This is a genomic window from Paraburkholderia phytofirmans PsJN (assembly GCF_000020125.1).
Taxonomy (GTDB): Bacteria; Pseudomonadota; Gammaproteobacteria; order Burkholderiales; family Burkholderiaceae; genus Paraburkholderia; species Paraburkholderia phytofirmans.
On sequence record NC_010681.1, the window covers coordinates 2,400,777 to 2,514,716 of the forward strand.

General features: G+C 63.7%; 106 protein-coding genes (1 of these 106 cut by a window edge). 45 read left to right on the forward strand and 61 right to left on the reverse strand.

The genetic code is table 11. The features are described from left to right. The 3 genes from BPHYT_RS10535 to BPHYT_RS10545 all read left to right on the forward strand — a co-directional run. A protein-coding gene (locus BPHYT_RS10535) for an HlyD family secretion protein (protein WP_012433126.1) crosses the window boundary here: on the forward strand, window positions 1-206 show its final stretch. It extends 871 nt beyond the left edge of the window; 206 of the gene's 1,077 nt are visible here — the last part of the coding sequence; the start codon falls outside the window, past its left edge; it ends in the stop codon at window positions 204-206. After that, window positions 203-1,744, forward strand: a complete 1,542-nt coding sequence (locus BPHYT_RS10540; protein ID WP_012433127.1) for an efflux transporter outer membrane subunit — start codon at window positions 203-205, stop codon at window positions 1,742-1,744. The genes BPHYT_RS10535 and BPHYT_RS10540 overlap by 4 nt, the downstream gene beginning before the upstream one ends. A 278-nt stretch (window positions 1,745-2,022) precedes the next feature. Next, window positions 2,023-2,919: a fructose bisphosphate aldolase gene (locus tag BPHYT_RS10545; RefSeq protein WP_041758962.1), complete on the forward strand. Its 897-nt coding sequence runs from the start codon at window positions 2,023-2,025 to the stop codon at window positions 2,917-2,919. 261 nt (window positions 2,920-3,180) lie between these two features. Here the strand turns inward: BPHYT_RS10545 and BPHYT_RS10550 are convergent, their stop codons facing one another. Continuing rightward, window positions 3,181-3,444, reverse strand: coding sequence for a hypothetical protein (locus tag BPHYT_RS10550; protein ID WP_041758428.1), 264 nt, complete (start codon window positions 3,442-3,444; stop codon window positions 3,181-3,183). Between the two features lie 326 nt (window positions 3,445-3,770). On the opposite strand from BPHYT_RS10550, the gene BPHYT_RS10555 reads away from it, so the two are divergent. Further along, window positions 3,771-5,708, forward strand: a complete 1,938-nt coding sequence (locus BPHYT_RS10555; protein WP_012433129.1) for a hybrid sensor histidine kinase/response regulator — start codon at window positions 3,771-3,773, stop codon at window positions 5,706-5,708. Here BPHYT_RS10555 and BPHYT_RS10560 read toward each other — a convergent pair. Then, window positions 5,659-6,378 (reverse strand): response regulator, encoded by a 720-nt coding sequence (locus tag BPHYT_RS10560; protein WP_012433130.1) that lies wholly within the window; start codon window positions 6,376-6,378, stop codon window positions 5,659-5,661. The genes BPHYT_RS10555 and BPHYT_RS10560 overlap by 50 nt on opposite strands. A gap of 307 nt (window positions 6,379-6,685) precedes the next feature. Then, window positions 6,686-7,345 (reverse strand): NADPH-dependent F420 reductase, encoded by a 660-nt coding sequence (locus BPHYT_RS10565; protein ID WP_012433131.1) that lies wholly within the window; start codon window positions 7,343-7,345, stop codon window positions 6,686-6,688. Window positions 7,346-7,478: 133 nt separating this feature from the next. Here BPHYT_RS10565 and BPHYT_RS10570 point away from each other — a divergent pair, with 133 nt between their 5' ends. The 4 genes from BPHYT_RS10570 (at window position 7,479) to BPHYT_RS10585 (ending at window position 14,022) form a co-directional block, all read left to right on the forward strand. After that, window positions 7,479-8,375 (forward strand): LysR family transcriptional regulator, encoded by an 897-nt coding sequence (locus BPHYT_RS10570; RefSeq protein ID WP_012433132.1) that lies wholly within the window; start codon window positions 7,479-7,481, stop codon window positions 8,373-8,375. Window positions 8,376-8,705: 330 nt separating this feature from the next. Beyond that, window positions 8,706-9,284: a DUF2760 domain-containing protein gene (locus BPHYT_RS10575; RefSeq protein WP_012433133.1), complete on the forward strand. Its 579-nt coding sequence runs from the start codon at window positions 8,706-8,708 to the stop codon at window positions 9,282-9,284. Then, window positions 9,281-11,140, forward strand: coding sequence for an Hsp70 family protein (locus tag BPHYT_RS10580; protein WP_012433134.1), 1,860 nt, complete (start codon window positions 9,281-9,283; stop codon window positions 11,138-11,140). Before BPHYT_RS10575 ends, BPHYT_RS10580 begins: the two co-directional genes overlap by 4 nt. Then, window positions 11,137-14,022 (forward strand): Hsp70 family protein, encoded by a 2,886-nt coding sequence (locus tag BPHYT_RS10585; protein ID WP_012433135.1) that lies wholly within the window; start codon window positions 11,137-11,139, stop codon window positions 14,020-14,022. Before BPHYT_RS10580 ends, BPHYT_RS10585 begins: the two co-directional genes overlap by 4 nt. 11 nt (window positions 14,023-14,033) lie before the next feature. On the opposite strand, the gene BPHYT_RS10590 is transcribed toward BPHYT_RS10585, so the two are convergent. Then, the gene (locus BPHYT_RS10590) at window positions 14,034-14,243 is read right to left on the reverse strand and encodes a hypothetical protein (protein WP_012433136.1); all 210 of its coding nucleotides are present in this window, start codon (window positions 14,241-14,243) and stop codon (window positions 14,034-14,036) included. 368 nt (window positions 14,244-14,611) lie between these two features. Further along, entirely contained in the window at window positions 14,612-15,394 is a 783-nt protein-coding gene (locus tag BPHYT_RS10595) for a glucose 1-dehydrogenase (RefSeq protein WP_012433137.1), read from the reverse strand. Between the two features lie 132 nt (window positions 15,395-15,526). Between BPHYT_RS10595 and BPHYT_RS10600 the strand changes: the two genes are divergently transcribed. Then, complete coding sequence (locus tag BPHYT_RS10600; RefSeq protein WP_012433138.1) at window positions 15,527-16,435, forward strand: LysR family transcriptional regulator; 909 nt, start codon at window positions 15,527-15,529, stop codon at window positions 16,433-16,435. Window positions 16,436-16,448: 13 nt separating this feature from the next. Here BPHYT_RS10600 and BPHYT_RS10605 read toward each other — a convergent pair whose 3' ends face one another. Then, complete coding sequence (locus tag BPHYT_RS10605; RefSeq protein WP_012433139.1) at window positions 16,449-17,480, reverse strand: sensor domain-containing diguanylate cyclase; 1,032 nt, start codon at window positions 17,478-17,480, stop codon at window positions 16,449-16,451. A 236-nt stretch (window positions 17,481-17,716) separates the two neighbouring features. Between BPHYT_RS10605 and BPHYT_RS10610 the strand changes: the two genes are divergently transcribed. Next, the gene (locus BPHYT_RS10610) at window positions 17,717-18,613 is read left to right on the forward strand and encodes a LysR family transcriptional regulator (protein WP_012433140.1); all 897 of its coding nucleotides are present in this window, start codon (window positions 17,717-17,719) and stop codon (window positions 18,611-18,613) included. Window positions 18,614-18,649: 36 nt separating this feature from the next. On the opposite strand, the gene phnX is transcribed toward BPHYT_RS10610, so the two are convergent. Next, a complete protein-coding gene (gene phnX, locus BPHYT_RS10615) occupies window positions 18,650-19,453 on the reverse strand; it encodes a phosphonoacetaldehyde hydrolase (protein ID WP_012433141.1) in 804 nt (267 codons plus the stop codon). A gap of 56 nt (window positions 19,454-19,509) precedes the next feature. Continuing rightward, on the reverse strand, window positions 19,510-20,742 hold the full coding sequence (locus tag BPHYT_RS10620) for a 2-aminoethylphosphonate--pyruvate transaminase (protein WP_012433142.1): 1,233 nt from the start codon (window positions 20,740-20,742) through the stop codon (window positions 19,510-19,512). A gap of 119 nt (window positions 20,743-20,861) precedes the next feature. Between BPHYT_RS10620 and BPHYT_RS10625 the strand changes: the two genes are divergently transcribed. Then, complete coding sequence (locus tag BPHYT_RS10625) at window positions 20,862-21,770, forward strand: LysR substrate-binding domain-containing protein (protein WP_012433143.1); 909 nt, start codon at window positions 20,862-20,864, stop codon at window positions 21,768-21,770. A gap of 108 nt (window positions 21,771-21,878) precedes the next feature. Here the strand turns inward: BPHYT_RS10625 and BPHYT_RS10630 are convergent, their stop codons facing one another. After that, window positions 21,879-22,625 (reverse strand): glucose 1-dehydrogenase, encoded by a 747-nt coding sequence (locus BPHYT_RS10630; protein ID WP_012433144.1) that lies wholly within the window; start codon window positions 22,623-22,625, stop codon window positions 21,879-21,881. Between the two features lie 308 nt (window positions 22,626-22,933). Beyond that, the gene (gene cynR / locus BPHYT_RS10635; protein WP_012433145.1) at window positions 22,934-23,848 is read right to left on the reverse strand and encodes a transcriptional regulator CynR; all 915 of its coding nucleotides are present in this window, start codon (window positions 23,846-23,848) and stop codon (window positions 22,934-22,936) included. 123 nt (window positions 23,849-23,971) lie between these two features. On the opposite strand from cynR, the gene BPHYT_RS10640 reads away from it, so the two are divergent. After that, a complete protein-coding gene (locus BPHYT_RS10640) occupies window positions 23,972-24,631 on the forward strand; it encodes a carbonic anhydrase (protein ID WP_012433146.1) in 660 nt (219 codons plus the stop codon). Window positions 24,632-24,670: 39 nt separating this feature from the next. Then, window positions 24,671-25,141 carry a cyanase gene (gene cynS / locus BPHYT_RS10645; protein WP_012433147.1) on the forward strand — a complete coding sequence of 157 codons (471 nt, stop codon included), beginning with the start codon at window positions 24,671-24,673 and terminating at the stop codon, window positions 25,139-25,141. A gap of 197 nt (window positions 25,142-25,338) precedes the next feature. On the opposite strand, the gene BPHYT_RS10650 is transcribed toward cynS, so the two are convergent. Beyond that, entirely contained in the window at window positions 25,339-26,088 is a 750-nt protein-coding gene (locus tag BPHYT_RS10650) for a sulfite exporter TauE/SafE family protein (protein WP_148225081.1), read from the reverse strand. Window positions 26,089-26,239: 151 nt separating this feature from the next. Here BPHYT_RS10650 and BPHYT_RS10655 point away from each other — a divergent pair, with 151 nt between their 5' ends. Together BPHYT_RS10655 and BPHYT_RS10660 are read left to right on the forward strand one after the other, a co-directional pair. Continuing rightward, window positions 26,240-27,124, forward strand: a complete 885-nt coding sequence (locus tag BPHYT_RS10655; protein WP_012433149.1) for a LysR family transcriptional regulator — start codon at window positions 26,240-26,242, stop codon at window positions 27,122-27,124. Between the two features lie 163 nt (window positions 27,125-27,287). Beyond that, window positions 27,288-28,262, forward strand: coding sequence for a PDR/VanB family oxidoreductase (locus BPHYT_RS10660; protein WP_012433150.1), 975 nt, complete (start codon window positions 27,288-27,290; stop codon window positions 28,260-28,262). Window positions 28,263-28,312: 50 nt separating this feature from the next. Here the strand turns inward: BPHYT_RS10660 and catC are convergent, their stop codons facing one another. The 3 genes from catC to BPHYT_RS10675 all read right to left on the reverse strand — a co-directional run bounded on the left by catC (window position 28,313) and on the right by BPHYT_RS10675 (window position 30,879). Next, the gene (catC, locus tag BPHYT_RS10665) at window positions 28,313-28,603 is read right to left on the reverse strand and encodes a muconolactone Delta-isomerase (RefSeq protein ID WP_012433151.1); all 291 of its coding nucleotides are present in this window, start codon (window positions 28,601-28,603) and stop codon (window positions 28,313-28,315) included. A gap of 140 nt (window positions 28,604-28,743) precedes the next feature. Continuing rightward, window positions 28,744-29,652: a catechol 1,2-dioxygenase gene (catA, locus tag BPHYT_RS10670; RefSeq protein WP_012433152.1), complete on the reverse strand. Its 909-nt coding sequence runs from the start codon at window positions 29,650-29,652 to the stop codon at window positions 28,744-28,746. Window positions 29,653-29,721: 69 nt separating this feature from the next. Beyond that, window positions 29,722-30,879 carry a muconate/chloromuconate family cycloisomerase gene (locus BPHYT_RS10675; RefSeq protein WP_012433153.1) on the reverse strand — a complete coding sequence of 386 codons (1,158 nt, stop codon included), beginning with the start codon at window positions 30,877-30,879 and terminating at the stop codon, window positions 29,722-29,724. A 103-nt stretch (window positions 30,880-30,982) separates the two neighbouring features. On the opposite strand from BPHYT_RS10675, the gene BPHYT_RS10680 reads away from it, so the two are divergent. Next, the gene (locus tag BPHYT_RS10680) at window positions 30,983-31,870 is read left to right on the forward strand and encodes a LysR family transcriptional regulator (protein WP_012433154.1); all 888 of its coding nucleotides are present in this window, start codon (window positions 30,983-30,985) and stop codon (window positions 31,868-31,870) included. A gap of 21 nt (window positions 31,871-31,891) precedes the next feature. On the opposite strand, the gene BPHYT_RS10685 is transcribed toward BPHYT_RS10680, so the two are convergent. Then, window positions 31,892-32,809: a LysR family transcriptional regulator gene (locus BPHYT_RS10685; RefSeq protein WP_041758970.1), complete on the reverse strand. Its 918-nt coding sequence runs from the start codon at window positions 32,807-32,809 to the stop codon at window positions 31,892-31,894. Between the two features lie 106 nt (window positions 32,810-32,915). Between BPHYT_RS10685 and BPHYT_RS10690 the strand changes: the two genes are divergently transcribed. The 4 genes from BPHYT_RS10690 to BPHYT_RS10705 are packed head-to-tail and all read left to right on the forward strand — an operon-like array spanning window position 32,916 to window position 36,469. Further along, window positions 32,916-34,199, forward strand: coding sequence for an aromatic ring-hydroxylating oxygenase subunit alpha (locus BPHYT_RS10690; protein WP_012433156.1), 1,284 nt, complete (start codon window positions 32,916-32,918; stop codon window positions 34,197-34,199). After that, on the forward strand, window positions 34,196-34,696 hold the full coding sequence (locus tag BPHYT_RS10695; protein ID WP_012433157.1) for an aromatic-ring-hydroxylating dioxygenase subunit beta: 501 nt from the start codon (window positions 34,196-34,198) through the stop codon (window positions 34,694-34,696). The genes BPHYT_RS10690 and BPHYT_RS10695 overlap by 4 nt, the downstream gene beginning before the upstream one ends. 32 nt (window positions 34,697-34,728) lie before the next feature. Next, window positions 34,729-35,112 carry a tautomerase family protein gene (locus tag BPHYT_RS10700; protein WP_012433158.1) on the forward strand — a complete coding sequence of 128 codons (384 nt, stop codon included), beginning with the start codon at window positions 34,729-34,731 and terminating at the stop codon, window positions 35,110-35,112. A 40-nt stretch (window positions 35,113-35,152) separates the two neighbouring features. After that, a complete protein-coding gene (locus BPHYT_RS10705) occupies window positions 35,153-36,469 on the forward strand; it encodes an MFS transporter (protein WP_012433159.1) in 1,317 nt (438 codons plus the stop codon). Window positions 36,470-36,479: 10 nt separating this feature from the next. Here BPHYT_RS10705 and BPHYT_RS10710 read toward each other — a convergent pair whose 3' ends face one another. Beyond that, window positions 36,480-38,000, reverse strand: coding sequence for a PAS domain-containing sensor histidine kinase (locus BPHYT_RS10710; protein ID WP_012433160.1), 1,521 nt, complete (start codon window positions 37,998-38,000; stop codon window positions 36,480-36,482). A 236-nt stretch (window positions 38,001-38,236) separates the two neighbouring features. Here BPHYT_RS10710 and BPHYT_RS10715 point away from each other — a divergent pair, with 236 nt between their 5' ends. From BPHYT_RS10715 to BPHYT_RS10735, 5 genes are all read left to right on the forward strand, one after another. Beyond that, the gene (locus BPHYT_RS10715; protein WP_012433161.1) at window positions 38,237-39,415 is read left to right on the forward strand and encodes an acyl-CoA dehydrogenase family protein; all 1,179 of its coding nucleotides are present in this window, start codon (window positions 38,237-38,239) and stop codon (window positions 39,413-39,415) included. 67 nt (window positions 39,416-39,482) lie between these two features. Then, a complete protein-coding gene (locus tag BPHYT_RS10720; protein WP_012433162.1) occupies window positions 39,483-39,860 on the forward strand; it encodes a hypothetical protein in 378 nt (125 codons plus the stop codon). Between the two features lie 18 nt (window positions 39,861-39,878). Then, window positions 39,879-40,394 (forward strand): nuclear transport factor 2 family protein, encoded by a 516-nt coding sequence (locus tag BPHYT_RS10725; protein ID WP_012433163.1) that lies wholly within the window; start codon window positions 39,879-39,881, stop codon window positions 40,392-40,394. Next, entirely contained in the window at window positions 40,391-41,515 is a 1,125-nt protein-coding gene (locus tag BPHYT_RS10730; RefSeq protein WP_012433164.1) for an amidase, read from the forward strand. Before BPHYT_RS10725 ends, BPHYT_RS10730 begins: the two co-directional genes overlap by 4 nt. A gap of 64 nt (window positions 41,516-41,579) precedes the next feature. Continuing rightward, the gene (locus BPHYT_RS10735; RefSeq protein WP_012433165.1) at window positions 41,580-42,323 is read left to right on the forward strand and encodes an SDR family NAD(P)-dependent oxidoreductase; all 744 of its coding nucleotides are present in this window, start codon (window positions 41,580-41,582) and stop codon (window positions 42,321-42,323) included. A gap of 51 nt (window positions 42,324-42,374) precedes the next feature. On the opposite strand, the gene BPHYT_RS10740 is transcribed toward BPHYT_RS10735, so the two are convergent. Continuing rightward, complete coding sequence (locus BPHYT_RS10740) at window positions 42,375-43,037, reverse strand: response regulator transcription factor (RefSeq protein ID WP_012433166.1); 663 nt, start codon at window positions 43,035-43,037, stop codon at window positions 42,375-42,377. Between the two features lie 258 nt (window positions 43,038-43,295). Between BPHYT_RS10740 and hpaC the strand changes: the two genes are divergently transcribed. After that, window positions 43,296-43,835, forward strand: a complete 540-nt coding sequence (gene hpaC / locus BPHYT_RS10745) for a 4-hydroxyphenylacetate 3-monooxygenase, reductase component (RefSeq protein ID WP_012433167.1) — start codon at window positions 43,296-43,298, stop codon at window positions 43,833-43,835. Window positions 43,836-43,863: 28 nt separating this feature from the next. Here the strand turns inward: hpaC and BPHYT_RS10750 are convergent, their stop codons facing one another. Continuing rightward, the gene (locus BPHYT_RS10750) at window positions 43,864-44,796 is read right to left on the reverse strand and encodes a LysR substrate-binding domain-containing protein (RefSeq protein ID WP_012433168.1); all 933 of its coding nucleotides are present in this window, start codon (window positions 44,794-44,796) and stop codon (window positions 43,864-43,866) included. A 318-nt stretch (window positions 44,797-45,114) separates the two neighbouring features. Between BPHYT_RS10750 and BPHYT_RS10760 the strand changes: the two genes are divergently transcribed. The 3 genes from BPHYT_RS10760 to BPHYT_RS10770 all read left to right on the forward strand — a co-directional run bounded on the left by BPHYT_RS10760 (window position 45,115) and on the right by BPHYT_RS10770 (window position 49,280). Next, window positions 45,115-46,437 carry an MFS transporter gene (locus BPHYT_RS10760; protein WP_012433169.1) on the forward strand — a complete coding sequence of 441 codons (1,323 nt, stop codon included), beginning with the start codon at window positions 45,115-45,117 and terminating at the stop codon, window positions 46,435-46,437. Window positions 46,438-46,482: 45 nt separating this feature from the next. Next, a complete protein-coding gene (locus tag BPHYT_RS10765; protein ID WP_012433170.1) occupies window positions 46,483-47,946 on the forward strand; it encodes an amidase family protein in 1,464 nt (487 codons plus the stop codon). Window positions 47,947-48,077: 131 nt separating this feature from the next. Continuing rightward, complete coding sequence (locus BPHYT_RS10770; protein ID WP_012433171.1) at window positions 48,078-49,280, forward strand: porin; 1,203 nt, start codon at window positions 48,078-48,080, stop codon at window positions 49,278-49,280. Window positions 49,281-49,575: 295 nt separating this feature from the next. Here the strand turns inward: BPHYT_RS10770 and BPHYT_RS10775 are convergent, their stop codons facing one another. From BPHYT_RS10775 to BPHYT_RS10785, 3 genes are all read right to left on the reverse strand, one after another. Beyond that, entirely contained in the window at window positions 49,576-49,968 is a 393-nt protein-coding gene (locus BPHYT_RS10775) for a copper resistance CopC family protein (RefSeq protein ID WP_012433172.1), read from the reverse strand. Between the two features lie 15 nt (window positions 49,969-49,983). Continuing rightward, complete coding sequence (locus BPHYT_RS10780) at window positions 49,984-50,877, reverse strand: hypothetical protein (RefSeq protein WP_012433173.1); 894 nt, start codon at window positions 50,875-50,877, stop codon at window positions 49,984-49,986. Window positions 50,878-50,983: 106 nt separating this feature from the next. Further along, window positions 50,984-51,427 (reverse strand): DUF2946 domain-containing protein, encoded by a 444-nt coding sequence (locus tag BPHYT_RS10785; protein WP_012433174.1) that lies wholly within the window; start codon window positions 51,425-51,427, stop codon window positions 50,984-50,986. Window positions 51,428-51,557: 130 nt separating this feature from the next. Between BPHYT_RS10785 and BPHYT_RS10790 the strand changes: the two genes are divergently transcribed. Further along, window positions 51,558-52,910, forward strand: coding sequence for a TAXI family TRAP transporter solute-binding subunit (locus BPHYT_RS10790; protein WP_012433175.1), 1,353 nt, complete (start codon window positions 51,558-51,560; stop codon window positions 52,908-52,910). A 46-nt stretch (window positions 52,911-52,956) separates the two neighbouring features. On the opposite strand, the gene BPHYT_RS10795 is transcribed toward BPHYT_RS10790, so the two are convergent. After that, window positions 52,957-53,712, reverse strand: coding sequence for a ProQ/FinO family protein (locus BPHYT_RS10795; RefSeq protein WP_012433176.1), 756 nt, complete (start codon window positions 53,710-53,712; stop codon window positions 52,957-52,959). Between the two features lie 176 nt (window positions 53,713-53,888). Here BPHYT_RS10795 and BPHYT_RS10800 point away from each other — a divergent pair, with 176 nt between their 5' ends. Beyond that, complete coding sequence (locus tag BPHYT_RS10800) at window positions 53,889-54,812, forward strand: LysR family transcriptional regulator (protein WP_012433177.1); 924 nt, start codon at window positions 53,889-53,891, stop codon at window positions 54,810-54,812. Here BPHYT_RS10800 and BPHYT_RS10805 read toward each other — a convergent pair. The 9 genes from BPHYT_RS10805 to BPHYT_RS10845 all read right to left on the reverse strand — a co-directional run bounded on the left by BPHYT_RS10805 (window position 54,809) and on the right by BPHYT_RS10845 (window position 66,948). Further along, window positions 54,809-56,185, reverse strand: coding sequence for an MFS transporter (locus BPHYT_RS10805; protein WP_012433178.1), 1,377 nt, complete (start codon window positions 56,183-56,185; stop codon window positions 54,809-54,811). The genes BPHYT_RS10800 and BPHYT_RS10805 overlap by 4 nt on opposite strands. A gap of 93 nt (window positions 56,186-56,278) precedes the next feature. Further along, complete coding sequence (locus tag BPHYT_RS10810) at window positions 56,279-58,012, reverse strand: GMC family oxidoreductase (RefSeq protein ID WP_012433179.1); 1,734 nt, start codon at window positions 58,010-58,012, stop codon at window positions 56,279-56,281. A gap of 45 nt (window positions 58,013-58,057) precedes the next feature. After that, complete coding sequence (locus BPHYT_RS10815) at window positions 58,058-58,864, reverse strand: enoyl-CoA hydratase/isomerase family protein (protein ID WP_012433180.1); 807 nt, start codon at window positions 58,862-58,864, stop codon at window positions 58,058-58,060. A 3-nt stretch (window positions 58,865-58,867) separates the two neighbouring features. Next, the gene (locus BPHYT_RS10820; protein WP_012433181.1) at window positions 58,868-60,445 is read right to left on the reverse strand and encodes an AMP-binding protein; all 1,578 of its coding nucleotides are present in this window, start codon (window positions 60,443-60,445) and stop codon (window positions 58,868-58,870) included. Then, the gene (locus BPHYT_RS10825) at window positions 60,438-60,968 is read right to left on the reverse strand and encodes a (2Fe-2S)-binding protein (RefSeq protein WP_041758976.1); all 531 of its coding nucleotides are present in this window, start codon (window positions 60,966-60,968) and stop codon (window positions 60,438-60,440) included. The genes BPHYT_RS10820 and BPHYT_RS10825 overlap by 8 nt, the downstream gene beginning before the upstream one ends. Before the next feature lie 23 nt (window positions 60,969-60,991). Next, window positions 60,992-61,813: an FAD binding domain-containing protein gene (locus BPHYT_RS10830; protein ID WP_012433183.1), complete on the reverse strand. Its 822-nt coding sequence runs from the start codon at window positions 61,811-61,813 to the stop codon at window positions 60,992-60,994. Then, window positions 61,810-64,848 (reverse strand): xanthine dehydrogenase family protein molybdopterin-binding subunit, encoded by a 3,039-nt coding sequence (locus BPHYT_RS10835; RefSeq protein ID WP_012433184.1) that lies wholly within the window; start codon window positions 64,846-64,848, stop codon window positions 61,810-61,812. Before BPHYT_RS10835 ends, BPHYT_RS10830 begins: the two co-directional genes overlap by 4 nt. Then, window positions 64,845-65,471 carry a UbiX family flavin prenyltransferase gene (locus tag BPHYT_RS10840; RefSeq protein WP_012433185.1) on the reverse strand — a complete coding sequence of 209 codons (627 nt, stop codon included), beginning with the start codon at window positions 65,469-65,471 and terminating at the stop codon, window positions 64,845-64,847. The genes BPHYT_RS10835 and BPHYT_RS10840 overlap by 4 nt, the downstream gene beginning before the upstream one ends. Beyond that, window positions 65,464-66,948, reverse strand: coding sequence for a UbiD family decarboxylase (locus BPHYT_RS10845; RefSeq protein ID WP_012433186.1), 1,485 nt, complete (start codon window positions 66,946-66,948; stop codon window positions 65,464-65,466). The genes BPHYT_RS10840 and BPHYT_RS10845 overlap by 8 nt, the downstream gene beginning before the upstream one ends. A 307-nt stretch (window positions 66,949-67,255) precedes the next feature. Here BPHYT_RS10845 and BPHYT_RS10850 point away from each other — a divergent pair, with 307 nt between their 5' ends. Beyond that, complete coding sequence (locus tag BPHYT_RS10850) at window positions 67,256-68,245, forward strand: LysR family transcriptional regulator (protein ID WP_012433187.1); 990 nt, start codon at window positions 67,256-67,258, stop codon at window positions 68,243-68,245. A gap of 25 nt (window positions 68,246-68,270) precedes the next feature. Here the strand turns inward: BPHYT_RS10850 and BPHYT_RS10855 are convergent, their stop codons facing one another. Both BPHYT_RS10855 and BPHYT_RS10860 read right to left on the reverse strand, forming a co-directional pair. Continuing rightward, a complete protein-coding gene (locus BPHYT_RS10855; RefSeq protein WP_012433188.1) occupies window positions 68,271-69,635 on the reverse strand; it encodes an ATP-binding protein in 1,365 nt (454 codons plus the stop codon). After that, window positions 69,635-70,294, reverse strand: coding sequence for a response regulator (locus tag BPHYT_RS10860; RefSeq protein ID WP_012433189.1), 660 nt, complete (start codon window positions 70,292-70,294; stop codon window positions 69,635-69,637). The genes BPHYT_RS10855 and BPHYT_RS10860 overlap by 1 nt, the downstream gene beginning before the upstream one ends. Window positions 70,295-70,559: 265 nt before the next feature. Here BPHYT_RS10860 and BPHYT_RS10865 point away from each other — a divergent pair, with 265 nt between their 5' ends. From BPHYT_RS10865 to BPHYT_RS10875, 3 genes are read left to right on the forward strand one after another with little or no spacing between them, the layout of a single operon-like run. Continuing rightward, window positions 70,560-71,990 carry a TolC family protein gene (locus BPHYT_RS10865; RefSeq protein WP_049869014.1) on the forward strand — a complete coding sequence of 477 codons (1,431 nt, stop codon included), beginning with the start codon at window positions 70,560-70,562 and terminating at the stop codon, window positions 71,988-71,990. Next, the gene (locus BPHYT_RS10870) at window positions 71,980-73,101 is read left to right on the forward strand and encodes an efflux RND transporter periplasmic adaptor subunit (RefSeq protein WP_012433191.1); all 1,122 of its coding nucleotides are present in this window, start codon (window positions 71,980-71,982) and stop codon (window positions 73,099-73,101) included. The genes BPHYT_RS10865 and BPHYT_RS10870 overlap by 11 nt, the downstream gene beginning before the upstream one ends. Continuing rightward, complete coding sequence (locus tag BPHYT_RS10875) at window positions 73,098-76,148, forward strand: efflux RND transporter permease subunit (RefSeq protein WP_012433192.1); 3,051 nt, start codon at window positions 73,098-73,100, stop codon at window positions 76,146-76,148. Before BPHYT_RS10870 ends, BPHYT_RS10875 begins: the two co-directional genes overlap by 4 nt. Before the next feature lie 169 nt (window positions 76,149-76,317). Here BPHYT_RS10875 and hpnK read toward each other — a convergent pair whose 3' ends face one another. The 3 genes from hpnK to BPHYT_RS10890 are packed head-to-tail and all read right to left on the reverse strand — an operon-like array spanning window position 76,318 to window position 78,802. Continuing rightward, entirely contained in the window at window positions 76,318-77,142 is an 825-nt protein-coding gene (hpnK, locus tag BPHYT_RS10880; protein WP_012433193.1) for a hopanoid biosynthesis-associated protein HpnK, read from the reverse strand. After that, window positions 77,132-78,439 carry a bacteriohopanetetrol glucosamine biosynthesis glycosyltransferase HpnI gene (gene hpnI / locus BPHYT_RS10885; RefSeq protein ID WP_012433194.1) on the reverse strand — a complete coding sequence of 436 codons (1,308 nt, stop codon included), beginning with the start codon at window positions 78,437-78,439 and terminating at the stop codon, window positions 77,132-77,134. Before hpnI (BPHYT_RS10885) ends, hpnK begins: the two co-directional genes overlap by 11 nt. A 12-nt stretch (window positions 78,440-78,451) precedes the next feature. Continuing rightward, window positions 78,452-78,802, reverse strand: a complete 351-nt coding sequence (locus BPHYT_RS10890; RefSeq protein WP_012433195.1) for a hypothetical protein — start codon at window positions 78,800-78,802, stop codon at window positions 78,452-78,454. Between the two features lie 179 nt (window positions 78,803-78,981). On the opposite strand from BPHYT_RS10890, the gene BPHYT_RS10895 reads away from it, so the two are divergent. Both BPHYT_RS10895 and BPHYT_RS10900 read left to right on the forward strand, forming a co-directional pair. Next, window positions 78,982-79,641 (forward strand): response regulator transcription factor, encoded by a 660-nt coding sequence (locus tag BPHYT_RS10895; RefSeq protein ID WP_012433196.1) that lies wholly within the window; start codon window positions 78,982-78,984, stop codon window positions 79,639-79,641. Then, window positions 79,638-81,041 carry an ATP-binding protein gene (locus BPHYT_RS10900; RefSeq protein WP_012433197.1) on the forward strand — a complete coding sequence of 468 codons (1,404 nt, stop codon included), beginning with the start codon at window positions 79,638-79,640 and terminating at the stop codon, window positions 81,039-81,041. The genes BPHYT_RS10895 and BPHYT_RS10900 overlap by 4 nt, the downstream gene beginning before the upstream one ends. 129 nt (window positions 81,042-81,170) lie before the next feature. On the opposite strand, the gene BPHYT_RS10905 is transcribed toward BPHYT_RS10900, so the two are convergent. The 4 genes from BPHYT_RS10905 to BPHYT_RS10920 form a co-directional block, all read right to left on the reverse strand. Further along, on the reverse strand, window positions 81,171-82,166 hold the full coding sequence (locus tag BPHYT_RS10905; RefSeq protein WP_012433198.1) for a lysylphosphatidylglycerol synthase domain-containing protein: 996 nt from the start codon (window positions 82,164-82,166) through the stop codon (window positions 81,171-81,173). Window positions 82,167-82,262: 96 nt separating this feature from the next. Further along, entirely contained in the window at window positions 82,263-83,423 is a 1,161-nt protein-coding gene (hpnI, locus tag BPHYT_RS10910; protein WP_012433199.1) for a bacteriohopanetetrol glucosamine biosynthesis glycosyltransferase HpnI, read from the reverse strand. Further along, on the reverse strand, window positions 83,420-84,841 hold the full coding sequence (hpnJ, locus tag BPHYT_RS10915; RefSeq protein WP_012433200.1) for a hopanoid biosynthesis associated radical SAM protein HpnJ: 1,422 nt from the start codon (window positions 84,839-84,841) through the stop codon (window positions 83,420-83,422). Before hpnJ ends, hpnI (BPHYT_RS10910) begins: the two co-directional genes overlap by 4 nt. A gap of 331 nt (window positions 84,842-85,172) precedes the next feature. Further along, complete coding sequence (locus BPHYT_RS10920; RefSeq protein WP_007181784.1) at window positions 85,173-85,376, reverse strand: cold-shock protein; 204 nt, start codon at window positions 85,374-85,376, stop codon at window positions 85,173-85,175. A 321-nt stretch (window positions 85,377-85,697) separates the two neighbouring features. On the opposite strand from BPHYT_RS10920, the gene BPHYT_RS10925 reads away from it, so the two are divergent. Both BPHYT_RS10925 and BPHYT_RS10930 read left to right on the forward strand, forming a co-directional pair. Beyond that, a complete protein-coding gene (locus tag BPHYT_RS10925) occupies window positions 85,698-87,143 on the forward strand; it encodes an NAD-dependent succinate-semialdehyde dehydrogenase (RefSeq protein ID WP_012433201.1) in 1,446 nt (481 codons plus the stop codon). An 86-nt stretch (window positions 87,144-87,229) separates the two neighbouring features. After that, entirely contained in the window at window positions 87,230-87,829 is a 600-nt protein-coding gene (locus BPHYT_RS10930; protein ID WP_012433202.1) for a GNAT family N-acetyltransferase, read from the forward strand. Between the two features lie 67 nt (window positions 87,830-87,896). On the opposite strand, the gene kdgT is transcribed toward BPHYT_RS10930, so the two are convergent. After that, the gene (gene kdgT / locus BPHYT_RS10935) at window positions 87,897-88,922 is read right to left on the reverse strand and encodes a 2-keto-3-deoxygluconate transporter (protein ID WP_012433203.1); all 1,026 of its coding nucleotides are present in this window, start codon (window positions 88,920-88,922) and stop codon (window positions 87,897-87,899) included. 269 nt (window positions 88,923-89,191) lie between these two features. Here kdgT and kduI point away from each other — a divergent pair, with 269 nt between their 5' ends. From kduI to kdgR, 3 genes are all read left to right on the forward strand, one after another. Beyond that, on the forward strand, window positions 89,192-90,028 hold the full coding sequence (gene kduI / locus BPHYT_RS10940; protein WP_012433204.1) for a 5-dehydro-4-deoxy-D-glucuronate isomerase: 837 nt from the start codon (window positions 89,192-89,194) through the stop codon (window positions 90,026-90,028). Window positions 90,029-90,068: 40 nt separating this feature from the next. Next, window positions 90,069-90,839, forward strand: a complete 771-nt coding sequence (gene kduD, locus BPHYT_RS10945; protein ID WP_012433205.1) for a 2-dehydro-3-deoxy-D-gluconate 5-dehydrogenase KduD — start codon at window positions 90,069-90,071, stop codon at window positions 90,837-90,839. A gap of 123 nt (window positions 90,840-90,962) precedes the next feature. Next, window positions 90,963-91,835 carry a DNA-binding transcriptional regulator KdgR gene (gene kdgR, locus BPHYT_RS10950; protein WP_012433206.1) on the forward strand — a complete coding sequence of 291 codons (873 nt, stop codon included), beginning with the start codon at window positions 90,963-90,965 and terminating at the stop codon, window positions 91,833-91,835. Window positions 91,836-91,866: 31 nt separating this feature from the next. Here the strand turns inward: kdgR and BPHYT_RS10955 are convergent, their stop codons facing one another. Next, on the reverse strand, window positions 91,867-92,799 hold the full coding sequence (locus BPHYT_RS10955; RefSeq protein WP_012433207.1) for a TauD/TfdA dioxygenase family protein: 933 nt from the start codon (window positions 92,797-92,799) through the stop codon (window positions 91,867-91,869). Window positions 92,800-93,558: 759 nt separating this feature from the next. Between BPHYT_RS10955 and BPHYT_RS10965 the strand changes: the two genes are divergently transcribed. Further along, on the forward strand, window positions 93,559-93,948 hold the full coding sequence (locus tag BPHYT_RS10965) for a hypothetical protein (RefSeq protein WP_012433209.1): 390 nt from the start codon (window positions 93,559-93,561) through the stop codon (window positions 93,946-93,948). A 78-nt stretch (window positions 93,949-94,026) separates the two neighbouring features. Further along, complete coding sequence (locus BPHYT_RS10970) at window positions 94,027-94,275, forward strand: hypothetical protein (RefSeq protein ID WP_012433210.1); 249 nt, start codon at window positions 94,027-94,029, stop codon at window positions 94,273-94,275. Between the two features lie 57 nt (window positions 94,276-94,332). Here the strand turns inward: BPHYT_RS10970 and BPHYT_RS10975 are convergent, their stop codons facing one another. The 16 genes from BPHYT_RS10975 to BPHYT_RS11045 all read right to left on the reverse strand — a co-directional run bounded on the left by BPHYT_RS10975 (window position 94,333) and on the right by BPHYT_RS11045 (window position 108,233). Further along, window positions 94,333-94,575 (reverse strand): hypothetical protein, encoded by a 243-nt coding sequence (locus BPHYT_RS10975; RefSeq protein WP_012433211.1) that lies wholly within the window; start codon window positions 94,573-94,575, stop codon window positions 94,333-94,335. 328 nt (window positions 94,576-94,903) lie between these two features. After that, window positions 94,904-96,151, reverse strand: coding sequence for an enolase C-terminal domain-like protein (locus BPHYT_RS10980; RefSeq protein WP_012433212.1), 1,248 nt, complete (start codon window positions 96,149-96,151; stop codon window positions 94,904-94,906). Window positions 96,152-96,189: 38 nt separating this feature from the next. Next, window positions 96,190-97,488, reverse strand: a complete 1,299-nt coding sequence (locus BPHYT_RS10985; protein ID WP_012433213.1) for an MFS transporter — start codon at window positions 97,486-97,488, stop codon at window positions 96,190-96,192. Window positions 97,489-97,569: 81 nt separating this feature from the next. After that, window positions 97,570-98,337 (reverse strand): SDR family oxidoreductase, encoded by a 768-nt coding sequence (locus BPHYT_RS10990; protein ID WP_012433214.1) that lies wholly within the window; start codon window positions 98,335-98,337, stop codon window positions 97,570-97,572. A 161-nt stretch (window positions 98,338-98,498) separates the two neighbouring features. Then, on the reverse strand, window positions 98,499-99,218 hold the full coding sequence (locus tag BPHYT_RS10995) for a FadR/GntR family transcriptional regulator (protein WP_012433215.1): 720 nt from the start codon (window positions 99,216-99,218) through the stop codon (window positions 98,499-98,501). 280 nt (window positions 99,219-99,498) lie between these two features. Then, the gene (locus BPHYT_RS11000) at window positions 99,499-100,140 is read right to left on the reverse strand and encodes a glutathione S-transferase family protein (protein WP_012433216.1); all 642 of its coding nucleotides are present in this window, start codon (window positions 100,138-100,140) and stop codon (window positions 99,499-99,501) included. A gap of 16 nt (window positions 100,141-100,156) precedes the next feature. Further along, complete coding sequence (locus BPHYT_RS11005; protein ID WP_012433217.1) at window positions 100,157-100,693, reverse strand: chromate transporter; 537 nt, start codon at window positions 100,691-100,693, stop codon at window positions 100,157-100,159. Next, entirely contained in the window at window positions 100,683-101,255 is a 573-nt protein-coding gene (locus tag BPHYT_RS11010; RefSeq protein WP_012433218.1) for a chromate transporter, read from the reverse strand. The genes BPHYT_RS11005 and BPHYT_RS11010 overlap by 11 nt, the downstream gene beginning before the upstream one ends. A gap of 81 nt (window positions 101,256-101,336) precedes the next feature. Continuing rightward, window positions 101,337-101,495: a hypothetical protein gene (locus BPHYT_RS39090; protein ID WP_238535586.1), complete on the reverse strand. Its 159-nt coding sequence runs from the start codon at window positions 101,493-101,495 to the stop codon at window positions 101,337-101,339. Window positions 101,496-101,582: 87 nt separating this feature from the next. Further along, window positions 101,583-102,884, reverse strand: a complete 1,302-nt coding sequence (locus BPHYT_RS11015; protein ID WP_238535587.1) for a tripartite tricarboxylate transporter permease — start codon at window positions 102,882-102,884, stop codon at window positions 101,583-101,585. A gap of 12 nt (window positions 102,885-102,896) precedes the next feature. After that, complete coding sequence (locus tag BPHYT_RS11020; RefSeq protein ID WP_012433219.1) at window positions 102,897-103,415, reverse strand: tripartite tricarboxylate transporter TctB family protein; 519 nt, start codon at window positions 103,413-103,415, stop codon at window positions 102,897-102,899. Window positions 103,416-103,573: 158 nt separating this feature from the next. Then, on the reverse strand, window positions 103,574-103,954 hold the full coding sequence (locus BPHYT_RS11025) for a VOC family protein (RefSeq protein WP_012433220.1): 381 nt from the start codon (window positions 103,952-103,954) through the stop codon (window positions 103,574-103,576). Window positions 103,955-104,000: 46 nt separating this feature from the next. Further along, window positions 104,001-104,999 (reverse strand): tripartite tricarboxylate transporter substrate binding protein, encoded by a 999-nt coding sequence (locus BPHYT_RS11030; RefSeq protein ID WP_012433221.1) that lies wholly within the window; start codon window positions 104,997-104,999, stop codon window positions 104,001-104,003. Window positions 105,000-105,032: 33 nt separating this feature from the next. After that, the gene (locus BPHYT_RS11035) at window positions 105,033-106,016 is read right to left on the reverse strand and encodes a substrate-binding domain-containing protein (protein ID WP_012433222.1); all 984 of its coding nucleotides are present in this window, start codon (window positions 106,014-106,016) and stop codon (window positions 105,033-105,035) included. A 179-nt stretch (window positions 106,017-106,195) separates the two neighbouring features. Beyond that, entirely contained in the window at window positions 106,196-106,933 is a 738-nt protein-coding gene (locus BPHYT_RS11040; RefSeq protein ID WP_012433223.1) for a GntR family transcriptional regulator, read from the reverse strand. A 163-nt stretch (window positions 106,934-107,096) separates the two neighbouring features. Next, window positions 107,097-108,233, reverse strand: a complete 1,137-nt coding sequence (locus BPHYT_RS11045; protein ID WP_041758982.1) for a porin — start codon at window positions 108,231-108,233, stop codon at window positions 107,097-107,099. A gap of 277 nt (window positions 108,234-108,510) precedes the next feature. Here BPHYT_RS11045 and BPHYT_RS11050 point away from each other — a divergent pair, with 277 nt between their 5' ends. Beyond that, the gene (locus BPHYT_RS11050) at window positions 108,511-109,761 is read left to right on the forward strand and encodes an Hsp70 family protein (protein WP_012433225.1); all 1,251 of its coding nucleotides are present in this window, start codon (window positions 108,511-108,513) and stop codon (window positions 109,759-109,761) included. Window positions 109,762-109,800: 39 nt separating this feature from the next. On the opposite strand, the gene BPHYT_RS11055 is transcribed toward BPHYT_RS11050, so the two are convergent. From BPHYT_RS11055 to ilvA, 3 genes are all read right to left on the reverse strand, one after another. Beyond that, entirely contained in the window at window positions 109,801-110,565 is a 765-nt protein-coding gene (locus tag BPHYT_RS11055; protein WP_012433226.1) for a ParA family protein, read from the reverse strand. 133 nt (window positions 110,566-110,698) lie between these two features. Beyond that, window positions 110,699-111,877: a 4-hydroxybenzoate 3-monooxygenase gene (locus BPHYT_RS11060; RefSeq protein WP_012433227.1), complete on the reverse strand. Its 1,179-nt coding sequence runs from the start codon at window positions 111,875-111,877 to the stop codon at window positions 110,699-110,701. 241 nt (window positions 111,878-112,118) lie between these two features. Then, window positions 112,119-113,693 (reverse strand): threonine ammonia-lyase, biosynthetic, encoded by a 1,575-nt coding sequence (gene ilvA, locus BPHYT_RS11065; RefSeq protein ID WP_012433228.1) that lies wholly within the window; start codon window positions 113,691-113,693, stop codon window positions 112,119-112,121. Window positions 113,694-113,940 lie beyond the last annotated feature (247 nt).

Below are 113,940 nucleotides of genomic sequence, written 5' to 3' on the forward strand. Positions count from 1 at the left end.
CTGCTACAGGCGTGAGCTTCGCGCCTATCGCACCCGATAACGCAACGGGCAACTTCACCAAGATCGTGCAGCGCGTGCCGGTCAGAATCACCATCGATCATGGACAACAGGCGGCGGCCGCATTGAGTGTGGGCCTTTCCGTCGAAACGGAGGTCGCCGTCGGCAGGCGCGCCGATATGCGGGTCGCGGGAGCGGATTCGAAATGAACACGCGTGACTTCTCCCTGCGCACACCGGCGCTCGCGCTGCTGCTGTGCTCGATGCTCACGGGCTGTCTGGTGGGCCCGAACTTCGAACCTCCGCAGACGGCCACGCCCGACGTATTCAACCGCACCCAGACCGCACAGGCCGCAAGCAAGGCCGTCGAATCCGGATTCACACCGCAATGGTGGACGCTGTTCAACGATCCGATACTGGACTCGCTGGAACAGCAATTGAGCGATGCGAATCTCGATGTGGCGGCTGCGTCGGCGCGTCTGCGGCAAAGCCGGGCGCAACAGCGCATTGCCGGCGCCGAAGAATATCCGGCGCTCAACGGCGCCGCCTCTTACGACCGCGAGCGCGGCAGTCCGAACGGCATTCTCTCGCTGCTTGGTGTCACGCCGACAGGAAGCCAGACGCAGTCGGCCTCGGGCAGTGCACCGCTCGGTGTCGCGCCGTTGCCGGGCGCCAAAGGCTCGCCCGCTTACGATCTGTACCAGTTCGGCTTCGACGCGTCATGGGAACTCGACTTCTGGGGGCGCGTACGACGCGGTGTCGAGGCCGCATCGGCGCTCTCCGATGCATCGTACGAGGACCGCAACGCGATCCTGCTGTCCGCCCGCGCCGAACTCGCGCGCGACTACATCCAGTTGCGCGACACGCAGGCCCTGCTGCAGATCGCGAAACAGAACCTCGACATCGCGCACGACGTCACCAAGCTCACGCAAAACCGGGTGCATGAAGGTGTGACGACGGACCTGGACGTCGCCAATGCGATGGCCCAGGCGGAGTCGATCGAAAGCCTGATCCCGACGCTCGAATCGCGCAACACGACCACGATCAATGCGATCGGCGTGCTGCTGGCGAAAGAACCGGGCGCATTGCAGCAGATGCTCGCCGAGCCGCACGATGTGCCGGCGCTGCCCGATCAGGTGCCGATTGGCGTTCCGTCGGAACTGGTGCAGCGCCGGCCCGACATCCGCAAAGCCGAGGCCCAGCTGCATGCGGCCACCGCGACGATCGGCATGGCCAAGGCCGACTTCTATCCGCGCATTTCGCTGAACGGCAGCGCCGGGTTCCAGAGCCTGCAACTGTCGAATCTCGCCGACTGGGCGTCCGGCCAGTTTGTCGTGGGACCGTCCATCACGTTGCCGATATTCGAAGGCGGACGCCTCAAAGGCACGCTGCATTTGCGCGAGGCGCAGCAGCAGGAAGCGGCGATTGTCTACCAGCACACCGTGCTTCAGGCATGGCGTGAGGTGGACGACGCGCTGGTCGTCTATGACGCCGAACAGCGGCGGCGCGACCGGCTGAAAACGGTTGTGAGTCTGAACCAGCGCGCGCTGTCGATTGCGCAGCAACGGTACAAGGCAGGTGCGGTGGATTTCCTGGATGTGCTGAACGTGCAGAAACAGTTGCTCGATGCGCAGAGCAACCTCGAGCAGAGCAAGGCCGACGCTGACGCGAACCTCATCACGCTGTGCAAGGTGCTCGGTGGTGGATGGGAATCAACGTATGCAAGGCAAGACAGTTCTCGTCGATAAATAATGTTTGCATGTCGGTCGCTACGAAAACGACATGATTCTTCTCTCTCGAACGGCGCGCTCATCGCAGCGCGCCACAGCCGCAGCATCTGCGGCGTCGATCGCCTGAACGCCGTGCCGAAAGAACGCCGGAGCAAGGCAACTGGCCGCGCCGGCGACCGTTTTTTCGTCAAATCTCACATTTGCATTAACATCGTGACACTGAACGTATGCAACTCGACGCGTCGCGAGCGGACGTGCCGGTTCGATATTCCACTGTGAAAGAGAGGGAGACGATCGTGGCTGATGAAAAGATGCTGGCGCAAGTTTGTGAAAAACAGGGATTTTTTGCCGCCCTGGACCAGAGCGGCGGATCGACCCCTGGCGCACTGCGGCTTTACGGCATTCCGGAGACCGCCTACAACGGCGACGCCGAGATGTTCAAACTGATACACGAGATGCGCGTGCGCATCATCACGGCGCCCGCCTTTACGGGGGACAAGATCATCGGCGCCATCCTGTTCGAAGCGACCATGGACGGTCAGGCTCAGGGCAAACCCGTTCCGGCCTTCCTGTGGGAAGAGCGCGGCGTCGTACCGTTCCTGAAGGTCGACAAGGGCCTGCAGGCCGAAGCCGACGGTGTCCAGTTGATGAAGCCGATTCCTGGCTTGGACGATCTGCTCGCGCGGGCCGCGAAGCTCAGCATCTGCGGCACCAAGATGCGGTCGGTGATCAATCTGAATTCGCAAAACGGGATCGCTGCAATCGTCAAACAACAGTTCGAACTGGCGGCGCAGATCGACGCGCACGGCTTGTTGCCGATCCTCGAACCCGAAGTTTCGATCAAGAGTCCGGACAAACCGGGCGCGGAAGCCACTCTGCGCGCCGAACTGATCAAAGGTCTCGACGCGTTGCCGGATAGCCGCCGCGTGATGCTCAAGCTGACCATACCCGATGCGGCGGACTTCTATCGTCAGCTGATCGAACACCCGCGTGTCGCACGGGTGGTGGCGCTGTCCGGAGGCTACACGCGCGCCGACGCGTGTCAACGGCTCGCCTCGAATCACGGCATGATCGCCAGCTTTTCGAGGGCGTTGATCAACGAGCTCAAGGAATCGATGAGCGACAGCGAGTTCAACGCAGCGCTGGAGAAGGCCGTCGACGAGATCTATCAGGCCTCTGTCGTCAAGGTTTGAAGCGGCTTTCGGGAGGCGGCGCCGGGCGCATCGCGGCCCGCGCCTTCTTTGCTGGTCGGCACGCTGCTCGACCATTTCAAGTTGCCTGGCCAGATCAATGCCGGCTATGACATCCTGTTCGTCATATGACGCAACTGTCAGCTACTACTACCGGCTCAATCGATCAGGCGCGGGCGCGTCGGGTGCGGGCGCGTCAGGTGCGCGCCCGCGGATAGTTCGTCCCTTTTCACGCACAGTCCCGATCGCATGAGCGAGGCGAACTCAACTGCCGTTGTAGAACGCTTGCATCGCCGCCGCCTCGCCGCTCTTCTGCGAGCGCACGAGTTCTTGATAGACGTCCGCGCGGGTTTTGCCATGGAGCGCGGCAGGAGCGCCGGACACGGAGCTTCCCGACGTGTCCGGACCTTCCGCGCTGTCCGCACTAGGCTGCGCCATGGTCGTCGGATTGGCGCCGGCGGTCTGCGCATTGGCGTGCCAGGCGCACGTGCAAAGTAGTCCGCCAGCCAGGAGTAAAACTGTTTTCATAAGAACCTCTTTTAACTAACGTTGCCGCAACATCCGGTTGCGAGGGGACGAGACAAACCCGGAGCGCTTCGAGAACAGAAACCATGCGAATCACAGTCCGGGAGAGGACGGCGTAGCGAGGCGAATGACAATGACGAAAACATGTCGACTCTCGTTTGCCGTTGCTGTCATACTGATTCTCGGTCTGCGCGGACGCCATCGCTACCCACGTAGGTAGGTGGGCGCAGCAATCGCGCAAGGAAAGATGTAGGCGTTCCCGATCTGGCAGGCGCATCCGGAACGCTACATTTGTAGGTATAACTTCGGATGCCGGGCTGCTATTCTGTTTGAATTGCACGCTGCCCTATCCCCGGACGGCGAACTTCCTGATCGGCGTCGTCATGAGATCGTCAGGCCTCAGGGTGCGCAGGTTCAGCTCACCGGCTCAGGAGCGCGCGTTCCGGTGCGACTACGCGCGACGGTTCTCCGTACAGCGGCGGCTCGCCATCACGATCTTCACCGCGTTATGGATCGTCTTTTCCATCCGCGACTTCTACCGGTTGGACGCACTCGACCCCGCCCATCTGCACCACAACGAACTGATTCTCCTGAGAGTCGCCGCAGCAATCGGAATGACGATTCCCGTGCTGTTCTGGACCCCGCGCGCACTCGATGAACGTTGGGCCGTCCGGCTGCTTGCTGTCTGGACGATCAGTTGCTGGTTCAGTTGCCTGAGAATGCTGCAGTTCTATCCGGGCGACCTTGGCTGGCGGGAAGTCTATCCAGTGCTCCTGTTTTGCCTTTTCCTGATATTCATGGCCTTTCGGCTTCGGGTGATCACGGCGGCGTGGCTGATCGGGATTTGCGTCGTCAGCTATCTGATCATGCTTTATTTCAAACCTGCCGGCGGGAGCGTCGAAATGCGCGTGGAGTCGGTGGCCGCGCACGCCACCATGCTGCCGATGATGTCGATCGTCGGCGTGCTGCTCAGTATTCCGCTGGAACGTGCCGCGAGGCGCGAATTCATGTACCGGCGCACTTTGCGCGCCGCCAAGGCACGCGTTGAAGTAGCGTCGCGCGCCGTCAGCGAGCAGAACAGACGCATGCAGGAACTGGTCAAAGAGAAAGAGCGATTCTTTTCGTCGGCGTACCACGACATCCAGCAGCCTCTCGCCGCAATCAACCTTTTCATCCGCAGCGCCCGCACGAGGATCAGGGACGGCCACGCCGTGGATCGCGACCTCGACGTGATCGAGGAGACCGCGTCCGACATCCTCGACATGTTCAAGGACATTCAGGACTACAGCGAACTGGGCTCATATGTTCCCCGTGTCGTTCCGGTCGATACCCTCGGCCTGTTGACCGAAGTCTTCGAGCAATACCGGGAGACGGCCCGGTTGCGCGGCATCGAACTAAGAATCGCCGGGCGACGACGCGCCCCGCCCTCCATCGAGACCGACCGGTCGCTCTTCAAGCGGTCCTTATCGAATCTCATATCGAACGCGATCAAGAACACGCCATCGGGAGGGGTCGTGCTTGGCTGGGTGCAATTGGATGAACGGCTGCGCGTCGACGTATGGGATACGGGCATCGGCATTGCAGCTGGCCATCGAGAGGCGATCTTCTCCGAGTACTATCAGATCAACAACCCGGGGCGCGACCGGTCAAAAGGGCTGGGACTGGGGCTGTCGATCGTGCATCGTGCGATTCATATTCTCCCGGGACACAGCATGAGCTTCGCTTCCGGGGAAGGTCGCGGCTCGCGCTTTTCCCTTTATGCGGCAGTTTCTGCATCGACCCCGACCGTCGGCGCAAAGGCTCTGGATGGCGACGCCTACACGCCCGATCTCACTGGCACGTTCATGCTTCTGTGCGACGATGAACCTACCGTCCTCGAAGGCCTGAGACGTCTTTTCTCGAGCGCGGGCGCGCTCGTGCACGCCGCTGAATCGATGTCCGGATTCGAAGCCATGCTCGCCGACGACAGCCGCATTCCCGATCTGATCGTCGCCGATATCCGTCTGCGCGACGGAGCCACCGGCAAGGAGGTAGCAGAGCGGATCAGGCGTCATTTCGCGTGGGCGGGCGTGATTCCCGTTGCGTTCATCACCGGCGAACTGCTGTCCGATCAGGTCCTTCGCGATTTCCCCGAACCGTTCGTGCTATTGCGCAAGTCCTCCGCCCCCATCGACCTGCTGGTGGAGATCAGCAGGTACGTCAGCGCTCAGCGAAAGGTCAATCCCGCTCTCGCGAACCATGAGGCACTGAAAGCGTCCCGAGCGTAATGCCTTTCTCCGCCAGCATCACGATGAGTTCCGTGCGGCGCCGCAGGTTGAAATGCGCGAGCAGATGACTGATGTATTTACGCACCGTAATATCTTCGAGTCCCATCTTCGACGCGATGGCTTTGGAAGGCAGACCGCGCACGAGCCACGCGAGCGTTTCGAACTCGCGGGGCGTGAGTCCGAGTCCCGGAGCATTCCAAGGTTCGACGCGATCGTTCGGTTGCGCTTTGTCTGATTGGCATGCCTGTGTCTCGTCTGTGCCTGCGGCGCGTTTCAGCCCGACAATGCTCGCCGCGGGCAGGAATACACCGCCCGAGAGTACCGCAACGATCGCGGCATGCAGCGCCTCGGGCGAAGACGATTTCGGCACGTAGCCCATGGCGCGTAATTCGAGGCATCGGCCGACAGACTCCACACTTTCGTCGGCCGATACCACGACCACGGGCAAGGAAGGGCGTGCGTCTTTTAACTGGATCAGCGCGTCGCTACCGTGGCCGTCGGGGAGTTCAAGATCCAGAAAAACGATGTCCGGACGCTCGGTGATCGCGAGATTGACGCCGAGCGACAACGTATTCGCATGCAACAGTTCGACATCCGGGAAAAGCTCTTTGATTAGCAGTGCGAGACCGGCTCTGAAGAGTTCGTGATCGTCGACGAGCAATACGCGCATCACATCGCCCTCCAGGAACACGCATGTTCAAACGAACGAGCACGCGGCGTTTGAATATAGCAACCCGCCACCATGGACGGAATTCGAACGTGTGATACGCGATTTGCCACTGAGGTTGGCTTGCGTCAAGCCATACGACAGACGAAACGAGTATATCCGAGCCGAAGTGTTGCTGTTTCTGCTGTTCCAGAGCCGGATCACCGGAGAGAACTAATCGGCAGCCGTTGCTCGAGTACGACCATTCGCTTATACCTTGGTCCGGCAAATTGAAGGCTCTCTCTTCGGGTCTGAACTGCCCGTGCGCCAATCAACGCCGCCACGACCCATGCGGCAACTCCACATCCCGCTGTGCCGCAGCCAATCCTTCCAGCATGCCGGCTCGATCGAGCGGAATGCAATACACCGGCTTGGCGCGCTCGAAGCGCCAACTGTCCGCCAGCGCGCCGGCATCGACGGGATCGAAACCGAACTGATCCAGCAGTTCGCTCGCGACGCGTTTGGCCGATTCATCGTCACCGGCAAACGGCAGCGCGCGACGTTTCGGCGTATGCGGCGCTGAGCCATCGGTTTCGAGGTCCCTCGCCAGAATCGCGTTAAAGGCTTTCACCACGCGAGCGCCCGGCAAGGCGGCGGCGAGCATCTGGCTGGTGGTCGTGGCGTGGCTGGCGAGCGCCTCGATCTGGCCGTCGCGCTCGGGATAATGATTGCAGGTGTCGATTACGATCTTGCCGTCGAGCGCCACCGCCGGCAGCGCGTCGATGCTGCTGAACGGCACGGCGAGCACCACCACTTCGCCGAACCTCGCCGCCTCCTGCGCCGTGCCGAGCGCGCAACCGAGCGCCGCAGCCGTGCTGATCAAGGTCCGCGGATCGCGGGAATTGCTGATCATGACTTCGTGACCGTTCTGCTTCGCCAAAGTCGCCATCGCGCGGCCGATAAAGCCGGCGCCGAGAATACCTATCTTCATGTTTCACACTCCATGCATGTCCGGGGTTCGCTCCGTCGAGCCCACGCTCGCCGGTGAGAACCACTATGATTCAAATCTCAAACCGGATAAACATGCACAATTCGACGGCTGTCGAAAGCAGGAATAGGGAATCATGGATCGACTGACCAGCATGGCAATCTTCGTCAAAACGGCCGACAGCGGATCGTTCGCCGCGGCGGCGCTCGCCTTTGGCATTTCGTCGCAGATGGCCGGCAAGCACGTGAGCACGCTCGAAGAGCGCGTCGGCGCCCGCTTGCTGAACCGCACCACGCGCCGCCAGAGCCTCACCGAAATCGGCCAGATCTTCTACGAGCGCTGCAAGGCGCTGCTCGCCGACGCGGCGGCAGCGGAGTCGGTCGCTCAGGAACTGTCGGCCTCGCCGCGCGGACGCCTGCGCATAACCGCGCCCGTCACGTTCGGCGCCTGCTGTCTCGCACCGCTGATCGCGCGCTATCTGAAAGCGCATCCCGAGGTGCGCGTCGAGTTGACATTGACGGACCGTTTCGTCGATCTGATCGATGAGGGTTACGAGGCCGCGATCCGCCTTGGCGCGCTGTCGGATTCGTCGTTGATCGCGCGGCCGTTGATGCCGTACCGGCTGGTCGCGTGCGCCTCGCCCGGCTATCTGGCGGAACGCGGCGAACCGCGCACGCCGCGGGAACTGACGGCCCACGAGTGTCTGAGCTTCGCCTACACGAGCATGCCGGCCGATACCGCATGGCGTTTCGCCGATGCACAAGGCGAACAGGCGGTGCCGATTGCCGGCCGCTTCGAGGCCAACGACGTCAAGGCGCTGCTGGCCGCCGCGCTCAACGGCGGCGGCGTGATGCTCGCTCCCGAAGTCGCGGTCAAGGACGAACTCGCGGCAGGCCGCCTCGTGCGCCTGCTGACCGGCTACGAGGCGACCGCGCGGCCGATGCATCTGGTATTCCCCGCCAGCCGCGTCACGCCGAAGTTGCGTGCGTTCATCGACCAGGTCGTCGCCGAATTCGGCCCGCACAATGCGTGAACCAGGCGTGAAGATCCCGCGAACATCGCGCGACCGAGCCGCACGGAAATGCTCACCACGCGCCCATGACAAGCCGCCAATCTCGCCGCATTGCCCGCTAGAATGGCCGCCTTTGCCCGCTTCGGGCTCGCCACAAGGCAAAATACGGGTTTTGCGCGCGCCAGCCGCGCCGCGCATCCCGGTAAATCAGACGCCGTCGGCACGCATGCCGACGGCCTTAGCAAACTCGCACGACGACCGCCCGCTCAAGCCCGACGCGGCTCCAGCGGCCGGCCGCGTGCGGCGCAGCCAGGACAGCTCGTCCTCTAACAGAGCATCTCAGGAGCATTTATGACCGATTCGAACCCATCCTTCCTCGGCAGGATTTCGCTGGCCGTGGGCACGTTCTTCCGCATCCTCGGCGATGGCCAATTCGCCGCCGAAGTCCTGCGCCTGCGTGACGGCGGCGTCGCCACCAGCGCCGCGCCCGCCCCGGCTCCCACGCCGGCGCCTGCACCCGCGCCGCAACCCGCACCCGTCCTGAAGGAAGCAAGCCCCGACGCTGCCTTGCAACTGCTCGGCCTGCTGCAACGCGACGCGCGCTTCATCGACTTCGTCGAGGAAGACATCAAGAGCTATAGCGACGCCGATATCGGCGCGGCCGCGCGCCTCGTGCACGACGGTTGCCGCGCGACGCTGCGGGAGCACTTCACGATCCGCCCGGTGCGCGATGAAGCCGAAGGCAGCCGCGTCACGCTGGCCGAAGGTTTCGACGCGGCCTCGATTCGCCTGACCGGCAATGTGGTCGGTCGCGCGCCGTTCAACGGCAGCATCAGCCATCGCGGCTGGCGCATCGACGAAGTGCGTCTGCCGAAGCTCGCGGACAGCCACAACGCGAAAGTGATCGCACCGGCCGAGGTGGAGCTATGAGCGACGCACGCCAATCACGCTACGCCATCGGCATCGACCTGGGCACCACGCACTGCGCGCTGTCCTATGTGGACACGAGCGCCAGCGACGGCGAAAAGACCTCGCAAGGCGTGCTGCCGATCGCGCAGCTCACGGGCCCCGGCGCGATCGACAACCTCGATCTGCTGCCCTCCTTCCTCTATCTGCCGCACCCGGACGAACTCGCCTCGGGCGACCTCTATCTGCCGTGGACCGGCCAGCGCGAATTCGCGGTCGGTGAATTCGCCCGCAGCCGCGGCGCGGCCACGCCGATCCGGCTCGTGACGAGCGCGAAGAGCTGGCTGTGCCATCCGGGCGTCGACCGGCGCGCGGCGATTCTGCCCAACGACGCGCCGCCCGAAGTCGCGCGCGTCTCGCCGCTCGAAAGCTCGGTGCGTTATCTGACGCACTTGCGCGAAGCCTGGGACCACGCGCATCCCGACGCGCCGTTCAGCGAGCAGGACATCACGGTGACGATCCCCGCATCGTTCGATCCGGCCGCGCGCGAACTGACCGCCGAAGCCGCCGAGGCCGCGGGCTTCGGCCGCATGACGCTGCTCGAAGAACCGCAGGCCGCGCTGTATAGCTGGATCCAGAAGAGCGGCGGCGACTGGCGCAAGCAGGTCAAGATCGGCGACATCATCCTCGTGGTCGATGTGGGCGGCGGCACGACCGACCTCTCGCTGATCGCCGTGATCGAGCGCGAAGGCAATCTCGAACTGCATCGCGTCGCGGTCGGCGAACACATTCTGCTCGGCGGCGACAACATGGACCTCGCGCTCGCGCACGTGGTCGCGCGCAAGCTGGCCGCGGCAGGCACCCAGGCCGACGCGTGGCAGTTGCGCGCCCTCACCTACGCGTGCCGCTCGGCCAAGGAAACGCTGCTCAGCGATCCGGCCACCGATACCGTGCCGCTCGTCGTGCCGAGCCGCGGCTCGAAGCTGATCGGCGGCTCGATCCGCACCGAACTCACGCGCGCCGAACTGACCCAGACGATTCTCGAAGGCTTCTTCCCGCAGGTGGACAGCGCCGCGCGTCCCGTAAGCCGCGCGCGCGCCGGTCTGACGCAGCTCGGTCTGCCGTATGCGCAGGACGCAGGTATCACGCGTCATCTCGCCGCGTTCCTCGGCCGTCAAGTGGGCGCGCTCGCGGAACTGGCGGGAACGAGCGGCATCGCGGCTGCTGAGAATGCGAGCTTCCTGCATCCCACGGCGGTGCTGTTCAACGGCGGTGTGTTCAAGTCGCCGCTGCTGGTCGAACGCATCATGGGCACGCTGAACAACTGGCTCGCCGCGGAAGGCGCGGCGCCGGCGCGGCTGCTCGAAGGCGCCGATCTCGATCTCGCCGTGGCGCGTGGCGCCGCCTATTACGGCTACGTGCGACGCGGCCGCGGCGTGCGGATTCGCGGCGGCACGGCGCGCGCGTACTACATCGCGATCGAATCGGCGATGCCCGCCGTGCCCGGTCTCGAACCGCCGATCCAGGCGCTGTGCGTCGCGCCCTTCGGCATGGAGGAAGGCACCGAGGCCGAGCTGCCCGCGCAGGAATTCGGGCTGGTGGTCGGCGAGCCGGTGCACTTCCGTTTCTTCGGGTCGTCGGTGCGCCGTCAGGATCAGGTCGGCACGCTGCTCGACTTCTGGGGTCCCGAGGAATTGCAGGAACTCGAGGAGATTCAGGCGACATTGCCCGCCTCCGGCCGCAACGCCGGTGAAGTCGTGCCGGTGAAGCTGCACGCGCGCGTCACCGAAGCAGGCACGCTCGAACTCGAAGCCGTGCCGCGCGGCACCGACGAGCGCTGGAAGGTCGAGTTCGACGTGCGCGGCAACGCGAATGCATGACTGAGATGAAGCGGTACAGCGTCGGTATCGATCTCGGCACCAGCAACACGGTGCTCGCCTATGCGGAGGCGGGATCGCCGGGTGGGTCGCCGCTTATCCATGTCTTCGAGATCGAGCAACTGGTGAGCCCCGGCGAGGTGGCCGCGCGGCCGCTTCTGCCCTCGGTGCGCTATCAGGCCGCGCAAGGCGAACTGAACCCCGGCGATCTGCAATTGCCGTGGTCCGGCGTCGCTCAGGGCGGCGCGCGCAAGGATGCACAGCAGGACGCGCAGCAGGACACACCGCCGGTCGTGATCGGCCGGCTCGCGCGCGTGCTGGGCGCTCAGGTGCCGGGCCGGCTGGTGTCGAGCGCGAAGAGCTGGCTCTCGCACGCGTCGGTGGATCGCACCGCGCCGATCCTGCCGTGGGGCGCCGCCGACGACGTCCGCAAAGTCTCGCCGGTCGAAGCCAGCGCGAGCTACCTCGCGCACGTGCGCGCGGCCTGGAATCAGCGTTTTCCAGACGCGCCGCTCGAACGCCAGGACGTGGTACTGACAGTGCCGGCATCGTTCGACGAAGGCGCGCGAGCCTTGACCGTGGAAGCCGCCCGCATGGCCGGCTTGCCCACTTTGAAGCTGCTGGAAGAGCCGCAAGCGGCCTTCTACGACTGGCTGTTTCATCATCGCGAGCGGCTCGCAAGCGAACTCGCGGACACGCGTCTAGTGCTCATCTGCGACGTCGGCGGCGGCACTACCGACCTCACGTTGATCGAAGTCGGCCTGCGCGACGGCGAGCCGCAGCTCACGCGCATCGGCGTGGGCAATCATCTGATGCTGGGCGGCGACAACATGGATCTGGCGCTCGCGCATCTGGTGGAAGCGCGGCTGCCGGGCGGCTCGAATCAGCCGGGCGAGCGCGCGCGTCTGTCGGCGGCGAGCCTGTCGCAGCTGGTCGAGCGTTGCCGCAACGCCAAGGAACAACTGCTCGGCGCGCAGGCGCCCGACTCCACGTCGATCACACTGCTGGGTGCGGGCTCGAAGCTGATAGGCGGCGCGCGCACGGCGCAAGTCACGCGCGACGAGGTCGAGCGGATCATCATCGATGGTTTCTTTCCGGCGGTGGCGTCGCATGAACGGCCTGGCCGGCCGCGTGGCGCGATCGTCGAATTCGGCCTGCCCTATGCGACCGATGCCGCGGTCACGCGTCATATCGCGGCGTTTTTGAACCGCTTCGCGGCGCAGTCACGCAAGGCGCTGGGCGTCGTCGAGCCCTCCGGTTCATCGGACGAAGCAACCTTGCCCGTGCCCGACACGTTGCTGCTGAACGGCGGCGTGTTCCGCGCCGAAGCGCTTACGCAACGTCTGGCCAGCACCTTAGGCACGTGGCGCGGCGAAGCGCTCAACGTGCTGCACAACGACAATCCCGACGTCGCCGTGGCGCGCGGCGCGGTCGCCTATTCGCTCGCGCGCGCGGGCAACGCGCCGAAGATCGGCGGCGGCTCGCCGCGCAGCTATTTCCTCGTGCTCGACGAAACCGGCGACGGCAAGCCCGATGCCGAACCCGTGCAACGTGGCATCTGCCTGCTGCCGCGCGGTACGGAAGAAGGCCACGAGATTCTGATCGCGGATCGCACCTTCGCACTGCGGCTCGGGCATCCGGTGCGGTTTCACCTTGTCTCGTCGAGCGCGGATACGGTGTATCGACCCGGCGAATTGATCGATCTCGCCGGCGGCGATTTCGTCCGCCTGCCGCCGATCGCGACCATCGTGCAGCCGCGCGGCGCGAAGAGCGCGCGTGAAACCGCGGTGCAGATCGCGACCTCGCTCACCGAAGTGGGCACGCTCGAGGTCCACTGCATCGAACTGGACGATCCCACGCAGCGCTGGCTGCTGGAATTCCAGCTACGCCGCGAACACGCGCAAGTGAACCTCACCGACGATGCCGCGCAGTCCCGCAATCCTGCGCTCGATCAGGCAATCGACCACATCGACCGCTGCTTCGGCTCGCGCGCGCAGAAAGTCGATCCGAAAGAAGTCAAACGTCTGCGCTCGCAGCTCGAACAATTGCTCGGCCCGCGCGAAAGCTGGAACAGCGCGTTGCTGCGCGAACTGTTCGGCGCGCTGTGGGAACGCGCGCGCCGCCGGCGCCGCTCGGCGGATCACGAGCGTCTCTGGCTGAATCTGGCCGGCTATTGCGTGCGGCCCGGCTTCGGCTATCCGCTCGACGAATGGCGCGTCGAACAACTCTGGTCGCTGTTCGACGACGGCATCCAGTACGTCAACGAAAGCCAGGTCTGGTCGGAATGGTGGACGCTCTGGCGCCGCGCCGCCGGCGGCCTCGACGAGAGCGCGCAGCTGCGCGTGCTCGACGCGATGACGTATCTGCAAGGCGCCGCGCTTGCGCGTCACAAGCTGCCGTTCGACGTGGCGAAGACCGGCTTCACCGACATGGTTCGCTTGAGTGCATCGCTCGAACGGATTCCCGTGGAGCGCAAGATCGAACTCGGCGAGTCGGTGCTGACGCGTTTAAAGAAACCCGCTGAGAATCATCAAAGCTGGTGGGCGGTCGGCCGTATCGGCGCGCGGCGGCCGTTCTATGGGAGCGCGCATAGCGTCGTGCCGCCGGAGATTGCCGGTGCATGGCTCAACGCGATCCTCGCGCTCGACTGGAAGAAGGTCGATCCCGCTGCGTTCGCCGCCGTGCAGATCGCTCGCATGACCGGCGACCGTTCGCGCGACTTGCCCGAAGACTTGCGTCTTGCGGTAGTGCGCCGCCTCGAAGCGGCCAACGCGCCGCGCGCGTGGATCACCATGGTGAGCGAGAGCGTCGAGCTCGATAACGCCGACGAAGGCCGCGTGTTCGGCGAGTCGCTGCCGGCAGGACTGAAGCTGATCGCGAGCTGATGCTGGCGCGGCTAGGGCAACTTGAAATTCAGCACCGCCTCCGCCGCAAGCTTGTGCTGGCGATCCGTAAGACTCTCCGCGAGCAGATCGCGGAAGATCAGCAGCGTGTCGGCGCCGTGCTGCTCACGAAATTCGTTCAGGACTTCAGCGATGGCGGCCTGTTGTGTCGCCGGCGTCAACGTGCTGGCAATGTACGAACTGCCGCGCGCCAACTCCATCATGTAGGTGGATCTGCAAAGCGCTTTCTCTGTCTCTCGAGCGGATTTTCGTCCGTTACGCATCGTTGTTTTTCTCGGTTGTTTTTCGTTGCGTGTGCAACCAGCGGCTCTCTTCCGTTGGCGAGGCGAAGCGTTCTCATGCTCTGGCCCAACGCAACCGTCTCCTACTATCTGAACAGTTCAAGCTTAAGAGAACCTTATGCGTAACGGATAAAACCTCACGCAGACGCACGCTTGAGAGACGCAATCCGTTAGCCTGGTGAATATCGGAATGTTTTGCTGAATACGCCTTGGACTTTCACCCCTCACATGCAAAAAAGGCCGGAAAAACCGGCCTTTTTAGCTGATGACTCGATGCTTGCCTTGGCGTGCTACACCTGCGCCATGCCACCGTCGACAGCCATTTCGATCCCCGTGATGTAACTCGCGTCGTCCGAGGCGAGGAACGAGACGGCCTTGGCGATCTCATCCGGTTCGCCCACGCGGCCAAGCGGCGTCGTTTCGCTGGTCTGCTGGGCGAAGGCGGCGATCTGCTCGTCGTTCATTCCCAGTTCGGATTTGTAGGCCGGCGTCACCACCACGCCGGGCGCCACCACGTTGACGCGAATTCCGCGGCCCTTCAGATCGGTCGCCCATGTACGCGCGAACGAGCGCAGCGCGGCCTTGGTCGCTGCATACACGCCGAAGGCCGGCATGCCTTTGCTTCCGGCAATCGAGCCCGTGATGACGATCGCGCTGCCCGGACGCATCAACGGCAAGGCTTTCTGTACCGTGAACAGCGTACCTTTCACGTTGATGCCGAAGTACTTGTCGAACTGCGCCTCGGTGATCGCGCCGAGCGGCGAGAACTCGCCGCCGCCCGCATTCGCGAACAGAATGTCGAGCCGGTCGTGAGCGGCCTGCACCGTGTTGAACATGCGATCGAGATCCTCGGCTGACGAGATGTCCGCGCGAATCCCGATTGCGCCGTGGCCGATGCGCTCCACCGCTTCGTCGAGTTCGGCCTGACGCCGGCCGGTGATGTAGACCGTCGCGCCTTCCAGAGCGAAGCGCGTTGCGGCGGCCAGGCCGATGCCGCTGCTGCCGCCCGTCACCAGCACGATCTTGCCGGCGTGTTTGCGGGAATTGACGTTTTCAAGTGTGGACGTGTTCATGATCTGCTCCTAAGTGTGTGAGGGTCGGTTGACCTTGGAGAGAAGCTTATTTCATGCACGCATAGAGATAAATAGGTATTCTGTGACTTCTTTATCCACCTACGTGGATAATTATCGGGAGACGGAGTTCGCATGGATCATTTGCAGGCCATCCGCATATTCGCGCGTGTGGTGGAAACCGGAGGCTTTGGCCGGGCGGCGCAGTCGCTGCAGATGCCGAACGCCACCGTCAGCAAGTGGGTCAAGTCGCTCGAAGATCATCTGGGCGTGAAACTGCTCGAACGCAGCACGCGCAGCGTCAGCGTCACGACGGACGGCACCGCGTATTACGAGCGCACGCGGCATTTGCTGAGTGAGCTCGACGATATCGAGGCGACCTTGGGCCGCGACCGCGCGAATCCGCGCGGCGTGCTGCGGGTCGACAGCGGCGGCTCGACCGCAAGCGGCATTCTGATTCCCGCGCTGCCCGAATTCTGCGCGCGTTACCCGGATATTCAGGTGCGCCTGAGCGTGACGGACCGGACCGCCGATCTGATCGCGGAGAACATCGACTGCGCGATTCGCAGCACGGCCGACGACCCAAATCTGGTGACGCAGGCCATCGGCACGCTGCGCTGGACCACGTGTGCGAGCCCGGCGTATCTGGCCGAACATGGCACGCCGCTGCATCCGCGCGAGATCGTCGATGATAAGCACGCGGTGGCCGGCTATTTTTCAGCGAGCAGCGGACTCGCGCCGCCCTTGCATTTCCTCAGGGACGGCGAGCGCATCGTGCTCGACAAGGTCCGCAATACGGTGATGGTGAGCGAGAGCAATGCGCATCTGGCCACTGCGCTGGCGGGACTCGGCATCGTTCATACGCTGGATTTCATGGTGCGGCCGGCCGTGGCGCGCGGCGAGCTCGTGCCGATTCTCACTGACTGGCGGCCGGACCCGCTGCAGGTCTATCTGGCCTATCCGCCGAGCCGCCGTTACAGCACCAAACTCCGCGTGTTCGCCGACTGGGTGAGCCGGCTTTACGCGGAGCTTGAGACTGCCTGAATGCAGAGGCGCGCTACGCCATCGTCACCTGGTTTCGACCGCCATGTTTCGATCGATACAGCGCGCGATCCGCGCTCGCGAAACCCTCGCGATGCGCCGGCCGGGAAGTTTCGCTGATGCGCGTCAACGACGCGCCCACGCTCACCGTCACCCTGCCGAGCGGCGACGCGCGATGTTCGATCGCCAGATCCGCCACGCCCTGACGTAACGTGTCGAGCGTGTCTTCGAGCGCCGCGTACTCCGCGTGCAGCACCAGCAGGCCGAACTCCTCGCCGCCCATGCGCCCGACGATGATGCGTTCGCCATCGGCCGCGGCCTGCATCACCGAGGCCACCTTGCGCAGACACTGGTCGCCCGCCTGGTGGCCGTAGGTGTCGTTGTATTGCTTGAACCAGTCCACGTCGACCACGACCGATCCCATCACGTCGCCGTCCCGCGCCTCTTTCCAGCGGCGCGCGATGCTCTCCAGCAGGAAACGCCGGTTGTAAAGCTGCGTCAGCGGATCGATCGCGGTGGCCGTGCGCATCTTCAGGTCGTTCTCGATCATCGCGCGCAGGTGGTAGAACACGCCGCGCTGGCCCGCGTCGAGTCGGCCGGGCGCCGGGTCCATCGCGCACAACGCGCCGACGATCTCGCCATTGGGCGCGCGCAGCGCGATGGCCGCGTAGAAACGCACGAACGGATGCCGCTGCACGAGCATGCATTCGCCGAAACGGGTGTCGTCGTGCGCGTCCTCGATCACGAACAGTTCCGCGTCGCGCACCGCATAGTCGGCGAGCGAACGGGCCCGCGTGACGAGCGGCATCGCCATGCCGACCTCGGCGCGATAATGCTGGTACTCCTCGTCGAGCAGCGTGATCGCGGTGATCGCCGCGCCGGTCACGCTCTTGAGAATCTCCGCCGCGTGAGTGAAGCATTCGCGCATCACCTGATCGTCGTGCAACAGCCATTCAATCACCGACGACTCCACCTCGGGTTCAGCGGCGGCGGACGAATCGAACTGCATGCGGCTGGACAGACGGTCGTTACTGAAGGCGAGTTGCACGGCTGGGTCCCGGAATGTGATTAGCTCGTGTCAACGGCACAATCGCGCGAAACTTGAGCAGCCGCGAAACCTTGTCGGCGCGCAAGCTACGCATGGCGGCGCGGATCGGCGCGTGGCGCCAGGAAGTACAATTCACCGGCCGGACACGCGGCCCCTGCGTTTTGCTCAGGAAACAGGCAGCGCGGCCTTTTCAACAGACAATTGCACACGCTTTCGCCGCGCGCATTTCGCATCTCATGATCAATCTATTTCAGGCCATGCAGGCGTTCGTCAAGGTCGCCGACGCGGGCAGCTTCGCGCAGGCCGCGGAGCAACTCGGCGTCTCGACCTCGGTGGTCACGCGCCACGTGTCGAGCCTTGAAAAGCATCTCGGCATCCGCCTGTTCCAGCGGACCACGCGCAAGGTCGTGCTGACCGAAGCCGGCGCCGAATATGGCGACGGCTGCCGCCTGCTGATGGCCGAACTCGAAGAAGTCGAATCGCGCGCCACCACGGCTTCGAAGGAAGTCGCGGGCGATCTGCGCATCGTGGCGCTGGGCAGCTTTTCGCTGTTTCGCCTCACGCCGCTGTTCGCGGAGTATCAGGCCAAGTTTCCGCGTGTGAATCTGCGGGTTACGTTAACGGAGAAACGCGTGGATCTACTCGAAGGCGGTTTCGATGTGGGGATCGTGACCGAGCATATGATCCGCTCGGAGTCGCTGGTGGTGCGCCGGCTGATCAACTCGCACGCGGTGCCGGTGGCGTCGGCTGCTTACCTTGCGCAGGCCGGCCATCCGAAAACGCCCGCCGACCTCGCGCGGCATCGCGTGATCACCGCGCCACTCGACACCAGTCCGCAGACCTGGGTGTTCGACAACGGCGACGGCGGCGAAGACAGCATCGCGCTCGATGCGTCGTTCACCGTCAACAGCATGATCATGCAGAAACAGGCGGCGCTCGGCGCGATGGGCATTGCGCTGCTGCCGCTGGAGATGGTCGATGACGAATTGCGCGCGGGCACGCTGATGCGGATTCTCGAGGATCATGCCGTGCTCAACGGCGACGTGGCGGTGTCGCTCGTGTATCCGAGCCGGGAGTTCGTGCCGCGCAAGATCCGCGAGTTTATCGATCTGGCGGTGGGGTTTTTCGAGTGATTCTGTAGAGAGAGGCGTCTTAGCTCCCCCTCCCGATCAAGGCCGCTCGCCTCGCGCCAGCCGCGCTTCGATGTCGTACACCACCGGCATCAGATCCGCGACGCTGTCGATCACGTAGTGCGCGCCCGCCGCCTTCAGTTTCTCGGTCGCCGCCTTGCGACGCCACGCGAATTCGTGGGGCGCCAGCGCCTTGACGTCGTTCTCGGCCATGCCGAAAGCGTTGCCGCTCACCGCGACGCCGACCGCCCACGTGCCGCCGTTGATGCCCTCTTCGATGCCGACTTCGGTATCGTCCACCTTGATCGCATCTTTCGCGCGCCACACGCCCAGTTCCGGCAACGTCTTGTAGATCATGTACGGCGAGGGCCGCCCTTCCGGCGTATCGCCGGTGCACACGATGCTGTCCGGCGAGAACCCCTGCGCAGCCGCGCCCGGTACGATCTCGGCCATGATCTCGCGCGTATAGCCGGTGGTCGTGCCGATCCGGATGTCGTCGCTGCGCAGCGCGCTCGCCACGTCGGCCACGCCGGGAATCACCGAGCTGTAGCTTGCCGCCACGGCGATGTTCTTCGGCACGAACACGTCGTAGACGGCATCGATATCCGCTTCGCCCGGCGCGTGGCCGTACTTGTCGGCCCACGCCTGCGCGACGCGCGGCAACGCCATCAACGCCGCGATATGCGGGCGCTTGGCCATGCCCATCGGGCCGCGCGCTTCATCGATCGTGATCGACACGCCGAACTGTTCGAAGGTCTCGACGAAGGCGCCCATCGGCGCCAGCGACCCGTAATCGACCACTGTGCCGGCCCAATCGAAAATCACTGCTTTTACGTGTTTCATCTGTTTCGATCCCAAGGAATTTCCCAAGCTCGCGCGGTGCGCCCGAGCTTCGTGCTTCAGGCCGCGTCGGCCAGTCTCTTGCGCTCGTCGAGCGCGGCCGCCGGCGGAGCGGCGTGCTCGACGCCCATCGTCCTGAGCGCGTTGCCGCACGCGGCCACGACGCGGCGCATTACGTCCTCGTCCACCTGACCGATGCAGCCGATCCGGAAGCTGTCCACCACCGTCAATTTGCCCGGATAGATGATGAAACCCTGCTGCTTCATCAATTCATAGAATTGCTCGAAGCTGAACGACGGATGCGCCGGCGCGAAGAACGTCACGATGATCGGCGAGCGCCAGCGCGCGTTCAGCAGCGGCTCGAAGCCGAGTTCGTGCATGCCGGCCACCAGCACGTCGCGATTGTTCGCATAGCGCGCGAGACGTCCGGCCTGCCCGCCTTCGAGCTTGTGCAGGCGCAGCGCCTCGATAAACGCGGCGACCGTGTGCGTGGGCGGCGTGAAGCGCCACTGGCCGGTGCGGTTCATCACGTCCCATTGATCATGCACGTCGAGCGCGAGCGAGTGACTGCGGCCCTTCGCTTCCTGCAACGCGCTCTTGCGGGCGATCACGAAGCCGAAACCCGGCACGCCCTCGATACATTTATTCGCCGACGACACGAAGGCCTCGCAGGCAATCTCGCGCACGTCGAGCGGCACCGCGCCGAAGGCGCTCATCGAATCGATCAGCAGCTTGCGGCCCTTCTTCGCGGTGGCGGCGGCGATTTCTTCGAGTGGGTTCAGAATCCCCGAGCTGGTTTCGCAGTGCACCGCGACCACGTGCGTGATACGTGAATCGGCGTCCAGCATGTGCTCGATTTCAGCGCCGCGCGGCGGCAGGTAGTCGCCCTTGTCGAGCAGCGTATAGGCGCGGCCGAGATAACCGAGCGTGGTCGCGATGCGCTTGCCGTACGCGCCGTTGGCCAGCACGAGCGCATGGCCGTCACGTGGAATCAGGCTGCCGAGCATCGCTTCGACGCAATAGCTGCCGCTGCCTTGCAGCGGCACGCAGTCGTAGTCGCCCGCTGTGTCGCCGGCAATCTCCAGCAAGCTGCTACGCAACAGCGCTGTCATTGCGCGGAAATCGCCGTCCCACGAACCCCAGTCGCGCAGCATCGCTTCCTTGGTCGAGAACGCCGTGGTGAGCGGCCCGGGCGTCAGCAGATACGGCTCGCCCTTGGCCGGTGCCGCGCACGTGACGGCGGAAGATCCTGCGGCGTTCACGGCTGGGGAACGGTCGATCACGCTGTCCATGTTCGGAATCTCCGATATCGCTGGTTTGGTGAATGACACAGTACAGAAACGCGTGCCATCGGTAAAATCGATATAATTGATGTGGGTATCGTAATAACTTATAGGTCGGCGAGGCACACGTGCAATACGCGCAATTGCGGGCGTTTCATGCGGTCGCGGAACATGGCGGGTTTTCCAAAGCGGCGCAGGCGCTCTCGCTCACGCAGCCGGCCGTGTCGGATCACGTGCGGCGGCTGGAACAGGATTACGGCGTCAAACTGTTCGAACGCGGGCCGCGCGGCGTCGAGACTACCGAGCTTGGCCTGCGCCTCTTCAGCGTGACAAGGCAGATGCTTAGTTGCGAGCGTGACGCTAGGCAATTGCTCGAATCGGCGGGCGGGCTCGAATCCGGCTCGCTGTCGCTGGCCGCGGACGCGCCCGACCTGGCGGTCGCGCTGATCGGCGCGTTTCGCAAGCTGCATCCGGGCATCGTCGTGACGCTGTCCATCGCCAACGCCGCGGACTGCATGCAGCGCGTGCTCTCCAGTGTCGTCGACGCGGCCATTACCGCCGCGCCGCAAGTGCACAGCCGGCTGGAGGCGCGCGTATTGCGGCGCGATCCGCTGGTGGCGATGGTGCCGGCGAGCTATCCGGTGGCGAAGAAACGCAAGCTGAGCTACGCCGAACTGGTGCAGCAGCCGATGATTTTCCGCGAATCGCAATCGGTCACGCAGCAGTTGCTCGAAATCGAACTGGTGCGCGAGTCGCTGCAAGTGGAACCGGTGATGTACGTGGACGGCCGCGAGGCGCTCGAAGAAGCAGTCGCGCAAGGCATGGGTGTCGGCGTCATCGCGCGCGCCGAATTCAACGAATCGCGGCGGATCAGGATGATTCCGCTACAGGACTGCCGGGTGCAGATGATCGAATCGCTGACGCGGCTCGCCGAGCGGCCGGGGTCGAATCTGCTGGACGCGTTGTTCGCGGTGGAGTTAGGAAAGCCCGTCGCGGCATCAAACGACAAGCCAGTTCCCGCTGCTCCGGCTGAGTGAAACGACAAGCCGCCCGGCAGGCGATGCCTGCGGGCGGCTTGTCTTGCTCTTGTTGCGATTGTGGCGCGGCGCTATGCGGCCACGCTACATCCCTTCACGCCGAACCGCTTAACGCGAGCCGCCGCTAGCGATCAGGCTTTCACCAGTCAGCCAGCGTGCGTCGTCGGAAGCGAGGAACGCGACCACATCGGCGATATCGTCAGGCTGGCCGATACGGCCGAGCGGCGTTGTGCTGACGGCCCACGTTTCGAAGTCGGAGCCGAGGATGCCGCCGGCGTGCGTGCCTTCGGTTGCGACCATGCCGGGGTTCACCGAATTGACGCGGATCTTGCGCGGGCCAAGCTCACGTGCCAGCACGCCGGTGATGCCGTCGACAGCGCCCTTCGTGGCGGTATAGACTGCGCTGCCCGGCGGCGTGATGCGGCTCACCACCGAACTGATATTGACGATGCTCGCGCCTTCGCCGAGATGCTTGACCGCTGCCTGCGTGGTCAACAGCAGACCCAGCACGTTCACGTTGAAGTGCTTATGGAAATGCTCTTCGGTGATCTCTTCGATCGGCGCGAACTCATACACGCCCGAGTTGTTGACGAGAATGTCGAGACGGCCATACGTTTCCACCGCCGTATCGATGATGCCTTGCGCGTCCGCGGCTTTGGACACGTCGCCCGCGACGGCCACGGCCTTGCCGCCGGCAGCGGTGATCGCCTCGACCACGCTTTCCGCGCCGGCCTTGCTCGACGCGTAGTTCACCACCACTGAAGCGCCTTGCGCAGCCAATGCCTTGGCGATTGCCGCGCCGATACCTTTCGATGCACCGGTTACGACTGCAACTTTACCTGTGAGCTTGCTCATGATCGATTCCTATAGATGGGATTGGCGCCGACGCTGTCGCGACGATTCGCGGGCAGCGGTGGAAATGCACTGGCGCTCACACTGGTGACAATGTAGTTACGTCGGCCGCGCGGATAAAGCGGCTGAAGGCGAATAGATACGTCGGTTGAGACGAACAATCGGAAGACAGGTGACGCGGATGGCCCGAAGGCTCGATGCGACCGGCGGTGCAACCCGCCAGTGCGAATGGGAAAGCACGAGTAAGCACGCACATAAGAGCCAACAGTACTTCCCCCTGTCAGTGTAGGCGGTTCGAAGCGTCGGCGTTTCTATAAAACAGCCTTGGCCCGCCGCCCGCCCGTATCAGCCGCACGCTCCTCCACCGCGAGCGCGATGAACGCGCGCGTCGCCGCGTTCCGGTACGCGCCTTTGCGCAATAGCAGCGCGGCCGTACGCTGCGGCAGAGCCGGCTCTAACTGCACGAGAAACAGTTCGCTCTGCTCGCGCGCGATCGCGGCGGGCAGCAGCGTGGCGAGCGCACTGCGGCGCACGATCTGGACGATCGCGCCAATCGAATTCACCTCCATCGCGATGCGCGGCGACACGCCATGCAGCTTGCAATAACGATCGATGTACTGACGCGTTGCGAACTCTTCGTTGAGCAGAACGAGCGCTTCGTTCTGGAACTGGCTCAGCTTTAACGCGGAACGACGCTTCGCATACGGATGCGCTTTGCCGACCACCATCGCCAGCGCTTCGACGAATAGGGTTTGCGTCTCGATGTCCGGCGTGTTCGTGTCGTCGAATGCGATGCCGACGTCGAGCGCGTCTTCGCTCAGCAACGCTTCCATCCGGTCCTGCGGCATTTCGAGGATGTTCAGCGTGATGTTCGGATAGCGGCGGTTGTACTTCTCCAGAAGCGGGCCGATCAGGTAGGCCGTGAAGGTCGGTGTCATCGCAAGACGCAGCGAGCCGCGGCTCAACTCCTCCACGTCGTGTATCGCCCGCTTGCCCGCCTCGAGGTCTTGCAGCGCGCGCTGAGCGTAATGCACATAGGCGGTGCCGGCATCGGTCAGCTGGATCGTGCGGCCGGACCGGTCGAGCAACTGCACTCGCAAGGTGTCTTCCAGCTGCTTGATCTGTTGCGACAGCGTCGGCTGCGACACGTGCAGCGCCTCGGCCGCGCGCGTGAAATTGCGGTGCTCGGCGACTGCAAGAAAGTAACGGATGTGCCTGAGTAGCATGGCGTCCTCTCGAACTATTGGTGTTTCCTATCGAGAGAATAATAAACCGGTCTTGGACGCTATAGCTCGATCGGCGCATTGTTCATCCATCGATTCCCCACGAACAACCTGATGGAGCGAAACATGCAAGACATCATCGACGGCTTCCTGAAGTTTCAGCGCGACGCCTTCCCGCAGCGCTCCGAGCTTTTCAGGAAGCTGGCCACGACCCAGAACCCGCGCACGTTGTTCATTTCGTGCTCAGACAGCCGGCTCGTGCCGGAACTCGTCACTCAGCGCGAACCGGGCGATCTGTTCGTGATCCGCAACGCGGGCAACATCGTGCCCTCGTACGGTCCGGAGCCGGGCGGCGTGACCGCCACGGTCGAGTACGCAGTCGCCGCGCTCGGCGTCACCGATGTGGTGATCTGCGGTCATTCCGACTGCGGCGCGATGACGGCCATCGCGACCTGCAAATGCATGGACCATATGCCCGCCGTGCGCAACTGGCTGCACTACGCGGACTCCGCGAAAGTCGTCAACGAGGCGCGCGAGCATAAGAGCGAACGCGACCGTGTCGACTCGATGGTCCGCGAAAACGTGATCGCGCAACTCGCTAACATCAAGACTCATCCTTCCGTGCGGCTCGCCCTCGAACAGGGACATCTCGCACTGCACGGCTGGGTGTACGACATCGAAACCGGCTCGATCGATGCGCTCGACGGCTCGACCAACCGCTTCGTTTCTCTCGCGGATCATCCGCATACGTGTGCCACCCCGGCTCGACTCGCCGTCGCGGCCTGAGCGCACTTATTTTATTGACTTACTCTGAGGAAATTCATCATGACGCAGTCCCAATACAGCCAGGCCCCGCGTGAAGCACTGACCGACGCGATCATCGACGCGAAGATTCGCAAGAATCTGACGTTCGAGCAGATCAACGAAGGCACCGGCCTGAGTCTTGCATTCGTCACCGCCGCCTTGCTCGGCCAGCATCCGCTGCCCGCAGACGCCGCGAAGGTCGTAGCCGACAAACTCGAACTCGGCGAAGATGCGGTGCGCCTGCTGCAAACCATCCCGTTGCGCGGCAGCATTCCGGGCGGCGTGCCGACCGATCCGACCATCTACCGCTTCTACGAAATGGTGCAGATCTACGGTTCGACGCTGAAGGCACTGGTGCACGAGCAGTTCGGCGACGGCATTATCAGCGCGATCAATTTCAAGCTCGACATCAAGAAGGTCGACGATCCGGAAGGCGGTCAGCGTGCCGTGATCACACTCGACGGAAAGTATCTGCCGACCAAACCTTTCTGAGCCGACAGCGGAGTCGTTCTATCAGGAACGGCTCCGTCTAAAACCTATGACGCAGCCCGCCACGCAATGAATTCAGCACTTACGCAGCAACATGATTTGCGCGGCCACGCTGGCCAGCACCGCCAGCGCGCCGAGTGTATCCAGAATAACGTGCCACACGATATCGCTCCTTCCACATTCGCTCCACCACTGCCTGATTAAACGAATGCTCGTGCCATTAATTGAATACCCAGTCCGAGCAGACAGATAAAGAACCAGCGTCTGAACGTGTTCGCGCCAATACGTCCGCGCACGTGCTGTCCGATCCACATGCCGAGCAGTGCCGGCACCACGGCGAATAGCGATTCGCCCAGATCGCCGGCGGCAAACGCGTGCTCTCTGGTGAGCCCGATTGCCAGCGCGATGGTCGACACCGTGAACGACAGGCCGAGCGCCTGCACCAGATCCTCTTTCTTCAACTCCAGGCCTTGCAGATACGGTACTGCCGGCACGACGAACACGCCAGTGCCGCCGGTAACGAGGCCCGTCACCGCGCCGATCGCCGGTGACAACCAGCGCTCGTGCCGCGCCGGCACTGAAAAGCGCCACGCCAGCAAACCGGCCACGGCGTAGAGCGTCAACGCGGCGCCGAGTCCGACCACAGCCCATTCGCCGCCCCCGCCCGCGATGAACGACGCGGCCGCTACCGTTCCTGCGACGATGCCAAACATCATCGGCCACAAACGTTTGAGCAGCGCCCGCACGCTTGGCCCCGCGAACAGTTGCCAGACGTTCGTCACGAACGACGGCAACAGCAGCATGGCGGCGGCCTGCGCCGGCAGCATCAGCGTGCCGAGCACGCCCATGGCGACAGTCGGCAGTCCCATGCCGGTCACCCCCTTGACGAAACCGGCAACCACGAAAGTCGCGGCGACCACGCCCGCACGCATCGCAACCGAAGAGATCATTGGGAGCTTGTTGTTGAAGTGATGCCGGCAATTTTCAATCGCCGCAAGCGCGGCCACAATGCGTAAGATACTTACCGTGACTTAGGCTGGGGCTAAGGCTGTGACCCTTGCTGAATCCCATCCGCTTCCGCACACATACAATTCGTCTTCCATGCGCTTCGACCTCATCGACCTACGCCTCTTTCTGCATATCCTCGAAACCGGCAGCATCACCCACGGCGCGGCGCGCGCGAACATGTCGCTGCCGTCGGCGAGCGCGCGGCTGCGCGGCATGGAAGACGCGCTCGGCATGCCGCTGCTCGAACGCGGCCGCCGCGGTGTCGAATCCACGCCGACCGGCGACACGCTCGCGCATCACGCGCGGCTCGTGCTCGGGCAGATCGAACGGATGCAGGGCGAACTCGGCGAGCATCAGGAAGGACGCAAAGCGTGCATCAGATTGTGGACCAACACGGCGGCCATCACCGAGTTCCTGCCCTCCGCGATCGGCCTCTTTCTGCGCGATCACCCCAACGTGCAGATCGACCTGAAGGAGCGTCAAAGCAGCGAAACGGTCAAGGCCGTGCTGACCGGCGCGGCTGAAATCGGCATCATCTCCGACGCGGTCGATCACGGCGCGCTGCAGACTTTCCCCTTCGCCATCGACAAACTCGTGCTGATCACGAGCCGCGACGATCCGCTTGCCGCACTGCGCCGCACGACGCTCGCGGAAGTGGCGGAGCGGGAATTCATCGGGCTGAGCGCGGACAGCGCGTTGCAGGCTTACCTTGGAGAACGAGCGCTGCTGGCCGGCCAGCCGCTCAGCTTCCGCACCCACGTACGGACTTTCGACGCCATCTGCTGCATGGTCGAGCAAGGCGCCGGCGTCGGTATCGTGCCGGCCACGGCGGCGAAGCGCTATCGCGGCACGCCCGGCATCCGCACGATCGAGCTGACCGATAGCTGGGCCGCGCGCCAGTTGCTGATCTGCATGCGCGATCTGAACGCGATGCCGCGGCCGGAAAAGGCGCTGGTGCGGCATCTGGCGGGGATTTGAATGTTCCGACTGGAATACTAGAGTCGCGCTATTATCAGTACCATTTATCTAACTGCCTATTTTTAATCGATTTGCCTGATTTAGCGCGGTTTCTTATCCTTGACGCACAACCGCATGCGACTCGATGCATGCGCCGTCCGCCACTTTTTTTGCCGGCAAGCTCATGGAAAGAACCACCTTCAACGTGCGCGTCGATAGCGTTTGCGACGAAGCGCATGGCGTGCGCTCGTTCAGCGTCTCGCGACTGGACGGGCAACCGTTCGATCGCTACGAACCGGGCGCGCACATCGACGTGACCGGACCATCCGGCGTCACGCGGCAATATTCGTTGTGCGGCGACCCGGACCAGCGGGACGCGCACCTCTTCGCCGTGAAGCGCGAAGACACGTCACGCGGCGGCTCGCGTTCGCTGCATGAAGACGTCACGGTCGGCAGTGAATTGACTATCGGCGCACCGCGCAATCTGTTCAAACTCGCGCCGGACGCCGAAGAACATGTGCTGATCGCCGCGGGTATCGGCGTGACGCCGCTGCTGAGCATGGCGTACCGTCTGCTCAAGCAACAGGAGCGCTTCGTATTGCATTATTTCGCGCGCAGCGCGGAGCACGCAGCGTTCTTGCCGCTGCTTTCACGCGCGCCGTTCAGCGATTATGTGAAGCTGCACTTCGGCGGCGCGCGCGAGCAACTCGATGCGGTGCTTGGCGATTGTCTCGCGAATGCGCGCGAAGGCACGCACGTTTACACCTGCGGGCCGGCGCCCTTCATGGAACGTGTGGTGGCAATCGGCGAAACGCGTCTCTCATCTGATGCGATTCATCTCGAACGGTTTGCCGCTGAGCCGGTTTCGATCCGTGCCGAATCGGCCGCGCTCGATACCTTCGACGTGCGGATCGCGAGCAGCGGCGCGACCGTGCGTGTGGACAAGGACACGACCATCGTCGCGGCACTGGCGTCGATCGGCATCGAGGTGGATACGTCGTGCGGCGAAGGTGTCTGCGGCACGTGCATGGTCGACGTGGTGAGCGGAACGCCCGAGCATCGCGACCATTGCCTGAGCAAAGCGGAGCGCGCGAGCGGCAAGGTGATCTGCTGCTGCATTTCACGCGCTACGTCGCCCGTGCTGGTGTTGGATCTATAGAAGCATCAACGAGGTGCTGCATTCGCAGCACCTTTCACAAGCGCCTTTTCTTACCGGTCGTCGTCGCGAATCGACGATGCATGCCGGCACAGCGCGCGCACTTCGACATCCATATACGGAAACAGTGGCAACTGGCTCAGCACGTCGTGCAGATGCGCGGGGCTCTCCACGTCGAACACGCTGATATTCGCGTAACGGCCGGCAATGCGCCACAGATGCCGCCACACGCCCTCCTGCTGCAGCCTTTGCGACATCGCTTTCTCATCGGCCTTCAGGCGCGCCGCGCGTTCGGCATCCATATCGGCCGGCAGGTGGACGGTCATCTCGACGTGAAACAGCATGCTTGCTCTCCTCTCTGATCGGTAACAAAAAAGCCCTGGCGGCCCGGCCAATCGCGCCGCGCAACCAGGGCTGACAGATTCGTGCGATACATCAGGGCGTTTTATGTTGAACGCCCGGCTTCAGCCCTGCGAACGCAGCATCAGGCTTCGGCGCGCAGACGCTCCACTTCGGCGTCCGGCAGGTTGTCGCGCTCCTTGAACAGCGTGAAGTCGAAATCGATCAGCGCGAAATTGCCATCCACGCCATACGGTTTGCCTTCGGCGCCTTCAGCCTGCTTGACCGCCGGCACGAGGCCGTCGCGCGTGGCGAAGGCGAAGTCGTCCCACAGATACGGATCGCCGTCGATGTTGATCTGCGTGGTCAGCTTGCGGAAACCCGGCGCGGAAACGAAGAAGTGAATATGCGCCGGGCGATGCCCATGCCGGCCGAGCTGATCGAGCAGCAATTGCGTCTGGCCCTGCGGCGGCACGCTATAGCCGACCGGCACCACGCTGCGGAAGCTGTATTTGCCTTCGGCGTCGGTACGGATCGAGCGGCGCAGATTGAAGGCCGGCTGCGATTTGTCGAAGTACGAGTAGTTGCCCAGATGGTTCGCGTGCCACACTTCGACGAGCGCATGAGCGAGCGGTTTGCCGTCTTCGCCGAGCACGCGGCCACGCATGACCAGCGTCTGGCCTGGATCGGTGCCGTCGTCCAGTCGCGCATGTCCGTCGGAGAGCGGCGCGCCGGCCACGTACAACGGACCTTCGATCGTGCGCGGCGTGCCGCCTTCAATGCCGGCCTTCGCCTCCGCTTCATCCAGACGCAGATCGAGAAAATGCTCGAAACCCAGACCCGCGGCCAGCAGACCTAGTTCGCCGCTCTTGCCGGCGTCGCCGAGATAATTCAGCGCGGTCCAGAATTCGGCGGGCTGCACGTCGAGATCTTCGATCGTATAGAACAGATCCTGCACGATCCGGTTGACGATCTGTTTGGTGCGCGGATTGCCTTCGCTGGTGGCGCTGTCGTTGATCTTGTTCAGCAGCGCGTCGATTGCTTGCTTGTTCATGGGGTATCTCCTTCGATTGATGTTCTGGATGGCTAACGGATGAGCCTTCAGTGCTTCAATGCCGATGCTTCAGTTCGTGGTAACGCTGGCGCCTTTGCGTGTATCGCGCCGCAGGCGGTCAATCTTGTCCCAGTCGAGCGTGACGCCAAGACCCGGACCTTCAGGCAGATGCAGCGCGAAATTCTCGTAGCGCAGCGGTTCGGTGAGAATCTCTTCGGTCAGCAGCAAGGGGCCGAACAGTTCCGTGCCCCACTTCAACTCGCCGAAGGTGCTGAAGAGTTGCGCGGATGCAATCGTGCCCACCGCGCCTTCGAGCATCGTGCCGCCGTACAGATCGATGTTCGCGGCCGACGCGATGGCCGCCACGTGCGCGGCGCCCACGAGGCCGCCCGATTGCGCGATCTTCACGGCGAACACATCGGCGGCGCGTGCGCTGGCGACGACGAACGCATCGGCCGGACCGTGCAGCGCTTCGTCGGCCATGATCGGCACCAGCGCGAGGTCGGTGAGACGCTTGAGACCCGCGCGATTCTCCGCCGCGATGGGCTGCTCGATCAGCGTCACGCCTGCATCGGCAAAACGCCGCGCGGCCCAGATCGCGTCGGATTCGCTCCACGCCTGGTTCACGTCGACGCGCACTTCGCCGCGTCCTTGCACCGCTTTCTGGATCGCGACGACATGCGCGACGTCGTCGGCAACAGCGCGCGTGCCGATCTTCAGCTTGAACACGCGATGGCGCTTCGCCTCGTACACCTGCTCGGCTTCGTCGATATCGCGTTGCGTATCGCCGCTTGCGAGCGTCCACGCCACCTCCACGGAATCGCGCACACGGCCGCCGAACAGTTCCGACAGCGGCACGCCGAGACGCTGTGCCTGCGCATCGAACAAAGCCGTTTCCAGCGCGGACTTTGCAAAGCGGTTGCCTTGAAACAGTTCGCGCAGTTTCGCCATCGCGGCGCCCGGACGCGTCGCGTCCATGCCTTTGAGCAACGGCGCGAAATAGGTGTCGATATTGACCTTGATACTTTCCGGGCTTTCCTCGCCGTACGCGAGGCCGCCGATCGTGGTGCCCTCGCCCACGCCGATCAACCCGTCGGCGCAACGGATACGCACCAGCACCAGCGTCTGGCAGTTCATCGTTGCGACCGAGAGGCGGTGCGGACGGATCGTCGGTACGTCGACGAGAATCGTATCCACGCTCTCGATCTTCACGGGTGTTGCTATCATTCGTTGCCCTCCTGAACTGCCTGACCTGGAGCCCCCATAGTAGAAACAACCCGCGAAGCAGTCCAACACCGATTCCGACTACTTCCATACCGTAGGGGTATGCATGGAACTTCGCCAACTCCGCTATTTCATCGCGGTCGCCGAAGAAATGAACATCACGCGGGCCGCCCAGCGCCTGCACATGACGCAGCCGCCGCTCAGCCGCCAGATCCAGCAGATCGAGGAAAGCGTCGGGCTGGCGCTGTTCGAGCGCGGCGCGCGGCCGTTGCGGCTGACCGAAGCCGGCCGGATTTTCTATACCCAGGCCAAGCGGCTCGTGGACGAGGCGGACGAGCTCGCCCCGCTCACGCGGCGCCTCGCGCAACTGGCCGAGCGCGTCGTGATCGGCTTCGTGCCGTCGACGCTGTATGGCGCGCTGCCCGCCGTGATCCGCGCGTTTCGCGAGGCCGCGCCGCATATCGAGCTGTCGCTGATCGAAATGTTCACCATCGAGCAACTCGCGGCGCTCAAGGGCGGCCGCATCGACGTGGGCTTCGGCCGCCTGCGTTTCGACGACGCGCAACTTGCGCGCGAGGTGCTTCTGGAAGAAAAAATGATTGCCGCGTTGCCACAAGACCATCCGCTCGCGCGACAAAAGAAACCGCTGACGCTCGCGGCGCTCGCCGAGGAAACCTTGATCGTCTACCCGAGCACACCGCGGCCGAGCTATGCCGACCAGCAGCTATCGGCCATGCACGATCACGCGTTGGAGCCGAAGGCGATTCATGAAGTGCGTGAACTGCAGACCGCATTGGGCCTGGTGGCGGCGCAAGTGGGCGTGTGTCTCGTGCCGGAAAGCGTGGAAGGTTTGCGTGCGCATGGCGTGGTGTACAGGCCCATTCCGGCGGCCAGCGTCGCTTCGCCGATCATCATGAGCCGCCGCTTGCAGGACGAATCGCCGACCACCACGTTGCTATGTTCGATCGCGCGAGATCTGTTCAAGAAGACCTGAAATACCGAGAGCCTCGCCTTGTCACTCGTCGAAGCGCCTCACGATATCCGCCATCAGATTGCGTAGCCACACATTGCCCTCGTCCTGATCGAAATGCTCGTGCCAATGCATCGTGACCGCCGCGATCGGCAAGGTCACGGGCAATTCATAGATCTGGAAGCCGCCGTCGCGATTGAAAATGTGCGCAAGACGCCGCGGCAGCGTAGCGAACAGATCGGTGACGGCCAGCACACTCGGCAGCGCCACGAAATGCGGTAGTTCCAGCGCGATATGACGGCCGACGCCTTGCGCGCGAAATTCGTCGTCGAGCGCGTGGTGGCTGTGCTCGACCGATGTGATCTGCACGTGCGACGCATCCAGAAACGCCTTCAAACTCAGCTCCTTCGTGCGCGGCAAGCCGCGCCGCTTCCTCGTCATACACACGTACGTCTCTTCGAACAGCGCCTGATGGCGCGTGCGCGCGGTCAGCGTGGGCAGATTGCCGATGGCGAAATCGAGCCGGCTCGCGCGTAGTGCATCTTCCATTTCTTCGACTGGCAGCGGTTCGATACGCAGCCTCACGCGCGGCGCTTGCCGGTGCAAAGCCTCGCAAATCGGCGGCAGGTAGGCCAGCTCGCCCGCGTCCGATAACGACAGCCGGAACGTGCGCGTGCTCACCGCCGGGTCGAAATGCTCCGCGTAACGCAGCGCTTCTCGCACCGTGTCGAGCGCGCGGGACACGATAGTCGACAGTTCCAGCGCGATCGGCGTGGGCTGCATGCCGGCGCGCGTGCGAATGAAAAGCGGGTCGTCAAACAGCGTGCGCAAACGCCCCAGCGAATAGCTGATGGCCGGCTGCGAGAGCGCCAGCCGCTCGCCCGCGCGAGTCAGGCTGCGCTCCTCGACGATCGCCTGAAAAACGCGCAGCAAATTGAGGTCGACGTGGTCCAGCGAGTTCATCGAGATATCCATACGGTTGATTTTATATTTCATTTTAGATCAATTTGACGCATATCAACGGGTCGGCGAGACTTCGCTTCATCGACCACCCCCACCTACACAAGCCATGAGCGAATCCTCATATCAGACCGTCGATGCGAGCGCGTTGTATCAGCGCGTGCAGTCCGACCGTGTGGCCCCGTCGCTGTACTACGACCCGGCCGTCTTCGAAGCGGAACTCGAGCGCATTTTCTACAAGACGTGGATCTGGGTCGCGCACGAAAGCGAACTGCCGAATCCGGGCGACTTCCGCACCACCACGATCGGCCGCCAGCCGGTGATCGTGGTGCGCGACAAGAGCGGCGCGGTCAACGTCTTGCAGAACCGTTGCCGTCATCGCGGCGCGACCGTCTGCGAACAGCACAAGGGCAATGCGAAAGGCTTCACGTGCCCGTATCACAGCTGGACTTACGGCCTCGACGGCACCTTGCGCGCGCTGCCGTACGGCGATGGTTATGAAGGCGTGGTCGACAAAACCGAATTGCCGCTCGCCAGCCTGCGCGTGGGCATCTATCAAGGGCTCATCTTCGCGAGCTTCAATCAGGAGATCGAGCCGCTGGAAGATTTCCTCGGCGGCGCCAAGCCGTGGATCGATCTGTTCATGAAGCAAGGCGCGGGCTATCCGATCAAGGCCAACGGCGAACACCGCTTCCGTTTCAACGGCAACTGGAAGATCCAGCTCGAGAACACCACCGACCTGTATCACTTCCCGGTGGTCCACAAATCCTGGATGAAATCGATCGACGACGAAACCGCCGCCGCGATCACGAGCTTCATGACCAGCGACCAGGCCTTCTGCCGCTCGCTCGGCAACGGCCACAGCCTCGCCGTGCTGGTGCCCGAAATCGTCGATCTCGACAAGGACGACGGCGCGCCGATTCCCGAACGCTTCGAAGAACTGGCCGCTTCGCTCGCCAGGGATCACACGCCGGAGGAAGTGCGCCGCATCGTGCGCTCGCTGATGGGCGTCGGCTTCAACCTGAATCTGTTTCCGAACCTCGCGTTGTCGATGGCGTTTTTCCGCGTACTGCGGCCCATTTCCGCGAACGAGACCGAGATCCGTCACGTCGCCCTCGCGATGGATGGCGGCCCCGAGGAAGCGAACCGCGTACGTCTGCGCATCCACGAACACTTCCAGGGTCCGTTCGGCTTCGGCAGTCCGGACGACGCCGAAGCGTGGGAGCGCGTGCAGCGCGGCTCGCACGCCGGCCCCGATCTGCCGATTCTCGTCAACCGTGGCCTGAATCGCGAAAGCACCGCGCCGAACGGCGAAAAGACCGCCCACGCCACCGACGAAACCGGCATGCGCGAAGCGTACGCGCAATGGCGCACGATGATGGAGCAAGCATGATGGACGACAGAAACACGCTGTTTTCGCAGAAGACTTTTGCCGGCGCGATCGAACTCATCTGGCGCGAAGCCGAGTTGCTGGACCGCAAGGACTATCGCGAGTGGCTCACGCTGTGGGACCCCGCGGGCTTCTACGTGGTGCCGATCGATCACGACACCACCGACTTCGCCGCCGCGCTGAACTACGCGTACGACGATCAGGACATGCGCGAAAAACGCGTGCAACGCATGACGTCCGGCTATTCGGCATCGGCTACTGACGCCGCCCGCACCGTGCGCACCGTGTCGCGCTTCACGCTCACGAGCGACGCCAGCGATGAAGTCACCGTGAATTCGGCGCAGGTCATCGTCGCGTATAAACGCGGCAAGTCGACGCTGTTTGCAGCGGACCTCACGCATCGCATCAGTTTTGCAAGCGGCGAGCCGCGCATCGCGCAGAAGGTGATCCGTCTGATCGATTCGACCGAAGCGTTGAGCGCGATCGGCTTCCTGCTTTGATCTTTTCGATTCTCGAACTTTAGAGCACAGGGATGCCTACACTGGAAGTTTATTTGCCGGACGGTCATTGGCCCGCGCGCAAGGCGCAATTGATCGCGGCTCTCACGAAGGCCACCGTCACGGCAATCGGCGCACCCGCTGAATCGGTGCGGATTCTGCTCAGTGAACTGCCGTCGCATGATTTCGGTTTGGGCGGTGTGAGCAACGCGAATGTTCGAGCGCCGCTGCTTACCATCGTGGCGATCCTGATCGCGGGCCGCACGCCCGCGCAAAAAGAAGCCTTGATCGCCGCGCTCAGCAAGACCGGCGCGGACCTGCTCGACACGCCGCTCGATGCCGCCCGCGTGATGATCAAGGACATTCCGAACACCGATTTCGGCATCGGCGGGCAGACCGCGAAATCACTCGGGCGCTAGCGCCTTTTCTTTTAGTCAACGCGAACCAACGGGCACGCAGATGCAAAACGACACGTTTTCTCCCACGGCCGGATCGCCACCTGTATCCGCAGCGCCGACCACTTCGCGAACTTTGCGGCGCATCATCATCGCGTCCGTGCTCGGCAATGCGCTCGAGTGGTACGACTTTTTTCTGTACGGCACGGCCGCGGCGCTGATCTTCGGCCCATTGTTCTTTCCGCTGCACGGCGATCCGCTGCTGGGCACGCTGGCCGCTTTCGCGGGCTTCGCTATCGGTTTCCTCGCGCGGCCGCTGGGCGGTATCGTGTTCGGCCATATCGGCGACCGGCACGGCCGCAAGCGCGCGCTCGTCATCACGCTGATGATGATGGGCGTGGCCACCTTCGGCATCGGCCTGTTGCCCACATTCTCGCAAGTCGGCTTTCTCGCGCCTGCCGCGCTCGTGTGTTTGCGAGTCGTGCAAGGCATCGCGTCAGGCGGCGAATGGGGCGGCGGCGTGCTGCTGATCAGCGAGAGCGCACCGGCCAATCGTCGCGGCTACTATGCGGCGTTCAGCCAGTTGGGGGTGGCGGGTGGCTTCGTGTTGTCGGCGGCCGCGTTCTATCTGGTGCAGCGCTTGCCGGTGGAAAGCTTCATGTCGTGGGGCTGGCGTGTGCCGTTTCTGGCCAGCGTGCTGATTTTCGGCGTCGGCGTGTACATTCGCCGGCGCTTGCCGGAGAGCCGCGACTTCACCGCCGCCAAACCGAAGCATATGCCGGTGCTGACGGTGCTGCGCAATCATCCGAAGCAGGTCCTGCAAGCGATGGGGCTGCGCGTCGCGGAAAACGGCGGGACGTATATCTTCCTTTCGTTCGTGCTGGTGTATGGCAAGACCATCGGCGTGCCCGTTTCGGTGATGCTCGGCGGCGTGATGGTCGCCATGCTGCTCGAACTCGTGACGATCGTGTTGTGGGGACGTCTATCCGATGTAATCGGACGGCGGCCCGTGTATATGATCGGCGCGCTCGGGCTGGTGGTCATCGCGTTCCCCGCCTTCTGGCTGATCGACACGCATCAACCAATGCTGGTGTTCCTCTCGCTCGTGCTCGGCCTGCCCTTCTGCCACGCGGCGATGATCGGCACACAGCCCGCGTTGATGGGCGAACTGTTCCCTACTGAAGTGCGTTACTCGGGCATGGCGCTCGGCCACGAAATCGCTTCGGTCTTTTCCGGCGGACTCGCGCCGCTCGTCGCTACCGCGTTGTATGCGCAAGTGCGCGCGCCGTGGCCGGTCGCGCTGATGCTGATCGGCTTCGGCGTGATTACCGCGCTCACGCTCGTGACCATTCCGCGCAACACTAGCACCACGCATGACTGACGCGTTGCAATCAAGCGGCCAGCGCGGCGGCGAGCGGCAGCGAGAAGCTGCATTCGAGCCCGCCGTGCTGCGCCGGTTTTGCCCGGATCTCGCCGCCGTGCCGCGTGACGATGTTCTTGCACAGCGAAAGTCCGATGCCGTTGCCGCCCGCTTTCGACGAAGAGAAGCCGTCGAACAGGCGGCCGTGCGCATCGGCGGGTACGCCTGGACCGTTGTCGATAACATGGACGATCGCGTACTTACCGCGCAACTGCGTGACGAGGCGAAGCTCGCGGCGTTCCGAGGCCACGCTTCTGTTTGTCCCTTCGTTTGTCCTTTCGTTTGTCCCTTCGCCAAGCGCTTCGATCGCATTGAAGGCCAGATTCAACACCACCTGGCCGATCAATACGCGCTCGACGTACACAGGCAGTGGCTGCGCCGCCTGCTCGATCGTGAGCGTCACGCCCGCCTCGCGCGCGCGCAACTCGATGAAGTACGCAACCTCCGCGAGCACCTCGCGCAGATCCGCATGCGTCTCGCTCGCCTCGCGCTTGACGATGTAATCGCGCACGCTCTTGATGATCGACGCCGCGTGCTCGGCCTGACGATCGGCGCTGCGCAGACCCCATACGGCGTCGTCGATCGAAGCGGGTTGTGCGAGCCGCCGGATCGAGCCTTCAATGAAGTTGCGCACGGCGGCAAGCGGCTGGCTCAACTCATGAGCAATGGCAGTCGCCATTTCCCCCATCGCGTTGTAACGTCCGGCGTATTCGAGCAGACGCGCTTCATTGCGCCGCGCATCTTCGACGGCGACTTCGTCGGTCACGTCGCGAAAATGCAGCAGCCTTCCATTCAGGTCGTTTTCAATCTCGATACGTCGGCACGTGATGCGCAACGAGCCCGGCGTGCCGTCGCGGCGCGCGATGCGGTAACGCTGCGGCGCCGACGGTTGAATCCGCGGCGCGTTCGCGAGCTGTTCCAGCAGGCGCTCGCGGTCCGGCTCGCTGCAATAGTCGAGCAGGTCGCCCAGCGGCGTGCCCTCTTCCAGACCGAGCACGCGCCGGCCGGATTCACTGACGAACTCCACTTCGCCCGTGGGCGTCAGCACCGCGACGCCTTCGCCGAGATCCTGCATGAATTCGCGCAGCCGCGATTCGTAACGGCGCAGCGTCTGCTTGAGTGTGTCTTCCACGCTGATGTCGCGGAACTGCACCATCACCACCGCGCGCTCGCGCAGCGGCACGTAAGTGGCGATCGCCTCGGACAACATGTCGGCACCGTTGCGCGAGCGGTAACACCACTCATACACCTGCGGGCCTTCGGTGATCGAACGGTCCATCGCGCCGACGCCGATCTCGCGGCGGTATTTCGGCACCGGCCGCGTCATGTCCTTCGCCTTGAGCGGCAGCAATTCGGCGAGCGTGAAGCCAAGCGCCTCGCAGGCCGCGCGATTCGCCCACACGATCGCCTTGGTCTCGGCGTCGTGCAGCAGCACGCACAGCGTGAGCGCGTCGAGCAGGCGGTGAAAGTCTTCTTCGGCGGGGAAATTCATCGGGGAGTACGGCACACAGGGTCGATCACGTATGGGCAGAAACATAACACCAGTGCGCGTGTTGCGCGTCTGAAGATTTCTTTAGATGACCCCGGAGCATTCCCTAAAACGGCGCCTCGCGTCCCAATTGAAGCGTTCTTTTTGCATTTCTAGACTGGTTCGAATCTGCGCGGCTTACGTTTCGATCCAACTTGCCGCGAATTCCAGTCGATAACGAATCAAGGAGATACCTCACCATGTCCGACACCGCCACCGTTGCTGCTGAACAATCGAATACGTCGAATAGCGCGCGCCTGCCGCTTGATGAAGTGATCGCCGAGATCGCCGCGCGCCGCGATGAATTCGACCGCCTTTCGCATGTGCCGCGTGACGTGATCGCGAAACTCAAGCGTGCGGGCGTGTATCGCGCGGCTACGCCGAGGCGGTTCGGCGGCGACGCGCTGGCGCCCGCCCAGTTTCTCGACATGATCGAGCGCATTGCGGTCGCGGACGGTTCGGCGGCGTGGGTCGCAAGCTTCGGCTCGGCCAACGTCTACCTGGCGGCGCTGCCGTTGCATACACAAGCGGAAATCTACGCGGACGGCCCCGACCAGGTGTTCGCGGGCGGACTCTTCCCGGTGCAGCCTGCGCAACCCGCTGAAGGCGGCTGGCGCGTGAATGGCACGTGGAAATTCGCGAGCGGTTGCAAAGGCGCGGATTGGCTCGGCGTAGGCATCGGCGTAGGCGCTCCAACCGCTCCAGGCACAGGCGGCAAACCGCGCACGGCCGTGTTTCGTCCGCATCAGGTGGAGATCGTCGAGAACTGGGACGTGGTCGGCATGCAGGGCACCGGCAGTCACGATCTGCGCGTCGCCGACCAGTTCGTTGCAGACGACTGGACCTTCGTGCGTGGCGGCGAACCCTGCGTGGACGAGCCGTTGTATCGCTACCCAACCATCGCCTACGCCGCGCAAGTGCTCGCCGTGGTCAACCTCGGCCTCGCGCGCGCCGCGCTCGACGTCGCGAACCACATGGCCGGCGGCCGCAAGACGACCACAGGCGCGCCGCAACTCGCCGACCGCGCGTACTACCGCATCGAACTCGCGAAAGCCGAGGCGCAACTGCGCTCGGCGCGCGCATTTTTCTACGACACCACCAACCAGGTCTGGCAATCGATTCTCGCCGGCAACGCCGTCACAGCGGATCAGGTGAGCCTGCTGCGTCTTTCGGCGACGCAGATCGCCCGCGAAGGCGCCGATGTCGTGCAGCGTGCTTACCGCCTCGGCGGCACGATGGCGATTTACCGCTCGCATCCGTTGCAGCGTCTGATGCGCGACTCGATGGTCGTCACGCAGCACGCGTTTCTGGGCGAAGGCAACTATGACGGCGCGGGCGCGGTATTCGTCGGCGTGCCGCCGATTCCGGGCTACCTGTAAGCCGCTTTCTGATTAATCACTATCTAATCACTATCCGCACAACCAGGATTGCAAGGAGCAATATCTCATGTCCGATACTTCAACGCTGCCGCTGCGTGTTCTGTTCTGCTGCGGCGTCACGCAAAATTTCTTCGACCTGCCGCGCGAACAGATCGGCGAAGTCTGGCAGGCCTACGGCAAGATGCTGGCCGCGATCGAGTCGATGGAAGGCGTCACGGTGCTCGGCATCATGGACGACGACCGCCTCACCGTGGGCCATGCGGATAACTCGCCGTGGACCTTCTACATCATGGCGGACGTGCGCGATTTCGACACGACTGTCGCCGTGTGCAATCTGTATCGCACCACGCCGGTGGGTGAATACAACCTGTGGCGCTATGGCAAGATCGAGGCGCGTGTCGGACGCGCGCTGCAAGTGCCGCCGCAACATGCCAATGCCGCTTGAGCGTTTCGGAACAACGCAATGAACGCGAACCAGGATACGCTTGCCATGTTGACCGAACGGCTCGCCGCGCTCGAAGCCGAATCAGCCGTGCGCCGTACGATGGCGCGCTATATGGCGCTATGCGACGTGCCGTCCGGCGTGCTCGAAGGCGAGACACTCGCGGCTCTCTTCTGCGCCAACGCTATCTGGGAAGGCATCGGCCCACAGTACGCGAACAAGTTCGGCCGCCTGACCGGCCACGCTGAAATTCTCGCGATGCTCACGCGCTACCTGCCGCCCTCACCGCATTTCTCGGTGAACGTGCACTTCCTCACGTCGGAAAGCATCGACGTGCAGGGCGCGAGCGCGAAAGGCCGCTGGATCATGCTGCAGGCCTCGGGCTATGTCGACGCGCCGGCCGAACTGATCTCGGCGCGCCTCGAAGTGGATTTCGCGCCCGCCGATAACGGCCGCGACTGGTTCATCACGCACTTTCGCACGGAGCGTCTGTTCGATGCGCCGTGGCAGGTCAACGCAAGGAAACCGCATCCATGAACGAGTTTATCCAGACGCTGTCGATAGGCGGCGCCGGTCCGAGCATCGCGATCAAGGACACGATCGATATTGCCGGGTACGCCACCACCGCCGCGAGCCGCGCGCTGGCCGATACGCCGCCCGCGCAACAGCATGCGGAAGTTGTCGAACGTTTGATCGCTTCCGGCTGGCATATCGTCGGCAAAGCGAACATGCATGAGCTGGCGTTCGGCATGACCGGTATCAACGATTACACTGGCACGCCGCAGAATCCGCAAGACGCTGCGCGCATTCCGGGCGGGTCGTCGAGCGGCTCGGCGGCGGCCGTCGGATTGAAACTCGCCGACGCCGCGCTCGGCACCGACACCGGCGGCTCGATTCGCGGCCCCGCCGCATGCTGCGGCGTGATCGGATTGAAGCCCACTTTCGGGCGCGTGTCGCGACTCGGCGTGGCGCCGCGAGAATCCACGCTCGATTGTGTCGGCCCGTTTGCACGCGACATGCGCATGCTCGTTGCCGCGATGCAGGCCATCGCGGTTAACTTCGATGCGAATACCGCGCACGCATGGCAAGGCGCGTGCAAGGTCGGTATCGTGCAGGCCGAGGCCGCGGCCGAAATCGTCGAAGCCGTCACACGCGCGGCCGACAAGGCAAGTTGTGTCGCGCACACGCTGCCGCTTGCAGGACTCGCCGCCGCCTTCGACGCGGGCCTCACCGTCATCAATGTCGAGACCTCGCGCGCGTTCGGCCATCTGGTGGCAAGCGGCAAACTCGGCGCCGATCTCGACGCACGCTTGCGCGCCGCGGCCAACACCACCGCCGCGCAACTCGACGCGGCAGAACAGGTGCGCCGCGATTTCACCGCGGCCGTCGACCACGCACTCGACAACGTCGACGTGCTGATTCTGCCCACGCTGCCCGCTCTGCCGATCACACTCGAACAGGCCCGCAGCGGCACATCCGTGATCGCCATGTCGTCGCTGATCCGCCCGTTCAATCTGAGCGGCCATCCCGCGCTGAGTTTGCCGTTGCCGATTAGCGGCTCGCCGCTCAAGGCGGGTTTGCAGATCGTCGGGCGCAAGGGCCAGGATGAGCAGGTGTGTGCGATCGCCGCGCGTTTCGAAGCCGCCCTCGCCGCTTGATTCGCTTGCGCCGTGCCTCGGGCCGCTCGAACAGCGGCCGTTATTTCGAAGTGGAGTGGATGCAATGCAGCAGAGAGTCGTTCTTGTCACCGGCGCCGCGCGCGGTTTGGGCGCCGCGATCGCCACGCGCTTTCATGCGGCGGGTTACGCAGTCGCCATCGGCGATATCGCGTTCGACGCCGCAGATGCGCTCGCGCGCGATCTGAGCGCCGACGGTTCCACTGCGTTCGCGCTGAATCTCGACGTCACCGCGAAAGCCGCCTTCACGGCCGCGCGCGACGCGATACTGCAGCGTTGGGGGCGTATCGACGCGTTGGTGAATAACGCGGGCGCCTCCAAAGTCGTCTCCGTGATGGACATTACCGCCGAGCAATTCGATCAGGTCATCAACGTCAACTTGCGCAGCGTGCTGTTCGGCTGCCAGGTGTTCGGCCAGCATTTCGCCGACGTGGGCGCGGGCCGTATCGTCAATATCGCGTCGCTCGCGGGACAGAACGGCGGCTCCGCAACCGGCGCGCATTATGCGGCTGCGAAAGGCGGTGTGATCACGCTCACCAAGGTCTTCGCGCGCGATCTCGCCGCGGCGGGCGTGACTGTCAACGCCATTTCGCCCGGACCGATGGATCTGCCGATCGTGCATGAAAGCGTCGCGCCCGACAAACTGAAGGCGGTGATCGCGAACATTCCCGCAGGACGTCTGGGCTCGGCGGAGTATGTCGCCGATGTCGCGGTCATGCTCGCTGCGGAAAATGCCTACTTTGCGAACGGCGCGTGCTGGGACGTGAACGGCGGACTCTTCATGCGCTGACGCGGTTGCGGTTGCACACGCTGAGGCGCGACAACACCAAAGCGGCATGCATCAACCCTGCATGCCGCCCGTGTTCGCATCCTGATCCCACACCGCCATCACTTCGCGCACCAGCATCGCGATCGACGCCGCGCCGAGCTTGTCCTTGATGCTCGCGCGATGCACGTCGACGGTCTTCACGCTGATCGACAGATCGCTGGCAATGCGCTTGCTGCCTTTACCGTCGATCACGCCGCGCAGCACTTCTTTTTCACGCGCGGTCAATGACTCGATCCGCTTGCGCAACTCGCGCTGCTTCTGGCCCGCTACGTGACGCTGCGCCGCGAGCTTCAACGCGCTCTGCACGCGGTCGAGCATCTGCTGCGAGTTATACGGTTTCTCGACGAAATCGATCGCGCCGTTTTGCAGCGCGCGTACCGACATCGGAATATCGCCGTGGCCGCTTACGAAAATGATCGGCAACGTGACGCCCTGGCGATTCAACTCCGCTTGCACGTCGAAGCCGCTTTGCTCCGGCATGCGCACGTCGAGCACGAGACAGGCGGGCACGTCCGCATCGAATGCGCGGAGAAACTCGCTCGCATTGGCGAAACCCGCCGACTTCACGCCAACCGATTCGAGCAGCCACGCAAGCGACGTGCGCATGCCGCTGTCGTCGTCGACGATGTAGACGATCGGTGCAAGGGGCGTGACGGATGGCGAAGGCTGGGACATGGTGGCCGTTGTAGATGCGATTCGAAGCGTACTAACCGGTCCATCATAACCAGCGGGAAAAGCGCTGCAAAGCAATAGTTACCCTGAAAGACTCATTAATCATGGACCATGCGCCAGTGCTCAACCACACATTGGGGAAAGCTTTAGATGCACTGGGAAACACGCCTGGCCACCTGCCGCTCGCGCGGATTTTTTTCCGCATGGCGATTGAGTACGCTTGAATCAAACCACTCGACACCTGCCCGAGGAATCCGAACGATGACGCCGACCCCACACGCGACTCCCGACGCCGATGCTCACATCGACGTCAAACAGCAATTCCGTCAAGCCATGGCGCACCTCAGCGCCGCCGTGAACGTGATCACGACAGCCGGCCCGCACGGACGTTGCGGCGTAACCGCAAGCGCCGTGTGCTCCGTGACCGACGCGCCGCCCACGCTGCTCGTCTGCCTGAACCGGTCGAGCGCGATGCACGCGACTTTCCAGAGCAACCGGCACGTTTGCGTGAACGTGCTGCCCGGCGAGCACGAACTGCTCGCGCGCCACTTCGCGGGCATGACTCAGGTGCCGATGGAAGAACGCTTCGGTTGGCCGATCTGGGATGAAGGCACGCGCGGCGTACCGGTCCTGCGCGACGCGCTGGCGAGTCTGCAAGGCGAGATCGTCGACCTGAAGGAAGTCGGCTCGCACTCGGTGATGTTCGTGAAGACCACACGCATCAGCGTGCGCAGCGATGGCGACGGGTTGATCTACTTCGATCGCAACTTCCATCGCATCAAACGCGTGGCATCGCATTGATTACGCACAGTGGTGGCGCGTGCGGCGGTCAGAGCACGTCCGCGCGATCGGTGTCGAACTGGAAAACCGGCGCCGACGCGACGGCTTCGACGAAACAGTCGATCAGATAATCGCAGGCCGACGTATTCAACGCGTCGCGCCGCGAGATGATCCCCACCGACACGCGCGGCAACGTTTCACGCACCGGCACCGAGACGATGCGCTCGCGAATCCAGTCGGTCTCGAGAAAACTCTTCGGGCAACAAGAGAGAAGATTGCTGTTGACCGACAGCGAAAAGCTCGCGCTGAACGAGCTGCACTCCACAACCACGCGCGGCGCAGTCGCCCCATGCTGCACGAAGAAATCCTGCAACGACTGCCCGATGCTTTCGGGTGTCGTGTTCAGCATCCAGTCCGCACCTTCCAGATCCGCGATCGACCGCGCATTCGCCAACGGATGCGCCTTGCGCGCCGAGATAATCAGTTCGCACTCGAGCAACGAGCGGAACATGAACTCCGGCGCGAGCTTCTTTTCATCGACGATCGCAATGACGAAATCCAGCGAGCCGTCGCGCAGCCGCGCGAGCGCTGCGGTCAGAAAACCTTCCTGAACCGAGAGCCGGGTCTTCGGCATGCGCTGCCGGAACGTATGGATCGCGCGTGACAGGTACTTCAACGACACGAGCGGCGTGACCGCGCACGAGACCGTGCCGCCCTCCTGGCCTGAGAGCAGCACCACATCGTCTTTCGCATGCTGCATCTCGGCGAGGATCAGTTTCGCCCGCGTGTAGACGGCCTGACCGTACTGCGTGAGCTGTGCGCCACGCGCGCTGCGCGTTACGAGCGGCACGCCCAGTTCCTGTTCGAACTCGCGGATCGCCTTGGTCAATGCGGGCTGGGACAGGCACACCGTTTTGGCCGCGGCGCGAATGCTGCCGTGCTGGGCAATCGCCACTAGAGCGCGCAACTGGTTGTATTTCACGGGCGTGAGCAGTCGTTTGAACCGGTAGTGGAAGGGATCACGTTCGAAGCCGGAGCGGCGACTGAAGGCTTGAACCGATGGTACACCGCGATAAAAACCCCGGCCATGCTCCCAAATACTCATTGCCCATGCCGGTCACAGCCGTGCCGTCGGACGCGATAACCCTGCGTTATCACAATAAGAAAAAGCAAATCCAGTTGTTTTTTTGTTCTCCCTAGACTTTTCATGTCGTCGTCATCAAAGGCGCTGCGCACTCGAAGCGTTGTCGACGTGTCCCAAAGCATCACGGTCTGATTTACCTTCACAGGGATCCCGTTCATGAAGTCACCGTCACTCAGTTCCTCACTGCACGATGTCAGTCACGGCACCACGCGCGGCGCTTCGACTCGCGGCCTGATCGTCGCCACGACCATCGGCAACGCATTCGAATTCTTCGATCTCACGGTCTACAGTTTTTTCGCCGTGCTGCTCGGCAAACTGTTTTTCCCGCTCGCTTCGTCGCAGCAGCAGTTGCTGCTCTCTGTGGGCACGTTCGGCATCGGCTTCGTTGCGCGGCCGCTGGGCGGCGTGCTGTTCGGCGTGCTGGCCGATCGCTTCGGCCGCATCGCCGCGATGAACCTCACGCTCGTCACGATGGCGGTCGGCACCGGCCTGATCGGCGTGATGCCTACCTACGCGCAAATCGGCATCGCGGCGCCGCTCGCGATCGTCGCCGCACGCTTGCTGCAAGGCTTCTCCGCAGGCGGCGAAGTGGGCGTGGCCACGACGCTGCTCGCCGAGCGCGCCTCCACCGGACGGCGCGGCTTCATTACGAGTTGGCAGTTCGCGAGCCAGGGCGCGGCCGCGCTGGCGGGCTCGCTGGTCGGCTTCCTGCTCTCGCATTACCTCGACAAGGCATCGCTCGAAGCCTGGGGTTGGCGCATTCCGTTCCTTGCGGGCATTCTGATCGCGCCGCTCGGCCTGTATCTGCGCTCGCGTCTCGGCGCCGAAGGTGACAAAAGCGACGCGCCCGCCGATGCCGCGCGCGACTCCGCCGGCGTGCTGAAGACCGTGATGACACGCGACTGGCGGCTCGTGCTGGTGGCGTTCCTGCTCGTGATAGGCGGCACTTCCGCGCATTTCATCGTGATCTATTACATGTCCACGTATGCGATCAAGGTGCTGCATCTGCCCATGGACGTCGCCTTGTGGTGCGGGATTCTCGCGGGAGCCGTGATGCTGGTGATGTCACCGGTGGGCGGCATCTGGTCCGACATGTATGGACGCAAACGCGTCACGTTCATCTCGCGCCTGCTGCTGACGCTGCTGATCCTGCCAGGCTTCTATCTGATCGAGCACGCGCCTTCGGTTAGCACGCTCTATCTCGTCGTCTGCGGACTTGCCGCGCTGCACTCCATAAACGCGGGCGCGAACGGCACCTTGCTGCCCGAGATGTTTCCTCGCAGCACGCGCGCCACGGGACTGTCGATCGCGTATGCCGCGGGCGTGTCCATCTTCGGCGGCTTTGCGCAGTTCATCGTCACGTGGCTCATCCAGAGCACCGGCAATCCAGCCGCGCCGGCGTGGTACGTGATCGCTTGCGGCGTACTGTCGCTGATCGCGCTGCTGTTCGTGGTCGACCGTACGCGTCAGGATATTTGAGCCGCGACCCACGCGTCATTCACTCTTCTTTAACGCGAAATTCTCATGTCAGACACTCTCCATGCCGATGCACCGCTCGCCACGGGCAACGAACTTTGCGATCTGTCCGCCGTCACCTTGCTGGACCTGCAACGCAAAAAATCCGTAAGCGCCGTCGAGATACTCGATGCCCATCTCTCGCGTATCGATACCGTGAACCCGCAGGTCAACGCGCTGGTGACGATCGCCGATCCCGTCACGCTGCGTGCGCGCGCCGCCGAAATCGACTCGCAATGGTCGCGCGGCATCTGGCAAGGTCCACTGCACGGGTTGCCGGTTTCGCAAAAAGATTTAACCGCGACGCAAGGGGTGCGCACCACGTTCGGCTCGAAAATCTTCAAACATCATGTGCCGCAACACAGTGCGCTGATCGCGCGCCGTTGCGATGCGGCGGGCGCATTGATGATCGGCAAATCGAACACGCCGGAATTCGGCGCCGGCTCGCACACCTTCAACGAAGTATTTGGCGTGACGCGTAATCCGTGGGACCTGAGCAAATCGGCGGGCGGCAGTAGCGGCGGCGCTGCTGCGTCGGTGGCGTGCGGAATGAGCCCGCTCGCGTGCGGTAGCGACATGGGCGGGTCGCTGCGTAATCCGGCTGCGTGGAATGCGGTGGTTGGCTTGCGTCCCTCGCCGGGACGCGTGCCGCGCGCGCCGGATTTAAACGGCTGGGCCACGCTCGGCGTGGATGGGCCGATGGCGCGTGACGTCGCCGACACGGCGTTGTTGTTGAGCGCAATCGCCGGTCCTTCCGGTGAAACCGCGACTGAAATCAGCGAGCCCGGTTCGCGCTTCGCGCTGTCGTTGCAACGCGATTTTCGCGGCACGCGCATCGCCATGTCGGTGCAGCTTGCGGGCCTCGCCGTCGATCCCGAGATTCAGCGCGCCGTGCACGCGCAGTCCGCTGTGTTCGAGTCCATGGGCTGCGAGGTCGAATTCGCCGACCCTGATCTCGGCGACGCCGAAGACGTGTTCCGCATGGAACGTGCGTGGATGATCGGCAGTCTGGTCGATCGGCTCGATGAGGACGCACGCGCGCAATTGAAACCGGAGATCGAAGCGGAGTGCCGCCTGCATCGCTCGCTCTCGGCCGCGGATCTCGGCGACATGTTCGTGCGCAAGACCGCACTGTTCGAGCGCATGCGACGCTTCATGGACAACCATGCGTTCTATGTGCTCCCCGCCACGCAGATGCTGCCTTTCGATGCCGGGTTGCGCTGGCCCGCCGAATTCATGGGCACGCATTACGGCTCGTATATCGACTGGATGCGCATCTGCTGGTACCTGTCGTCCACCGAATCGCCGGTGCTGGCGCTGCCGTGCGGCTTCAGCGCGTCGGGACTGCCGATCGGCCTGCAGATCGCCGGACGCTTTCGCGACGATTGGGGCCTGCTGCAATTCGGTCACGCCTATGAGGCAGCGGCGTCACTTGAAGCGATGCGGCCGCCATTGATCGGCAATTCGCGTTAACCACCCTTTACCCAAGAGGTTCTTCTGGCAGCCGGTTTTCCGCCGGCTGCCGGCAGGCGAGCAACGCGTGGTTCGCGGGAGCGAACACGTCCGTCACTTTTCGCACTTTCTCCACATGAGCGTCAGACAACATGAAAAAAACGCTACTGGCAGTATGTTTTGTCGCGGCCTTTCCGGCATTTGTGCACGCACAGAGTGCCGTCACGCTATACGGCATTATCGATGAAGGTGTGAGTTATACGAGCAATGCGGCGACGCCCAATAGCAACGGCAGCGTCTCGGGCCACAGCGCGGTGCGTCTGTTGAGCGGCGTGATGCAACAAAGCCGCTGGGGTTTGCGCGGCTCGGAAGATCTCGGCGGGGGCATGAAGGCGATCTTCATGCTGGAGAACGGTTTCGACGCCAGCACCGGCAAGTTCGGCCAGGGCGGGTTGCTGTTCGGCAAGAAGGCATGGGTGGGATTATCCGGTGCATTCGGCACGGTGACGCTCGGGCGCCAATACGATACCAACGTCGACATTCTCGGCCCATTCGAAGTGGGTGATCAATGGGGCGGCTACATGGCCGCGCATCCGGGCGATCTCGACAACATCAACAACACCAACTCGACCAATAACTCGATCAAGTTCACCAGCAATACGTATGGCGGGCTGACGCTGGAAGCGCTATACAGCCTTGGCGGCGTGGCCGGCAACTTCTCGCGCAATCGCATCTGGTCGGTGTCGGCGGGTTATGTGAACGGACCGTTGGCATTGGGGGTGGGATATCTCGACGTCGCCAATCCGAATACGTCTTTCTTCGGCAGCATGGGCAGTCCCGCCGCAACGGCGAACGGCGTGCCGGGGAGCAATATGTTGTCGCCGGTTTATTCGGGCTATGCGTCGGCAAAATCCATGCACGTGATCGGCGCGGGCGCGTCCTACCTTTTCGGCGCCGCGACTTTCGGCGCGACGTATTCGAATACGAGCTTTCGCGATCTCGGGGATTTGTCTTCGGGACCGAATCCGGCTGGTTTGAGCGGCAACGCCACGTTGAATAACGCCGAGGTTAACTTCAAGTATCAGATCACGTCGGATCTGTTATGCGGGTTCGCGTATGACTATACGAAAGGAAGCTCGGTGAAGGGCATGACGGGGGCGAGTTATCATCAGTTCGCGTCGGGCATCGATTACTTCGTGTCGAAGCGTACGGATGTTTATCTGGTTGGCGTTTATCAGAAGGCGTCGGGCACCGATTCGACGGGGAAACAGGCGGTTGCCGCCATCAACGGGCCGTCTGCTTCGGCGGATGACAAGCAGGCGGTGGTGCGGATTGGGATGCGGCATAAATTCTGATTCTGGCCCACAGAAGCGGTGGCTCGCTGTGTATTTGCGGAGCCCCCGCTCCCCACTCTGCGCGTGAATCGAGGTTGCTCCCGTCCGCAACCACCCGTACCGCCCGTCCATCCCCTCCCCGCTCTGCGCCGACACCTGAAAGATTTCTATTTGCGGATTGACACGCTTCGCATACGCGATGCAGCGCTCTACATCGAAGCGCAAATGCAGCAGCAAGTCGATCTTGTTCAGCAACAGCAGCGAACCAGACGCCGCGCCGCCGCCCGATGGACGACGCGGCGCATCACCTCCTCAGCTACTTCACATTGAACGCATAGTCGCCATGGGTGCGATGCCCGTCCGACGCCACGGCCACCCAGTGCACCGTATAGTGACCGGCCGCGAGCGTCGGCAGCGGCACGGTGATCAATGCGCGTTGATGCTCATCGACGGTGGCCTTCTCCGTGTTGACCTGCTTGCCGCTCGCGTCGGTCACCGTCAGCGAACTGAACGCCGCTTCGAGTGGGCCGTCGAACATCACCCGCACCTGCGCGGGTGACGCCACCGTTGCGCCGGCTCCTGGCTCCTGCTTCTGCGGGAACACATGCGCGAACGCCGCGCTGGCAAATGCAAGGGCGGCGAACAGCGCCGCCAGTTTCGCCACGGCATGTGTGCCACGCGAACGCGGATGTTTCATCGTGTCATTCATCATCACTCTCCTGCTTTACTGGAACAGCGGTTTGCCGATCGTGGTCGGCGCCACGTCGTCGAAGAAGATATGCGCCTGGACCAGAATGCCCACATGCGAGCCGCTCGCACGATTGATCGGGATTTGCGCCTCCACGCCGAACTGCCCATAACGGTTGATCCAGATGAAGCCCGGATTGACCGTGCCGGTCGTTTGTCCCTGGCTGCGGGACAACGGAATTTCCACCAGCGGAATCAGATTGGCGAACGGCTGCGGCAACCCGACATCGCGCACATGCTGTTGCAGATACGGCAAGCTGTATTGCACGGTGAAGCCGTAGTTGAAGGCGTTCGGTTGTCCCGCGCCGGTGGTGAGCGCCGGTCCCGCTTCGCCGGTGATGGCGAGCGGCCGCAGATACGCCAGCGAGTCGGGCAGATCGCCCATGCCCTTGCCGGCATAGATGGTCGGCGAGATCGTCGAGAAGTTGTCGGCGATGGCGCGGCTGCCCGTGCCGCCGAGTTCGGCATTCACGCCGACCGAGGTCATGAACTCGTGCGCGTCGTTGACGTACAGCAGGTACTTCAGGCCGACCCCGAAGTTGTCGAAACCGCGCGCCCGCGGATTGTTCTGCATCGCATACGTGCCGTCGACGGACACCGCGAGCCGCGGCGTGATCAGCTTGTCGTACTCGAAGTCGAAGGTGTTGATGCTCTGGTCGCCGTCGTCGCCGGGCACGCGTTGATGGCCGAACTGCAGGTTGGCTTCGTCGCCGACGCCGGGGTCGTCGACGGCCATCGTCGCCGGGAAAACGCGGTTGCCCGCAATGGCGTGGGCGCCGGCGAGCGTCGGCGCGCATAGCAAGACGCCGGCGGCGGCGAGAAGCGCCGCCGAGCGCAGCGGCTGCGCGCGGGGCGTTGAGAGGATACGCATGATCGATCCTGTTTCATAAGTCGTGACAATGCCGGCGCGCACAGTCGACAGGGACGTGCGGCGGCAGCCGCGATGCATTCGCTGCATCGCGCCGTGGTGACTCGAATCAGGATGCGAACGGAGGGGCGCGGGGTTGGGCGAAAGTAAGCGGCTCGACGCGGCGCACGCTTTCGAAGCGGGTCGCGACGGTGTGCTGCAAAGCGCGGACGGTGACGACGAACAGCGCCTCCACGCTCGGCACGGCCGGCATGTGGGCGAGCAGGCTGCAATAACCGCAGGCGTCGCCGTCGGACATGGCCGCGTGGTCCGTGTGTTTGCCGGCCGCCTGATCGGGCGCGTTCGACACGTCCGACGACACCCCGGGCATGTCCTTGCGCATGGAGTCCATCGACCCCATCGCCCCCATCGACGGCATATCGCAATGCTCGTCCGACATGGCGCTTTCGTCGGCGTGCGCGGCGAGCGTGTGCGAGATCGTCGGCGCGAGCGTGGCCATCAGGATCGCGAACAATCCCAGCCAACTGCCGATCTTCCGATAGAAACGACTCACGATGCGCCCGGCGACACGATGGGGAAGCTGTCGCGGATTATGCCACGGTCAATAGAGCAAACTGCCGACGGCAAACCCGCCACGGACGGTGGACAATGCGTTTCATCCCGGCTCCCGGCACGGAGTGTCCATGAAAGCGCAGCGTCCGCGTCCCCCGCAGTTTCCCGGCGAAGAGCCGCATGCCGAGTGGCGCGACCATACCCTGCTGTATGTCGCCGTGGCGACGGTCATCATCCTGATGGTCACGCTGGTCGTCTGGCTGATCGATCCGGCGCCGCCCAGGACGATCACCCTAAGCGCCGGGCCGCATGACAGCTCGTTTTTCGTCGCCGCCGGGCAGTACCGGAAAATCCTCGCCCGCAACGGCATCAAGCTGAACGTGCTGGAGTCCGACGGCTCCGTGCAGAACCTGCAACGTCTGCTGGATCCGAAGCAGCACGTCGACGTCGCGCTCGTGCAAGGCGGCGTGGCCGACGGTCTCGACACCACGTCGCTGATGTCGCTCGGCAGCGTTTTCTATATTCCGGTGGTGGTGTTCTATCGCGGTTCGGGCTTGAGCCAGCTTTCGCAACTGGAAGGCAAACGGATCGCCGTGGGCCGCGAAGGCAGCGGCACGCGCATGCTGGCGCTCAAACTGCTGGATGCGAACGGCATCGAGCCGGGCGGCGATTCCACGCTGGTCCCGAGCGACGGCCTGCAGGCCGCCACCCAGCTGGTGGCGGGCGAGGTGGACGCGGCGATCCTGAACGGCGACTCGGCCACGCGCGGGCTGATGCTGCGCCTGCTCAAGGTGCCCGGCGTCTCGGTGATGAACTTCGCGGAGGCGAGCGCCTATACGCGTCTTTTTCCGTATCTGGACCAGATCGACTTGCCGGCCGGCGTGCTGGATCTGAAGCGCCGGATTCCGCCGGAAACGGTGCATCTGATCAGCCCGACCGTCGAACTGGTGGCCCGCACCACGCTGCATCCGGCCATATCCGATCTGCTGATCGAAGCGGCGCAGGAAGTGCACGGCATGCCGGGGCTATTACAGCGGGCGGGAGAATTTCCGAGTCCGGTCGCGCGTGAATATCAGATCAGCGAGGACGCGCAGCGCTACTACAAGACGGGCAAGAGCTTTCTGTACCGCACGCTGCCGTTCTGGCTGGCGAGCATCGGCGACCGTACGCTGGTTCTGCTGCTGCCGATGGCCGTGCTGCTGTTCCCGGCCATGCGCCTGATTCCCGCGCTGTACCGCTGGCGGGTGCGCTCGCGAATCTATCGCTACTATGGTTCGCTGATTGCGATCGAACGCGGCGCGCTCGCCGATTCGACCGACGAGGAGCGCAAGCGGCTCTTCGAGGAACTGGATCAGATCGAGGATTCGTTGAATCGGCTGCGCATGCCGCTCGCATACGCCGACGCGTTCTATGTGCTGCGCGAACACGTCGGCTTCGTGCGCAGCCGGCTGGGGGCTGCGTCGCGGCAAGGCGGCCACGCCTAGGCGGCGTGGCGGGTTTTACGCTTCGTGGGTGGCCGGTGAGTCCGGCCTACGCCTTGCCCGCTTCGCCATCCTGCGAGGCCGTGGCGGTTTCGGCCGGAGCGTTCGGCGCTTCGGCAGTGGCTTGCGCGGCGGCTTCAGCGTTCGGCTGCACGGCCGTCTCAGCGGACGCTTGCGTGACTGGCTCAGCCGCCGCTTGCGCGCTGGCCTCGCCGGTCGCGTTCGCCGCGCCGGCTGCCGCCTTCGCCGCGCCCCTGCCCGCGCGATGCGCCTGCAGACGCTGCGCACCGGCGGCTTCCTGCGCCGTAACCTTACCGGCCTCGGCGCCCGTCAGATCGACGCGCGCCGCGCCTTCCACGAGGGATTTCCAGTAGCGGCTGCCGCGGCACCAGGTCTTGATCGCGTCGCGCAACTCGGCTTCGCTCAGCGACAGATCCTTGGCGTGCACCACGAGGTCTTCGAAAATACCGACCTTGAGCGGCAGCTTGGGCGCCGGATTCTTGGGGAAGGCAATGGGGAAGCGCTTTTGCAGCCGCCCGATCGATTTCACCACCGGGTCCACCGGCTTTGCGTCCACCGCCGGTTTGGCGTCGGCTGCGGGCGCGGCACGGCGCGGCGGCGCGGGCTTGCGGGCAGGCCTCGCGCCCGGCTTGGCCGCGTCCTTGCCAGCGGGCCTGGAAACGTCCTTGGCCGGCTTGGATGCGTCCTTCGAAGCAGGCTTGGCGCCGGACTTCGCGGCAGGCGCAGCCTCGCGGCGAGCCGCGGCCAATTGCTTCTTCAGTTCAGCGAGTTGTTCGAAACCCATAGCGCACAATCGATCGAGAAAGACGAGATTGTAGCAGTGTAAGGAAACACATTCGTGACGAGGCCGCGCGGGCCCGCACGCCGGCTTGCGCGTATGCTCGGCGCGGTGCGTTTAAACTCGATGTTTGCGGCGCTTTCCGCCGTCTTTTTCCCCTTCCCGCCTCCGCCCCTGGCTTCATGGACCTCAAGCAAATCCAGTATTTCATCGCGCTTTTCGAAGACGGCTCCGTCACGCGCGCGGCGAAACGGCTCAATATCGTCCAACCCGCGCTCAGCATGCAGATTTCGAAGCTCGAAACCGAATTGCGCCAGAAACTCTTCGAACGCGGCCCGCACGGCATGACGCCGACCGACGCGGCGCGCCAGATGTACCGCCTGTACACGCCGATCATGCGCGATATCGAGCGGGCCCGCGACCAGTTGAGCCGGCAGGACGCGATCGTGACGGGGCGCGTGTCGCTCGGCATGGTGTCGTCGGAGGCGGAAAGCGTACTGCCGGAGTCGCTCGCCAGGTTCAACGCGATGTTCCCGCAAGTGGAAGTGTCGGTCGCGGACGGATTCAGCGCGCAGTTGATCGACGCGGTCGAAGCGGGCCGGCTGGATGCGGCCATCATCAACAAGCCGCGCGGGCGCCTCACGCTCGACATGGTGCCGCTGGTCGACGAGGAAATGGTGCTGGTAACCAGTGCCGCGCTAGGCCCGGACCTGCCGCCGGCGGTCGATGCCGCGCAGTTGGGCGGCATCGAACTGGTGCTGCCGACCCGCCGCAACGGCCTGCGCGGCGTGCTGGACGCCGCGCTGCTGGCCGCGGACGTGGTCATCAAGCCAAAGTTCGAGATCGATCTGCTGAACACCATCGTGCAGTTCGTCGAACAGAGCAGTGTCGCGACGATCCTGCCGCGCGTGGTGGTTCAGCGCAAGGTCGACGAAGGCGTGCTGTGCGCACGCACCATCACGTCGCCGCCGATCGTGCGGCACATTATCCGCGTGAGCCATCCGAAGCGGCCGATCGGGCCCGCGGCGCACGCGCTGATCGAGATCATCGGCGACGAGATCCGGCGCGTGACGACGGGCGTGCCCGCCGACCCTTCCGCGAGCTAAGCCGGCTCGCGCACCGCGCCCTGCTCCAGCCGGCCGCGCGTTTCCGGCACGACGAACGCGCCGATCAGGAAAATCACGCTGATCGCCCCGACGAAGATCGCCAGCGTCATCGGCAACTCGCTCGCATCTTTCGCCACCAGCGAGACGGCGGTCGGCATCATCCCGCCGATCGCGAAGCCGATGTTCCATGAGAGCCCGGTGCCCGTCGCGCGAATCGCGGTCGGGAACCGTTCGTTCAGGAAAATCAGGATCGGCGCATAGCCCGCGCTGCCGAGCGCGCTGAGAATCACTGCGTAGACGCCGATCATCGTAATGCTCTGCGCGGTGGGCAGCAGCAGGAACAGCGCGGGCAACGCGAACAGGCGAATCAGGCCGAGCCAGATGAACGCGCTCTTGCGCCCGATGAACGTGCTCAGATGCCCCGCCGCCACGGACGCGATCACGACCGCCACGCTGCAGATCAGCAGGATCGCCGCCGCGGCGCCATTCGGGGCGTGGCTGACCACCTTGAGGAAGGTGGGCAGATAGCCCGAGGTCAGGTAATAGCCGCTACCGCCGCCGATGGTCAGCAGCAGATTGACCAGGAGGATCGAGCGATAGTCGCGGGAAAACAGCGTGCGCAGCGGCGAGCGCACGATTTCGACCGGCGTGTCGAGCTTCTGCGCGGCGGCCTTCGCGGCCTTTTCGGCGGCGAGCTTTTTCCACAGCGGCGACTCTTCGAGACTGCTGAAGACGAACAGGCCGAGCACCGAGCTGATGATGCCGGTGAAGAACATGCAACGCCAGCCCCAGACATCGAACGCTGCGCCGGGAAACAGCGCGGACATCGCCAGATACGTGAGCGAAGCGAGCAACGCGCCGAGCCCCGCTCCGCCGCCGCCGATCAGCCCCGACACCGCGCCGCGATATTTCGGCGCGACCGATTCGGTGCCGATGGTGTGCGTCGACGCCACCACCCCGCCCACGAACACGCCCTGCACGAGCCGCAGCACGAGGAACAGGATCGGCGCGACGAGCCCCACCTGCGCGACGGTCGGCAGCAAACCGAACGCGGCCGTCGAGAGGCCCACGCCCACCACGGCGATGATCATCGCGCCCTTGCGTCCGTGCCGGTCCGCGTACGAGCCGAACCATGCCGAACCCAGCGGGCGCATCAACAATGTCACGGCAAACGACGCATACACCGCCGCGAGCGAGAGCATCGCGTGCTCGGACGGAAAGAACAGCCGCCCGACCACCGGCGCGACGAACAGCAACACGAACAGATCGAACAGATCCAGTGCCCAGCCGAGGCACGAGGCCATTACTGCACCCATCACTTGCCGCTGATCAACCGCGGGCAAGGCGGCGCCATTTTGCGCTGCTACGGACATCGTCATCTCCTTGACTATCTGGGGGCCGTCTCGCGATCGTCCCCGTTGGTAGGCACGTTCTCTTGCACGTGCTCTTGGTGGTGTTAAGAAACCTTATGGCGAGGCCGCGGTGAGCGGCGCCGTAGTCGGTGCAGCGTTTGCCGCGTGCCGCACGAGCATCGCATCGGCGATTTTTTCGGCCATCATGATGGTCGGGATATTCGTGTTCGCCGAGGGCAGCCGCGGCATCAGCGACGCATCGACCACCCGCAGGCCGTACGCGCCGTGCACGCGGCCCGACGTGTCGGTCACGGCCATGACGTCGTGCGCGTCGCCCATCCGGCAGGTGCCGCTCGCGTGCCACACGCCGAACACATTGGCGCGGATGAAGTCTTCGAGCGCGCCGGGCTCGGTGAGCAGCGCGGACATGCGCTGCCCGCGCGTGAAGAAACGCTCGATCAGCAGACGCCGCAACGGCGCGGGCGTATCGAGCAGCATGCCGAGCAGCGAAGTCAGCGCCGCATTGCCCTCGCCAACGCGGCTTAGCGCTTTCACACGCGGTGAGAACGCGGCCGGAAAAAAGTCGCGCGGGTTGTCGCCGAGACCCGACGCTTCGACGATTTTCGCGAGCATCCGCACGCCGTACGCGAGGCGCGCGAGATCGCGCGGATCGTCGAGCAGATTCAGATCGACGCGCGGCGCCACGGCCGGATCAGCGGACACGAGTTGCACACGGCCGCGCGAATAAGGCCGGTTGCACCAGAGAAAAAACAAACCGAGCCGGTTGCCGAGCGTATGCCATGCAGCGCGCGTCGCACTCGACAGATACAGATCGGATTCGTCGCAACCCGCAACGCCCGAGGTAAAACGCGCCGCCGTCATACTCGCGCGACGGCGCGACAGCGGCATGCGAAAACGCCGTTCTAGAAAATGACAGAACGTGAGCGACGGATGATCCTGCAGATTGCGTCCCACGCCCGGCAGATCGATCTTGCAGCCGATGCCGAGCGCGTCGAGTTCCGACTTTGCGCCGATGCCCGCCCGCATCAGCAACGCGGGCGATTGCAACGCGCCCGCGCTGACCACGACCTCATTGGCGTCGAAACGGATGCGCGCGCCGCCATGCTCCACCGCGACCACGCCACGCGCGACACACCCTTCCATGACAATCGACTCGACGCGCAAGTCAGCGTAAATGTGCAGATTGCGGCGCTGACGCGTCGCCCCGTCGAGATAGGCCGCCGCGGTCGATACGCGCCGGTCGTCGAGATTCGAAAACGCGCCGGGAAAATAGCCGTCGCCGAATTCGGCGTTCTGATCTTGCAGGCTCGCGAAACCGTTTTTCCGCATGCCGCTGGCGAAGGCATCGCAGAACGCTGGCCAGTAGGCCGGCAGAATGCGGCGAATCGGCACCGGCCCGTCTCTGCCGTGCAGTTCGCCGGCGGGAAAATCCACATCGCGTTCGAGCTTGCGGAAATACGGCAGCACGTCCTGCCATGCCCAGCCGGTTGCACCGTTGGCGGCCCAGTCGTCGTAGTCGCGCGGCAGGCCGCGATTGGCCGACTGTACGTTGATGCTCGAACCGCCGCCCATCACGCGGCCCTGTTCGTAGACACGAGGCGCGGCGCCGCGCGTGGCGCTTGCCTTCAGCTGCGGCCAGATGTATTCGTCGCCGCAGAAAACCGGCATTGGATAGCTGTCGAGAATCGCCGCAGGCACGTTGCCCGGCGGCGTATCCGCGCCCGCTTCGATCAGCGCGACGCGCAACGACGGAATTGCCGACAGGCGATGCGCGAGCACGCACCCTGCCGATCCACCGCCAACGATCACGTAATCGAAGCGCTCCATCCGCCTGCCTCCTTTATTTGGGTTCGCTCTTGCCCGACGTTCGCATCAACTGCCGCGAAACACCGGCTTGCGCTTACCGTGAAACGCCTCGACGCCTTCGCGGAAATCATCCGAGGCGCGCAAACGGCTATAGCAGTGTCCTTCGAGTTCGATCGCGATCGACAGCGGCGCGTCCTCGGTGTCGTTGAGCAGCTTCTTCGCGGTGCGTTGCGCGAGCGGCGAGAACGCGCGCAATTCGTCCACCAGCGCGTCGGTCGCCGCTTCGAGTTCGGAGTCGGCCACGCATTCGACCGCGATACCCCATTCGTAAGCCTGCTTGCCCGGAATCCGGCGCGAGCGCATCACGATGTCCTTGGTGCGGCCGATGCCGACCATCTGCTGCAAGCGGGCCGAGCCGCCCGAGCCCGGAATCTGCCCGAGCTTCTGTTCCGGCAGCGCGTAGAAAGTGGTGTCGGTGGCAATGCGGAAATCACACGCAAGCGACAGTTCAAAGCCCACGCCAAAACAGAAACCGCGATTGGCGGCGATCACCGGCTTCGAGCAACGCGCGGGCGCGGCGATGTTCCAGGCGAGCTTCGACACGGTTTCCGGCGATGCTTCGAGAAAGCCCTTGATGTCGCCGCCGCTCGAAAAATGTTCGCCCTTGGCGCGCACCACGATCACACGCACACGCGGGTCGTCGTCGAGCGCCTCGAAGGCGGCGCGCAACTGGTCGCGCGCGTGCATCGAGATCACGTTCAGCGGCGGCCGGTGCAGGATGATGTCGGCCCGCTCGCGCTGCGCGTCGATCTCGATGGAAAAGCCTTCGAGGTCCTGCAGCAGGCTCTGGCCGCGGTGGGTCAAATCGGTCATGAGTTACTCCTTGGTGGTTTCCGTATGAGGTGCAATGGCTTCGCCGTGGGCGTCGCGCTGGTACTCGCCGGCGGACAGCTTGCGGCGCAGAATCTTGCCGACCGGCGACTTCGGTATGTCGTCGACGAACACGTATTCGCGCGGACGCTTGAAGTTCACGAGGTCGGAGGTGCGGCAATGGGCGTCGAGCGCGTCGGCATCGACGTAGACGCGGCGTTTGACGAAGGCGACCACGCGCTGGCCCCAGCGCTCGTCCTTCACGCCGGCCACCGCAACCTCGTCGACCGCGGGATGCAGCGACAGCACCGACTCGATATCGACCGGCGAAATGTTCTCGCCGCCGCTGATGATCATGTCGTCGACGCGGCCCGACACGTACAGGTCGCCTTCGGCGTCGAAGAATCCGGTGTCGCCCGTGAAGTACCAGCCGTCGCGCAACGATTTGGCGTTCGCGTCGGGACGGTTCCAGTAGCCTTCGAAGGCTTCGTCGCCGAGCAGGTCGGCGATGATCTGGCCTTCCTCGCCCACTTGCGCCAGCTCTTCGGGCGTAATGGCGTCGAGCCTGACCACGCGCAAACGCGTATTGATACCCGCGCGCCCCGCGCTGCCCGGCTTGCGCGTGGCGTCCTGATCGATGCTGAAGGTGTAGACCTCGGACGAGCCATAGTGATTGACGAACAGCTCCGGTTCGAACGCCGCCGAGAGGCGCTTGAGCAAACCGTCGTTCATCGGCGCGCCGGCGAAACCGAGCTTCTTCACCGTGGACGTATCCGTCGGCGCGAAAGCCGGATCGGCCAGCAGATCGTGATACAGCGTCGGAACCAGGTAAAGGCAGGTGAGCTTGTGCTGCGCGATCGCATCGAGTGCGAAGCGCGCATTCCAGCGGCGCACGCAGACGAACAGGCCGTCCACCAGCGCCATCGAGAGCAGCGAGCGCACGCCCATGGTGTGATAAAGCGGCATCACGCCGAGCGTGCGTTCGCCGTGGCCGTACAGATTCTGTGCGACATGCGCGAGCGCGGCGGCGCGTTCGTGCCGATGACGGCGCGGCACGCCTTTCGCCTTGCCGGTGGTGCCCGAGGTGTAGAGAATCAGCGAGTAGTCGTCGGCATTCGCGCGGGTATGGCCGGCGTTCAGCGCGTCCGGCGTGCTCTGGGCCATGAGCGTTTCGAAGCTCGCGGTGCGGCCTTGCGCGTCATCGAGACCGATACGCGGCACACGTTGCGCGGCGGGACTTTGCGCAACGGCATCGGCGCACACCGGCTCGTACACGATGGCTTTCACGCCGGCGTCGGTCACGCAGTATTCGAGTTCATCGGGTTTCGCGCGCCAGTTCAGCGGCACGATCACCACGCCCGCGAACTGGCAGGCCCAATGCAGGGTCGCCATTTCCCAGCGGTTTTGCAGTACGACCAGCAAGCGGTCGCCATGCACGAGACCCAGGCCGCGCAGACCTTCGGCCACCTTCACGATGAGCCGGTGCCACTGCGCGTACGTCAGCGTAAGTTCGCCGTCGACGATAGCGAGCGCATTGGGGCTGCGTTCCACGCTCTGTAAAAAAGTTCGGCCGAGGTCAAGCATGAGCGGCCTCCACGGTTTCACTAGCCGCTTCGCCTTGCCGGCGCCGTGCCGCCACGTCGAGCACCGCGGCGACGATCGGCGTATAGCCCGTACAGCGGCACAGATGGCCCGAGAGCATGTCGCGCACTTGCGCTTCACTCGGATCGGGCACACGTTGCAGATAGTCCGCGCACGACATCAGTATCCCGGCCGTACAGAACCCGCACTGCAGCGCGTGATGCCGCTGGAACGCCTGCTGCAGATCGCCGAGTTGCATGTCGGGTGCGAGTCCCTCCACGGTGTCGATGCGGCGGCCGTCGGCCTGCACCGCCAGCATCAGGCACGAGCGTCCCGCCACGCCGTCCACGTGCACCGTGCACGCGCCGCACACGCCATGCTCGCAGCCGACGTGCGTGCCGGTCGCGCCCAGTTCCTGACGGATGAAATCCGACAGCAGCTCGCGCGGCTCGCAATAGCCGCTGCGTTCACGGCCATTGAGCGTCAGCGTGACGCATTGCCGTTCGCCCTGCCGCATTACGTGCATGACGTTGCCGTTCGATGTGTTGCTCACTTCGCCTCCTCGATCACGCGCCATCCCAGTTGCCGGACCAGATGCCGGCGGTACGCCGCGCTGATATGCGCGTCGTCCTGCGCGCCCAGTTTCCAGCTCAAATCGTTCAATGCGCCGCGCAGGTCCTCGTCACGCAGACGCGGCCATTGCTCGACCACCGGCCTGTCCGCGACGCCGCCCACCGCCAGGCGGATCGAGTCGCTCGTCACGACGGCCGCGCATGCGACCATCGCGAAGTCGCCGTGGCGCGCGGAGAATTCCGTGAAGCCGTAGCGCTCGCCCGGCCGCTTGAGCGGAAAGCGCACGGCTTCGACCAGTTCATCCGGCTCGCGCGCGGTCATCAACATGCCTTGAAAAAACTCGCCGGCCGGCAGCACGCGGTGTTTCTTTCTTGAGCGCAGCATCACGTCGCCGCCTAGCGCGGCCAGCACCAGCGGCAGTTCCGCGCTCGGGTCGGCATGCGCCACCGAGCCGCACACCGTGCCGCGATTGCGGATCTGGAAGTGCGAGATATGCGGGAACGCCATCGCCAGCAACGGCACTTCGTCGCGCAGCGTTTCGCGCCACTCGACGTTGCCTTGCGTCGCCGCCGCGCCGACTGTCAGCAAGCCGGCCTTGTGATCGACACGCACCGAGCCCAACTCGTCGGTGCGCGAGATATCGATCAGCACGCGCGGCTGCGCGAGCCGCATGTTCAGCACCGCCATCAGCGACTGGCCGCCGGCCAGCACGCGGGCGTCCTCGCCGCTTTGCGCGAGCGCGTCGAGCGCATGCTGCGTCGTCATGGCGCGCAGATAATCGAACGGCGCGGGTTTCATGCCTGTCTCCTGAAACGGGCCAAGAGGCGCGAGAGCCACGAGCCGCCGGTGTGAACCGGTTTGCCCGCTGCCTGACGGCCAAGCGATTCGAACAGTTGCCGCAACACGACCTTGGCCGCGCCTTCGAGCATGCGTCCGCCTACTGCCGCGACCTTGCCCGACACCTGGGCTTCGTAGTCGTAGGAAAGACGCGTGCCGGTTTCAATCGGCGTCAGTTCGACGAGGCCGCTGCCGCGTGCGCTGCCGAGCGACGACATGCCCGCGCCCGCCAACCGCAGCCGATGCGGCGCGTCGATTTCGGACAAGCCGATCTTCGCTTCGAAGCGCGCCTTGATCATGCCGACGCCGACCGTCACGTCCGCGCGATACTGATTCGTGGCTTCGGCTTCGAGCGCGTGACAGCCGGGTATCACTTTGGCGAGCGCGTTCGGATCGAGCAGCACGGCAAAAATCGCTTCCGGCGACGCCGGCAGGTCGACGCTGCCTTGCGCGGTGAGCGCCTTGCCGCTACCCGGCGTCGCCGGTTTGGCGGCGGGCGCTTCACGAAACTCAGGACGCGACGGCTCCGGATCGTCGATGCCGATCAGCGCCATCACCTTCGAAGGCGTCAGCGGCAGACGGATATCGTCGACGCCGAGCGCATCCGCCACTGCATTCGCGATGCACGGCGGCGTACTCATGTTGTTGCCTTCGCCGAGTCCCTTCGCGCCGAGCGGCGTAAACGGCGACGGTGTTTCCAGATGCACGATCACCGGATCGGGCACTTCGCAGGTGGTCGGCATCAGATAGTCGGCGAGCGTGCCCGACTGGAAGCTGCCGTCCGAGCCGTAACGAAACTCCTCCATCAACGCCGCGCCGAGCCCTTGCGCAAACGCGCCGCGAATCTGACCGTCGGCGAGCGCCGGGTTCAGCAGCGTGCCGGCGTCGTGCGCGGTGACGTAGCGGTCGATCCGCACGCGGCCGGTGGCGCGATCCAGTTCGACGCCGCACATGTCGAAAGCAAAACCGTAGGCCGCCGATGTGTTGACACGATCGTTCTCATCCGGCGCGGCCATGTTCGGCGGATTCCAGAACACGGTCTCGCGCAGGCCGGGCTCTTCGCCTTCGGGCAACAGCGCGGGCGCCCAATGCGGCGCATTGGCGGCGACCCGGCCGAACGGCTGCGCGCGATCCTCGGCGCCCTTTGCAAAAATGCGGCCTTCTTCGAAACAGATATCCTCGGGCGCGCAGCCCATCTGCTTCGACACGATGCGCGCGATCTTGTCGCGCACCCGCACCGCCGCGAGATGCACCGTGCCCGCCACCGCGCCGGCAAAGCGGCTGGAATAATTGCCCGCCGCCACCGACCACGCGTCCTTGTGCGTATCGAATTCGACATTGACGACAACGTCGTGCGGCGACACGCCGAGCACGTCCGCGACCACCTGTGCGCACACCGTCATATGCCCCTGGCCCGCGGGCGTCGATGCAATCGTCACCACCACGCCGCCGAGCAAATCGACGCTCACAGTCGCGCTGGCGATCGCGCCGCTCTTCGGCCCGGCTTTCTTGCGCGCCTCGGCGGGCATCACGGTCGTGATGTAGCCCATGTTCGACACCGACGGTTCGACGATCGCCGCAAAGCCGATCCCATACAGCCGCCCTTCCTTGCGTGCCGCATCGCGGCGCGCGCGCAGCTCGTCATAACCGCCTTCGGCCAGCGCGCGCCGCAGCGCTTCCTGATAGTTGCCCGAGTCGAGCAGCGCACCCGCCGCGGCGCGATACGGGAACGCATCGGCGGCGACGAAATTGCGGCGGTACACGTCGAGCACATCGAGCTTCAGTTCGAGCGCGATGCGCTGCATCAGCCGTTCGAGCGCGAAGTACACCTGCGGTCCGCCGAAGCCGCGCACCAGACCCGTCGGCGTCTTGTTGGTCAGCACGACGCGGTTGCGCACCAGCAGATTGTCGATCGCATACGCGCCGGTCAGGCAGCCGTGCATGCGATAGAACGTGGCGGGTTCCGGCGCGCGCAGATAGCCGCCGCAATCTTCGAGTTGATCGTAGGAGAGCGCCGTGATGCGGCCGTCGCTTTCCACGGCGGCTTCGAGCGTCGAGAGGCGCGCGGTCGCGGAGGTGGCCGCACTCAGATGCTCGAACCTGTCCTCGACCCATTTCACCGGAGCGCCCGCCTTGCGCGAGGCGAGACACATCAGCACGACGTACGGAAACACCGCCTGCTTCACGCCGAAGCTGCCGCCCGAATCGCGCGGCGCCTTGTGGCGCAGACGGTTGGCGGGCACGTTGAGCGCCATCGCCATCACCGCGTGCAGCGAGAACGGGCCCATGAAATTCGACGTGACGTCGTAGCCTTCGTCGCCTGCCAGATATTCGGCGATCACCACGCCGCATTCGATCGGCGCGCAGGTATTGCGAGGATAATGCGCGACCAGTTTCACGCGATGCGGCGCCTTCTCGAACGCGGCTTCCGGCTCGCCGTAGCGGAAGTGCCGGTCGCTGATCACGTTGCTGCCCACTTTCTCGTGCAAGACCGGCGACTCATCGCTCGCCGCCTGCTCGATCGACGTAACCGGATCGAGCGTCGCGTACTCGACCTTGAGCAGATCGAGACCGTCTTCCGCAATCGCACGCGATTGCGCCAGCACCACCGCCACCGGTTCGCCGACATAGCGCACGCGGTCCATCGCGAGCGCCCACTGTTCCATCGGCGATTTCACGCCAACTACGAAAGGCCGCGACCAGGCGCGCAGGTCGTCGCGTGTCAGGATCGCGTGAACGCCGGGCAGTTTCGACGCGGCATCGGTGTCGATCGACACCAGTTCCGCATGCGCGTGCGGCGAGCGCAGGATCGCGGCGTGCAGCGTGCCCGGACGGATACCGATGTCGTCGCCGTAACGGCCGTGGCCGGTGAGAATCGCGGGATCTTCCAGACGCTCCATCGGACGGCCGAGATGCCGTTGTGGGCGTTTGTCCAGTTCCGGATCGCGTTCATGCGTCGCGGTGTCGCCCGCGTGGATCAAGTCGCGCTGATTCATTCGTCCACTCCCGAGCGGCGCTCCGTGAATTCGTCAGCGAGCCCGCTCCAGCGCTGCGCGATCTCGCGATGCTCGATCGCGAACAGATCGAGAATGCGCCCCACCGTGTGATCGACCACGTCCTCGATCGTCTTGGGATGCGCGTAGAAAGCAGGCACCGGCGGCATTACGATCCCGCCCATCTCCGTCACGGAAGTCATGTTGCGCAGATGTGCGAGGTTGAGCGGCGTTTCGCGCGCGACCAGCACGAGCCGGCGACGCTCCTTGAGCATCACATCGGCGGCACGGGTGAGCAGGTTGTCGGCGAAACCGTTGGCTACGCCCGCGAGCGTTTTCATCGAGCACGGCGCGATCACCATGCCCGCCGTGATGAACGAACCGCTCGCCACCGCTGCGCCGATGTCGCGCACGTTGTAGACAACGTCGGCGAGACTGTCGAGGTCGCCGCGCGTCATGCCGAGTTCCTGCGCCGCCGTGACCGCGCCGGAGGCCGACACGATCAGATGCGTCTCTTGCGTGCCGAGGCGGCGCAAGGCCGCAAGCAGACGCACGCCGATCACAGCGCCGCTCGCGCCGGAAATACCGACGACGATGCGCTGAGGCTTGTGTGCGTGCTCAGCCATGCGCGCCACCCAGATAGGTATCGAACGCGGTGTTGTCGGCGGCGACGAGTTCGTCGAGATTCACCATGTCCTGGCCCGGAATGCGCACCCGCGTGAACACGTGCGACGGATACACCACAGGCCGCGTGGCGTCGAGTCCCATCTTCGCGCTCACGCCTTGCAGATGCGGCGGCGCGTCTTCCGGCTGACCGACGGTGGTGGACGGATCGAGCGGCGAGCCTTGCGCGCCTTCGATCACGACCAGATCGCGATCGGCCTGGAAACGCGTGGCGATGGCCCATTCGATTTCGGCCGGATCGTGCACATCGACGTCGGTGTCGACCACGACCACCTGCTTGATATCGTAGTGCGCGCCGAACGCGCACAGAATCACGTTCTTCGCTTCGCCTTCGCGCTTCTTCTCGAACTGCACCCACAAGTGATAGCGGCACACGCCGCCTACGGAAAGATGCACGTCCTTGACGTTAGGATGACTACGTTGCAGATGCGCGAGCAGAGTCGCCTCACGTGGAATCGCGCCAAGCAGCAGGTGCTCCATTTCCGCCGGCACGATCGTATGAAAAATCGGCTTCTCGCGATGCGTCACCGCGGTGACTTCGATCACTTCACGCGCTTCTTGCGCGCTGTAGTACTTGGGGAATTCGCCGAACGGGCCTTCCAGTTCGCGCACGTTGGGCAGAATGCGCCCTTCGATCACGATCTCGGCGAAGGCTGGTACATTCACGCCGTTGCTCACGCACTTGACCACCGGCAGCGGCGCACCATGCAGCGCGCCGGCGATTTCCAGTTCGTCTGAATCGATCGGGGAAATGGCTTGCGAGGCGAGCATCGTCAGCGGATCGACGCCGATCGCGATGGCGACGTCGAGCGCATCGCCCGCCTCTTCCGCGGCTTTCTGGAAGGCGTACAAGTGGCGCGGCAGCAGCAGGATCGCCATGCGGTCGGGCCCATGCACCTGAATGCGGTTGATCGACACGTTCTGCACGCCGGTACGCGGATTGCGCGCGATCACGAGACCCGCGGTAATGTACGGCCCGTTGTCGTGTTCGCTGTGCGTGGGAATCGGCAGCAGCTTGTGAAGATCGATGCCGCCGGTATGCACGACCTGCTGGCAGGCGGCTTCGGCGCGTGAAATTTCCTTCGAGGGAAGCGGCTGATCGGCTGCATCGCGAAAGCGCGTCAGCAGATCGGCCTCGGCCACACCCATCGCCTCGGCGATCCAGGCGCGACGCGACATGAAACCGCTGACCACCGGCACGTCGTGTCCGCCCGGTTTCGTAAAGAACGCTGCCTGCGTGCCGTCGAGGCGCTTGGCAATCGCGGCAAGTTCGTGTTCGAGCTCCACCGGTTTGTCGATGGTGGCCACCCGGTCCGTGCGCGCCAGATGCGCCAGCCAGTCACGCAGCGTGAGCACACCTGACGGGCGGCCCCACGTCAGCTGGAAATTACCGTGCGATACGGCATCGCGAGTATTCATCTACGTCTCCATCCGTGCCCCGGCTTCATGTCCGAACCGGACAGCCAGTTGATGATGGAAGCGTAACGAGATCGGCTTATAACTTCTAATACTGATTATTGATGCGTCGAATCATTCCCGATGATATGCGTGTTAGCACTAATGACAGCCAATTGTAGGCGGGATATCAATAGACACCGCGCGGCTTGCGGCGCATTCTGCGGGATCGTAGCCAGGGTTCCGGAGCATTCGTGGAGTGCGGTTCCAGTCTTTACCTGATACGGCGCATCACTCTCATTACGTTTGCTGATGTTTTATTCATACCAACATGGACCTCAGGCAAATCCAGTATTTCATCGCGCTCTTCGAGGACGGGTCGGTCACGCGGGCAGCGAAACGCCTGAACATCGTGCAGCCCGCGCTCAGCATGCAGATCGCCAAACTCGAGGACGAACTGCACCAGCAGCTCTTCGAGCGCAACGCGCACGGCATGGCGCCGACCGCCGCCGGCCGGCTCATGTACCGGCTCTTTCTGCCGATCATGCGCGATCTCGCGCACGCCCGTCAGCAACTCGTGCAGCGCGACGAGGTGGTGACCGGCCATGTGTCGATCGGACTGATCGCATCGGTTACGGAAAGCGTGCTGGCCGATGCGCTGTCGCGTTTTAACGCGCGTTATCCCCATGTCGAAGTGACCGTGGCGGACGGCTACAGCGCGACCTTCATCGACTGGGTGGCGGGCGGCCAGCTCGACGCGGCGCTGATCAACAAACCGCGCGCGCGCCTCTCACTCGACGCACAGCCCTTGCTCGACGAGGAAATGGTGCTGGTGACGAGCGCCGAGCACGGCCCCGAGCTGCCGCACGCCATTGAACTCGCGCAACTGCCGGAGCTGGAACTGGTGCTGCCGACCAAGCGCCACGGCTTGCGTGGCGTGCTCGATACGGCTGCACAGCATGAAGACGTGCTGCTTGCGCCGCGCTTCGAGATCGACGTGCTGAGCACGATCGTGAAGCTGGTGGAAACCACTCACTTCGCAACCATCCTGCCGCGTATCGCCGTGCAGCGCGCGGTGCACCTGGGCAGCCTGCGCGCCTATCCGATTCTCGCGCCGCGCATCGTGCGGCATATCGTGTGTGTGAGCCATCCGCGACGCCCGTTGAGCGCCGCGGCGGATGCGCTCGTGTCGATCATCGCCGACGAGTTGCGCAAGGTGTCGAGCGCGTCGGAACTGGACGCGACGCTGGGCGCGCCGTCCGGCGATGGATCGAATGGGCCACGTCCAGCGCTTTCGTCCCGCAACGAACGCAGCGCCTGAACCTGGCAGCGCGCATTGAACACCGTCAGGTTTTAAGGGCCACGGGCGCGCCGGCGTCATGCGCCTTCAGACCGGACACGGACACCCGCAAGCCAGGCTGGCCTTCGTTGTTGCACAGAGACAGATCCATCTGATGCCGCTCGGCGATGCGCGATACGATCGCGAGCCCAAGACCGCTGCCCTCGCCTTGCGCCTCTTCGCCGCGATAGAAACGGTCGAAGACCCGTTCGAGTTCGGCCTCCGGAATGCCCGAGCCGGTATCGGCGACTTCGAAGCCGACGCGCGTACCGTCACGCTTGAGGATCACATCGACACGGCCGCCGCGCGGCGTGTGCCGGATCGCGTTGTTGATCAGATTGCCCAGCAGCACGCTCATGCCATGCGGCTCGGCCAGCACGGTATAAGCATCGCCCTCCGAGCGCGCGCCCTCACACTCCAGGCCGATGTCGATCTCCTTCGTTTCCGCCAGCAGCGAAAAATCGCCCACCGCCTGCTCGCCGATCCGGCGCAGGCTGACCGGCACCATCGACGTGACCGGATGCGCGTCTTCGCGCGCCAGCGTCAGCAGTTGCTGCACCAGATGAATGATGCGGTTGACGCGCCCTTCGACGCGTTCGAGCGTTTGCCCTTCGCCCTTTAACGAACCGTCGCGCGAAGCGGCCTGCAATTGCAGCTTCAATGCGGCAAGCGGCGAGCGCAATTCGTGCGCGGCATCGGCGATGAACGTGCGTTGCGCCTGCGACGCCGTGTGCAACCGCTGCAGCAGATCGTTGAGCGCTTCGACCAGCGGCTTGATCTCGACCGGCACGCTGCCGTCCAGGCGCAACGGTTCCAGCGAATCGATCGTACGGGTGGACAGCGCGCGCGACAGCCCGCCGATCGGCGCGAGCCCGCGCGCCACTACCAGCAGCACCAGCACGATTGTCGCCGGCACCAGCACGCCGAGCGGCCAGAGCGTGTGCAGCGCAAGTCGCATCGCGAGGTCCTCGCGCACGGAAATGGGTTGCGCCACTTGAATATAGCGTTCCCCCTGCTGCACGGCGAATGTACGCCAGTGATACTCGCCGCGCTCCACCGTGTTGTAGCCCGCGGGCTGGCGCTCGAATACCGGCGCCTGCAGCGAGTGATAGATCAGCTTGCCGGCGCCGTCCCAGATCTCGATGACGACCCGGTCGTCGGCCAGACCGCCCAGGTCGGGATCGCGATGTTCGCCGTCGCCCGCGCCGGCTAGATTCGACGGCAATGACAGTGCGATCGTGCGCAGTTCGAAGTCGAACAGTTCGCTCGCTTCCTCGCGCGCCGTGTGGAAGATGGCGTAGCCGGCCACGCCCGAGGCCGCCGCCAGACCGAAGATCAGCCAGCCCAGAAGCCAGCGGCGAATCGACGTCATCAGCACCTCTTCAGACGGTAACCCACGCCGCGCACGGTCACCACCTGGTCCGCGCCGATCTTGCGCCGCAAACTGTGCACGTGCACTTCGATGGTATTGCTGCCCACTTCTTCGCCCCAGCCGTACAGCTTCTCTTCGAGTTCGGCCTTGGTGAACACGCGCGTGGGTTCTTCGATCAGCGCCTGCAGCAGCGCGAATTCTCGCGGCACCAGCGGCAGCGCTTCGCCGGACTTGGTGACCTCGTGCGCGGCCGGGTCGAGCGTGAGCTCGCCGTGCGCGTAGACCGGCTGCTTCTGTCCGGTGCGGCGTCTGAGCAGCGCACGCACGCGCGCGGCCAGTTCGTCGAGGTCGAACGGCTTGATCAGATAGTCGTCGGCGCCGGCGTCGAGGCCGCGAATGCGTTCGTCGACGGCGTCGCGAGCCGTCAGGATGATGACCGGCGCGGCGCCGCCGTTCTTGCGATAGGCGTTGAGGACGTTGATGCCGTCCTTCTTCGGCAAGCCAAGATCGAGCAGCACGAGGTCGTACACGCCGTTGCCCAGCGACAGCTCCGCCGCGCGGCCGTCTTCGGCCCAGTCGATCGCGTAGCCGGAGCGGCGCATCGCGCCCAATACCGTTTCCGCGATCATGTCGTCGTCTTCGACCAGTAGCAGACGCATCGTCTCTCCTCTCCCTTGTTGGCTCCGGCATTGTCCCGCCCGGTAGCTTAACGCTTCCTTATGGCTTGCTTAGGTTTTGCTGAAGGGACGCTGATGGGACGCTGATGGGACGCTTAAATTGGCGTTAAGCATGTCTTAAGCAGTCACTCAGCAGAATCGGCTCCTGTTTTTCGGCATCCCTTTCCGGATGCCTCACTCTTCATTCAGGAGCCGGATTTTGCCCGTTATCAAAGCCGCGCGAGCGGTTATATCAGCGGTCGCGTCCATGTTTGCTTCGGCCGCGAGGCCAGCGATCAAACCCGCGCCGCGACCTTACGCACAGCTGCGCGCTCTCGTGCCGCTTTGCGCGCTTCTGATAAACGGCTGCACGTGGTATCACCGCGAGCCGCTCGCGCCAGAGGACACGTCCACCTCCGCCCGTTCGCTCGAACGTATCCGCATCGATTCGTCTAGCATGCCGCTGCCGGAACTGGCCGCGCATCGCTTCGACCCATCCGACGGGCTCGATATCGACGAGGTCGCGATGCTCGCGGTCGCCAACAATCCCGACCTCAAGCTGGCTCGCGACGACCTTGGCATCGCCCGCGCTCAGGCGTATTCGGCCGGTCTGCTGCCGGACCCGCAACTGAGCATAGCGAGCGATTACCCCGGCCAGATCGGCACCACGCGCGCGTTCAGCTACGGCTTGAGCATGGACGTGACGGCGATCGTGTTGCGCAGCGCCAATAAACAATCCGCCGACGCCACCGTAGCCAAGACCGATCTCGGCCTGCTGTGGCAGGAATGGCAGATCGTCGCGCAAGCGCGGCAGCTGTTCATCAAGACGAGCTTCCAGCAGGACACGCTGCCGCTTCTGCAGCGCCAGCGCGACCTCGCGCGCACGCGCTACGATCGCATGGCCGAAGCGCGCCGCGACGGCAATCTCACCGACGATACGCTCACCGCCGCGCTCACCGCCTACAGCGACGCCCGCAAGCAATACACCGATGCCGAACGCGCAGCCGAGCAAACGCACCACGATCTGAACGCGCTGCTCGGCGTCTCACCCGAGGTGCAATTGCAACTCGCCGGAGGCGAAAACATCGCACCGCTCTCCGACACGACCCTCGATGCCGCGCTCGCCGGACTGCCTCGACGCCGCCCCGATCTGATCGCGCTGCAAGCAGGCTACGAGGCGCAGGAGCAAAAATATCGCGCCGCGATTCTGAGCCAGTTCCCGAGTCTGTCGGTGGGCTTCGTGCGCGCTCGCGACACGTCGAACATTTATACGAGCGGCTTCCAGATCAACCTCAGCCTGCCGATCTTCAACCGCAACCAGGGCAACGTTGCGATCGAGCAGGCGAGCCGCCAGCGTTTGCGCGACGAATATCAAACGCGCCTGAACAGTGCCTACGCCGACGTCGCGCATCTGCGCGCGGACAACGCAACCCTCACGCGGCAATTGCAGCAGACCGAAGCCGCGTTACCCGAGGCAGACGTTGCCGCCCAGCACGCGGCCGCGGCCTACGCGGAACACACCCTGGCGCTCGGCGCTTACACCGACGCGCAAAGCGCCGCGCTCACCAAACAGATCGACGCCGCGACCTTGCGCGAGTCGCTCGCCGAACAACGCGTCGGGTTGCAGGCACTGCTCGGCAGCGCGATTCCCGACGCCTACTCCACCGCTCTCACCTTCACCGACACTCATGCGAAATAGCCTGATTTCAGCGCGGCGGCCGCGCCTTGCCGCTGGTGCGATTGCTATCGCCTGCGCCGCGCTGCTGTGCGCCGGCGCTCATACGGCCAACGCCGCAACGCCCGCCGCCGACGCCGCCGAGCAACCCGTGGTCGCCGTGCAAACCGTGCGCGTGCAGCGCGCCGAGATCGCGCAGCCGGTGCGGGCGTATGGCATCGTCGCCGCGTCCGCATCGAACCTCACCACCGTCAACCTGCCGTACACCGCGCGCATCGTGCAGATGCGTGTGCAGTCCGGGCAAACGGTGACGCGCGGCACGCCGCTCTTCGTCGTGCAGGCGGACCCTGCCGCCGTGCTCGCGGCCACCCAGGCAAAAAGCGCCGTGACGCTAGCACAAGGTGAACTGGCGCGCACGCAATCGCTGTACGACAAAGGGCTCGCCACCCAATCGCAACTCGCCAGCGCCCGCAAGGCCGCCGACGACGCGCAGCAGGCGCTCGCCGCTCAAAACCAGACGGGCGTGGCGAACGGCAACAAGATCGTCACCGCGCCTAACGACGGCGTCGTGCTGCAAGTTTCGGCCGCTCAAGGCGATCAGGTCCAACCCGGCACGGCGATCCTGCAACTCGCCGGCGGCAGCGGCAAGGACGCGCGCGCCAACGTGATGCTCGGCGTCGAGCCCGCCGATGCCGCCGCGATCCACGCCGGCGACATCGTCACGTTGCACGGTCTGTCGACGTCGCTCGCAAAGACTTCGGCGAACGGCCACGTGGCACTGGTGGGCGCCTCGGTCGATCAGCAGAGCCAGCTCGTCGACGTCGGCGCGAACGTGCCGCTTGGTCAGACGGCCTTCATTCCCGGCACGCGCGTGAGCGCCGACATCGCGACCCGCAACGGCACGCACTGGATCGTGCCGCGCGCCGCCGTGCTGAAAGACGGCAAAGGTGCCTACGTGTTCCAGATCACGCCGCAGAACAAGGCGCGCCGCGTAGCGGTGACCATGCAGGTCGAGAACGGCGAGCGCTACGGCGTGGATGGCGCGCTCGACGCGGCGCAAGGCCTCGTGGTCAGCGGCAACTATGAGTTGAAGGACGGCATGGCGGTGCGCACCAGCGGAGGCGCGCCTCGATGAATTTCGGTCAATGGATGCAGAAGCATCGCCGCTCGCTGCTGTTCGTGATCGCACTGCTGGCGATAGCGGGCGCACTGACCGCGTTCCGCCTGCCGATCTCGCTGTTCCCCAATGTCGCGTTTCCGCGCGCGGTCGTTTCGCTCGACGCGGGCGACCGCCCCGCCGAACAGATGGCCACGCTCGTCACGATGCCGGTCGAAGAAGCGCTGCGGCGCGTGCCGAACGTGCGCGACGTCGAATCGACGACGAGCCGCGGCGCGGCGGAAATCTCGCTCAACTTCGACTGGGGCACCGACATGGCGCAAGCCACCTTGCAGGCGCAGTCGGCCATCAGCGAGATTCTCGCGACGCTGCCGCAAGGCACCTCGATGCAGGTGCGGCGTATGGACCCGACCGTGTTTCCGGTGCTGGCGTACAGCCTCACTTCACAGCAGCAATCGCTCTCCGCGCTGCACGATCTCGCGCAGTTCCAGATGCGGCCGTTGCTGTCTTCGGTGGAAGGCGTGGCGCGGGTCGACGTGACGGGCGGCGCGCAGGACGAGTTCGAAGTCGCGATCGATCCCGCGCGGCTCGCCGCGTACAAACTCTCGCTCGCCGATGTCTCGAAAGCGATCGGCGCGAGCAATGTGTTGATGGCGAACGGCCGCATCGAGGATCACTACAAGCTTTACCTCGTGATCGCCAACACCACCATTACGCGGCTCGACGAACTGCGCAACGTCGTGGTGTCGGCCGGCGGCGCGACACAGATCCGCCTCGGCGACATCGCGACCGTACGCGAGGGCGTGGTGCCGCAACGGATGCGCGTCACCGCCGACGGCCAGGACGCCGTGCTCATCAACGTGTATCAGCAGCCGGGCGCGAACAGCGTGGCGATCGCCAAGGCGATCCGCGCGAAGCTCGCGGACTTCCAGCACCAGATGCCGGCCGGCGTGCATCTTTCGAACTGGTACGACCAGAGCGAACTGGTGATCGCCTCGGCCACCAGCGTACGCGACGCGATCATGATCGGCGTGGTGCTGGCGGCGTTGACGCTGTTCGCCTTTCTGCGCAACTGGAAGATCACCGCCATCGCCGTCGCGCTGGTGCCGGTGGTGATGGCCGCGACGATTCTTCTGCTCGACGTGTTCGGCATGGGCTTTAACATCATGACGCTCGGCGGCATGGCCGCCGCCGTCGGTCTCGTGATCGACGACGCGATCGTGATGATCGAACACATCGTGCGGCGCATGCGCGATGGCGGCGCACGCGCTTTTCATGGCCGCGTGATGGCGGCGGCGCTCGAATTCACGCGGCCGCTGGCGGGGTCGTCGGCGGCGACGCTGATCATTTTCGTACCGTTGGCGTTTCTATCCGGTGTGACGGGCGCGTTTTTCAAGGCGCTCTCCGTCACCATGGCGAGCGCGCTGTTCATTTCGTTTCTCGTCACGTGGCTCGCGGTGCCGATTTTGTGCGACCGCTGGCTGAAGCCGAAAGACGCCGAGGAACATCAGGAAACCCGCTTCGCCGCGTGGATGAACCGGCGCTACGCGTTTCTGGTCGAACGCGTCACCGCGCGGCCGGTGCTCGTGCTGCTGGGCCTGCTGCCGCTGATCGTGGTGGCCGCGTTCGCGTTCACGCGCGTGGGCAGCGGTTTCATGCCGAGCATGGACGAAGGCGGTTTCGTGCTCGATTACCACACCGAACCGGGCACGTCGGTAACCGAGACCGATCGGCTAATGAAGCAGATCGAAGGCATCGTCCGCGCGAATCCGAATGTCGCGACCTATTCGCGCCGTACCGGCGCCGGTCTCGGCGGCGATCTGAACGAGCCCAACAAGGGTGACTTCTTCGTGCGGCTGAAGTCGGGCAAGCGCGAGCCGATCGACGCCGTGATGGAAGAAATCCGCTCGAAGGTCGAGACGCAGGTGCCCGGCGTGAGTATCGAACTCGCGCAGTTGATGGAGGATCTGATCGGCGACCTGACGGCGGTGCCGCAACCGGTCCAGATCAAGATCTATTCCGACGACCCGAACACGCTCGAGACGACCGCGCGCAAGGTGGCGGCGCAAATCGGCAAGATTCAGGGCGTGGTGGATATGAACGACGGCATCAATCCGGCCGGTGACGCCCTCGAGTTGCACATCCGACCGGAAGCGGCGGCGGCCGAGGGCATGGACCCGCAATCGATCGCGCAGGCCGTGTCCGACATGGTGGAAGGCAATGTGGCCACGCAATTCCAGAGCGGCCCGAAAACGGTCGGCGTGCGCGTACGCGTAGCCGGCGCGATGAAGCTCACGGATACGCAACTGGGACAGTTGCAGATTCGCGCGCCCGACGGCCATCTGTTCGCGCTCGATCGCGTCGCCGATCAGGTGACGGTGACCGGCCAGCCGGAGATCAGCCGCGACAATCTCAAACGGATGGTGGCGGTGACCGCGCGCATCGACGGCCGCGATCTGGGCTCGACGATCGCCGACGTGCAGAAGACGCTCAGCGATAAAACCCTCTTGCCGAGCGGCGTGTACTACGAACTGGGCGGCCTGTATCAGCAGCAGCAGATCGCATTCAAGGGACTGCTGAACGTGTTCGGCGCGGCGATTGCGCTCGTGTTCGGCTTGCTGCTGTTTCTCTACGAGCGCTTTCGCGTCGCGCTAGCCGTCATGGCGATGCCGTTGCTCGCGGCAGGCGCGGTGTTCGTCGGCTTATGGATCACCGGCATCGAGCTGAACATTTCCGCGATGATGGGGATGACGATGATCATCGGCATCGTGACCGAGGTGGCGATTTTTCATGTGTCGGAGTTGCAGGGGCTCGTGCGCGACGACGAGATGCCGTTCGAGGAAGCGCTCCTGAGCGCCGGGCGCAATCGTCTGCGCCCCATCGCGATGACGACGATTGCCGCGATCCTGGCGCTGTTGCCGCTGGCTTTTGCACTGGGGCAAGGTTCGGCGATGCAGCAGCCGCTCGCGATTGCGATTATTTCCGGCCTGATTGTGCAGTTGCCGCTGGTGTTGCTGTTGCTACCGGTGCTGTTGAAGTTGTTGATGAAGAAGGAAGCGATTTAGGTCGAGATTCACGGCCTGGGTGGCCTGTCCGGTCCGTGCGCCCGCGGCTCCCCGCGGGTGCGCCCCGGGACTCGGTTCTCGGTTCTCGGTTCTCGGTTCTCGGTTCTCGGTTCTCGGTTCACGGTTCACGGTTCACGGTTCACGGTTCACGGTTCACGCAGCGAAAGATCTACGCCTTCAGCACATCTCCAAACCCGCCAACCCGCAGCCCCGCCGCACGAATCGCCATCGCAACCTTCGGCGACAACAACGCGTGCAATTCATCTTCGTGCCGGTACGTCTTCATCCCGTCGCTCAACGCCCGCTCTCCCGCCACCGCGGGATGGCAGTAAATCTCGCCCACTCCATGCGGCAGATCGGCGAGCGCCGCCAACCACGCCGCCTCGTCCATCCGGCCGCTGTGCGCGATGCCCACCACGTAATCGTTATGGGCAATGCCGGCGCGATCCAGGCGCGCCTTGACCTGCGCGATCCACGGCCGCAACCAGAGCGGCGCGTTTGCTTCGAACGGCAGGCGCATCGCCTTCATCCCATACTCGCGGCCGATCTCCAGAATCAGTCCCAGCACGGTCGGATGCAAATGAAAATGCTTGTGCGTGTTGACATGATCGAGCGTCAGGCCGGTCTGCGCGAAGGCATCGAATTGCGCGCGAATTTCCCGCGCAAGCTGCTTGCGCACATGCGGCAAAAAGAAGAACCGCACGCCGTCGCGCACCATGTTGTCGCCGAAACGGCCATGCTCGTTGAGCAAGGCCGCAATGCCCGCGCGCGGCGTGACCGCGTCGCCGTCCGCCAGCACCAGATGCAGGCCGACACGCAAGCTCGGCAACGTGCGGGCGCGCGCCACCGCGTCGCGCGCGGCCGGTGCGCCGATCATCAGGCTCGCGGCAGTCAGCACGCCGTCGCGATGCGCTCGCTCCACGGCCAGATTGACTCGCGCGTGCAGACCGAAATCGTCGGCAGTGACGATCAATGCGCGTGGCTTAGCCTCCATCCGACGCCTCCATCACATCCATCACGTTCAACGCGCCATCGCGCGCGGCCGTCGACGTCGAAGCCCGCGAAACCCGCGAAACCTGGACGGGCACGCGCGCGCCGCGCCACGTCACGTGCGAGCCGAACACGGCGGCGCACCACTGCAACGCCAGCAACGTATCACGCAACGGCACCAGCGGCAGATCACGCCAGAAGGTGCGCTCACGACGCGCCGAGCGCAGATGCATCAACAGACGCGCGGTGAGACCCGCGGCTGCTCCGGTCGCGCTCGTGAACGCGGCCCACGCATGCACCGCATCTGACGATGTGGCCGCGAGACTGGCGCCGAGCCACGCGCCGGCCACGAGCCAAGGCGTGGGAAAGGTAATGAAGAGGAACGCGAAACCCGGCGCATTCACCGAGCGGATTGTACGCAGCCAGCGGGTCTCGCGCTGCCACAAAGCGCCAAACGTCGGCTCGATCACGTCGGTGGCCACCATCACGCGCGAGAGCACGGTTTGCAGGCCGAGGGCGCGCACGTGTTCGGCCAGCCAGTAATCATCCGCGAGACAGTTTTTCAGCGCCTCGAAACCGCCGATGCGTTCGAGCGTCGCGCGCCGCAACGCAAGCGTCGCACCGAAGCCGAAGCGGCGCGAGCCGGCCGCGTGCGCGACCCGCACCGACGGCGCGAACCATTCGTTGATGAAGAGCGCGCCCACACGCGGCCAGAAGCCGCCGATGCCGCGCGCCACGTAGAGACACGTAACCACGCCCACGCGCGGATCCGCGAGCGGCGCGGCCACGCTGTCGAGATAATCGGCTTCGACGGCGATGTCGCTGTCCGCAATCACGATCACGTCATGGCGGGCCCGCGCCGCCATGTTGATCAGATTGCTGACCTTGAGATTGCTGCCGTGCACACGCGTGTCGATCGCGAGTTCGATATCGTGCAAGGGATAGGCGGCTTGCAGACGGCGCACCACGGCAATCGCGGCATCGTCCGGTGACGACACGCCGAGCACGAGTTGAAAATGCTCATGACGCTGGTCGCAAAAGGTCCGCAGATTGTCGTACAGACGTGGCTCCGCTCCGCACAACGGCTTGAGTACGCTGACGCCGACCCGCGCGAAACGATGCGGTTGCGGTTGCGGTTGCCGCTGCGAAACGTGCGAAGTGGAATAAGAAGCGCCACTCGCCGCGCCGCGGCGCGAGCCAAAAAACGGCATCGCGACCGCCGCCAGCAGCGCGTACAGCGACGCGCTCGAGCAGACGGCCAGCAGGACCCATTGACATGCCGTCACTGCGTGCGCCGCCATCGCCCGGTTCCGTCAGTGCCCGGCCAGCACGAACGCCCTGCCGGTCAGGCGCAGATGAAGAATCACGAGCCAGCGCCACGGACAATCCACGGCGATCGCGACCGGTCGCGATCGCCGGTTCGCTCCCGTGGCAAAGTGGCCCTGCAGCGCGAGTTCGAAGGCGGCATGCGCGAACTGGCGCGTCACGATCACACCGCTGAGAATCACGGCAATGGCAAGCAGCCGGAACGGCATGGAACTGAAGGCGCTCTGCGAAACCGGCAGAACCAGCGGCGCGAGGCACGCGAGCACCTCGGCGCCCATGGCGGTGAGCGACGCCACCATCAGGTGGGCGCGCAGCATGTCGACGGTGGCTGGCTTCATGACTGGGTCTCGTGACCTGTTGAGGGGCGATAGTAGCGATCCAAGCTGAAGGAAACCTTAAGGAATAAAGCGTATAAAGCGGGTGATGAACAGCATGGTTAAACTTCGGATTACGGTTCGGCGCTCGCTTAATATTCCGGCTGCCGTGCAATGAAACGTCGAATGGAAATAACAGACCTATGCGCGTACTCCTCGTAGAAGACGACGATCTGATCGGCTGCGGCATCGAAGCAGGACTGCGTCAGGCGGGCTTCACGGTCGACTGGGCGCGCGACGGCCACAAGGCGGGTCTCGCGCTCGACACCACCGCCTACGCGCTGGTGCTGCTCGATCTCGGCCTGCCCCGCGTATCGGGAATGGAGCTGCTGAAACGGCTGCGCGATTCAGGCAAGGACGTGCCGGTGCTGGTGCTGACCGCGCGCGGCACGGTGGTCGACCGTGTCGGCGGCCTCGAAGCGGGCGCCGACGACTATCTCGGCAAGCCCTTCGATCTGACCGAACTGATCGCCCGTTGCCGGGCCCTGTTGCGCCGCGCACAGGGCCGCAGCGTCGAGCAGATCCGCTATCAGGACCTGACCGTCAACCCGGCCGCGCAAACCGTCGAAGTGGGCACGACACGCGTGCCGCTCACTTCGCGCGAATGGGCGATCCTGTTGCAGTTGCTGACCAATCAGGGAATTCCCCAGTCGCGCTCGCGGCTCGAAGAAAGCCTGTATGGCTGGCAGGAAGAAATCGAGAGCAACGCAATCGAGGTGCACGTGTCCAATCTGCGCAAGAAACTCGGCGCCAAGCTGATCAAGACGGTGCGCAATATCGGCTACGTGGTGGAGAAAGAATGATGGGCGCCTCCATTCGCCGGCGTCTCGTGCTGCTGGTGCTGACCAGCATCGCGCTGGTCTGGGGCGTTGCGCTGGTGTCGAGTTATCGTCAGGCCACCCGCGAAGTCGCCGAATGGGAAGAGGCGCGCCTCGCGGAACTCGCGCAGATTCTCGCCCTGCTCGATCAGCCCAACCTGAGCACGCTCGCCAACGCGCGCATCGACGTGCGCGAGGAAGAAAAAGGCGGCGAGCCGGGCGCCAACGACCGCGACGACGACGACGCGCTGCCGCGCGACGCGCTATTCCAGGTGCGCGGCCCGAACGGCGCGGTGCTGGCGGGCAGTCCGCAACTGCACGAACTCAAGGCCTGGGATCTGCCGGTGCCGGCGGTGAGCGGCACGCAGGACATCACGCTCGGCGGCCAGATGTATCACTCGTTCACCTTGCGCGATACCGCGCTCGGCCACACGGTGCGCGTCTTCGAACCGGCCAATACGCGCAGCGATCTGGTGAGCGGCGTCGCGAGCCGCATCGCCCGTCCTACCCTGGTCGCGCTGCCGGTGCTGGCGGTGCTGGTGTGGTTCAGCATTGGCTGGAGTCTGGCGCCGCTCAGGCTGCTCTCGCGCGCCATCCGTGCGCGCGATGTGAACCGGCTGGAACCGGTCGACATCGGCCGCGCGCCGACCGAGGTGCGCCCGCTCGTCGATGCGATCAATCTGCTGCTGTCGCGTCTGCTGCATTCGCTGGAGCGCGAACGCGCGTTTACCGCCGATGCCGCCCATGAACTGAAAACGCCGCTGGCCGCGATCAAGGTGCAGGCGCAAGTCGCGCTGGCGGAAACGGAAACGGCGCGCCAGCGGCTGGCGATGGAGCGCGTGGTGCAAGGCGTCGACCGCAGCGCGCGGCTCGCGGAGCAATTGCTGCTGCTCGCGCGTCTGGACGTGCATGAAAAAATTTCAACCGCGCCGCTCAAGCCGGCAACGGTGGCCAAAGACGCGCTGCTCGCCAACGAGCGCAATGCGCAGCAGAAAGACATTCACGTGACGCTGCTCGGCGACCTGCGCGCCGAGATCGACGCGGAGCCGGTGCTGATCGGCATCCTGCTCGACAATCTGCTCGATAACGCGATCAAGTACGGACACGCCGGCGGCAGCATCGAAGTGGCGGTGCAGCACGCACAGGACCGCGTGCAGGTGACCGTGCGCGACGACGGCCCCGGTGTCGAGGCGGGCGACCTCGACCGTCTGACGAATCGTTTTTTTCGTGCGACCGGCAATCAGGCCACCGGCAGCGGGCTGGGTCTGTCGATCGTCGCGCGGATCGCGGAGCATTTCGGCGCGAGCCTGCATCTGGGTAAAGGCATCGGCGAGCGCGGGCTCGCGGTCGAAGTGTCGTTCCCGGCTTACGCGCAGGCGAGTTGAGGAGAATCCGCAAGCGGCCTCGCGACGGTGCGTCTCGATCGTGAGGGTGCGCTTTCTCGTATTAATGCGGCGCCCATGTGCCGCGAACCGTGGCGCCTTGGCGCCCATGCGCCGCGCGCCGTTCGTTCTCTAAGGCGCGCGCTCGAACGCGCGCTCCGGCGCGCGGTTCGACGACTCCGCGAACTGCCACGCAATCAGGCCGGGCACGAACATCACGAGATCGCGAATCCGGCGCGCGCCGGCCAGCGCGAGACAGGTGGAGGGATCGAGGCCCAGCGCGCCGCCGATCAGAATGAAGCCGCCCTCCTGCACGCCCAGACCGCCCGGCACGAAGAACGCAGCACTGCTGATCGCCTGGATCAGCGATTCGATCACCACCGCTTCCACGAGCGTGACCTGCACGCCGAGAAAGTGCAGCGCCAGCCAGATTTCCAGCGAGGTGAGAAAGCACTGCAGCGGTTGCCAGAAGAACAGATAGCGCAGCACCACGCCGCGCCGCCGCCAGATCAGCTTGATAGCCTGATCGATCTGCGCCGACTGCCCGACCAATGCGGCGAGCTTGCCGCTCGTCAGATGATTGAGCGCGCGCGTCATGCGCTCGAACGGACTCGCGTGCTGTACGAGCGCGAACAGCACCAGTAGCGGCGTGAGCACCACCACGCCCCACGCCAGTTGTCCGGCGAGCCGCAGCGTATCGGAATGCGCATGCGCGAACAGAAAGCCGATGCCGACCATGGTGAAGAGCAACTGGCTGATCACCGTGAGCTGCATATCCACGACAATGCTCCCCACCGCCGTGGACGGCCGCACGCCCCAACGCTTGAGCATGCGAAACGACACGAGCTCGCCGCCGATGCGCGCCACCGGCAGCATGCTATTCACCGATTCGCGCACCCACACGAGATGCAGCATATTGACGAGGCCGGGACGGTTCGCGCCGCGAATCAGCGAACGCCAGTCGCAGGCATTGGCGAGCATGGGCAGTACGTGCGCGAGCGCGGCCAGCAGCAGCCCCGCGCCGGCCGCGCGCAGCGCGCCGAGTACAGCACCGGGATTGTCATGCCAGACGAGCCAGAGCGACACCAGCAAGCCGGCTAACGCGGCGACGCGGCCGAGATGCTTCATCACGCGCGCACCTCGTACGCGCGCCCGACGCGCCTTGCCCTGCTTTTAACCGCTGCTTTAAAAACCCTGTGCATCATGGCCGTTCCGTACTGCCGTTCATTCGTCCTGTGCCGCCGACAACAGGCCGTCGCCGTCCACCTTGAAGCTGAAGCCTCGCCAGATCACGCGCGACGAACAGAAGCTCGCGACAAAAATCGCAAACGATACGATATCCCAGAACGGCAACAGCCACAGATCGCGATGCGCCTGTTTCAGCGCGCGATCGGACAGCAGTTTCAAGGCGAGCCGCGCCCCCATGGCGGCCAATGCGAGCGACCACGCCCACCATGCGCCTGCCGAAAAGACCACCGCGAGCAGCGCGAACGCGAACGGATGAACCAGCGCGGAGCCGAGATGGCCGAGCGGATCGATGCGGCGAATGGTGCGGCTCCAGCGCAGTTCATGCGCGATCAGTTGCGCCGCGCTCGATTCGACACACGCATGCGAGATCGTGAACGGCGGAATCACCACCTTCTCGCCGAGCAGGCGCACCGCCTCGCCGATCGCGTGGTCCTCGGCCAGATGCCGCACGAACGGTGTGAAGCCGCCGATCTTTTCGAGCGTATCGCGCCGCATCACGATGGTCTGCCCGAAGCACGGACGCGCGAGCCCGAGCGCGAGACCGGTCACGACACCCGGCAGGAACTGATAGTTGGTCGCTTTCGCCGACAGGCGCGGCCAGAAGCCCGGATCGGGCTGTCCGCGATACGCGCAGGTAACGAGCCCCACGCCCGGTTTCTGCAACTCGCCGATCACATTGCGCAGATAGTCCGCGCCGACGCTCACGTCGCTGTCGGCGAACACGAGCACGTCATGCCGCGCTTGCGGCAGCATGTTGAGGATATTGCTGATCTTGCGGTTCGGACCGTACAGGCGCGCGTCGGCCACCACGGTGATGTCCGCGTCCGGATAGAGACGGCGCAGGTCGTCGACGGTTTGCAGCGCGGGGTCGGCCGAGTCGTGCACGCCGAACAGGAATTGCACGGGGCCAGGATAATCCTGGCAGCAGAAGCTCGACAGATTGGCGAGCAACGCCCACTCGTTGCCGTGCAGCGGCTTGACGATCGTGACCGGTGGAAAGGCAGTCGGCTCGGACACCGCTCGCGCGAAGAACCGGCCGATCAACGCGCCGGCGAGCACGGTATAGCCCACACCGAAAACCGCCCCCGCCGCGCACGCATACCCGAGCGTGACGGCGAGCAGGTGCGCGGCGCTCACGCCTCGTGGGCGCGCAGGAAACGGAAGAATTCGACGCCTTCACGCAAGCGCCGTTTCATCATGTCCCAACTCGTCAACATCTCACGCAGGATTTCCCAGATCTTCGACGGGCGGAAATAGAAACGCTTGTAGAAGTTTTCGAGCTGATGGTAGATCTCGTCGCGCGACAGATGCGGATAGCCGATCGCGGCCAACTGCACGCCTTCCTTGCTTACGAGATTGATCACCTTGTTCTCTTCGAGCCAGCCGTTCTCGACGGCCTGGTTGTAGAGCGTCGTGCCCGGATACGGCGCGGCGAGCGACACCTGGATCGTGTGCGGATTGATCTCCTTGGCGTACTCGATCGTCTTCTGGATCGTGTCCTGCGTTTCGCCCGGCAAACCGAGAATGAAGGTGCCGTGAATCTTGATGCCCAGCGTGCGGCAATCGTTGCTGAAGCGGCGCGCGATGTCGGTGCGCAGCCCCTTCTTGATGTTCAGCAGGATCTGGTCGTCGCCGGATTCGTAGCCGACCAGCAGCAGGCGCAGGCCGTTCTCCTTCATGATCTTGAGCGTCGCGTACGGCACGTTCGCCTTGGCGTTGCACGACCACGTCACGCCGAGCTTGCCGAGACCGCGGGCGATTTCCTCGACGCGCGGCTTGAAGTCGGTGAAGGTGTCGTCGTCGAACATGATCTCCTTGACTTCAGGCATGTTGTCGCGAATCCACTTCACTTCCGCCAGCACGTTCTCGACCGAACGCGTGCGGTAGCGATGGCCGCCCACGGTTTGCGGCCACAGACAGAAGGTGCACTTCGAACGGCAGCCGCGGCCCGTGTAGATCGACACGTACGGATGCTTCAGATAGCCGATGAAGTAGTTGTCGATCTTCAGATCGCGCTTGTACACGGGCGCCACGAACGGCAATTCGTCCATGTTCTCGAGAATCGGGCGGGCTTCGTTGTGCTCGATCGAGCCGTCGCTGTTGCGGTAGCTGAGACCTTTGATTTGCGCGAACGGTTTGCCCTCTGCGACTTCCTGGCAGGTGAAGTCGAACTCCTCGCGGCACACGAAATCGATCGCCTCGCTCGCGGTCAGCGAATTGTGCGGATCGACCGCGACCTTCGCGCCGACCATGCCGATTACTATCGACGGCTTGCGTTTTTTCAGGTCTTCGGCGAACAGCGCGTCGGTGGGAAAGGACGGCGTGCTGGTGTGGATCACCACCAGCTCGTAGTGCTGTGCGATGTCGAGCGAGGCCTCGACCGACAGGCCGTCGGCGGGCGCGTCGAGCACGCGGCTATCGGGCACGAGTGCGGCGGGTTGCGCGAGCCACGTCGGATACCAGAACGAGCGGACTTCACGCTTGGCCTGATAGCGCGAACCCGCGCCACCATCGAAGCCGTCATACGACGGCGCCTGCAAGAACAGGGTTTTCATGGATGCTCCAGCAAGCCTTGAATCGGCGCTTTCAGTTCTCTGTCGACAAACTATCGGAACTATTGCCCGCCGGGAGACGGGCGATCGCGCAAATACTACGGAGCAAAGCTGAAGGAAACCTTAAGGAAAATTCGGGCGCTGACAATGACGGCGGCGCTGTTCCATGTGCCTCGAAACAGGCGGTGAAGTGGGTGCAGCAGAGAGGATCGAGCGGGTGGGATCCCGCTAGCGGCGCTTCATGTCACGCGTGTGAACGAGGCGCTTTTTTATGTGTGGATCGCACGCATTGATGGCCGGCCGCACGCGTTGCGCGCGCGAACCGGCCATGGCGTCAGACCGGCTTGATATCCGCCGCCTGCTTGCCCTTCGGCCCCTGCTTGATTTCAAAGCTGACCTTCTGGTTTTCCTGCAAGGACTTGAAACCTTCGGAGCGGATCTCCGAGAAGTGCGCGAACAGATCTTCGCCGCCGTCGTCGGGGGTGATGAAGCCGAAACCTTTCGCGTCGTTAAACCATTTCACTGTACCGGTTGGCATGTCGTTTCCTCTGTGCATCTGGGTTGATTGGGCTGCATTCGCCGAGCTTCGCCCGCCGCCGCGGGTGTGCGCCGGATTCTGCCTCCGCCGCTCGACTCTACGCTTCTTTGCGCGGCGCTGCTTCGCCCGGTTTTTCGCCGCCGCGACAGCCATGTCGCAAGCACCGTGCCTTGCGCCACGAGCTTGCAGCCCGCCGGTGCGATTCCGTCCAATCAGATAAACTGTTTGGTTATCGGCAGTCCATCCAGGGCCCGCGCAGATTCAGCCCGATGTTTCATGAGCGCGCGGCCTTGTCGTTTTCCCCTACACAGGAACCCCAGCATGGCAACCTCGAGCTATACCGATACCCGACTTCTGATTAACGGCGAGTGGTGCGACGCCGCCAGCGGCAAGACCCTCGACGTCATCAATCCTGCTACCGGCAAGGCCATCGGCAAAGTGGCGCACGCCGGCATCGCCGATCTGGACCGCGCGCTGGCCGCCGCGCAGCGCGGCTTCGAAGCCTGGCGCAAGGTGCCGGCCAACGAGCGCGCCACGACCATGCGCAAGGCCGCCGCGCTGGTGCGCGAACGTGCCTCGGACATCGGCCGCCTGATGACGCTGGAGCAAGGCAAGCCGTTCGCCGAAGCCCGCATCGAAGTGCTGGCGGCGGCCGACATCATCGAATGGTTCGCCGACGAAGGCCGCCGTGTCTACGGCCGCATCGTGCCGTCGCGCAACCTCGCGGCGCAGCAACTGGTGCTGAAGGAACCGATCGGCCCGGTCGCCGCCTTCACGCCGTGGAACTTCCCGGTCAACCAGGTCGTGCGCAAGCTGAGCGCCGCGCTCGCGTGCGGCTGCTCGTTCCTCGTCAAGGCGCCGGAAGAAACCCCGGCGTCGCCGGCGGCGCTCCTGCAGGCTTTCGTCGAAGCCGGCGTGCCAGCGGGCACGGTCGGCCTGGTGTTCGGCGACCCGGCTGAGATCTCGAGTTATCTGATTCCGCATCCGGTGATCCGCAAGGTCACGTTCACCGGCTCGACGCCGGTGGGCAAGCAACTGGCTGCACTGGCCGGCTCGCACATGAAGCGCGCGACGATGGAACTGGGCGGTCATGCGCCGGTGATCGTGGCCGAAGACGCCGACGTGGCGCTCGCCGTGAAGGCCGCGGGCGGCGCGAAGTTCCGCAATGCCGGCCAGGTCTGCATCTCGCCGACGCGTTTCCTCGTGCACAACAGCATCCGCGAAGAATTCGCCGCGGCGCTGGTCAAGCACGCTGAAGGCCTGAAGCTGGGCGACGGCCTCGCCGAAGGCACCACGCTCGGCCCGCTCGCCAACGCACGCCGTCTCACGGCAATGAGCAAGGTGCTCGACGACGCGCGCAAGACCGGCGCCAAGGTCGAAACCGGCGGCGAGCGCGTGGGCTCGGAAGGCAACTTCTTCGCGCCGACCGTGCTGACCAACGTGTCGCTCGAATCGGACGTGTTCAACAACGAGCCGTTCGGTCCGATCGCCGCGATCCGCGGCTTTGACAAGCTCGAGGAAGCGATCGCCGAAGCGAACCGTCTGCCGTTCGGCCTCGCGGGCTATGCGTTCACCAAGTCGTTCACCAACGTGCATCTGCTGTCGCAGCAACTGGAAGTCGGCATGCTGTGGATCAACCAGCCGGCTACGCCGTCGCCGGAAATGCCGTTCGGCGGCGTGAAGGATTCGGGCTACGGTTCGGAAGGCGGCCCGGAAGCGATGGAAGGCTATCTGGTCACCAAGGCGGTATCGGTGATGTCGGTTTAACACGGACAGAGGCGGCTTACCGGCCGCCTCTTTTTGCACCACCGTGCCGGGTCCGCGAGTCATCGATTCGCGGACCTTTTTTTGCCATGAACGATATCGACCGACGACTCATGCAACCCACGCTGACCGGCAAGACCGTGGAACTGCAGCCGCTTCAGCGGGAACACGCGCAAGGTTTACTCGACGCCGCCGCGGAAGGGCAATTGTGGAATATGAAGCTGACCGTGGTGCCTGGAGCCGGCACCGTCGACGGCTATATCGCGACGGCGCTCGAAGGCCGCGCGGCCGGCACCGTGATGCCGTTCGTGATCGTGCGCCGCGACACTGGCGCGCTGGTCGGCAGCACGCGGTTCTGGAAGATCGACCGCGTGAATCGCAAGCTCGAAATCGGCCACACATGGCTGGGCGAATCGGTGCAACGCTCGGCGGTAAATACCGAAGCGAAGTATCTGCTGCTGTGCCACGCGTTCGAAACCATGCAATGCGTGCGCGTCCAATTCACCACCGACGAACTCAACGAAAAATCGCGCGCGGCGATTCTGCGCATCGGCGCGAAACAGGAAGGCGTGGTTCGGCACGAACGCATCATGCCGGATGGCCGCAAGCGCAACTCGGTGCGCTTTAGCATCATCGATGAAGAATGGAGTGAAGTGAAGGCGATGCTCGAGGCGAAGCTGGCGCGATAAAACCGCCAGCGTGCGGCCCGCTTACGCCTTAAATACAAGCGCGCAAGCGAGCCGCCGTTACCCTGCCCTACACATGCACATCCCGTTCATTCAGCGGCGGCGCACTGCCTGCCGCGCCCGCCGCGAACTCCTCGCGTAACGCATCGCGCGCATGATGCCGGCGCACCCACATCGCCGTGAGGATCGGCACCAGAATCGCGGTCACGAGACACGCCGTCGCGACCATCGCGGTGGCGGCCGGCACCAGCGGCTTGAAGCTCGGAATCATCTCGCCGATGATCGCCGGATTCGCCACCGCGGCTCCCGCCGTCGACGAAGCCGCCAGCCCCGCCGCGCCATTGCCGCCGGCGATCCAGCGATCCGCGAAAATCAGCGGAATACCCGTCACGACGATCACGCCGAGACCCAGCACGATCCCCGGCAGGCCGCTTTTCACGATCACGCCGAGGTCGATGCCGTTACCGAGCGCAAAGCCGAAGAACGGAATCAGCGGATGCACGCAACGGCCGAAGAACTCGCGCAGCTCGCCGTCCAGATTACCCAGCGTGAAGCCGACCAGAAACGGCAGCACCGCGCCGACGAACAGACGCGGCTCGAAGAACGCCACACCGGTCGCGCCGAGAATGATCATGCTGACGAGCGGCCCCGATTCGACCGACATCAGCACGAACGCGCCCGCCTCCTCCTTGGTGCCGTATTGCTGCATCACGGCCGCGTAGAGGCCGCCGTTGGTCATGTCCATCGAGGTCGTGATCGCCAGCACGGAGAGGCCCGCGAACAGCCCGGCCTTGACGCCGTCGATTGGAATGAAGTGCGAGGCGACGATCGTCGCGATCCACGCCACGAGCATTTTCGTCACCAGCAGCGTGCCCGACTTGCGCAGCACCGTGCCGGTCGCCCGCAGATCGATGGTCGCGCCCATGCAGAAGAACCACACCGCCAGAATCGGCACGGTGCCGGAGATCAAGCCATTGGTGAACGAGCCGAAGTACTTGCCCGCGCCCGGCGCAAATGTGTGGACGCAGGCGCCGAGCAGCAACGGCACCAGCATCAGGCCGCCAGGAATGCGGTCGATGGCCTTCTTGAGCTTCATGCCTCCTCCATGGACTTCGCGTCCAGTTATTGGGTAATTCACCCTGGGTAATGTCCCGTTCTCGCGCCGGGCTGCTCCCTTTCGGCGCAATATAGCACCGTGAAAGGAACGCTGTTCCGTTTCGGTCGGAAATCTCGCTCATCGTTTACCCGTGTGCTCCTCAAAACCCTTGCCAGTCTTTACTTAGGGTGGCGATATTTTCGGACCACTGTTCCGAAACACTATTTCTGCGCTACAGTCGAGCCCACAACCCCAGCGGAGAAAGAACAATGGAAGTGAGACAGGCCATCAATAGCGACTACGCGAAGACGCTCGATACCGACGGGCTACGCAAGGCGTTTCTGGTCGATCAGGTGTTCGAGCGCGATGCGCTGAAGCTGACCTATAGCCATATCGACCGGATCATCGTCGGTGGCGTGATGCCGGTGGCGCGCGCGGTGGAGGTGCCCAGTTCGCTCGGCAAGTCGATCGGCGTGAGCTATCTGCTGGAGCGGCGCGAACTCGGCGCGATCAACATCGGCGGCGACGGCTGGGTCGACGTGGACGGCACGCGCCACACGGTGCGCAACGAAGAGGCGATCTACATCGGCCAAGGCACGCAAGCCATCGCCTTCGGCAGCGACGACGCCGCGCGTCCGGCGAAGTTTTACCTGAACTGCGCGCCCGCCCACACGTCGTATCCGACTCGCACGATCTCGCTCGCGCAAGCCTCGCCGCAAACGCTCGGCGACCCGGCCACGAGCAATCGCCGCACCATTTACAAGTTCATCGTTCCCGAAGTGCTGCCCACCTGCCAGCTTTCCATGGGCATGACGAAACTCGAACCGGGCAGCCTGTGGAACACCATGCCGTGCCATACGCACGAACGCCGCATGGAGGTGTATTTCTACTTCAACGTCGCCGACGACGCCGCCGTCTTTCACATGATGGGCGAGCCGAACGAGACGCGGCATATTCTCGTGCACAACGAGCAGGCGGTGATTTCGCCGAGCTGGTCGATTCACTCCGGCGTCGGCACGCGGGCGTACACGTTCATATGGGGCATGGTCGGCGAAAACCAGGTGTTCGGCGATATGGATCACATCGCAGTGCGGGATTTGCGTTGATGCGCAGCCCTTCTCACATCAGCAATCACGACCGCACGACATGGGCTTGAACATCGTGAATCCCTTTGATCTTTCCGGCCGCGTCGCGATCGTCACCGGCAGCAATACGGGCCTCGGCGCCGGCATGGCCGTCGCACTCGCCGCAGCGGGTTGCGACATCGTCGGCGTGAGCCGCGCCGACGCCGGCGACACCGCCGCGCGCGTCGAAGCATGCGGACGGCGCTTCGCGGACGTGCGCGCCGATCTCGGCTCGATTGCGCCGGTCGAGGACATCGTGCGCGCCGCGCTCGAAGCGTTCGGCCGCGTCGACGTGCTGGTGAATAACGCGGGCATCATCCGCCGCGAGAACGCGCTCGATTTCACCGAAGCCGACTGGGACGCCGTGGTGGACGTCAATCTGAAGAGCCTGTTCTTTCTCTCACGGGCCGCCGCGCGACAGTTCGTGAAGCAGAAAAGCGGCGGCAAGATCATCAACGTCGCGTCGATGCTGTCGTTCCAGGGCGGCATCCGCGTCGCGTCCTACACGGCGTCGAAAAGCGGTGTGCTGGGGCTCACGCGGCTGCTCGCGAACGAATGGGCCGCGCAAGGCATCAACGTCAATGCGATTGCGCCGGGCTACATGGCAACCGCGAACACGGCGGCGCTGCGCGACGACGCCCAGCGCAACGACGAGATTCTCAGCCGCATTCCGGCCGCCCGCTGGGGCACGCCGGACGATCTCGCGGGACCGGTGGTGTTCCTCGCGTCGCCGGCTTCGGACTACGTGCATGGGCATACACTGGCGGTAGACGGCGGCTGGCTCGCGCGCTGACTCGGCAGCAGGCGCCGGACGCGGTATGCTCTCGGCGCCTCGCCGGCGCATGCCGGCAAGCGCGGCATAGTCGCGACAAGCTCGCGGGCAGGTCGCGGGAACGGATAGACAGGGAACACGGAAATGGCATCGACAGGAAAACGGCGCAAGGACGACGGCGCCGCACAGGCGCAAGACGCGGAGAACGCCGACTGCGGCGAACGGGGCGAATCGGCCTCGTCCATTGGTCGCGTCTTCGCGATTCTCGGCGCGATCGGCGACAGCGGACAGATCGGCATCAGCGAACTGTCGCAACGGCTCGGCATGTCGAAGACCACCGTGCACCGCGTGATCCAGACGCTGAAGGCGCTCGGCTACGTGACGCAGGAAGTGGAAACCGAGCGCTACCGGTTGACCATCCGCCTGTTCGAACTCGGCGCGAAGGCGCTGGAAAGTGTCGATCTGGTGCGCGAGGCGGACGTGGAAATGCGCCGCATCGGCGAAGCGACGCGCGAGGCGGTGCACCTCGGCGCATTCGACGAAGACGCCATCATCTACATTCACAAGATCGATGCGGACTACGGGCTGCGCATGCAGTCGCGCATCGGCCGGCGCAATCCGTTGCATAGCACGGCGATCGGCAAGGTGTTGCTGGCGTGGATGGATCCGGCCGACGCGCGCGAAGTGCTCTCGCACGTGGAATTCCGCAAGTCGACGCAGAAGACGCTCTCCTCCGCCGAGGCCGTGCTGAACATTCTGCCGCACGTGCGCGAGCAAGGTTACGGCGAGGACAACGAGGAACAGGAAGAAGGCCTGCGGTGTCTCGCGGTGCCGGTGTTCGACCGCTTTGGCCGCGTCATCGCGGGCCTGTCGATTTCGTTTCCGACCATGCGCTGCGGCGCCGACACGAAGTCGCACTACGTCGCGCTGCTCAGGAAGTCGGGCCTCGCGATCTCGACGCGGCTCGGTTATCGCGAAACGACGGCGCCGGAACAGATCGCCGCCGAGCCGGGCTGAACGCCGGGCTGCTCGCTAGATCCTCAGGCCGTCAGGCCGCCTTCGCCGCCGGGTTGGGCTGCACGCTGCGCGTGAAACTGCGGCGGCCGTCCACACTCACCGGCACGTCGCCGTTCAACGTCACGCGGCGCACCACTCGGTGCGCGTCGCCGTAATCGTTGACGGCGTAGTGCTGGGTCGCGCGGTTGTCCCAGATCGCGACGTCGCCGGCCTGCCAGCGCCAGCGCACGATGTTCTCGTGACGCGTCACGTAGCCTTGCAGCAGTTCCAGTAGATGCGCCGACGCGCTCGGCGCGAGGCCCACGAAACTCTTCACGAAGTGCCCGAGAATCAGCGTCTTTTCGCCGGACTCGGGATGCACGCGCACGACCGGATGCTCGGTCTCGTAACGCGTCGACACGAACGCCTCGCGATGACGCCTGATCGCTTCGGCGTCGCGGCCGCGTTCGCCGACGCTGGTGTGATTCGCGTAGTCGTAGTCGTTGCTGTGCACGGCCCAGAGTTGATCGGCGAGCGCTTTGAGCGGCGGCGGCAGATCCTCGTACGCGGTGGCCGTGTTGGCCCACACCGTGTCGCCGCCTACTGCCGGAATCGTCACGCCGCGCAGGATCGACGCCTGCGGATAAGCATCGACGAAAGTCACGTCCGTGTGCCACGAATTAGCGCGGCCGCCGCGATGCGAGTCGAGTTCGAGCAGATAGTCCGTGCCGTCCACCACCGGCACCGTGGGATGCGAAACCGGCTCGCCGAGCAGCCTGGCGAAGGCTTCCTGATCGGCGTCCTGCAAGTGCGTCTGGCCGCGGAAAAAGATCACCTTGTGACGTATCAGAGCCGCGCGAATCGCTTCGACGGTGGCCGCTTCGAGTTGGCTCGACAGCCGTACGCCGCGAATTTCCGCGCCGATGCGGCCAGTGACGGGATGAATGTCCAGTGCGTTGGACGTCGCGAGACTCAGATTCGACATGCTATGCCACTCCTGGTGTGATGACGATCGGGAACGAGAGAGGCCGGCGTTGACCGGCACGAATGCGATTGACTGAGGCGGCTGACGGTCAGCCAATGCAGCGATCTAACCAGTCCCGGCGGCGTGCGTAAAACACTTGTTTCTCATGTGCTTATCACACGCGACGGCATAAGGATCGCGTGCCGATGCGATGACGCCGATATCGTCACGCCGCTGTCGTTCATGTTCGCTATCGACGCTCGCATATCGCGCGAACGCATGCGCCCGCGCGGTCAGCGCGATAAATCGGCCAGGAATGCAGATCGGCGCAGTTAGTCTGCAACCGAATGTATCCGCACGGCATAGCTGCAACGACACGCGCCACGGCGTGCGCGAAACGCTCGACCAATCCGTCTTTTACACAATGCGTTCAATGGCTTGCACATGCGGCCGCTCGCCTCACCCCTCTCCTCGCTGCACATTCAAGCACGCTATTCACACGACGCACGCGTTGCCCGCATACGTCGCAATCGACACGTCCTGTTACACACAAACACACCGGAAATACCGCGGCTCAGTAGAGTTCGGGTCACAGAGAAACAGGAGCAATGTCATGAAAAGAATTTTCGCGCTGGTCATTCTGGCCGTCACGCTCGGCAGTGCCTTGGGCGGTTGCATCGTGGTTCCGGAAGGCGGCTACCACAATCACTATCACGATCGCTATTGAACGCGAGTCGCGCAGGACTTTCCACTCACCCTCGTAGAAGCCGGAAATAAAACATGAAGCAATCACAAAACCGCTGGCTGTCCATGGCGATCGTCGCGGGTCTCGGAATCGGCGCATCGTCGGTCGCGCTGGCCCACGTCGATGTGGGCGTGAACATCGGCGTTCCGGGCGTCGTTTATGCGCCCGAACCCGTGTACGCTCCGCCGCCCCCGCCGGTCTATGCGCCGGCTCCGCCGGTGGTCGTCGTGAGTCCCGGCTGGTACGGCGAGCGCTATTACGACGGCAACCGCTATTGGGAACGGCGCGAGTGGGAAGAGCGTCATCACGGCGGACGCGAATGGCACGAAGCGCGTGGTCCGCACGGCGACTGGCGCGGTCACGACAACGGCTGGCATGGTCATGGCGACGATCGCGATCACGGCCACGGCCACGGCGATCATTGATGCGTAGGCCGCGGCCGCGTCGACGACGCGGCTGTGCCGCACACGCATTCGCGCCACACGTTCTGCAGGAGCGACGATTTGCTACGCAGCGATCCGAGACGAGTCACCGCGCACATCAACGACACGCTGATCAGCGCCGAATACAGCGAGCAGACCGGTCAATTGTGTTTGCGTCAGGACGGCGCACTGTTGCGCGAATGGTTTCCACCGCACTCGTGGATCGCGATTGCGTCAGTGGCGGGCGCGCGGCATTGGGGCACGCGGCCTAGCGATGATGATTTGCTGGCGCTGCTGCACAACGAGATGACACTATTGCGCACGCCATAGAAGAAGAGAGTCAGTCTCGCGCGCGGTGACAGGCTCGCCGCGCGCTTCGTGAAATGCTTAACGCACGTTGCGGATCGGCGGCGAGTACGAGCTGACCGTCGTATCGCTACCTTGACCTGCCTGCCACGTGCCGACGCTGGCCGAACCGTATCCACTGTTATTGGCCTGAGCGGAATCCTGACGGCCCGCAGCTTGCGTTTGCGCGCCTTGCGATGCGGGATCATTGGACGACTGAGCGAACGAGGCTACCGGCGCGGCGAGAACAACGGCGATAGCAACGGCTTGAATGAGCGACTTCATGAAACCACCTCCAGAGATTGTCTTTCTACGCGCTGCGGCAAGGGCTGTCGTTGCAGCGGTAAAAAGAGTGTAGGCGGCAAGCGCGGCGGGATAAATCCGCCAATCCTGAATTCACTGTTGCTGCTGCCACTACAATGAAAAACGGCTGTTCAGCGAGTGCTTTTTAAATTTCATTTGCTCGGAATTTGCCGTTCTTCTTGCTGCAGTGGAGAGACTGTTCTGCATTACGCGCATAGTTGCGTAGTGCGGCGCGACGCCGGGAGCGCCGGCGCGCGGATCCGGTTGCCAGGTCACGATCCGTGCGCACCATACCGTTAGCGTGGGTAATTCACGGCGTTTGTAGCGTGCCGTCTTTCAGGCGGGTTTGCGTCCACGTCGTCACGCTATTTTCGCAGGGATATTTCGCGGCCTCCGCTTCGTCGATATCGACGCCAAGGCCCGGCTTGTCGTTGGCGTACACGTAACCCTGCCTGAACTCGGGCAGGCCGGGGAAGACATCGAGTAACGCTGCTCTCGGCCCCTTCAGGTCCTGGATCACGAAATTCGGCGGCTCGGTTCCCGACCATTCCTGCACGCCGAAATTGCGCGCGGCCAGATCGATATGAATATTCGCGGCATGCGCCAACGGCGACATGTCGCCGGGGCCGTGCCATGCGGTTCGAACGCCGAATTGCTCGGCAAAGATCTGCAGCTTGCGTGCCGCGGTAATCCCGCCGATCTGGCTGAGATGCACGCGAATGAAGTCGATCAGACGTTCGGTAATCAGGAAGCGCCATTCGTACGGGTTGTTGAACAGTTCGCCCTGCGCCAGCGGCGTGGTCGTTTTGGCGCGCAGCTGACGCATCCATTCCCCCTCCTCCAGCGCGATCGCGTCTTCGAGAAAGAACAGCTCGTACCGCTCCAGTTCGCACGCAAAGCGGATCGCTTCGACCGGCTTCAAACGTTCATGCACGTCGTGACACAGCGCGACGTCGAAACCGATCTTGCTGCGAATGCCGTCGAACAGTTTGAGCGTGTCGCGCATGTACTTCCGGCTGTCGAGATACACGCCGTCCGCCGAGCCATGCGGCGCGCTCGCCGGCGCCTTGCCGAAACCACCGCCGCCATAGCCGCCGCTCTGGCAGCGTATGTGCGTGATGCCCTGCTCGCGATATTTCTGAATGTTCTCGCACAACTCGTTCAGATCGCGGCCATCCGCGTGGCGATAGATCGGCACGCCTTCACGGCACTTGCCGCCGAACAGCTGGTAGAGCGGCATGTTCGCCAGTTTGCCCTTGATGTCCCACAGCGCCATGTCGACACCGGAGATCGCATTGTTCTCGATCGGTCCGTTGCGCCAGTACGCGTTCTGATGCATCAGTTGCCAGAGCTCCTCGATCGCGTCCGCATCGCGCCCGATCAGCAGCGGTCGCAGATATTCCTCGATCAGACACTGCACCGCCACATGCCGGTAAGCGAACGTCGAGCATCCCAGACCATACAGACCGGGCTGGTTTGTCTCCACCTTGACGACAATCAGGTTGATGCCTTCCGGCGCGGTCAGGATGACTTTTACATCGGTAATCAGGGTTGCCATGCTCTATCTGCCAGGTTTCAGCCAATGAATTCGATCGACTAGTGTTGCGTGCGATGCAGCGGCAGCGCTGCTCCGCGTTTCGCATGTTCGTCGGAATTCGCCGGCACGGTGATCATGAGGATCACGGACGACAGCAAGCCGCCCGCCATGAAAATATAAGAAGCCGCCGGGCTGCCGGTCACGCCGTTCAGGTACCCCACCACCCATGAACCGGCGAACGCACCGAGCGCGCCGCACGCGTTGATCAGACCGATCGCGCCGCCCAGCACGTTGCCGGGAATCAACTCCGGCACCAGCGCGAAGAACGGCCCGTAGGGTGCGTACATCGTTGCGCCCGCGACGACCAGCAGCGCGAAGGAGATCCAGAAATGCGAGCCGCCGATCAGGTAAGACGCCACGAACGCAATCGTGCCCACCAGCAGCAGCGGCCAGACGAACAGCTTGCGGTTACGCGTCTTATCCGAGAGCCACGACGCGAGCAGCATCAGGATGATCGCCGCGAGATACGGAACGGCGGCGAGCCAGCCGACGGAGACGATGTCGATCGTCGAGGCCGCCTTGAGGATCGACGGCAGCCACATGATGAAGCCGTACACGCCGATACTCCACAACGCGTGAATCGCGCAGAACTTCAATACGATCGACGAGCGGAACGCCGCCTTGTAGTCACGCACCGGTGCGATATGCGCCTGTTCGGCTTTCAGGCGCGCGTCGAGCTCGGTCTTTTCGGCGGCGCTCATCCACGGCGCGTCGGCCGGGCGATCTTTCACCGTGAACCACCACACGACCGCCCAGATGAGCGCCGGCGCGCCTTCGAAAACAAACATTTCACGCCAGCCGAAGCTGCGCACCAGATAGCCCGACACCACCGACATCCACAATACCGTCACGGGATTGCCGAGAATCAGGAAGGTATTCGCGCGTGAGCGTTCGCTGCGGGTGAACCAGCGGCTGATGTACATTAGCATCGACGGCATCACGGCCGCCTCCACCACACCGAGCACGAAGCGCAGCATCATCAGCATCGGAATGTTGCTGACCATGCCAGTGGCCGCCGCGCACAGCCCCCAGAGAATCAGGCTGAAAAAGATCAGCTTCTTCACGCTATTGCGCTGCGCGTAAATCGCGCCGGGCACCTGAAACAGGCAGTAACCGAGAAAGAACAGCGAACCGATCAGCGACGACGTGCCGTGCGTGATGCCGAGATCGCGATCGATGCCCGCTGCGGCGGCAAAGCCGTAGTTCGCGCGGTCGAGATACGCGAGACTATAGGTGATGAAGATGATGGGCATCAGATACCACCATCTTTGGGGTGCTACGGGTTTGACGCTTTCCATGATGTCTCCGGATCGGTACGGCTTACTAACTATTTAGCGCGGGCGGGGTTTTTGTTGTGCTCTACCCGTGCGGATCTGTCTTTACAATACGGCCAGCCAGCCGCCGTCCACGTAAATGATCTGGCCGTTCACATAGCTCGAAGCCGGCGACGCCAGGTACACCGCCGTGCCGACCAGTTCTTCAGGCCTGCCCCAGCGTTGCGAAGGATTGCTGTTCTTGACCCACGCATCGAACGCGGCGTTTTCGATCAGCGGCTTGTTCATGTCGGTCAGGATGTAGCCCGGACCGATCGCATTGGCCTGAATGTTCGCGCCCGCCCACTCGGCGCTCATGGCGCGGGTCAGCATCTTGATGCCGCCTTTCGCCGCCGTATAGGCGCCGACCGTCGCGCGCCCGGCCTCGCTCGTCAGCGATCCGATGTTGATGATCTTGCCGCCCGTGCCGCGTGCGATCATGCGGCGCGCGGCCTCTTTCGCGACAATGAATGCGCTCGTGAGGTTGGTGTCGATCACGCGTTGCCAGTCGCGCAGTTCGAGGTCGACGAGCGGTTTGCGAAACTGGATGCCGGCATTGTTGATCACGATGTCGACCTGCACGCCGTCCTTGTCCCATTGCGCGAAGGCTTCGGCGACGGCGGCTTCGTCGGTGACGTCGAACGCGCGGCCTTGAGCGTTCAAATCCTTGGCGCGCAGCCGCTCGACGGCTTCAGCCACCGTGTCGGCGCGTGTGCCGTTCAGGATCACACCGGCGCCGGCGGCAGCGAGGCCTTCCGCGAACGCGAAGCCGATGCCGCGCGCCGAGCCGGTAATGAGCGCCGTGCGGCCGCTCAGATCGAATAACTGTGTCATGCACGTGTCCTCTCGATGTTCGACAACAAGGCGCGAGTGCGCCCCTCGCGTGCCGTTATGACAATCGCGATAAATGAGTTGAGGATGCAACGCCGCTGCTTCTGGACGGTTCGTCTAAGGGGCCGGTCCGTGCGGTCGCGTTGCGTGGTCCAGGCGCTTCGTCAAACAGGCTTCTCGCGAGCGCTGCGATCGAGCGCGGCACGGTCCTCGAAGTCCTGCTCGGCGCGCTGGATCAGCGTCAGCACGGCCTGCTCCGCGGCCACGGGGTCGCCCTGCTCGATCGCGACGCACAGCGCCTCGTGCATGGGCAGCGAACGAGCCGGGCCGCCCTCGATCTCCGAGCTGAGTTCGAAGCTGGTGCGCAGGATCGCCGACAGCGCGTTCTGCATCTGCTGGACAAACTGGTTGTGGCAGGCCGTGAGAATGGCGCCGTGAAACGCCAGGTCGGCGGGAACATATTCGCCATGCCCGGCGACCGCGCGCTCCATCAGTTTGAACGCGCGCCGGACCGCGACGCGGTCTTCCGCCGTCGCGCGCTTCGCGGCGAGCCGCGCCGCGTTCGGCTCGATGATCAGGCGCAACTCCATCAGATCTTCAATGAGGCCGGGCTCCACAGCGCCCGCGCGAGCCCGCCACGTGATCACGTCCGGGTCGAACAACTGCCATTGCGAACGCGGCAGCACGACCGTGCCGTAGCGGCGGCGCACCTGAAGCATGCCCTTGGCGGACAGCGACTTCATCGTCTCGCGGATGGTGATGCGGCTCACCTGCATCTGCTCGGCAAGCACGGGCTCGGCGGGAAGAATGTCGCCGGGCATGAACTTGCCTGAACAGATCTGCTCGCCCATCTGATTCAGGACCTGCCTGTGCAAAGTCGCCAAAATACACTCTCTAGGTCATACGTATGATGTAGAAAGATAGGCGTAGGAGCTTGGCTTGGCAATCCGGGTTGACCCGGAGGCCAGCGGGAATGGAGAGAAACGAACCAGGGAGGCGGCCGGGACGGGCTTCCGGCGGCAATGACTAGACTATCCCGCGATCCAGCAAGCCGCCGAAGGCATGCGGCTGGACAATTCTGTGCGTGCGCCCGGCTTCAAGGGGATTGGATGCTAGTGGCTGGCCGGCGAACCTCGCGCCACGATTCGCCGTCGAAAAAGCCGTTTACGAAGCGACCGCCACGGAAAACGCCGGCCTCGCCTTGATCGCTCGAAGCCACCGATCCACCGAAGGCAACGCCTGCGGCGCCCCCAACGTGTCCGGGAACCGCTCAGCCAGTTGCACCCAGCGATGCGCCGCGAGGCCGACGCCGATATCGGCCACGGTGAAGCGATCCTGCGCGAGGTAGTCGTGTTTTTCGAGGATCGCGTCGGCGATGCCCAGAAGCCGCGTTGCTTCACGATATGAACGCTCGATGGCGTCGTAATCGCGTTGCGCCTCCGGCACGCGCGTGAGCCCCAGAAACGTGACGCGCAGCGTCGCCCACAGCGTGCCGAGTTGCCAGTCCATCCAGCGCTCGACGTCGGCACGGGCAGCCGGTTCGGATGGCAAGAGCGTCTGCGCGCCATATTTCGCGGCCAGATAACGGACGATCGTATTCGACTCCCACAACCCACTCTCGCCGTCGACGAGCGTCGGCACCAGGCCATTCGGATTGCGTGCACGATATTCCGGCGTGTCGATCACGCCGTACTCCAGTCCCGCGTCGATCCGCGAAAACTCCCGGCCTTCTTCGAAACCCAGTTCAGCGAGACACCACAGCACTTTCTGCACATTGATCGAATTGCGTCTGCCATAGACCTGCATTGCCACACCTCGTTAGCTAGAGAACGTGGCCGATTATCACATTCACGAGTCCTGCGGCGAACAGAACGATCAGGGGATTCATCTTCGGCTGCGCAAGAAAGATGCTCAACGCGACGGCCGCGAGCGCCCAGATCGTCCACGTCGAAGAAGAAGCGCGCAGCACGGAAAATGCGCCGGCGAGTATTAGCCCGGTCGCGATCGGAGCAAGACCCTGTTCCGCCGTCCGATGCCAGGGATGCTGCTTGTGCCGCGTCCATGCGAGTGTCGCCCCGTAGGCGAGCACCGAAGACGGCACGAACAGCGCGAGCGACGCTATCACCGCGCCGAGAAAGCCCGACGCTTTCCAGCCGATCAACGTGGTCAGCAATGCGCCCGGTCCGGGCGCCGCGCGAGAAATCGCGAACAGGTCGACGAATTCGGCTTGCGTCACCCAGCCGTGGATCGTCACCGCCTGCTGGTTGATATCGGCGACGATACTTTGTCCGCCGCCCAGCGACAGTAGCGACAAAGGCGCGAATACGGCGATGAGTTGCAGATAGATGTTATCGCGCACCTTGGCGGCTCCTCCACGCAACGTACAGACCGGCGGCTCCCGTCACGATCGCGACCGGCACGAGCGGCCAGCGCAGCACGCCGACCGCGACGAACACCACGACGATCATCGCGAGCGGCCAGCGTTGCGCCGTGAGCAGCGAGCGCGCGGTACGGAAGCCCACCGACGCGGTCATGCCGATCGCCGCCGCGGCGACGCCTTCGAGAAACTCATGCAGCCACGCGAGTTGCGCGTACTGATGAAACACCGTGGCGAGCAGGACGATGACGACCATCGGCGGCACCAGTAGCGCGGACACGGCCACCGTGCTGCCGATCGCGCCTTTCATGCGGTAGCCGACATAGATCGACAGATTGATCACGTTCGAGCCGGGCAGGATCTGGCCGAGCGTGAGGGCGCCGAGGAATTCGTCTTCTTCCAGCCATCCTCGTTGCGTGACCACCTCGCGGTATATCCAGGCGGATAGACCGCCACCGAAACTCGTCAGTCCGACCCGCGCGAAGAGCAGAAGAATTTCCAGCAGCGTGACGTCGCCCGGTTTGCGCCCGGATATTGATTGCATGCGGACTTTCCTTCTGCTGTGTCATATCGCGGCGCATGCAGCGACGAATGCTGCATGCGCAAGGTAAGCCTCGGATAAAACTCAATGCCGCTCGTTCGCCAGCCGATGCGCGGCGGCAACCTGCTCCTCCACTTCGCGCACCAGCTTCGACGACTTCCTCCGGCGGCTCCAGACCGACGCCCCAACGCTGACGGCAGCACAGCCGAGCAGACTCGCGGCAATCGGACTGCGAAGAAACACGCTCGGATCGCCATTCGAAATCGTCAATGCCTGACGGAACGACTGCTCGAGCGTATGGCCCAGAATCAGGCCGAAAAGCAGCGGCGCCTAGGGAATATCGAACTTGCGAAACGCGTAGCCGACAATGCCGAAGAATAGCGCGAGGAACAGATCGAACACATCGTTACTGAACGAATACACGCCCGCCGATGCAATCACCAGAATCAGACACAGCAGCACGCCGGACGGCACGTACAGAATGCGCGACAGAATGCCCACAAGCGGCAGATTGAGCAGCAACAGCATGATGTTGCCGACGTACATGCTCGCAATAAGCCCCCACACCAGATCCGGTTGCGTGTGAAACAGCATCGGGCCCGGCTGGATGCCGTACATGATGAACGCGCCCATGATCACCGCCGTCGCGCCCGAACCCGGCACGCCGAGGGCCAGCAGATGCACGAATGCGCCGCACGTGTCCGCGTTGGTGGCGGCTTCCGGCGCGGCGACACCTTCAATGGCGCCGTGGCCGAACTCTTCGGGATGCTTCGAGACCTTCTTTTCCAGCACATACGAGAGCATGGCCGCGAGCGTGCCGCCGAGGCCCGGCGCCGCGCCGCAGAGAAAACCCACCGCCGAGCCGCGGAAGATCGCGGGCCGCGCGCGCCGCCATTCCGCGCGAGTGAACCACAGCTTGCCTTCGACACGCACCGTATGCAGCGTGCCGCCGAGCGTGCCTTCTACCATGCGGCTGACTTCGGCAATGGCAAACAGGCCGACCACTACAACCAGAAAATTCACGCGATCCTGCAACTGCGTGAGGCCGAGCGTAAAGCGCGGCACCCCGCTTTGCAGATCGATGCCCACGGTCGCGAGACCGAGTCCCATGAACACCGCCATCATGCCTTTGCCCAACGAATCGCCGGTGAGCGCGCCGACGGTCGACAGCGCGAAGCAGATCAGCGCGAAATATTCAGTGGGTCCGAAATGCAGCGCGACGGCAGCGAGCGGCGCCGCCACGAACGCCAGCGCGGTGACACCCATCATGCCGGCCATGAACGAGCTGACGGCGGCAATCGCCAGCGTCGCGGCCGCTCTGCCTTTGCGCGCCAATGGATAGCCGTCGAGCACCGTCATCACCGCGGCGGCGTCGCCCGGCGTATTGAGCAGGATCGCCGTGACGGCGCCGCCGTACATGCAGCCGTAGTAAATGCCGGTGAGCATCATGAGCGCGGAAATCGGATCCATGCCGAAGGTCACCGGAATCAGCAACGCGATTCCCGCCGACGGGCCGATGCCCGGCAAATGGCTGATCATCGTGCCGATAAAAACGCCGAAAAGCGTATACATGAGATGCATCGGCGTCGCGGCAACCGCGAGTCCGTGCAGAATGCCATGCAGACTGTCCATGATGCGAACGCCTCAAAATGGGAGAAGGCCGGTCGGCACCGGAACGCCGAGAAGCTGGGAAAACAGCAGATCGAAAACCACGGTCACGCCGAGCGCGATGGCAAGATTGGTTTTGTGGCGCTGGCGGTTGAAATAGCTGAGCAAGCCAAACAGAAAGACCGAGGTCGAGAGTACGTAGCCCACAGGCTCGAAACACAGGTAATAGATGGCAGTCCAGACCACCATGCTGATCAGAATGAACGGACGTTGCTTCGGCTCCGGTACTGCATGGTTCACAAGCGCGGGCTCTGCGTCGGCCGCTGTTTGTGCGGGAGGCGCTTCGACCGCTTTCGCATGCGCCTTGCCGCGCCCTTCGAGCAGAAGAACGACTGCCGAGGCGATCAGTCCCACACCGACGAGAGCCGGAAACGCCTTAGGCCCGAGCGGGTCGCTCAGCCGGACTTCCGGCAGACGCATGTCCATGTACAGGTACACGACGGCGAGCGCCATCGCGCAGAATGCGAGCCATACGTCGCTTCTGATGCTTTTCATGTCTCCTCCAGAGTTCGACTCCTGAGAGGCTCGCCAACCAAGGTGATCCTCTCAGGTTCGCCCAGTCCGCGTGGGACTCGCGTAGTCGTGCTCGTTGATTCGCTTGCGCCGGGTTGTCCCCATGCGCTGCTCTGCCTGTCAGCAACGACAGCGCCGCATCACTTCTCGTTGTAGCGGCCCGGCTTCACCACTTCGGCGATCGTGCCGTCCGGCGCACGGAACTTCAGCGCGCCCTCGCCCTTTGCCGAAAGAATCTCACCACCGTACTGCCTGATCTTTTCGGCGGCGGCTTCCTGGTCGTCGACCGTCACGCCCCAGTGGTGCAGACGCGGTCCGGCGCCGGCAATCTGCGCTTCGTGCGAGTCCTCGCTGTCGTACTTCATCAGCGTGAAGTCGATGTGACCATCGGTCATGTGACGCGAGATGTGTTCGCGATTGCGGCCGGTCTTCACTTCCGTGAAGCCGAACACTTCGGTATAGAAACGGGTGGCCTGCTCGAGGTCGTCGACCTTGACTGCGAGGTGAACGATGCGTGACATATGGATCTCCATGTCGATAGGTACTGCGGGTTAAAAGAAAGATTCGCTACTTCGCGATGCCGAGCTCGCCAAGCAGAGGGGTCAGGCGATTGCGCTCGCCCTGAAGGAAAGCACGGGTCTGAGTGCTGTTCTTGTAGTCGGCGGTCCAGAGATTGCGCTTCACGGCGACCGCCCATTCCGGCGATGCGGTGGCCTTCTGCAATACGTTGTCCCACCACGCTATTTCGGCGGGCGTCATGTTCTTCGGGCCGACCAGCACGCGCCAGGTCGTGAAGTCCACATTGATGCCCTGCTCTTTCCAGGTCGGCACGTTCGCGAGTTCGCCGCCTTGACGCGCGCCGCCGGGGATCGCGATCATGCGCACGCTGCCCGACTTGCTCGGTCCCAGCACCACGCCGGCGGGCGTCGCCGACGCGGTCACGTGGCCGCCCATCAGCGCGGTCAACGCTTCGCCGCCAGAGTCGAAGAACACGACCTTCATCTTCTTCGGATCCTGACCCGCGCCTTTCATTACCAAGGCCGCGGCGTCGTGACTCTGGCCGCCGGGTGAACTCGACACGCCGAGCGTGACGCTGGTCGGGTCTTTCTTGAGCATCTGCACGAGATCGCTGCCCGACTTGATAGGCGAATTGCCCGGCACGGAGAACACCACCTGTTCAGTGACGAACACGGCGAGCGGCGTCACGTCGTCGATGCCTACCGTGGAAAGACCCGTGATCCGGTTGGTGATCAGCGGCAGCGCCTGGACCGTGACGAAGTGGCCGTCGGCTTCGTGCGAATTGATGTACGCGATGCTCACCGTGCCGCCACCGCCCGGACGGTTGATCACCGTCACGGGTTTGGCCGAGAGCTTCTCCTGCTGAATCACACTCTGCAACGTACGCGCGACCAGGTCGAGTCCGCCGCCGGGCGCGCTCGGCACCACGATCTCGATCGGGCGCCGGGGCTGCCATGCGTCCGCGGCATTGGCGAGCGTCGCGCACGCTGCAAGCAACGCAACACAGATGCCTCGCGCGACACTCGATGTCTCAAGCCTCCTCTTCACTTTCGTCTCCTGTTTATGGTGCTCTATTGCGGTTTAAAAATTGAATGCGTCGAAGGTGCTGGCGGCGAAGAGTTTCTCCATGGGCACCTCGTCCTGGATCAGGCCGTCGCTTTTCGCATAACGCTGCAACGTGTCGAGGTCGGGACGGTTCTCTTTCAGACCGTAGCGCCAGTAGTCGTCGCCCATCAGCGATTTGACGCACTCGTATTCTGATGTGATCCACGGATGCATGACGCGCAACGTGTCGGTGATCGCGAGTTCGCCGAGGGCGATATCGCGCGACTTCCTGAACGCGGCAAACACGTTGACCGGCAACCACGGATGCTGCTCAACGAGCGAGCGGCGAATGCCGACCATGTGCATGGGCGGAAACAGCCGTGTTTTGCGAAACCACGCTTCCTCGTTTTCGCGGAAAGCGGGAAAGAGCCGCTGCACGTGTTCATTGCGACCGAAGCACGATGGCGGCTTCGGCGCGATCAGTGCATCGATCTCGCCTTTATCGAGCAGACGCGCGAGTGTCTGGTCCGCGGCGATCGGTTCCACCTGAATTGCGGAAGGCAGGTTGTAGGGCACGCGCGCCTCGCGGCCCGCCTGCTCCAGGCCGCCGATCACCCATTGCACGTCGCGGCTGCTCACACCGTATTCGTCCGCGAGCATGCCGCGCACCCAGATGCCCGCCGTCTGCTGGAAGTCGGGCACGCCGATGCGGCGGCCCTTTAGCGCCTCGGGAGAATCGATACCGCGATCGTTGCGGATGTAGATTGCGGAATGACGAAACGAGCGCGACAGAAACACCGGCACGCCGATATAACTGGTTTGCCCACGCGCGGTGGTCAACAGATGCGTGCCGAGCGACAACTCCGAGATATCGAATTCGCCATGACGGAACGCGCGTTGAAAGAGTTCCTCGGCGGGCCCATTCACGAAGTTGATCTTGCATCCGTCGATCGCGACCTTTCCGTCGAGCAGCGCACGTGTGCGGTCGGTAATCTGACAAGCCAGCGATAGTTCAAGCATAGAAGTGAAGCGCCGTAGGCTGGTATAGAAACTGGGGAATAGTGCTTAAAACAAGCTGAAATGTGCTCACGTCATTCGTAGTGCAAATTAATGCTCATGCGCCCGACTCAACGTTGGGCACCCATCAATCCGCGCTCGTCGAACGCGGTGCTACTTTGGTTTTCCTATGACTCGCTTCGTCAGGCGATCTGATCCGTGGCAGGCGGCGCCACCGCTTCTTCGCCGGATTTCACCATGCCGTCCAACGCGACGAGCATGCGCTCCTTGCCCTTCGACACGTGACTGAAACTCATCTCGTAGCTCAGGCTCGCATTGCGGGATTTCAGCGCGTTGACGATCTCACGGTGCTCTTCATTCGACTGCAGCAACGCGCCGCGCTGAACCATTCCATGCACGCGGAACAGATGGAATTCCTTGACGAAGCCGCGATACAGCTTGATCAATCGCGAGTTGCCCGTCGATCGCACGATGTAGTCGTGAAACTCGAGATTCAACGGATCGAAGCGCGAAAAATCGCCTTTCTGCGCGGCCTCCTGCATCTCGTCGACATAGGCGTCGAGCTGCGTCGCCATGTCGTCGGTCAGGAGCGGTGCGAGCAACGACGCCGACAATGCGGTGAGTCCCGCGCGCAGATCGTAGACTTCAATCGCATCGTCACGCGTGACACGCTGAATGAACACGCCTCGCTGCGGGATCAAATACACGAGGCCGAGTTCGGCAAGCGCGCGGCATGCCTCGCGCACCGGCCCGCGGCTCACCGAAAGCTTGTCCGCCACGGCCTTTTCGTTGAGCCGTTGCCCCGGCTTCAACTCGCCGCTCAGAATCATTCGCTCGATCTCGTGTTGCACGACGCCGGTCAGTGTATGCGCCCGGAAATCAGCCAGAGAGACGGTTGGGGAGATGTGATCAGTTTCCATGAAAACGAGTCTATGTGGCACCCTGAAAAATGTCAACACTTTACTTTTCACGATCTCATCCCTGCGAAACGCCCGTGCAGCGGGCCTGACACGTGTGCCATCTCACTGACATTTTCACGTCAGATCCATTCGCCAACGTACGACATGCTCGTGCGCCCAGCCCTCAAAACCGATGCCGCATGCCGATCCGGAAAGCCAATTGGTTCTGCGCATCGCTGCCCGAGTTGCCGAAGTAGCTCGTCGATTTGCCGATCATTGCCTGAACCGGCACACCGTCGTTGTTCCCGGACGCCTTCTGGTAAATGGCGAGCGCATACACGCTGGTGCGCTTGCTCAGCGAATACTCGACACTGCTGTTGATCTGGTTCCACGTGCCCGTCGACGACCCTCGAACCTGAGTACGCGTATAGCCCAACGCGGCCTCCAGCGGCGCGGTGACCTGATACACCACGCCGCCCTCGTAAATGTTCAGCGTAGCGGCCGTGTGGTCCAGGTTCTCGAGCCGGGTGTTGGTCCATAGCGCGTAGCCGAGTACCTTGCCGAACTGATATTTGGCGCCCAGACCCAAGGTGCGCAAATCCCGTTCGCCAAGCGGATCCAGATTGGCGAGCGTCAGTTTGAGCGGGGGCACTTCCTGCAACGGATACGTGATGTCCGTATAGGCGAAGCCCATGCTGAACGGCCCATTCTTGTAGTCGACGCCGAAGCTGTAGGTCCGTGACGAGCCGCCCTTGCCGTTGTCGCCGTCCGAGCCGCCAAACTCGCCCGCCGCATTCGAAAAGCCGTACATGGCGCCGACCTTGAAGCCGTACATGCGCACGCTGTCGAATTTCACCGAGTTGTTGATCCGCACCGAGGTCAGCAGATCGAGCGTGTCGATGTGATACGCGTAAGCGTCGCCGGCAGTGAGGCCGCCGGTCGAATAGCGGTTCAGGTAGTCGTGCGAGAACGGATACTGGCGGCCCATCGTGAACGAGCCTACGCCGCTTCTGGATATGCCCACGAAAGCCTGCCGGCCGAACAGCGCGCCGCCCTGGCTGATCGAACCGTCGGCAAGACCAAAGCCACTTTCCAACGTGAAAATGGCCTTATAACCGCCGCCCAGATCTTCCGCGCCCTTCAAACCCCAGCGGTTGCCGCCGTTGATGCCGTCGTCGAACTTGACCAGGCTGGAACTGCCGCCGGAGGCGTTCTGCGCATGGTTGACGTAGCTGATGCCGGCGTCGATCAATCCATAAAGAGTCACGCTGCTCTGCGCGTGGGCCGCGCCAGCCAACCCTCCTAGTGCTACGGCGCACATCAGCTTCTGAGCCTTGTGGGTGTTCACTTAAGTCTCCTAATTTTTATATCTGATTGAAAGGAATTCCTCGATTCGGGTTTCGGCCTCCACCGCTGCCCTTGAACTTCCACCTTCAACTGCCTTACAGCCGAATTCCGCACTTCCACGTTGCGGCGACGCAACCCGCCGCCAGAGCCGGTTCCGCTGATGCGTCACAACTTGAAACGGAGTGTCGAAGGTTTTATGATAAATGTCAACATTTTACACACCCAGGGTTTTCCTGACACTCGGCATCGATATGGCTTACTGCGCAATAGATTTCGGCACTTCAAATTCAGCCGTTGCGGTCCCGGATCGCGACTGCATCGCACTCGTTTCCGTTGAAAAAGGCGCCACCACCCTGCCGACGGCCATCTTCTTCAACAGCGACGACCACACTCACGCATTCGGACGCGCCGCACTGGCGGCCTACGTCGACGGTTTCGACGGCCGCCTGATGCGCGCCATCAAAAGCATTCTCGGGACGGGCATCGCGGAATCCAGCACAGCTTTGGGCGACGGATCGGCAATCGCGTATCTCGACGTGATCGCGATGTTCGTCGGGCATCTGAAGGGCTGTGCGCAAACACGTCTTGGCGCGCCGGTCGATCGCGCGGTGCTCGGCCGCCCGGTGTTTTTCATCGACGACGACCCGGCCGCCGACGCTCGCGCGCAACGGCAGCTCGAGGCCGCCGCCCGCTCAGTGGGTTTTCGCTACCTCGAATTCCAGTACGAGCCGCTCGCCGCGGCCTTCGATTACGAATCGCGGCTCGGAGAAGAGAAAGTCGTGCTGGTCGCCGACATCGGCGGAGGCACCTCGGACTTCTCACTGGTGCAAGTGGGTCCGCAGCGAATGTCGAGGATGGATCGCAAGGACGACGTGCTTGCGCATCACGGTGTGCACGTTGCGGGAACGGATGTCGACCGGCGGGTTGAACTGGCTGCCATTCTGCGAGAAGCCGGTTACCGCAGCCTGGACAAGGAAGGACGTGAAATACCGAATCGCGCCTATTTCGATCTGGCGACGTGGCATCTGATCAACTCGCTCTACACGCCCAAGCGGCAAACCGAGCTGCGGCTCATGCGCCATCTGTACCGGAACCCGCTTCATCATGACCGGCTGATGCGAGTGGTGGACCGGCGGCTCGGCCATGCGCTCGCCGCGAGTGCGGAACGGGCAAAGATTGCGATTGCGGCTGGCGGCGATACGCTGATCGAGATCGACCCGATCGAGCCGGGCCTGAGCGTCGCTTTCGACGAACAGCAACTCGTCGACGCCACGCGCGAGGAAAGAACGCGGATTGTTCACGCCGCGCGGGAGACGGCGCGGCTGGCCGGCATCGCTGCGGGCAAGGTCGATGCCGTCTATTTCACCGGCGGATCGACGGGCCTCGCCTCCTTGACCCGCGCCATTGCGGGTGCGTTTCCCGAAGCCGAGCTCGTGTTCGGCGATCCGCTAGCGAGCGTGGCCACCGGTCTCGGCATCCACGCAAAACGGGTCTTTGGCTAGCGGCAGATTTGTCTCGATGACGTGGCCCCGCGGCGCCGCTTAGTCGATCAATTCCCGATGCAATGCCACGAATTCCTGAGCGAGCTTATGACGGGGATCGAAGTGAATCATCGGCTTCGCATACTGGTGCGACTCGCGAATCTTCACGGACGTCGACAGTCGCGACTCCAGCACAGGCAAGCCTTCGCCGATCAGTTCCTCGACCAGTTGAAGCGGCAGACTCGCGCGCGGCTGAAACTGGTTGATCACGATTCCTTCGACTTCCAGTCCGGGATTATGGTCCTGCTGAATTTCCTTGACGTTGTCGAGCAGCGTGTACAGCGCGCGACGGGAGAAGTCGTCGCAGTCGAACGGAATCAGGCAACGCTCCACCGCGATCAGCGCTGAGCGACTATAGAAATTCAGCGCCGGCGGTGTGTCGATGTAGATCGCGTCGTACTCATCCAGTTCGTTCAACGCGTCACGCAGCTTGTAGATCTTGTAGCGCGATTCGAGCTTGCCGTGCAGCGTGTCGAGATCCGGATGCGAGGGCATCACATGGAGGTTCTCGAACGGCGTGGGGTGGATGAACGTCGAGACCGGTGTCGGCCGGAAACTGAAGCTCAAAGCCGTTTCGAAGAAGTCCGCGACGTTGGGCTTGAGATCGCTGGCCTGCTTGCCGAGAAGATACTGGCTGGAGTTGCCTTGTGGGTCCAGATCGATGACTAGCGTACGCAAGTTCTCGCTGGCGTTGATGGCCGCCAGGTTGCATACGATGGTCGATTTGCCCACACCGCCCTTCTGGTTGAATATCACACGCCGCATTGACCTCTGCCCCTATATTGAGAACGCACCAAAGGCACAGCTTACCCTGGCAAAATGACAGCGCGAGGTGCGTCCCTATGAATAGTTTTTGAAGGCGTTTGCTTGTGTCAATCCGGCCAGGCGCCCTGCCCGTTTACGCCTGAGCGCCTGCAATGCCGACGTAGTTTTCCGCCATCGCGGTGGCCGCCGCGCGCGAGGTCGTCACGTATTCGAGTTCGGCCACCTGAAGCTGCTGCTCGAAAGGCGACGCACCCTCGATACGGTGCATCATGCTGGTCATCCAGTACGAGAAATGCTCGGCGCGCCAGATGCGTTTGAGCGCTGTTGCGCTGTAACCGTCGAGCAGATCCGTGCGATTCTCCACGTAGAACGCATTCAGCGCCTCGGTCAGCACGCGCACGTCGGCCACCGCCAGATTCATCCCCTTCGCGCCGGTGGGCGGCACGATATGCGCTGCGTCGCCCGCGAGAAACAGCCGGCCGTGTTGCATGGTGTTCGATACGAAACTGCGCATGCCGACAATGTTCTTCTGAAAGATCTTGCCGTCGACGATCTGCTGGCCGTCATGCGAGTCAACTCGTGCATGCAGTTCTGCCCAGATGCGGTCGTCGGACCAGTTCTCGACGGAGTCCTTCGGATCGCACTGGAAATACATGCGCTGCACGTTCGGCGAGCGTGTGCTGATCAGCGCGAAGCCGCGCTCGTGACGCGCGTAGATCAATTCGTCCGATGACGGCGGCCCTTCGCACAGGATACCGAACCAACCGAAGGGGTACACACGTTCGAAATCCCTGCGCAACGCATGGGGAATCGATGCGCGCGACACACCTTGCGAGCCGTCGCAGCCGATCACGAAGTCGCACTGCAATTCGTACGCTTCGCCTTCGTGGCGATAACGGATCGACGGCGTATCGGTATCGATGCCGTGAATCGACGTCTCCGAGACGCCGAAACGCAGCTTGCCGTCGTCGGCCACGCGCGCCGCGACGAGATCCTTGATCACTTCGTGCTGCGCGTAGACCGTGATCGAATGTCCCGTGAGTCCGGTCAGATCGATACGGCGCCGCTTGCCCTCGAAAGCCAACTCGAAGCCGTGATGCAGCGCGCCTTCCGCTTTCATCCGCGCGCCGACGCCGGCTTCAGTCAACAGGTCCATCGTGCCTTGTTCGAGCACGCCGGCACGGATGGTGGATTCGATCTGATCGCGACTGCGCGACTCGAGTACGACAGAGTCGATGCCGCGCAAGTGGAGAAGATGGGAAAGCAGCAAGCCCGCAGGCCCGGCACCGATGATGCCAACTTGGGTACGCATGAGTTGTCTCCTGAATGCGGCGTTAGATTTGCGCTCAGTGTGACGATCACGTGCGGTATCGCGCAACGCGATATGGCGGATAGGCCGTATCTAATTTAAAGATAGCAGCCGTGGTCGGGCACGTGCAGCCGGTCAGCGCAATCGGGCCCTAACGCCGTCCAGACGGGGCTTGTGGCCCATTCGTTCGACGGCTCATCCTTCGAGTTGCATTCCTTCTGATAAAGGTAAACCCCGAGCCGCACTACGACGCAAGAAACAGTCGATACACCGGGTTCTGCGTCTCTTCCCAGTTCGGATAGCCGAGCGTGGCGAGAAACTTGTTGAACGCCTCGTTCTCGCTATCCGGCACCTGGATGCCGACCAGAATCGAGCTATAGTCCGCGCCCTGGTTGCGATAGTGGAACAGGCTGATGTTCCAGTTCGGCGCCATCGACGAAAGGAATTTCATCAGCGCGCCTGGCCGTTCGGGAAACTCGAAGCGGAACAGACGTTCGTCGTGTGCCAAGGGCGAGCGCCCGCCGACCATGTAGCGGATGTGCTGCTTGGAGAGTTCGTCGAACGTCAGATCGACGGTGGCGAAGCCGTGCGCTTCAAACGCGCCCGCGATCTGCGCCGACTCGCTGCGATTCCTGATCTGCACGCCCACGAAGATATGGGCGGAGTTCGCATCCGCAATACGATAGTTGAATTCGGTGACGCTGCGTGTGCCGACCAGTTCGCAGAAGCGGCGGAAACTGCCGCGCTCTTCGGGGATCGTCACGGCGAACACCGCTTCGCGCGCTTCGCCGACTTCGGCGCGCTCGGCCACGAAGCGCATGCGGTCGAAATTCATGTTCGCGCCCGACGTGATCGCGATCAGCGTCTGGTTCTCGATGCCTTCGCGCTCCGCATACTGCTTGGCGCCGGCCACGGCCAGCGAGCCCGCGGGCTCCAGCACACTGCGGGTGTCCTGGAAGACGTCCTTGATCGCGGCGCAGAGCGCGTCGGTATTCACGAGCAGCACGTCGTCGAGATATTCGCTGCACAGGCGGAAGGTTTCTTCACCGACGAGTTTCACCGCCGTGCCGTCCGAGAACAGACCGACCTCATTCAGCGTGACCCGCTCACCGGCTTTCAGCGATGCTGCCATTGCACACGAATCATCGGTCTGCACGCCGATCACCTTGATCTCGGGCCGCACCGATTTCACGTATGCAGCCACACCCGCCGCCAGTCCACCGCCGCCGATCGGCACGAAGATCGCGTGAATCGGCCCCTGATGCTGGCTGAGAATTTCCATCGCCACGGTGCCCTGGCCGGCGATCACATACGGATCGTCGAACGGATGCACGAAGGTCAGATCGCGCTCTTTTTGCAGCTTTACTGCGTGCTCATACGCGTCGCTATACGATTCGCCGAACTGCACCACTTCGACGGTCGGGCCGCCGTGCGCGCGCACCGCGTCGACCTTCACCTGCGGCGTCGTAACCGGCACCACGATGATCGCTTTCACGCCCATACGCGCCGCCGACAGCGCCACGCCCTGCGCATGATTGCCCGCCGACGCCGTAATCACCCCACGTTCCAACGCTTCAGCGGAAATATGCGCCATTTTGTTGTACGCGCCGCGCACCTTGAACGAGAACACCGGCTGGTTGTCCTCGCGCTTCAGATAGACCGGATTGCGCAGACGTGCCGACAGATTCGGCGCGCGTTCGAGTTCGGTCTCGCGGGCCACGTCGTAGACGCGCGCGGTCAGGGTTTTTTTCAGGTAGTCGTGGCGCAGCGCGACGCTATCGGCGGCTTCGGCCACCTGTTTGAGTTGGTGTAACGACAAGGCAAGCTCCTGTGCGGCAAGGACGAATCAGCAGAGAGTTCACCAGGAGGCAGGCTGCAAGCGGACATAAAAAAACCCGCCTCGTGGGGCGGGTTATGTGTCACTGCTATCCGACGCGCGCTAACCCACCATTCGATGAATGATGCTAATAATCAGCGCAATACGGATGTCGAGGCAGTTCATGCGTTCGATCTTCGTTGACTTGAGGCGCTTTGTCAATCCCCGCTAATTGCCATGCTCACCGCGG

Coding starts and splice junctions, on each gene's coding strand:
- BPHYT_RS10660 (WP_012433150.1), top strand. CDS start 27,288: ATGGAAAGAACCACCTTCAACGTGCGCGTCGATAGCGTTTGCGACGAA.
- BPHYT_RS10680 (WP_012433154.1), top strand. CDS start 30,983: ATGGAACTTCGCCAACTCCGCTATTTCATCGCGGTCGCCGAAGAAATG.
- BPHYT_RS10675 (WP_012433153.1), bottom strand. CDS start 30,879: ATGATAGCAACACCCGTGAAGATCGAGAGCGTGGATACGATTCTCGTC.
- BPHYT_RS10730 (WP_012433164.1), top strand. CDS start 40,391: ATGAACGAGTTTATCCAGACGCTGTCGATAGGCGGCGCCGGTCCGAGC.
- BPHYT_RS10610 (WP_012433140.1), top strand. CDS start 17,717: ATGATCAATCTATTTCAGGCCATGCAGGCGTTCGTCAAGGTCGCCGAC.
- phnX (WP_012433141.1), bottom strand. CDS start 19,453: ATGAAACACGTAAAAGCAGTGATTTTCGATTGGGCCGGCACAGTGGTC.
- BPHYT_RS10705 (WP_012433159.1), top strand. CDS start 35,153: ATGCAAAACGACACGTTTTCTCCCACGGCCGGATCGCCACCTGTATCC.
- BPHYT_RS10840 (WP_012433185.1), bottom strand. CDS start 65,471: ATGGCTGAGCACGCACACAAGCCTCAGCGCATCGTCGTCGGTATTTCC.
- BPHYT_RS10565 (WP_012433131.1), bottom strand. CDS start 7,345: ATGAAGATAGGTATTCTCGGCGCCGGCTTTATCGGCCGCGCGATGGCG.
- BPHYT_RS10590 (WP_012433136.1), bottom strand. CDS start 14,243: ATGATGGAGTTGGCGCGCGGCAGTTCGTACATTGCCAGCACGTTGACG.
- catC (WP_012433151.1), bottom strand. CDS start 28,603: ATGCTGTTTCACGTCGAGATGACCGTCCACCTGCCGGCCGATATGGAT.
- kduD (WP_012433205.1), top strand. CDS start 90,069: ATGGGCTTGAACATCGTGAATCCCTTTGATCTTTCCGGCCGCGTCGCG.
- BPHYT_RS10655 (WP_012433149.1), top strand. CDS start 26,240: ATGCGCTTCGACCTCATCGACCTACGCCTCTTTCTGCATATCCTCGAA.
- BPHYT_RS10820 (WP_012433181.1), bottom strand. CDS start 60,445: ATGCTTGACCTCGGCCGAACTTTTTTACAGAGCGTGGAACGCAGCCCC.
- BPHYT_RS11000 (WP_012433216.1), bottom strand. CDS start 100,140: ATGCAGGTCTATGGCAGACGCAATTCGATCAATGTGCAGAAAGTGCTG.
- BPHYT_RS10690 (WP_012433156.1), top strand. CDS start 32,916: ATGAGCGAATCCTCATATCAGACCGTCGATGCGAGCGCGTTGTATCAG.
- kduI (WP_012433204.1), top strand. CDS start 89,192: ATGGAAGTGAGACAGGCCATCAATAGCGACTACGCGAAGACGCTCGAT.
- BPHYT_RS10800 (WP_012433177.1), top strand. CDS start 53,889: ATGGACCTCAAGCAAATCCAGTATTTCATCGCGCTTTTCGAAGACGGC.
- BPHYT_RS10805 (WP_012433178.1), bottom strand. CDS start 56,185: ATGTCCGTAGCAGCGCAAAATGGCGCCGCCTTGCCCGCGGTTGATCAG.
- BPHYT_RS10735 (WP_012433165.1), top strand. CDS start 41,580: ATGCAGCAGAGAGTCGTTCTTGTCACCGGCGCCGCGCGCGGTTTGGGC.
- BPHYT_RS10595 (WP_012433137.1), bottom strand. CDS start 15,394: ATGAACACGTCCACACTTGAAAACGTCAATTCCCGCAAACACGCCGGC.
- BPHYT_RS10990 (WP_012433214.1), bottom strand. CDS start 98,337: ATGACACAGTTATTCGATCTGAGCGGCCGCACGGCGCTCATTACCGGC.
- BPHYT_RS11060 (WP_012433227.1), bottom strand. CDS start 111,877: ATGCGTACCCAAGTTGGCATCATCGGTGCCGGGCCTGCGGGCTTGCTG.
- BPHYT_RS10620 (WP_012433142.1), bottom strand. CDS start 20,742: ATGGACAGCGTGATCGACCGTTCCCCAGCCGTGAACGCCGCAGGATCT.
- BPHYT_RS10560 (WP_012433130.1), bottom strand. CDS start 6,378: ATGCGCGTATTGCTCGTCGACGATCACGAACTCTTCAGAGCCGGTCTC.
- BPHYT_RS10710 (WP_012433160.1), bottom strand. CDS start 38,000: ATGAATTTCCCCGCCGAAGAAGACTTTCACCGCCTGCTCGACGCGCTC.
- BPHYT_RS10875 (WP_012433192.1), top strand. CDS start 73,098: ATGAATTTCGGTCAATGGATGCAGAAGCATCGCCGCTCGCTGCTGTTC.
- kdgR (WP_012433206.1), top strand. CDS start 90,963: ATGGCATCGACAGGAAAACGGCGCAAGGACGACGGCGCCGCACAGGCG.
- BPHYT_RS10925 (WP_012433201.1), top strand. CDS start 85,698: ATGGCAACCTCGAGCTATACCGATACCCGACTTCTGATTAACGGCGAG.
- BPHYT_RS11040 (WP_012433223.1), bottom strand. CDS start 106,933: ATGGAAACTGATCACATCTCCCCAACCGTCTCTCTGGCTGATTTCCGG.
- BPHYT_RS10650 (WP_148225081.1), bottom strand. CDS start 26,088: ATGATCTCTTCGGTTGCGATGCGTGCGGGCGTGGTCGCCGCGACTTTC.
- hpnI (WP_012433194.1), bottom strand. CDS start 78,439: ATGGCGGCGCACGCAGTGACGGCATGTCAATGGGTCCTGCTGGCCGTC.
- BPHYT_RS10870 (WP_012433191.1), top strand. CDS start 71,980: ATGCGAAATAGCCTGATTTCAGCGCGGCGGCCGCGCCTTGCCGCTGGT.
- BPHYT_RS10720 (WP_012433162.1), top strand. CDS start 39,483: ATGTCCGATACTTCAACGCTGCCGCTGCGTGTTCTGTTCTGCTGCGGC.
- BPHYT_RS11025 (WP_012433220.1), bottom strand. CDS start 103,954: ATGTCACGCATCGTTCACCTCGCAGTCAAGGTCGACGACCTCGAGCAG.
- BPHYT_RS10900 (WP_012433197.1), top strand. CDS start 79,638: ATGATGGGCGCCTCCATTCGCCGGCGTCTCGTGCTGCTGGTGCTGACC.
- BPHYT_RS10740 (WP_012433166.1), bottom strand. CDS start 43,037: ATGTCCCAGCCTTCGCCATCCGTCACGCCCCTTGCACCGATCGTCTAC.
- BPHYT_RS11020 (WP_012433219.1), bottom strand. CDS start 103,415: ATGAAAAGCATCAGAAGCGACGTATGGCTCGCATTCTGCGCGATGGCG.
- BPHYT_RS11045 (WP_041758982.1), bottom strand. CDS start 108,233: ATGTGCGCCGTAGCACTAGGAGGGTTGGCTGGCGCGGCCCACGCGCAG.
- BPHYT_RS10715 (WP_012433161.1), top strand. CDS start 38,237: ATGTCCGACACCGCCACCGTTGCTGCTGAACAATCGAATACGTCGAAT.
- BPHYT_RS10725 (WP_012433163.1), top strand. CDS start 39,879: ATGAACGCGAACCAGGATACGCTTGCCATGTTGACCGAACGGCTCGCC.
- BPHYT_RS10630 (WP_012433144.1), bottom strand. CDS start 22,625: ATGAGCAAGCTCACAGGTAAAGTTGCAGTCGTAACCGGTGCATCGAAA.
- BPHYT_RS10695 (WP_012433157.1), top strand. CDS start 34,196: ATGATGGACGACAGAAACACGCTGTTTTCGCAGAAGACTTTTGCCGGC.
- BPHYT_RS11050 (WP_012433225.1), top strand. CDS start 108,511: ATGGCTTACTGCGCAATAGATTTCGGCACTTCAAATTCAGCCGTTGCG.
- BPHYT_RS11035 (WP_012433222.1), bottom strand. CDS start 106,016: ATGCTTGAACTATCGCTGGCTTGTCAGATTACCGACCGCACACGTGCG.
- BPHYT_RS11055 (WP_012433226.1), bottom strand. CDS start 110,565: ATGCGGCGTGTGATATTCAACCAGAAGGGCGGTGTGGGCAAATCGACC.
- BPHYT_RS10760 (WP_012433169.1), top strand. CDS start 45,115: ATGAAGTCACCGTCACTCAGTTCCTCACTGCACGATGTCAGTCACGGC.
- BPHYT_RS10845 (WP_012433186.1), bottom strand. CDS start 66,948: ATGAATACTCGCGATGCCGTATCGCACGGTAATTTCCAGCTGACGTGG.
- BPHYT_RS10955 (WP_012433207.1), bottom strand. CDS start 92,799: ATGTCGAATCTGAGTCTCGCGACGTCCAACGCACTGGACATTCATCCC.
- kdgT (WP_012433203.1), bottom strand. CDS start 88,922: ATGAAGCTCAAGAAGGCCATCGACCGCATTCCTGGCGGCCTGATGCTG.
- BPHYT_RS10975 (WP_012433211.1), bottom strand. CDS start 94,575: ATGAAGTCGCTCATTCAAGCCGTTGCTATCGCCGTTGTTCTCGCCGCG.
- BPHYT_RS10575 (WP_012433133.1), top strand. CDS start 8,706: ATGACCGATTCGAACCCATCCTTCCTCGGCAGGATTTCGCTGGCCGTG.
- BPHYT_RS10890 (WP_012433195.1), bottom strand. CDS start 78,802: ATGAAGCCAGCCACCGTCGACATGCTGCGCGCCCACCTGATGGTGGCG.
- cynR (WP_012433145.1), bottom strand. CDS start 23,848: ATGCTACTCAGGCACATCCGTTACTTTCTTGCAGTCGCCGAGCACCGC.
- BPHYT_RS10775 (WP_012433172.1), bottom strand. CDS start 49,968: ATGAATGACACGATGAAACATCCGCGTTCGCGTGGCACACATGCCGTG.
- BPHYT_RS10835 (WP_012433184.1), bottom strand. CDS start 64,848: ATGAATCAGCGCGACTTGATCCACGCGGGCGACACCGCGACGCATGAA.
- hpnK (WP_012433193.1), bottom strand. CDS start 77,142: ATGGAGGCTAAGCCACGCGCATTGATCGTCACTGCCGACGATTTCGGT.
- catA (WP_012433152.1), bottom strand. CDS start 29,652: ATGAACAAGCAAGCAATCGACGCGCTGCTGAACAAGATCAACGACAGC.
- BPHYT_RS10685 (WP_041758970.1), bottom strand. CDS start 32,809: ATGAACTCGCTGGACCACGTCGACCTCAATTTGCTGCGCGTTTTTCAG.
- BPHYT_RS10980 (WP_012433212.1), bottom strand. CDS start 96,151: ATGGCAACCCTGATTACCGATGTAAAAGTCATCCTGACCGCGCCGGAA.
- BPHYT_RS10600 (WP_012433138.1), top strand. CDS start 15,527: ATGGATCATTTGCAGGCCATCCGCATATTCGCGCGTGTGGTGGAAACC.
- BPHYT_RS10640 (WP_012433146.1), top strand. CDS start 23,972: ATGCAAGACATCATCGACGGCTTCCTGAAGTTTCAGCGCGACGCCTTC.
- BPHYT_RS11015 (WP_238535587.1), bottom strand. CDS start 102,884: ATGGACAGTCTGCATGGCATTCTGCACGGACTCGCGGTTGCCGCGACG.
- BPHYT_RS10540 (WP_012433127.1), top strand. CDS start 203: ATGAACACGCGTGACTTCTCCCTGCGCACACCGGCGCTCGCGCTGCTG.
- BPHYT_RS10795 (WP_012433176.1), bottom strand. CDS start 53,712: ATGGGTTTCGAACAACTCGCTGAACTGAAGAAGCAATTGGCCGCGGCT.
- BPHYT_RS10865 (WP_049869014.1), top strand. CDS start 70,560: ATGTTTGCTTCGGCCGCGAGGCCAGCGATCAAACCCGCGCCGCGACCT.
- BPHYT_RS10815 (WP_012433180.1), bottom strand. CDS start 58,864: ATGACCGATTTGACCCACCGCGGCCAGAGCCTGCTGCAGGACCTCGAA.
- BPHYT_RS10700 (WP_012433158.1), top strand. CDS start 34,729: ATGCCTACACTGGAAGTTTATTTGCCGGACGGTCATTGGCCCGCGCGC.
- BPHYT_RS10920 (WP_007181784.1), bottom strand. CDS start 85,376: ATGCCAACCGGTACAGTGAAATGGTTTAACGACGCGAAAGGTTTCGGC.
- BPHYT_RS10930 (WP_012433202.1), top strand. CDS start 87,230: ATGAACGATATCGACCGACGACTCATGCAACCCACGCTGACCGGCAAG.
- BPHYT_RS10810 (WP_012433179.1), bottom strand. CDS start 58,012: ATGGAGCGCTTCGATTACGTGATCGTTGGCGGTGGATCGGCAGGGTGC.
- cynS (WP_012433147.1), top strand. CDS start 24,671: ATGACGCAGTCCCAATACAGCCAGGCCCCGCGTGAAGCACTGACCGAC.
- BPHYT_RS10830 (WP_012433183.1), bottom strand. CDS start 61,813: ATGAAACCCGCGCCGTTCGATTATCTGCGCGCCATGACGACGCAGCAT.
- BPHYT_RS10895 (WP_012433196.1), top strand. CDS start 78,982: ATGCGCGTACTCCTCGTAGAAGACGACGATCTGATCGGCTGCGGCATC.
- hpaC (WP_012433167.1), top strand. CDS start 43,296: ATGACGCCGACCCCACACGCGACTCCCGACGCCGATGCTCACATCGAC.
- BPHYT_RS10580 (WP_012433134.1), top strand. CDS start 9,281: ATGAGCGACGCACGCCAATCACGCTACGCCATCGGCATCGACCTGGGC.
- BPHYT_RS10550 (WP_041758428.1), bottom strand. CDS start 3,444: ATGAAAACAGTTTTACTCCTGGCTGGCGGACTACTTTGCACGTGCGCC.
- BPHYT_RS10825 (WP_041758976.1), bottom strand. CDS start 60,968: ATGCACGTAATGCGGCAGGGCGAACGGCAATGCGTCACGCTGACGCTC.
- BPHYT_RS10570 (WP_012433132.1), top strand. CDS start 7,479: ATGGATCGACTGACCAGCATGGCAATCTTCGTCAAAACGGCCGACAGC.
- BPHYT_RS10765 (WP_012433170.1), top strand. CDS start 46,483: ATGTCAGACACTCTCCATGCCGATGCACCGCTCGCCACGGGCAACGAA.
- BPHYT_RS10965 (WP_012433209.1), top strand. CDS start 93,559: ATGAAGCAATCACAAAACCGCTGGCTGTCCATGGCGATCGTCGCGGGT.
- BPHYT_RS10790 (WP_012433175.1), top strand. CDS start 51,558: ATGAAAGCGCAGCGTCCGCGTCCCCCGCAGTTTCCCGGCGAAGAGCCG.
- BPHYT_RS10860 (WP_012433189.1), bottom strand. CDS start 70,294: ATGCGTCTGCTACTGGTCGAAGACGACGACATGATCGCGGAAACGGTA.
- BPHYT_RS10770 (WP_012433171.1), top strand. CDS start 48,078: ATGAAAAAAACGCTACTGGCAGTATGTTTTGTCGCGGCCTTTCCGGCA.
- BPHYT_RS10780 (WP_012433173.1), bottom strand. CDS start 50,877: ATGCGTATCCTCTCAACGCCCCGCGCGCAGCCGCTGCGCTCGGCGGCG.
- BPHYT_RS10850 (WP_012433187.1), top strand. CDS start 67,256: ATGGACCTCAGGCAAATCCAGTATTTCATCGCGCTCTTCGAGGACGGG.
- BPHYT_RS10905 (WP_012433198.1), bottom strand. CDS start 82,166: ATGAAGCATCTCGGCCGCGTCGCCGCGTTAGCCGGCTTGCTGGTGTCG.
- BPHYT_RS10855 (WP_012433188.1), bottom strand. CDS start 69,635: ATGACGTCGATTCGCCGCTGGCTTCTGGGCTGGCTGATCTTCGGTCTG.
- BPHYT_RS11010 (WP_012433218.1), bottom strand. CDS start 101,255: ATGCAATCAATATCCGGGCGCAAACCGGGCGACGTCACGCTGCTGGAA.
- BPHYT_RS10585 (WP_012433135.1), top strand. CDS start 11,137: ATGACTGAGATGAAGCGGTACAGCGTCGGTATCGATCTCGGCACCAGC.
- hpnJ (WP_012433200.1), bottom strand. CDS start 84,841: ATGAAAACCCTGTTCTTGCAGGCGCCGTCGTATGACGGCTTCGATGGT.
- BPHYT_RS10985 (WP_012433213.1), bottom strand. CDS start 97,488: ATGGAAAGCGTCAAACCCGTAGCACCCCAAAGATGGTGGTATCTGATG.